This window comes from Pseudoalteromonas sp. APC 3893, from assembly GCF_030408095.1.
Taxonomy (GTDB): domain Bacteria; phylum Pseudomonadota; class Gammaproteobacteria; order Enterobacterales; family Alteromonadaceae; genus Pseudoalteromonas.
On record NZ_JASDCD010000011.1, the window covers coordinates 57,672 to 156,467 of the forward strand.

The following is a 98,796-nucleotide window of genomic DNA, read 5'->3' on the forward strand; positions in this document are numbered from 1 at the left end:
TTACCTTTGCTGCACCTTGATTGATCATCGGCTCGATGGTGAACGTCATTCCTTCTTTGAGTTCTACCCCTGTATTGCGTTTACCATAATGGAGTACTTGTGGCTCTTCATGCATTTGTTCACCAATGCCATGTCCGCAGTACTCTTTAACTACGCTATAACCATTACCATGAGCAAAGTTTGCTATGGCGTTGCCAATATCGCCTAACCTCACTCCCGGTTTTACGAGCTTGATGCCTTGCCACATGGCTTGGTAGGTTTTATCAACCAAACGCTTAGCCAATGGTGAGACATCGCCAAGCATGTACATTTTACTTGAGTCAGCAATATAACCATTTTTCTCCAGGGTGATATCAATATTAACAATGTCACCTGACTTTAAAACGCGTTTAGTATCGGGGAAGCCATGACAAACAACCTCGTTAACAGAGCTGTTTAATACATATGGGTAATCGTATTGTCCCTTACTTGCAGGACGCGCAGTAAGCTCATCAATAATATAGCGCTCAACTAAATCATTAATTTGCATAGTGGTAATACCGACTTGTACATACTCATCTAAATAGGTAAACACTTGAGCAAGTAAACGGCCAGATTCACGCATTAAAGCAATTTGTTCGGGGGTTTTGATGACGATATCACTCATGTTGAAATTCCTTCGTAGTGACATCAGCTTGCGCCAATTGTTGTTTTAAAATTTCAGCGTAAGTCATAGTGGGGTTAAGCTCAGCAAGCATGCCTATTTTTATCCAGAATTCAGATTGTGAATTGATTGAACGAACCATAGTGCTGCTGGCTTTACGAATTTCTTCGTGCAGTTCGTCGCTAATTTTTACAATGCCCATAAATCTGCCAATATGTAATGTATATATGCTTTGTATATATAGCGTATATTATTTTGCCTATATATCAAGTATAAGTTTTTTACAGGTATTAAAAAAGGCAGCGAATGCTGCCTTTAAAGTGAGCTTGATAAGTTAATTAAGCGTCATCTTTATTAGCTAATTGCTGCTCTAATAAGGCAACTTTCGCTTCAAGATCGGTTAACTTTTCACGCGTACGGATAAGCACTTGGCTTTGTACATCAAACTCTTCACGGCTGACAAAGTCCATTTCAGCTAGTTTATTTTGAATAGCCTGCTTGGTTTTTACTTCAAAAGTATCCGCGAGGTTTTTTACACCTTGTGGCATATTGCTTGAGATTTGCTTGGCGATTTCTTCAATTTTTGCTGGGTTGATCATGTCTATCCCTCGGTGTCGCGTAAAATGATAATAACTAATCTTACCTTATTGGCTAGGCGTATTGTAGTGATTACGCTAAAATTGCCCGTCTTTAATGTAATCTCTTTGGTCGTTATGAAACTCAATCCTAAACAAGATGAAGCGGTAAAATATATTAGTGGTGCATGCCTAGTGTTGGCAGGGGCGGGCTCTGGTAAAACGCGAGTAATCACTAATAAAATCGCTTACTTGGTGCAAAAGTGTGAGTATCAAGCGCGCAATATCGCCGCAGTTACTTTTACCAATAAAGCAGCTAAAGAAATGCGCGAACGGGTGATGCAAACGCTCGGCAAGCAAGAATCAAAAGGACTATGGGTGTCTACCTTTCATACCTTGGGCCTTGAGATCATTAAAAAAGAGTTAAAAACGTTAGGGTTTAAACCGGGTTTTTCATTATTTGACGATCAAGACACCAATCAATTACTCGGTGACTTAACCGAAGACGAACTGAAAAAAGATAAAGATTTACTTAACTTATTGAAGATGCAAATCGGCAGCTGGAAGAATGAACTCATTTTACCAGAGCAAGCTATTCGCGAAGCTCGCGAACCGCAAAAAGCATTGTTTGCCCAGCTTTATGCGCGCTATCAAACGCAATTGCGTGCTTATAATGCATTAGACTTTGACGATCTGATCATGATCCCAACATTGTTATTAAGCACTAATGCCACATCTCGAGAGCGCTGGCAGCAACGTTTTCGCTATTTGCTGGTGGATGAGTATCAAGATACCAATACCAGCCAATATCAACTGGTTAAGTTGCTAGTGGGTGAGCGTGCCCGCTTTACTGTGGTAGGTGATGACGATCAATCGATTTATTCATGGCGCGGTGCACGCCCTCAAAACCTTGTATTGTTAAGTAAAGACTTCCCAGGGCTTAGGCTTATTAAGCTTGAACAAAACTATCGTAGTGCAGGGCGAATTCTTAAAGCCGCGAATATTTTGATTGCTAATAACCCTCATGAGTTTGATAAAAAACTATTTAGTGAGCTGGGTTATGGTGAGCCAATAAAAGTAATTGGCTGTCGTGATGAAGAGCATGAATCTGAGCGAGTGGTAGCTGAAATTATTTCGCATAAGTTTATGAAGCGCACCAGCTATAAAGACTACGCTATTTTGTATCGAGGGAACCACCAAGCCCGTGGGTTTGAAAAATCATTAATGAGCAACCGCATTCCGTATAAAATTAGTGGTGGAATGTCGTTTTTCTCTCGTTCTGAAATTAAAGATATCATGGCGTATCTACGCTTGCTCGTGAACCAAGATGACGATAATGCATTTCTACGTATTGTGAATACGCCGCGTCGCGAAATTGGCACAGTCACGCTTGAAAAGCTGGGGACATTAGCGAATGAAAAACACGCGAGTTTATTTGCTACCTGTTTTGATAACGATCTTAGTTATCGATTGAAAGGGCGTGGCTTAAATTCGTTAGCCGGATTTGCCCGCTGGGTGGTTGAGTTGTCTGATAACGCTGTACGGGGCGATACGCTCGAAGCGGTAAAAGACTTGATCAGACAAATTAACTACGAAGCTTATTTATACGAGTCATCACCAAGTGCCAAAGCTGCAGAAATGCGGATGAAAAATGTGTCAGAGTTATACCGTTGGATCACCGATATGTTAACGGGGGATGCAGATAATCCACCTATGACACTGGCCGAAGTGGTAAGCAAACTAACGCTGCGCGATATGCTTGAACGTAATGAAGAAGAAGATGAAAGCGATGCGGTACAATTGCTAACACTTCATGCTTCAAAAGGGTTGGAATATCCGTACGTGTTTATGGTGGGAATGGAAGAGGGGTTACTGCCGCACCAAGTCAGTATTGATGAAGAAAATGTCGATGAAGAGCGTCGCTTAGCGTATGTGGGGATAACCCGTGCACAACAAGAACTGACCATGACTTATGCGAAAATCCGCCGTCAATTTGGTGAAACGTCACAAACGGAGTTGAGTCGCTTTGTGCAAGAGTTGCCACAAGATGATTTAGCGTTTGAGAATAAAAAGGCGCCTAATACTCAAGCAGAGCGAATGGAAAAGGGTCAAGCACGCGTTGCAAACCTGCGTGCTATGTTGAAAAAGCCTAACTAAGCAGATTTCAGGTTAACTAATTTAGTTGTTGCTCGCTGCTATCAAGAGCTGAGTCTGCAGTGGGCAGCATATTAATTGCATGTTGCCTACCAACAAACAAAGATAGGCCATGAGTGTCTAGTAAGGCTCTAAAATTTAAAATTGAAGGGCCTTTTGCGATCACTTTAATGTGTTTAATTTTAGTGATTGCTAATACACCTTGTAATTGCAAATCGTAGCTTTGTTGTTGTAAAACGCGCTTACTAAATGTTGAGCTTAGCAGCAGGTAGTCAAAGTTAAGCTCAGTTAATAGGTTTAACTCGCAGCGGTCTTTAGCAAAGTCATTTAAGCCAATTGCATAGCCATGAGCACTCAATTGTTTCAGATTATTTAGCTGCACGGCTGAAGCATATCTAATTTCTTGTTCATTAAATAATAAGCAAAGCTGTTTTTTATTTATTTGCCCTTGTAAGGTTAGGCACAAAGCTTGAAATTCAATTTTTTCCAGCAATAATGCAGAACAAGGCAATAATACTACGCCTAAACCAGCCGCTTTCGCTTGTTTGCAAGCTTGATCTAGCAGCTGCAGTTCCACATCGAGTTGCTGTGCTTTGTCTGCAGCAAATTTTTTCAAAATATCAAAACTGGTGCTGCCAAGTACTGGATGTTCACCAAATGCTTCTATTAACACTTCTGATTGGAATTGCTCATTCAGGGTAATGATTTCAGAGCTGCGAAAATGCATAGGTAATGCATCGAGATGATGGCTAGCCTCAAACTCCTGATTATTAGCAGTAACATTGAGTAACGGGTGGAAAAACTCAAAGCGACTGCGACCTGCATTTTTAGCGTAATACATGGCTGCATCTGCATCACGAATAATTTCATCGGTATGCTTGTAATGTGTTTTTGAATAGGTAATGCCCACACTGGCACCACTTTGCACACAAATACCTTTCATGCAAAATGGTTTTTTCATAAGCTTAGTTATACGCTTTGCAACGTCTTCGGCTTGCTGACGCTCTGTTAGGTGAGTTAATAAAATAACAAATTCATCACCTCCAAGACGCGCTAATAAATCGTGCTCACGGATACATTGCGAAAATGATTCAGCCACCCCTATTAAAAATTGATCGCCCGCTTGATGACCGAGTTGATCGTTAATGTCTTTAAATTTATCTAAATCTATAAATAATACCGCAAACTCTTGCTCGGGGTAGCGCTGATAGTGCTGTAACGTTTTTTCAAGCTGGGTCAAAAATAAGCTGCGGTTTGGTAAACCGGTAAGCGAGTCGTGGTGGGCATCGTGATATAATTGCTGCTCAATTTTTTTCCGCTCTTCAATTTGCATCTGCAAATGCATATTGGTTTGGCGAATCTCTTTGGTTTTTTCAGCGACGCGATGCTCAAGACTTTGGTTACTGCGTTTTATTGCTTGGCTTGCTAAATGTGTTTGTAATACGCTCGCAATTTGGTGAGAAACAAAGGTAATTAACTCACAATCATCGTGATTAAAAATATGCTTATTTTGATAAGCTTGGCAAACAATTAAGCCAATAACTCCTTGTGAGGTTTTTAGTGGCGCTCCTAACCAGCTGGTTGCTATTTGCTGCTCTGGTACTAACTCTGGGCGCTCAACAACACCACTTTTTATTAACTTTTCAGCGCGGGTTGAATCAATTAATTGCGTTTTCTCAGTACTTAATACTAGCTCGCTATAACCTTTGGCAAAAGGACGAGGCTGGGTATTGGGGTTAAATTCGTCGACACAATAAGGAAAGTTTAACCAGCCTGATTTCTTGTCATACAGAGCAATGTACAAGTTTTTAGCGTAAGTGATTGATTTTATTATCTCATGAACTTGCTGATAGACTTCTTCTATATGTTTGCTCTGGGTGGCAAGTTCAGATATTTTAAACAGAATATGCTGACGTTCTAACGTTTTTTTATGTTGCTCAACTTCAAGATTGAGTGCTTCATTACTTTGTGTCAGGGCGCGAGTTCGTATTTTTACCTCAGACTCTAATAACTCACGTTTTTTAACCCGCTCAATTGCTGTTGCAAGGTATAAAGACATGACTTCAAGCAGCTCTATTTGTTGCTCTGAATAACTTTGTTTTTTATCGTAACTTTGTGCTACAAGAACGCCGATTATTTGTTTTTCTCGATAAACAGGTACACCTACCCAATGTTCCGCAGATGAGCCAAGTAATTTAAAATGCCCTTTGTCAGCAGCTTTCTGCATCTCATTACCTTGGTAATAAGTTGTCTTACCTTGCTTGAATACATAACCTGTTACACCTTGACTAAAGTTATGATCTTGGTTTAAAGGAATAGATATACCGTCTTTTTCATCGGCGAAATAGGATAGCTCTAAGGTGTTTGTGAATTGATTTAATAATACAACGTAAAAACTTTTACTTGGTACATAGTCTTGCAAAATATTGTGGATTGCAGGGTAAAGTAGGTTTAGTTCGGCAACTGTACTTGCTTGCTCTGATAGCTGTATCAGGGCATTTTGTAGGTGATGTGATTGCTTGTACTTTTTAACTAAAGCGGATAAACGGGCATTCTTATGCTCTAGTTTTTGTAATAAAGCTGCTTTATCTTCCACTGACGTTAAACCGACTGTTTTTATTGTATAATTATTACACTCATATTTTCATTTTTTAGGTTAATCGTCAAGTAGATAATAGTATTAGAAGAAGATAATAATAATTCACTATAAAATATTAAAATTTATAGTTCATCTAACAAAAAAGGCTGGTAAATACCAACCTTTTTAATTTTAACTAAATGATTAAGTATTACTTTTTAGACATGAAATCAATAGCAGCTTGTAATTCATCATCAGAACAATCCATACAAGTGCCTTTAGGAGGCATTGCATTAAAGCCGTTAATTGCATGATTTAATAGAGTCTCAGCACCCTTAGCTAAACGAGGCGCCCAATCCTCAGCTGATTTTGGCGCGCCTAGTGCACCTGTGCCATGGCATGCAAAACATGCAGCTTGATAGACTTGTTCACCAGAACGAGGACCTGTTGGCACTTCAGCAACTGCTGCTTTATCGCCTTCAAAGTAAACGGCACCGATTGGTGCGATACGTTTTTTGATCGCATCTTCAGTCATAGAGTTATCATATGGCTGTGCGTATGCGGTGGTTGCTAGCAATAATAATGCTGCTGATAGTTTTTTCATTTTGCCTTGCTCACTTCGATTTGAACGTGATCAATCACGATAGATGACGGAATTTAGAACGATTATAACGCTTAGCCACAATTTATAAAACGCTGTGAGCTGTTTTTATTTTGAAAAAACGACATTTTTTGCGTTAGCGCAAAAAATGTCGTTATAAAATTCACTCATTAACCGCTAATTGATTAACACATTTTAATGACCGCTTTGACTAGCTTTTCAATTCCTGCATCGGCATCTAGAATAGATTGCGCTAGCATGTATGCAGGCGTAGTAACGACTTTATGCTGTTCGTCAATAACAATATCTTCCACCGTGCAGTTAATATGTTCAGCGCCTAAGGTGTTAATAGCTGATGCTGTGTCAGCATCATTACCAATGGTGGTTTTTACACCTGCTTGATAGATCAGTGGGATCATTGCTGGTGCTATACACATATAACCTGCAGGTTTAGCCATGTCAGCAAACTGTTTGCAAGCCTGCATTACCTCTGTATTCATTTGTGCCTCAGCGCCTTTAATTGCAAAATTACACAAGTTTTTTGCTGCACCAAAGCCGCCAGGAACGATCAGTGCATCAAAGTTATCTGCATTGAGCTCGGTTACTGGTTTAATATCACCACGGGCGATACGAGACGCTTCGACTAATACATTTCGATTTGGCGCCATTTGCTCGCCTGTGAGGTGATTAATTGTATGCAGTTGTTCTATATCTGGGGCAAAACATTGGTAGCTCGCATCGGCTTTGGCGATATGTAGTAATGTAAGTACTGCTTCGTTTATTTCTGCACCATCATAAACACCACAACCAGCTAAAATTACAGCAATTTTTTTCATAATGAAGATCTCCTTGAAGTTGATACGATTAGTCTAGCATGCAGCAGGGTTAAATAGAGATAAGCGAATTATAAAAATAAATTTATTCTTGAAACGTCAATGTAGCAAAGTGAAATCGCGGTATATGCTTTTTTTAAAGTCACTAAAGAGGAAAAAATTATAAAGGATCACTATGATCTTTGATCCATTATGGTAGAATGCTCGTCCGGTTATTTAGAAGGGTAAAAAATAACCGTTTGCTAGGTTACACGAAAAGGCCATATATTAGACAAGTACAAGGGAAGTAAATAAAACAAAATTGCTTTTCCACATTGGCCTAAAAAAAATAAAAAAAGAACGCCGTATTATCTTTTTATATAAATCAACTGGTTACAATTTTTCTAAGTGCTTTTTGCTGCTTTGGAAGAATTGACTGTGTTTGTTATCTACAAAGTTATCCACAGCTTGCTATTATTTAAAGCCTTAAACATAACCTAATTCAAGTCGTTTTATGTGTGTCCTTGTGGCATGCTTAGAGTTATTTCGTTTCATCTCATTTAGGATCCAATTACATCATGGCTCAGATCCCCGAAAATCCACTTATCTTAGTTGATGGCTCTTCATACTTATTTCGTGCGTATCATTCGCCACCACATTTAACTAACTCTAAGGGCGAGGCGACGGGTGCCATTTATGGTGTGGTAAACATGCTCAAAAGCTTGATCAAACAATATGATCCATCTCATATGGTGGTGGTATTTGATGCCAAGGGTAAAACATTCAGAAATGATATGTATAGCGAATATAAAGCTAATCGTCCCCCTATGCCGGATGATCTGCGTACGCAAATAGCGCCATTACACAGTATTATTAAAGCGATGGGATTTCCGCTGATCAGTATTGAAGGTGTTGAAGCTGATGATGTAATCGGGACTTTCGCACGTATCGCTACAGAGCAAAAGCGTCATGTATTAGTATCGACAGGTGATAAAGACATGGCTCAGCTAGTAAACGAGCATGTTACTTTGATCAATACCATGACTGATAGCATTTCAGATCCGGTTACTGTGGTTGAAAAGTTTGGTGTTGGCCCAGAGCTTATTATCGACTACTTAGCCTTAATGGGTGATAAAGTAGACAACATCCCTGGCGTAGACGGTTGTGGTCCAAAAACTGCGGTTAAGTGGCTGCAAAAATACGGATCATTACAAGGAGTGCTAGATCACGCCAGTGAAATCAAAGGTAAGATTGGTGAAAAGCTAGCGGCCGCAATTGATCATTTACCATTGAGTTATGAATTGGCAACTATAAAATGTGATGTTGAAGTTGAATCCGATCTCGATACATTTAAATTACAAGAGCCAAATAAAGATGAGTTAATTGCATTATATGGTGAATGTGAGTTCCGCCGTTGGTTAGCCGAATTATTAGATAACCCTAAAGATACAGATACGCATCTTGCAGTGCCAAGTGAAGCAAATGAATTACCTAAAGTGGATGATGCGCACTACGAAACCATTTTAACTGAGCAGCAACTCGACACATTAGTTGAGCAATTAAATGCAGCCCAATTATTTGCCTTTGATACAGAAACAACCAGTCTAGATTACATGCAAGCGCAATTGGTTGGTATGAGCTTTGCGGTAAAAGCCGGAGAAGCAGTTTATTTACCAGTGGCCCATGATTATCCAGGTGCTCCAGAGCAGTTAAGCTTAGATACAGTAATGGCTAAAATTGGCCCTATTTTGGCTGATGAAAATAAAGCCAAAGTCGGGCAAAATCTTAAATACGATAAAAGCGTATTAGCTAATGCGGGTTTTGAGTTAAAGGGTATTAAGTTTGACACTATGCTGGAGTCGTACGTGTTTAACAGTGTGGGTACTCGCCATGACATGGACTCGCTGGCACTGAAGTACTTAGGTCATAAGAACATTAGCTTTGAAGAGATTGCCGGTAAAGGTAAAAAGCAATTAACCTTTAACCAAATTGAGCTGGATAAAGCCGCGCCATATGCCGCGGAAGATGCAGATATTACGCTGCGTTTACACCAAGTATTATGGCCAAAAATTGAGGCCGACGAAAAACTAAAATCAGTATTTGAAGAAATCGAACTACCGCTGATCAGTGTTATATCTGACATTGAGCGTACCGGTGTGGCGATTGACAGTAAAATGCTGGCTGCGCACAGCCAACGTTTAGGCGAGCGTTTACTTGAGCTTGAAAAAGAAGCCTTTGAGATTGCCGGCGAACCATTCAATTTAAGCTCGCCCAAGCAGTTGCAAGTATTGTTGTTTGAAAAACTTGAGTTACCTGTTATTAAAAAAACCCCAAAAGGCGCACCATCTACAGCAGAAGAAGTGCTGCAAGAGCTTGCGCATGACTACCCATTACCAAAAGTAATTATTGAACATCGTGGGTTATCAAAGCTTAAATCAACTTATACCGATAAACTACCATTAATGGTTAATGAGCAAACTAACCGTGTGCATACCTCTTATCATCAAGCGGTAACGGCAACAGGACGCTTAAGTTCAACCGATCCTAACTTACAGAATATCCCAATTCGTTCAGAAGAAGGACGTCGCATTCGTGAAGCATTTGTCGCAGCAGATGGCTATAAAATTGTTGCTGCCGATTACAGCCAAATTGAACTGCGTATTATGGCGCATTTATCACAAGATAAGGGCTTACTAAATGCTTTTGCTAATGGCCTAGATGTACACAGTGCAACAGCCGCAGAAGTCTTTGGAGTCGAGTTAGAAGATGTAACCACCGATATGCGCCGTAAGGCTAAAGCAGTTAACTTTGGTTTAATTTATGGTATGTCGGCATTTGGCTTAGCGCGTCAACTTGATGTGCCACGCCATGAAGCACAACATTATATTGATAAGTACTTTGAGCGTTTTCCTGGTGTTTTAGACTATATGGAATCAACTCGCGAAAAAGCTGCAGAAAACGGCTACGTTGAAACTATTTTCGGGCGACGTTTACACCTGCCTGAGATCAACGCGCGAAATGGCGCACGCCGCAAAGGTGCAGAACGTGCAGCTATCAATGCGCCAATGCAAGGAACAGCGGCAGATATTATTAAAAAGGCCATGCTTACAGTGCATAAGTGGGTCGCTGAGCAAGCGCCTGATACCGTTAAATTACTGATGCAAGTACACGATGAATTAGTCTTTGAGATCAAAGCAGATTGTGCCAAGCAATATACCGCAGAAATTTGCCAGTTAATGTCACAGGCTGCTCAATTAGATGTACCGCTAATTGTTGAAGCTGACACCGGTGATAACTGGGAGCAAGCGCACTAGTGCGCTAAAGCTTAGGTTAATACATTATATTAAGATAAAAGCGCCCGAGGGCGCTTTTATTGTAACTAAAAGGTAAATTTATCGAACAATATGTGTTCAAGCGTTATTTGTTCATTAAATCGAACCAAAATAGAGGGTTTTTAATTTATTTTTAGGGCTGATTTTGGTAAAGTCCGCGCCGTCCTCATCCTGTAGGACATCCTGTTGATGATGCACTCGAAAGGGTGCAACTTATTGATAGCTTCTCCCCAGTTTGCTATACCGGCCCTGCATTTATTTGTTGGGCCGTTTTTTCTTCTGTTATCTTATAAAACAACCTAACTTGAGCCCACTTCTATTTATTGCACTTCACAGTTGAGGTGATACCATTGAATCTCATTTTCATTTTGAAAGGATTGCGTCGTGATTAAATCAATCGCTGTTTTAGGTTTTTCGTTAGCAAGTTTATTAGCAAGTAACGTAGCGTTTGCTGATTGGCAGTTAAATAATGAGCAAAGCAAGGTGAGCTTTGTTTCGATTAAAAATAACAGTGTTGCTGAAGTGCACCATTTTAAGGCGTTGTCAGGGAGTCTAACTGAGCAGGGTATGTTTAAAATCGATATTGACTTGTCATCTGTTGAAACAATGATCCCTATCCGCAATGAACGAATGACTAAGTTACTATTTGAAACGGTTAAGTTTCCTGCGGCTACGTTAACAGCAGATTTAAGCAAGCACTTAACGACTATTATCCCAGGCCAGCATATTTTAAAAGGTATAAAAGCACAGCTTGCTTTTCATGGCCAAACAAAAGAGATAACAACAGATGTACTTGCAAGCATGTCTGCTAAAGGGAATGTGACGGTATCATCTTTAGAACCTTTAATTGTCAACGCTGCTGACTTTGCAGTGACAGGTGGTATTGCGCAATTACAAAAGCTAGCTGGCTTATCAGCTATTGCGACGGCTGTGCCTGTTAGTTACTCACTGACATTGAGCAAAGATAAGTAATGTTATCGGTTTCTGAGCTAGCGGATAGTTTATCGCAGCCAAGTAAACCGTTCGACCAATGGCAACCTACCGAGTGCGGTACGTTGCCAATTGTTATTGATAGCAACGGCAAATGGCATTATCAAGATAGTGAAATTTCTCGCATTGCCATGGTTAAGTTGTTTGCGTCAGTATTATGCAAAGAACAAGATACGTATTATTTAAAAACGCCAGTAGAGAAAATAGCGATCACCGTTGCGGACGCACCATTTATTATAGTTAGTTGGCGTTATGAGCAAACAGCACAAGGCGACGTACTTTGTTGTATCGATAATATTGATCGGGTGTGGTTAGTGACGAAACAGCAGTTTTTGTATATGCAAGACTATCAAGGAACAGCAATACCTTACTTACGATTACCTTATGGTTGTAGCGCCAGAGTTGCGCGAAATGTGTTTTATCAGTGGGCTGAACAAATAGCTCAAGCTGATGAGCAAGGCTATTTTGTTCAGTCTGCAACGCAGCGGTTTTATTTATAACAGCGATTAAGCGTCTGATTCAGGCGTTTGCTCTGTAGGCGGTACTGCAACGATTGGTCCTAAGTACCATTCATCAAGTTTTTTCGCCAGCTCAGGTAAACCCGTTCCTTTAAGTGATGAAAACGCATGAACGGTAATATCACCTTCCAAACTGCTTAACTCACGACGAACTTGAAGTACTTGTGCTTTGCGTGCACCTTGCTTGAGCTTATCGGCTTTAGTTAATAGTGCTAAAACAGGGATCTCACTGCCTATTGCCCAATTAATTAAGTCTAAATCTAAGTCTTTTAAGGGGTGGCGGATATCCATTAACACCACGATGCCTTTTAAGCTTTGACGTTTTTGTAGGTATTCACCGAGCGACTTTTGCCATTTCTTCTTCATTTCGATAGGCACTTTAGCGAAACCGTAACCCGGTAAATCTATTAAACGCATATTATCAACGTTTGCTAATTCAAACGTATTGATAAGCTGTGTTCGCCCAGGCGTTTTACTTGTACGGGCAAGTTTTTGATCAGTAAGTGCATTTAGCGCACTTGATTTACCAGCATTAGAACGACCAGCAAATGCAACTTCAATTCCCGTATCATCAGGTAATTTAGTGATATCTGGAGCGCTGGTAACGAACGACGCAGTGTTGTATTTGATACGAGATTTAAGCACGGGCTTTCCTAAGTACAATAATAATGAATAAAGAGTAAACCATGTTTACTCAGGGCGCGTATTTTATACTATTACCAACACATTAAAAAGCGTATTTAAGGCAACTAAAGCACCTTAAATAAACTAAAACCATATGAACAAAGCTTAATCTAGGTCAAAACCCTATAATTTATAAGTTTAATATGAGTAGAAAACGTGCCAGAGAATTTATTATCGTGTAGAATATATAAATCGCAACATCCATATTGTAGATGATACAGGGTCGGAAACAGAGAATTCACCATGAAAAAAATAGCACTATCTTTAACTATATTGCTTGGTGCGTTGTCAGCAAGCAACGCAACAGCATTTGATGGCGATGTAAACGCAGGTAAAGAAAAATCAGCAACGTGTGCGGCTTGTCACGGCCCAGACGGTAATGCGCCGGTTAATATCTACCCAAAGATTGCAGGTCAACACGCAGACTATATTTATAAACAGCTTACAGAATTCAAACTAGGTATGACTTCTGGGGGCAAAGAAGGTCGTATGGATCCCGTGATGAGTGGTATGGCTATGCCGCTTAACGATCAGGATATGAAAGACTTAGCTGCTTACTTTGCATCTCTTAATATGTCTGAGGGTGCAACACCTAAAGATGTTGCAGAAGTTGGTGCGATGTTATTTAAAGCCGGTGATGCAGAGCGTGGTATTCCATCATGTGCATCGTGCCATGGCCCTCGCGGTAATGGTTCGTCTTTAGCTAAGTTCCCGAAGATTTCTTTCCAACATCCAGGTTATATCAAGTCGCAACTTGAAAAGTTCCGCGATGGTGGCCGTAATAATGACTTAAACGGCATGATGCAAGATGTAGCGAAGAAATTAACAGATAAAGATATTGAAGTACTGTCTAAGTACTTAGGTGGTTTACACTAAAGTTGTATAGATTAGCCTTAGAGCTAGTATTATATTACAGAGTTGAATAAAAAAGCAGCGCAAGCTGCTTTTTTTTGTTCAAAATTCGTCGCTTTAGCTCACCGTCTTGTAAGACATTGTCCATGTCGTGGTGTAGGAAAATTCCTATTTTTATTTATTTTATAAATGTAGGTTATTGTTATTTATTGTTTTTGTTTTGTTGTTACTTGTATCCTGTAAGAAAAAATATATAAATTAGTTGTAACAAAATTATTAATGCGTAAATTAACCCCTGTCGCAAAAAACAATAAAAACAAAATGGATAGAACTATAGGGATAGTAATTAGCGGCATATTGGGATTGGCATCAGTTGATGCTGCAAAGGAAATACTAAAAAAGTGTCATTGAAGACCGAAAATAATAAAAACTCATGGAAGTTTTATAACAATAAAAAAATGGAATGGTACACGGAAGGTAAAAACAATAACAAAATGGAACAGCAATAATAATAAAAATAATAAAGACTAAAAAGTCGAAGGGAGAAGTGTCCAGATTTATGGCGCTCAGATTAGTAGGCGGTAGAGATGTTTTCTCTACCGCCTTTTTATTTGTCCTGTTACAATAGCGAGCGAAATAGTGCGCTAGTAGTCGAGTAACCCAACCTCATTTCCGCACAAACCGAATTCTTCTGGCAAGGCCAGCACTGCAACGCCATAATGTGTGTTGTTCAAAACCTCTTAAGTGAGATGATCAAGATATGAGTAGAAAGAAAAAATCACGTAAAATACCGTCTAACGGCCCTGTTCGTTTAAGTAAAGATAAGCTTCAGGAAATGCGTGCTTTAAAAGAGCAGCGCGTTAAAAAGCATAAGGGTGCAAAACCGGGCTCTCGTAATGCTGTAGATGAACTGCAGCCGGAAACAAAAAGTAGCAACTCGCAAAATAAAGATAAGCGTGTAGGCAGTAAAAAGCCAGTGCCTTTAGTTGCTAAAGCACCTGAGCCAGTGGTTGAATTAAAACGTAACCTAAAGCCTCAGGTTGAGCTGAAAAAAGTGACTGAACCAGAACTATCACCAGAGCAAGAGCTTGAAGCCTTAGAAAATGATGAGCGTTTATTAAAATTAGTTGAGCGTCATGAAAAAGGTGAGATGTTAACTGGTAAAGATGCTAAGTACTTTAATAGCCGCATAGATCGTCACCAAGTGCTGTGCGAAATCTTAGGTATTGAAGATGAGCCAGAAGATGACTTTGATGACGAAGAGTATGAAGAGCAAGGTAGCAGCGACTTTGATCAATACTTGTCGAATGATTTAGCCAACGAGTGGCTAGATGACGACGAGGATGATAAATAATGACGATGATGATCTTAGCTCTGTGTGTGGGTGCTGTGATCATCGCTGGTCTTGCATTCTACGCAGGGCAGCTGCTGTATAAGCTCAGAGCGCAAAATAAACTAATCGCTAAGGAGCAAGCTAAGCAACAACAAAAGCTTGCTAAGTCGCGCTTAGAGCGTAATGCAAAGCTTGCTGATAGCATTCATTTAATTGCTCGCGCCATGGAGCAAGAGCAATGTGAGTTTTCTGAGGGAAGCTTACGAATATGGGTGCTGATGTCGCAATATAGTTTTGCCGATGAAGGTGATTTAACACTTCGTTATCCGGGTATTTTTGCTATGTACGAAGTGGTAAAAGAAATGCCAACCCACGAAGCCCGCAAAAAATACTCGAAAAAAGAGATTTTTAAGCAAGATACAGCTCGTTGGCGCGCGGAAGAAGAACATGCAGAGCAAATAAAAGCAGACTGCAAAAAAATTATTGAAGAATTTCAAGCTGCCCCCGGCAGTGAAAATGTAGTATTCAATTAGAAAAAGCAGGCCTAGCCTGCTTTTTTATTACCTGCTAAGTCCTCTGTTAAATTACCCGAGAAAATCGTGTTGCGTTTATTTGCTTTTGTAGGTGGGCGTCAAAACACATACAGATTATACGAATAAATAAATTCCCTCGTGCTGTCACACGAATAATATCATTTTCTATTTTTACTAAGCCGTCAGCCTGCAGTGGTGCTAACGCAGTTAACGAATCAGCAAAGTAGCGCTGAAAATCTAGCTGGAACTTAGTGGCTACATGTTGCATATCAAGCTCAAAGTGACAAATTAACTGCTTGATTACATCAGCACGAATCACATCATCTTGGTTTAATTTCATGCCTTTATAAATAGCACTACCCAAGTTGTTGTCGATTGCATGGTAGTAGTGTTTTAACTCTTTTTGGTTTTGTAAAATAGATGTGCCAATTTGTGAGATTGACGATACTCCTAAGCCTAATAAGTCGCAGTTCCCGTGGGTGGTATAACCTTGAAAATTACGGTGTAACTGTTGCTCATTTTGTGCCACAGCCAGCTCATTATTAGCTTTTGCAAAGTGATCCATACCGATAAACTGATAACCCGCTTCAGTCATTTGCTCAAGGGTATTTTTGAACATGGTGAGTTTGTCGTGGGCGCTAGGTAGGTCAGCATCTTTGATCTTACGTTGTGCGGCAAAGCGCTCAGGTAAGTGTGCATAATTAAATACAGAGACTCTATCTGGGCTTAGAGCAATAAGCTGCTCTATGGTTTCTTTAAAGCTGTGTGGTGTTTGTAAAGGCAAGCCATAAATCATATCTGCATTGATTGAGTTGAAGCCAAGCTCGCGAGCTTCACTGATCAAGCTTTTTACTGCATCTGCACACTGAGGACGATTAACGGCAAGTTGTACCTCATCGTTAAAATCTTGAATCCCGAATGATACCCGATTAAAGCCTAAAAAGCGTAAATGATTAAGCATGCCATCAGCAAGCGATCGAGGATCAATTTCAATGCCGCGCTCTGCATCTGGACTAAATTGAAAATGCAGTTCAAGTATGCCAATCAGGCGTGCCATTTGAGCTGCAGTTAAAAAAGTGGGTGTACCACCCCCTAAATGCAGTTGCTCAACTTGATAGTGATTAAACAGTTGTGACTGTGCAATGATCTCTTTTTCTAAGTAATCCAGGTAAAGATCGGCCTTTGATTGATGGCGAGTAATGACTTTATTACAGCCACAGTAATAGCAAAGTTGACTACAGAACGGAATGTGAATATATAAAGAGAGGCTGTTAGTTGATGATGATTCTACTGCATCAATAAGGTCATTCTGTTGGTAGCCTTCATTAAACGATAAAGCTGTCGGGTAGGAGGTATACCGCGGTCCCGATACATTGTATTTGTTTATTAAGCTTTGATCCCACTTGGGTAAATTAATCATCACGCGCACCTTTATATAAAGTTTGCGTCATTATAAAAAGTTGCAACAAAGCGTTATTGATCTACAACAAAAAAAGAGTGCACAAGGCACTCTTTTTATTTTTATAAGCGTTAAAGCTTAAATTGATTGACTGTACTATTTAGTGAACTGGCAAGCTCATTCAAATCACGTGCTTCATCGGCAAGCTCTAAAGCATGATCCGCGGTGCTGTTCACTAAGTGATTAATAGCCGACAAACTGCTATTTATATCTTCCGCGACGACAGTTTGCTGCTCAGTAGAGGTCGCTATTTGATGGCTTTGGTCTTGAACACTGGTTACCGCATTAGCAATGTTCTTCAGCGCATCGAGTACTTCTTGTGTTTGTGTAACGGAGCCTTGCGCGCGCTCTTGACCTTGTTGCATCATGATCGATGCTTTTTGAGCAATTTGTTGTAAACGCGAGATCATGTTACGAATATCATCGGTAGACTCTTGGGTACGACTAGCAAGTGAACGTACTTCATCGGCTACTACAGCAAAGCCACGACCTTGTTCACCGGCTCGTGCTGCTTCTATTGCGGCATTAAGTGCAAGTAGGTTTGTTTGCTCTGCAATTGAATTGATTACATCAACAACAGCACCAATGTTGCCACTTTCTTGTTCTAAGCCAGCAACCACCGTAGACGCCTCACCAATATGCTCGGCCAGTGCTGTCATCACACTTTGGGCGTTCTGCGAGCGAGTAGCGCCATCGGCAGTTATGTTTTGTACTTCTTCTGCGGCGCTATTGGTGTGCTGCGCATTACGTGAAATCTCCATTACTGTGGTGGCCATTTCAGTAACCGCAGCACTCACACTATCAACTTGCTGCTTCTCTTGCTGGATTTCGTCATTGGTTTTCTGCGATACCGACTTTAACTGCGCTGCTGCATTGGTCAGTTGCTCAGCCTGTGCAGCTGTGTCTAGCATCATAGCGCGAAGTTTATCAATAAAGGTATTCATGTGATGAGCTAATTGACCCACTTCATCTTTACTATCAATGGTGATCTTTTGCGTTAAGTCACCATCACCCGAGGCAATGTCGCGCATAATGTGAGTTAGAGTGGTGATTGGTTGGGCTATCATATGAGTTGCCCACATGATCATTGCAATAATGATTAAAAGAATAATAACAACAGAAGTCGTGGTCGTGGTGACCGCTTGATTCACTGGCTCATCAATCATCGAACGGGGTACTAAAATACCCACATACCAGTTTAGGTAGGGCTCTTCTAGCTGTAAGCGGTCATAAACCACAAAATATTCTTGTCCTTGCAGAGTAACACTAGCATCACCACGGGTGTTGCTCTTCATTTCACGGTTTAATTGGCTAAAGCCGCTGGTATCGCTAAACTGCTTTTCTAATTGCTCTAGGCCTTCTTTACCATTGGGGCCTTCGTCAGTAACCGATAGTTTGTGGTTGGTACGGTTAGATAGATGAACAACTTTTTGATCGCCATCAAGTAAAAATCCGTAACCTTGACCATTAAAGCGAATGTCTTCAACCATTTTATTGATTTTGTTGAGCTGTAAATCAACACCACCAAAGCCGATAAGTTCACGTTGTTGGTTATATACAGGCTGTTGCACTACCGCAGAGGCGTTCCCTGTGGTCAAATCAACTGAGATAGGCCCAACATAAAGACGGTTTAGTTTTAGGGCGTCCTGCCACCAGCCACGCTTATAGGCATAATAAGGTTGGCCATTATAATGAGTTGTACGTTCATGCTCTTTAAAGTATTCGCCAGTTTTTGCTGAGGCAAAAAATGCTGATAAAACATTTTCATCATTGCTACTGATGCGGACAAAGTCTTGATCGACTTCGTTATACCCAGGTGCACCTTCAAGCGGTTGATCTCGTTGATCCCAGGCATCAAACCAGTTCACTAAGTGTGGGTTTGTCACAAAGGTGCTGACTAATTTACCGTATTTAGCAAAGTAGCCTTGCATTGAAAGTTGTTCGCTTTGTAGATAGCTATGAGCTTCGCGCTCAATACCTTGTCGCGATAGCGAGGCGATATGATTGACAAAGTAGGCTGAGGCAATAATTAGTAAAACACTAATTGTCCCTCCAATTAACAATAATATTTTTTTTCGCAATGATAGATTTTTAAGCATGAGTGCACACATTCTTGTTATTTAGTAGAGTAGGCATCTATATATAATCATATCTTAGTCTTAATCGCCATATTATGGGGTAAGGCAAATGCAGCATTTTTTATAAAATCGTAAGGGTCTTGTTACTTTATGGGTATATTCGAGCGCAAATTAGTCGTTTTAGGGGCTGGTTGGTTAGGTCAGGCGTTATGCCTGAATAGGCTACAACAGAACTGGCAAGTTCAAGGCACACATCGAAGTGCAGAGCATCAAGAAGAATTTTTAAGGCAGTTTGTGTTGCAAAATGAGCAATTAATTCATCAGCTGGATTTGGAAAATGCATGGTGGGTGTGTGCGATGCCACCACGCAGCCGACAACCTGAAAGTAACTATCAGGCGACTTTAGAACGCAGCTTAAAATTAGCAAAAGCAATGAATGCACAGGGTTTTTTGTTGTGCTCATCCACAGGTGTGTACGACCCCAGTGCAAATATTTATGATGAAGCAAGTGATATTACTGCTTCAGGTGAGCGCCAACAAAGGTTAATCGATGCCGAGCAAAGTGTGTTAAATGCTGGAGGTAAAGTATTACGCCTTGCTGGATTAGTCGGGCCTGGGCGAGAGCCAGGACGGTTTGTAGCTGGTAAGCAATTAAACAGTTCTAGTCAACAAGTTGTGAATATGGTGCATCAGCAAGATGTAATAAATGCAATTGTGACCGTACTTGAACAGTGGCAAACGGCAGCACCTATTTATAATGTAGTTAACCCTGCACACCCAAGTAAAGCTGATTACTATAAACAAAAATGTGCGCAATACGGTACACCAGCACCTACATTTACCAGTGATGTTAAAGCCGAGCGCATTATTAATGGCTCGGCGATTGAATCACTTGGCTTTAATTATCAGTTTGATATTTAAAATGAAGGCAGTACACCATCAGGTAGCAGGCTGCATAGATTACCTTGCGCTAATAACGTATTTGCAGCTTCGATATCAGGACCAAAATAGCGGTCTTTATCGTAGTAGCTCACTTTTTCGCGCAAGGTTGCTTTTGCTTGTTCAACTTTAGCCGATGCTTTAAGTGGTGCTCTAAAATCAAGGCCCTGGGCTGATGCTAACCATTCAACGGCGAGCACGCCTTGAGTGTTATCGGCCATTTCGCTTAAGCGACGCGCAGCAAACGTTGCCATTGATACATGATCTTCTTGGTTTGCTGAGGTCGGTAAGCTATCTACCGATGCTGGGTGTGCGAGTGATTTATTTTCAGAGGCCAATGCCGCTGCTGTTACTTGCGCAATCATAAAGCCAGAGTTAACGCCGCCATTATCAACTAAAAATGGCGGGAGCTTTGACAGGTTAGAGTCAATCAATAAGGCGATACGTCGCTCAGCCAGTGCGCCGATTTCGGCTATTGCTAGGGCTAGATTATCCGCGGCCATGGCTACAGGCTCTGCATGAAAGTTACCGCCAGAGATAATATCGCCAACATCAGCAAATACTAACGGGTTGTCGGTAACACCGTTAGATTCACACAACAGTACCTCAGCAGCTTGACGAATTTGGGTTAAGCAAGCGCCAAGCACCTGCGGCTGACAACGTAAGCAATAGGGGTCTTGTACTTTTTCACAATCAACATGGGCGTCACTTATTTGTGATTGTTCGCCTAGTATGTCACGAAATACTGCCGCTGAATCAATTTGTCCACGTTGACCACGAACGTCATGAATACGTGCGTCAAATGGTGAGCGGCTACCCATCGCAGCTTCAATGCTCATTGAGCCAATTGCACAACTTTGCGCATACAGGTTTTCAGTACGGAACAAACCTTGTAATGCAAATGCGGTCGACGCTTGCGTGCCGTTTAGAAGCGCGAGTCCTTCTTTGGCCGCTAAAGTGAGTGGCTCAAGACCCGCAATTTTTAGACCTTCACTGGCTTTAATTACTTGTCCTTGGTGACGCATTTCGCCTTCACTCAACAGAGGTAGGCACATATGCGATAGCGGTGCTAAATCACCGGAGGCGCCAACAGAGCCTTTTTTTGGCACACAAGGGTAGACTTGTGCAGCGAGTAGCTGGATAAAAAACTCAATGACTTTTAAGCGAATACCTGAGAAACCACGTGATAATGAGTTGATTTTTAACACCATCATCAAGCGAACTGTACTGTCATCCATATACTCACCAATACCAGCGGCATGAGAGAGTACAATTGAGCGTTGTAATAGCTCAAGTTCGTGTTCGGCAATTTTTGTATTTGCTAATAAACCAAAACCAGTATTTATGCCATAAACTGTACGCTGTTGATCAATCACGTCTTGCACTGTTTGCGCACTGGCAGCAATTTTGATGTCGCTGTCTTTGGCGAGTGTTAAAGTGACTGGTGATTGATTTATTTGGCGCAAAGTTGCTAAATCAAGTTGTCCGGGTGTGAGTGTATATTCAAACATGATTAATCCTTATTTAGCATTGGTAGGTCTAGACCTTGTTCAATGGCGCAATTAACTGCGATATCATAACCGGCATCCGCATGGCGCATTACGCCTGTGGCAGGGTCATTCCAAAGTACTCGTCCTACACGTGCTGCCGCTTCATCAGTACCGTCTGCAACAATAACTACTCCTGAGTGTTGGCTAAAGCCCATGCCTACACCACCACCGTGATGTAACGACACCCAAGTAGCACCGCCAGCGGTGTTTAATAATGCGTTAAGTAATGGCCAATCTGATACCGCGTCAGAGCCATCCTTCATGGCTTCAGTTTCGCGATTAGGACTAGCAACAGAGCCAGAATCTAAGTGATCACGACCAATCACAACGGGTGCTTTTAACTCGCCGTTTTTAACCATTTCATTAAATGCTAATGCTAGACGCGCGCGGTCTTTTAAGCCAACCCAGCAGATACGTGCCGGTAAACCTTGGAACTGAATACGTTCGCGGGCCATATCTAACCAGTTGTGTAAATGCTTGTCATCAGGAATAAGCTCTTTGACCTTAGCATCGGTTTTATAAATATCTTCAGGATCACCTGAAAGCGCTACCCAGCGGAAAGGACCAATGCCTTCACAAAATAATGGGCGGATATAAGCGGGTACAAAACCTGGAAAATCAAATGCATTCTCTACGCCTTCTTCAAATGCCATTTGACGAATATTATTACCATAGTCAGTTGTTGCTGCACCTGCTTGTTGCAATGCGAGCATCGCTTTCACTTGTACAGCCATAGACTGCTTAGCCGCTTTTACAACAGCTGTCGCGTCTTGCTCACGCATCTTTGCTGCCTGCTCCATAGTCCAGCCTTGTGGTAAATAACCATTTAGCGGATCATGAGCAGAGGTTTGGTCGGTTACGACATCAGGGGTGATATTACGCTCAACTAGCTCGCTAAAGATATCGGCGGCATTACCTAATAAACCCACAGAGAGTGCTTCGCCTTTAGCACAGGCATCATTAATCAGGGTTAAGGCATGATCTAAGTCAGTCGCTTTAACATCAACATAGCGAGTCTTAATACGAAAATCGATACGACTTTCATCACACTCGACTACTAAAGCGCTGAAACCTGCCATAGTTGCAGCAAGGGGTTGTGCGCCGCCCATACCGCCTAAGCCGCCGGTTAACACCCATTTACCTTTAGCATCGCCAGCAAAGTGCTGTTTTGCCATAGCAACAAAGGTTTCATAAGTACCTTGCACAATGCCTTGTGAGCCAATATAAATCCAAGAGCCAGCCGTCATCTGTCCGTACATCATCAAACCAAGTTTATCGAGCTCGTTAAAATGCTCCCAGTTTGCCCAGTGTGGTACTAGGTTTGAGTTCGCAATGAGTACTCGCGGCGCGTTGCCATGCGTTTTAAATACACCAACAGGTTTACCAGATTGGACAAGTAATGTTTCATCATCTTCGAGTCTATCTAAGGTTTCGATGATTTTATCAAAACAAGGCCAGTTGCGTGCTGCGCGGCCGATGCCGCCATAGACAACTAATGCATGTGGATGCTCTGCAACCTCAGGGTCGAGGTTATTCATTAGCATACGTTTAGCCGCTTCTGTGAGCCAGCTTTTAGCACTAATTTTATCACCGTGAGGTGCGCGTATAACACGCGATTCATCGAGTCTGTTATTCATAGTGTGCTCCTGTTGTATATACAAGCTTATTAGTTACAAAAAATACGCAGTTAAGCGCATCTTTATGATATTTAGTTACTTTTTGTTGTTTTTAAACGTTAAGTGCCCACCTAAACGGTATTTGCTACCAGGTGATACTAGGCGTGCAAAACTCACAATGCCCGCTGATGACCATGTTCGACGTATAACCTGTAAGCATGGCTCTTCATGATAGAGGTTTAACCATTGGCACATTTCGCTGTTAGGCATTACCGCTTCGACGGTATGGCGCGCTTCGGTTAATGGTGCCACGCTGGATAAATATTCGTGTGGTGTCAGGGCTGTAAAATCTTGCTGTAGATAATTACTCGCAAGGGCTGGGTTTACAAACCGCTCTTCTACTTGCAGTGGTAATTCATTTTCGTTGTGCACTAAAACACTGCGATAAACCACGCTATTGACTTCAACCCCTAATGCAATGGCAATCGGTGCTACTGCGTTGATTGATTCAAGCACTAAAACGGTACAGCTGTAATTACCATTTCGGGCTTTTACTTCATCAGCTATATTTTTAATTTCAAGTAATGACGATTGTGACTTAAAGCTTGCTACAAACGTACCAAGCCCTTGGCTGCGGGTTAAAATACCGGCTTCGGTTAATTCACTTAAAGCGCGGCGGGCAGTCATTCGGCTGACGCTAAATTGCTCGGTCAATTCATTTTCAGAAGGAACACGTTGGTTTTCAAGCCAAGCGCCACTACGAATATTATCAACAATGAATTGCTTAATTTGTGCGAACTTAGGAGTCGTCATTGGTTTAAATTACACTGTGTATTAATTTTATATTAGCTATAAGATGGCATAATAAGCTTGTATATACAAGGTGAGTTGTTAAACTAATAAAAAACTTTTTTAAGGGCCGTGATGAGTAATTCAACATTAGACAGTTTATCTTGTGAGTGGGATTTATTAATAACCGACGCCAATATTGCCACCATGGATAGCAGTATCGACTCTGCATATGGTGCTATTGAAAATGCGGCCTTAGCAATTAAAGATGGTCATATAGCGTGGCTTGGAAAGCAAAGCGAGTTACCAAAATTTGATGCTTTTGCGACGCCAATGCTTTCAGCAAAAGGGCAGTGGTTAACGCCAGGTTTAATTGACTGTCACACGCATTTAGTATTTGCGGGCTCTCGGGCCGAAGAATTTGAACAGCGACTACAAGGCGTTAGCTATGAGCAAATAGCTGCTCAAGGAGGCGGGATTGCCAGTACTGTGCGAGCCACACGTGAAGCCGATCACGAAGCACTATTTGTACTGGCGAAAGACAGACTAAATGCGCTTTATGCTGAAGGTGTGACTACGGTTGAGATTAAATCGGGCTACGGGCTTGATTGCGAAAATGAAGTTAAAATACTCGAAGTTGCTCGACTGCTGGGAGAAAACCACCCTGTTGACGTAAAGACCACATTTTTAGGCGCACATGCATTACCAGCTGAATATAAAGGGCGCAGTGATGAATACATAGACTTAGTTTGTAATGACATGCTAGAGCAAGTTGTTTCTGCCAATTTAGCCGATGCGGTTGATGTATTTTGCGAAAATGTCGGATTTAGTAATGAGCAAACCCGTCGTGTATTCGCTGCGGCTAAAAAACATAACTTACCCGTAAAATGCCATGCCGAGCAATTATCAAATCAGCAAGGTGCAGAGCTGGTGGCTGAGTTTAAGGGGCTTTCAGCCGATCATATAGAGTACTTAGATGAGTCTGGTGTGAAAGCGATGGCTGCTGCTGACACGGTTGCCGTGCTACTACCTGGCGCGTTTTACTTTTTACGCGAAACTAAACAACCACCAATAGATTTATTAAAGCAGCATAATGTGCCCATTGCGATATCGACAGACTTTAATCCGGGAACATCACCATTGTGCTCTTTGCAATTAATGATGAATATGGGATGCACATTATTTAGGTTAACCCCCACAGAAACCTTAGCTGGTGTAACTCGAAATGCAGCTAAGGCACTGGGTTTAACTGATCGAGGTGTGCTTAAAGTGGGTATGAGAGCAGACATCGCACACTGGCAGATCTCACACCCAGCGCAATTAAGCTATCAATTAGGTGTAAATAAACTGTTAAACTTGTGGATATTAGGTAGACTTAATTAGTCTATTTTTATGCTGTACTTATTTGATGACTTTACTTGCGCTATTAACAACTACTGGACTGACACAAATAGCAGGAAGCTCTTTTTTAACTAACACACAGATCCCCGTTTTTCTAAGTGGGGCGATACTGATGTCAATGATATGTGCCTTATGTGTTGTAAGGCACCCATTGCTACGCTTAAGTTACATAGCCAACGTCTTTGTTGCACTAGCATTATTGAGCTTTCATTACGCCTACCTTGAATTATTACTCGCCTTGTTGATTGCCCTGCATTTGTGGCAGACGTTTAAACAAAACAACTGGACTATGTTGAGCATTAGCTTTGGTGCTGCGTTAGTTTTTACGATTTGCTTTGCTGCCCATCTGTTGTTAGCTATTCCAAATCATTGGGTGGTACTTGCAACGCTGGTATTAGCAGGTTCAGGTTATTTTTTCGAAGATGAACATGACTTAACCAATAGCCAAGATGAAGTTAACCGAGACGAGCCGTTAATTTCATCGCCGCTATCTGAACTACCAAATCGTGCTAAATTAAAACAGGCTTATTATGACTGGCGTCAAGGTGGTGAGCATGATGGCGCACTCGTTATTATTCGCTTAGAAGGTTTTGCTGCTGTAAACCAGCATATAGGTCGAGACTTCGGCGATTTACTATTGGCGCAATCGGCAAGTAGAGCAAAACAGTTATTAGCTATTGAAGACGTTATTAATATATCAGCGCAGCAAAAGTTAGCGCATTTAGGCGGATTAAATTTTGCGTTTATTTGCAGTTTAGATAACCAAAAACATCTTCACGAAAAACTTATTAGCCAAATACTAGGGGCAACGCTAAAACCTTTCAATGTGGCTAATTGCACTGTTGAAGTAACTGCTCGTGCAAGCTATGTAAATTGTGATGAACAAGGCAGTGGCTTTGATAGTTTAATTTCCTACGGGTATTTAGCACTCGATGGTCAACCTAATAAACAAGTTGTCGCTTTTCATCAACAAATGATGGTTGAACAGCTGGAGCAGCAAGCTCGATTAAAAGAGTTGGCCAATATTAACTTTTCGAGCGAGTTGGAGTTGTATTTTCAGCCCGTTATTCGTAATCATGATGAAGATATCGAGTTCTTGGAGTTGCTGTTACGCTGGCAACACCCTAAGCAAGGTATTTTATCTGCCAGCCGATTTATCGAAGATATTCGTATTGCAGGGTTGGGGTATCCTTTAGCTGAGTTTGTTATCGAAAGAGCTGCAGAGTTGGTAATGGCATTGCGGATGGAAGGTATTAAAATGCCATTAAGCACAAATATATTTGGCCCAGAAATGCTAAATGAAGAGTTTATTGCATTTATTGATCAGGTCTTTTTAGAGCATCAATTATTACCCGGAGATTTAATCGTAGAGTGCCCGCTTGAGGTCTTTATGAATTTAGATGACCAAGGTAAAGCAATGGTAGCCAGGCTTAATAGCAAAGGGGTTAAAATGTGTGTCGACGGCTTAGGTGACAGCCCAGTGTGGTTGGCTAAATTACCCAGCTTAGCTGTTGAATATGTAAAAGTGTCACCATCACTTACCGCAGACTTTAGTCAGCAAGGACATATACGAAGTTTAATAGCTGGCATGGTTGATATGCATAATCAGCAAAACAGTAAAGTGATTTGCGAGGGGGTTGAAACCCAAGAACAGTTGAGCTTTGTTAATAACCTCAATGCGTTCGCAGCCCAAGGTTATTATTTTAGCCACCCATTGAGTAGTGTAGGTATGATCTCTTGGTTAAAGCAATGGCAAATCGAGCACAGCTAAATTACGCGACGGCTTAGTTTTCTTTAGCTTGCAGGTATGCATTAACCAGTGCGGTAATGATTTGCCCGGCATCATTCAATCCCGCATTTAAACCACTAGGGTGTTGGTTTGGCGCTGCTTCACAAAGGTGTAAATATTGGCTATTAGCTTGCGTTGCGGCTAAATATACAAAATGCTCTGCATCACTGACGCTAAATCCGCAATTGGTGTATGCGCTTACTGGCATTAATGAAATACTGTCTAAATCAACTTCTACACCTAAAGGTGCATGACTTAATTTATCAAGCGCTTGCTGGCATGCTTGCGTGAGTGATTTTTCACGCCTTACTTGCAGTGCTTGGTAGCTATCATAACCAAACTTAGCCTCAGCTAATGCGTCAATAATCGCTTGATTATTCTTTAGTTCGTGCAATCCAATTACATGGTAATTATGCAGGTGCTGCTCATTGTATGCATAACGAAAGCCATTGCCAGAATGACGACCTTCACAGTCACGAAAATCGGCGTGAGGGTCAAAATTAATAGCGTTGATAGGCTGCTTTTTATGTTTGCTTAAAGCACGAATAATACCTAAGCAATTGTTATGGCCGCCACCTATTATTATTGGCTCAAGGCCGGCGCTAAAAATTAAATTTAACACGTGCTCAACACGGGTATCTAATTGGCCGCAATAATCACGTAATTGGTTAAGTTGCTCTGGGTTCTGAATATCTAAATCAGCTGCGGCTGCGGTAATATCTGCAACACCAACCTCACCAAGCAATAACACTTTTTCGTTTGCTAAAAATTGATTATTTGACTGATTCAAAAAGCGCTTAATAAATGCGTGCCAGCCATCGCTTGCTCCGCCATTACCAAGGTTTGCTCTGGGGCCAATGTCTTCACAGATGCCAAGTAAAACGTATTTAATACCAAACTGTGCAGCATCTTGCATGGCCTGTAGTGGGTTTACTTGGGTGTCTAATAAAGCAATAGACTGCCATGCTTTTTTTTCATTTAAACGACTGCTACACCAAGGTTTAACAGTCGCTTCATCATAAATATGTAGGTATTCGGACATTTATTCTTCAACAATTTCCAATTCTAGCTCTTCAGCTGATAACACGATCCCCGTGCTGTCTGCGTAGATGTAATCATCATCAAAAAATGAAACACCGGCAAAATTAACCCCAATACCATCTTCACCAGCACCTTGGCTATCTGCCGCAACAGGAATAGATGCAATCGCTTGAATACCAAAGTCGAGTTCTTCAAGTTCGTCTACGTGGCGTACTGCACCGTAAACAACAATGCCTTGCCAATTATTCTCTATGGCTAATTCAGCTAGCTCAATATCAATCAGTGCACGACGAGTTGAACCACCGCCATCAATGAGTAAAACACACTCATCACCATCTTCGCTAAGGATCTCTCTGATCAGTTCATTATTTTCAAAACATTTAACGGTTTTGATACGGCCACCAAAACTGTGACGGCCACCAAAGTTAATAAACATAGGTTCGAGCACATCGACCACGTCGGCAAAGTGATCGCATAAATCTGAGGTGCTGTAATCCATTTTTCTATCCTTCTAAAAGATATATGAGCTAGTCTTCAGTATACCCCTCTTAAACGCAATAACAACGACTTAATGATAGTTAATTGTGCTCTTTTTATGCAAAAAAGAGCGTAAGTAGGTAAAAGCAACATTAGTGTCTTAAAAGCGTCACCCAATTGTTATTTAGAGCGCCTATGCTGAAATTGTGTACATAGTTTGCGTGAAAAAGGACCCAACCATGAGTCAGAACAATATACTAAAAAAGGTTGCACAGTTAGATGAAGATTTGTTCCTTAAGCTATTTAATGGAAACTCACCCGTATGGATAAAAAATTCAGCGTTAGGGTTTTCAAAAAGCGGTAATGGTGGCTTATACGTCATGATGGCTTTGGGGTTTGGCTGGTTAGGCAGTGAGCAAGAGTTGCAACTGCTATCGATCACCTTGTTGCTTGGCTTTTTGATCGAAAGACCAATTTATTATGTTGCAAAAAAAACCTTCGCGCGAGTTCGCCCATGTGATTGTTTAGTAAAAGGCGCATATATAGTGCCTAGCGATAAGTTTAGTTTGCCATCAGGGCATAGTGCGGGCGCTTTTTTAGTCGCCATTATACTGGCGCAATATTTTCCAGAATTATTCTGGTTATGGTTTGCATGGGCCAGCGGTGTGGCTGCTTCTCGTGTGGTGCTAGGGGTTCACTTCCCTGCTGATGTCGTGCTTGGGGCTTTAATGGGTTCAAGTTGTGGTGTAATGGCTATTTTATTGGTGGGTTATCTATGAGAATACTGTACGGTATTCAAGGCACAGGAAACGGACATATAACTCGTGCACGAGTAATGGCAAATGCGTTTAGCCAGATGGGCGTAGAAGTTGATTATGTTTTTTCAGGGCGCGCGCAGCAAGACTATTTTGATATGGGCGAATTTATAAATTACCGTAGTTTTCGCGGATTATCGTTTTCAACCCAAAATGGTCAAGTCAGTAGTTTACGCACAGTAAAGAATGCGCGAGTGTGCAAATTGCTAAATGATATTAAGCAGCTGGATGTATCCAGTTACGATTTTGTGTTTAATGACTTTGAACCCATCAGCGCGTGGGCAGCAAAGCGCCAAGGTGTGCCGGTTATTGGAATGAGCCACCAAGCCGCTTTTTTATCACCCAAAGTGCCTATGTTTGGTCATGGTTTATTTCGCCGTTCATTAATTCGTTGTTATGCGCCTGCCGATGTTTATTTAGGCGTTCATTGGCAACCGTTTGCAGGCAATATCATCCCACCGTTTATTGCCAATCACCATCATGATAATCCAGTGAGTGTTGATAATAAGGTATTGGTTTATTTACCATTTGAAGAACTAGCAAGTGTGGTTGATTATTTAAAGGACTTTCCGGCTAAAGAGTTTTATTGTTATCACCCCGATGCAAAAAATAACTCTCATGGGCACATTCATTTAAGGGCACCTTCACGCAGTGGCTTTTTGAATGACTTAGCCAACGCCAGCGGCGTAATAGCCAATGCAGGGTTTGAACTGTCAAGTGAAGCGCTAAAGCTCGGTAAAAAATTATTACTCAAACCATTGTCAGGTCAATTTGAGCAGGATGCCAATGCACAAACGTTATTAGCCATGAAAGCAGCGCATGTGATGAGTTATTTAAACCCATGTGCACTTGATGAGTGGATTACTAGCAAAGATCACATGCAGATAAACTTTCCCAGTGATCCTAAGCCGTTGGTAAACTGGCTGGCAGAGAAGCAATGGAGTAACACCCAAAATTTACACGAATCATTATGGGATTCAGTGGCTTAATTTTAGATAAAGAGTAAATTAATTTACAGATTATTGGTTTAAAGTGAGATAATCAGCACATTAAGACCAATACTTGACTATAATCATAATGATTAAATTAGAAAGGCTGTTGTAGATGACTTTACTCCAAAACCTGACGATTAAGCGTCGGTTACAAATTAACGCTTTAGTTGTTGGTTTAGCAATGATTGTTATGCTTTGTATCATCATTTATGAAGCACGGACCATGCTAAAACTAAATGAAACCATTCAATATGCAGAAGAACTGGATATACATGAGCTATCGATGCGTAAACATGAAAAAGATTTTCTTTTTTATAAGGATGTGTCGAAGTTAGCAGCATTTGATCAAGAGTATGAACAATTGCAGTCTAAACTCGATAAACTGACTGTACTGTCAAATGAATTAAATATCGCCACTGTTCAAGTTAATCAGTTCGCGGCGCTAGCTGAGAAGTATTATAACGATTTTCAAAAAGTTGTTGAGTTACAACGTGTCATAGGATTGCACCCAACAGACGCCTTATATGGTGAGTTGCGTAGTGCGGTACATGAGATGGAAATGGTGCTAGATGAGCAAGACAACAACCAACTTTTAACTTTAATGCTACAGTTACGCCGCGCCGAAAAAGATTTTATGCTGCGCTTAGATCTTAAATACCTTTCGCGTTTTAAAGACTTAACCCAGCAATTAAGCCAACAAATTAGAGCGGCAGATATTGATGCTAACACTAGTGGGCAGTTGGCCTTATTACTTAACAGCTATCAAAGTAAGTTTACAGCACTGGTGGATGCACAAGTTGCACTGGGTCTAGATTTAGATTCAGGTGCTCTAGGAAAAATGCGCGGTAGTGTCAAACAAAGTGATGAGGTGGTTTCGCGCATTACAAGCGAGACCAAACAGCAAGTGGATGAAACTGCTAAGCAGGCACAAATGCTAGCAATTGCTATTTTTGTCATTGCTAGCTTAATTGTTATGGCACTGGTTTATTTTACTAGTCGTTCAATCATCTTACCTATCGAGCGGGTATATCACACCATTAATGATATTAGGCGCAACAACGATTTAAGCTTGTTTATTGAAGAAACCGGTAAAGATGAAATCACTACTATGACCATTGACTTTAATAGTTTAATTGGTGATTTCAAAAAGCTTATTTATGAAGTAAATACCGCGCTCACTACATTAAATATTGCGACAGGTAACTTATCAGAGACAACCTCTGCAACAAGTAGCGGTATGCAAGAGCAATTGCATGAAGCTGATATGGTAGCAACAGCTGCTACTGAAATGCAGGCAACCATTCAAGATATTTCTCACAATACTGAAGCGGCGGCTAAAAAGGCCGAGTCGACTAACTTAAGCGCACAACAGGGGCGCTCGGAAGTAGAATCTACTGTTAAGCACATTAATCAACTTTCGGATTCACTTGGTAATGCCTCTTCAGTGGTTTCACAACTTGAAAAAGACGGTGAAACAATTGGTTCAGTATTGGATGTAATTCGCGGTATTGCAGAACAAACAAACTTACTTGCTCTGAATGCAGCTATTGAAGCAGCCCGTGCCGGAGAGCAAGGACGAGGCTTTGCTGTTGTTGCTGACGAAGTACGTTCGCTTGCTCAGCGCACGCAGGAATCAACAACAGAAATCGAAAGTATTATTTCAACCTTGCAAGAGCGCACTCAAGAAGTGGTGAGTATAATGCAACGTTGCCGCACACAAGGGGGAGAAAGTGCTGCTCAAGCCACAAAGGCAGGTGAGTTACTTAGCTCTATCACTGAAGATGTACAAACCATCATGGACATGAGCACCCATATTGCCGCGGCCATTGATGAACAAAGCCAAGTGGCCTCTGAGGTGAATAAAAATGTAGTGAGAATTCGTGATATTGCCGAAAGCGCATCAGGCCATGCTGTTACTAATGCACAAACCAGTGAAGAAGTATCAGAGCAGGCGAAAGTACTGCATCAAGCGATAGATAAGTTTAAGGTTTAATAATAGGTGCTAGGGTTTAGGCTCTAGGAGTTAGTTGAGCTTTAAGCGCTAAGCCATAAGTTTTAAGCAACCTGAGTTGCTTTGAGCTTATGGCTTTTTAGTTTGGGTAATTAAATGAGGAAAAAACAACAGATTTATTGAGCTGAATCCATTAGCCACAAAGCCTAATTATTTATCCTGTAGTTCGTCATTTATGACGAAAATCAATTAACCATTGGAATTGACGCGCTAAAGCACGACCTACGCCAATCTCAGGCTCTAGTTACTTAACTTCCTTGTGAATAATTCAGTTAAAGATCTTTTGCACAAATAGCAGGGAATGAGAAGTAAATGAGGGAAACTTAGCGTTTAGTACTTACATGCTTAAATAGTCGTTAATCTAACCCGAATATGACTAAGCGATTGAATCAAAATTGCAACTCCGCTATGGTTAATGCATTAATAAAAATAAATTAAAAACGAGTAATTCTATAGGCTCGTTATGTGCTTAAGTAGGGCTGTATATGAATCGAGTAATATTTTTAGCTTTATTAATTTTTTCGTGTTTTTCATTTGCTACTGATTCAAACTCAAAGTTGGGATATGAAGGAAAAAATGGGCAAGTTTTTGGTTATAACACTGTTTTAGGGGCTCTCGAAGCGCTGAAGTTAGATCTCGATGCAGAGATTAGTGAGTCTAAAGGTTGGGTTATTGTAAACGATAATACGAATAAAGCTCTTTGGTCATTTGCACCCAAAGCTCACCCTTCATATCCGTCAGTTGTGCGCCGTGCGGTTGTCGAGAGAAATGGTCAGATTGGAATAACTACTGAAGTAAAATGTGCTGCTAAAAAGTCTGTTTGCGACTCATTGGTAAAAGAGTTTATGGAGTTAAACCAAAAAGTTAAAAATGACATCAATAGTAAGTAAAACATCTATCAAGCCAATGTTGTTCAGCTAGGAAGCTGTCTGGGGGAAATTGCGAATGTTCAAAGACTATATTGGCACAAACACGCCTGTTTGATTTGATTGAAGTTCACTAATTTGACAAAGTTTGATAAGACTACTTTATGGCTCGGCAAACCTAGAACCTAGAACCTTCTCATTAGATTTCGCTGCACTCAACCACAACCACAACCACATAATCAGCTTTAACGCCGAGCTGGGCTAACTTTCACCTTGAACCTTTTAACTTGCTAACTTTACTCTCGCCAACTCATTAAGGCACAAACTTGATCGGTACGCTGTCTTTGTTAGCTTGGTGCTCTGCTACGCGTTGCTGATATGTTTGCCATAGATCATCATGGTTAGCTTGTAGGTGTGATAAGTAGCTCCAACTGAATAAGCCGCTGTTGTGGTTATCGTCGAAGATGAGTCTAATTGCATAGTGACCAACGGGTTCTATTTTGCTGATGCCAACCTGTGATTTACTCAAAACGAGTTTCATCGGCTCATTGCCATGGCCTTGTACTTCGGCAGAAGGGGAGTGAACACGCAAAAACTCACTGCTGAAAGTGCAAGTTGAGTCGTCATCAAAATAAACATCAAGCGCTTTGCTAACGGTATGATGGTGTACCTTGATCACTTGTTTCATTGTTATACCTTTGTGAGTAACCTAGAACCTAGAACCTAGAACCTAGAACCTAGAACCTAGAACCTAGGCCCTAGATCCTAGTTTTAAAATTAAAGAATAAAGCGGCTTAAGTCTTCATCTTCAACTAATGCGCCTAAATGTTTTTCAACATAAGCGGCGTCAATCACTAGATTTGAACCTGCTTGCTCTGAAGCATCAAATGAAATTTCTTCCATTAGTTTTTCCATCACAGTATGTAAGCGACGAGCACCGATATTTTCGGTTTTTTCGTTTACCTGCCAAGCGGCTTTAGCGATACGCTCAATTGCATCATCGGCAAACTCTACATTTACTTGTTCAGTTTTAAGTAGTTCGCGTTGTTGTTCTGTGAGTGACGCATGCGGCTCAGTTAGAATGCGTTTAAAGTCATCGGCTGTGAGTGCTTCTAGTTCAACACGAATAGGTAAACGACCTTGTAGCTCTGGGATCATGTCAGATGGTTTTGACATTTGGAATGCACCAGAGGCAATAAATAGCATGTGGTCGGTTTTAACCATGCCGTGTTTGGTGTTGACAGTTGAACCTTCAATCAGCGGCAGTAAATCGCGCTGTACGCCTTCACGACTTACATCTGGGCCTGATGACTCGCCACGCTTACAGATTTTGTCTATCTCATCGATAAACACAATACCGTTTTGCTCAACCGCAAAGATAGCTTGCTCTTTAAGTTCTTCAGGGTTTACTAATTTAGCGGCTTCTTCTTCGGCTAACAGTTTAAAGGCTTCTTTAATTTTCAGCTTACGTTTGGTCTTTTTATCAGAAGACATGTTTTGGAACATGCTCTGCAGCTGGTTGGTCATTTCTTCCATACCAGGAGGCGACATGATCTCAACATTAGGCTGCCCTTGAGCAACATCAATATCAATTTCTTTGTCGTCTAATTGACCTTCGCGTAACTTTTTACGGAATGTCTGGCGCGTTGATGAGTTTTCATCACGCTGAGCTTCACCATATGAGTCTTTCGCTGGTGGCAGTAATGCGTCTAAAATACGTTCTTCTGCAGCTTCTTCAGCGCGATGCTTAAACTTTTTAGTTTGCTGTTCGCGTGTCATTTTAATTGACACATCGACTAAATCACGAATGATAGTTTCAACTTCTTTACCGACATAACCCACTTCGGTGAACTTAGTGGCTTCAACTTTAATAAATGGCGCGTTAGCGAGTTTTGCTAAGCGACGTGCAATTTCAGTTTTACCAACACCGGTAGGACCAATCATTAAAATATTTTTTGGGGTAACTTCAGTGCGTAAGTCGTCGCTTAATTGCATACGGCGCCAGCGATTACGAAGCGCAATAGAGACAGCTTTTTTTGCTTTTGCTTGGCCAATGATATGTTGGTCAAGTTCATGAACGATTTCTCTTGGAGTCATAGCAGACATAGCGGTTCCTATTACAATTCTTCGATAGTTTGGAAGTTATTTGTGAATACGCAAATATTGCCTGCAATTGTCAGGCTTTTTTCTACGATATCACGGGCGCTCAGGTCGGTGTTTTCAAGTAACGCAGTTGCGGCTGATTGCGCAAAGTTACCACCACTACCAATAGCGATTAGGTCGTTTTCAGGCTGCACGACATCGCCGTTACCTGTAATAATCAATGACGCGGTTTCATCAGCAACCGCAAGCAAGGCTTCGAGTTTTCGAAGAGCACGGTCACTACGCCAGTCTTTTGCCATTTCTACGGCAGCTTTGGTTAGGTTACCTTGGTGCATTTCAAGTTTGCTTTCAAAACGTTCGAATAGGGTAAAGGCATCAGCAGTACCGCCAGCAAAACCAGCGATTACTTTGCCATTATAAAGGCGTCGAACTTTACGGGCGTTGCCCTTCATTACGGTGTTACCAAGTGAAACTTGGCCGTCGCCACCAATGACGACTTTATCGTCGCGGCGTACACTTACAATAGTGGTCATGTTATTCCTCATCATCGAGCCGCGGGGGCGACTCGTAAAAAGCGATTGATGAGAGGTTAATATGGGTTAATGGATTAAAATCAAGTCCAAAGCCAAATTCCACAGCCCATTATTTTGCTGCGTTTGAGTTTGTTTTTGTCACTTTCAGCTAAACGCTTGGTTTTATAAGGCCCAAGGCGTACTTTATACCAAATTCCATTTGTGCCAGTGGTTTCACGTACTTCAGCAATGAGTCCTGCAAAGGCTATTTTTGCTTTGAGAGTTTCGGCTTGAGAACGAGTTCTAAATGACCCGCATTGCATGACATAAGGGCCTTTTTGTTTAAGCTCTTTAACTTCAACTTGGATTTCATGCTCTTTTATTTCTTTTATAAATTCAGGCGGGCGCGGTTTAGCCGGCTCAACTTTTTCTTTAGCTTTAGTCGGATTGGCTTGTTGTTCAACAAGTTTAGGGTCGGCATTGGTTTTTACATACCATAAGCCAAAGCAAAAACCACCGACCAAAAGAGTCGTTAAAATAACTAATAAAACCGGAAATGGCTTTTTAGCGGGTGGCTGTTTTTTACTGTTACGGTTGCCCGGTTTTTTATTAATAAAATCGTGTTGTGCCATGTGTGTTCTAAGTTTTAACCTTAAATCATATCTATTGGGTCGACATCTAAGCTCCAGCGCACTTTTTGTGCAAGCTTACTGGTGCTTAGGTAGTCAATCATTTGCGCTAAATATTGGTGCAATAATTGACGATCAAGCGCTTGAATATGCAATTGAAAACGGTATTTCCCTGCTATTTTTTCAAGAGGAGCAGGAATTGGACCTAGCAATTGTATACCAGTTACACCGTGCACAGGAACTAAATCAGTTAAAAAATCCACCACCTGCTTCACGTTATGCCCTTGGGCGCGGACAATGGCCATATTCGTAATAGGGGGTAGTTGTGCATCTTCACGCTCTTGTAATGCAAAGCGGGCAAAATCTTGATACCCATTATTAACTAAGTCTTGTAATAATGGGTGCTCTGGAAAGTGTGTTTGCAATAAAACATGGCCAGGCTCTCCGCTTCGTCCTGCTCGCCCTGCAACTTGTGTAACCAGTTGAGCTAAATGCTCGGTCGCACGAAAATCACAGGAGTATAAGCCGCTATCTACGTCTAAAATAAGCACTAAGCTGACATCGGGAAAGTGGTGTCCTTTAGCGAGCATTTGCGTACCCACTAAAATTCGTGCGCCGCCTTGATTAATATCATCAAGGGCTTTTTCTAAGCTGCCCTTACGCCGTGTTGAATCACGGTCAATCCGGCTAATAGGAGTATCAGTAAACTCTGTAGTTAAAAACTCTTCTATTTGTTCGGTGCCTTTGCCATTTGGAAATATTTGTGTGCTGCCACAGTCAGGGCATTGATGTGGTACCCGTTCTTGTTCGCCGCAGTGATGGCAAATCATTTGGCCTATGGCTTTATGAAAAGTAGCGCTGGTACTGCAACGAGAGCACTCACTGAGCCAACCACATTCGTGGCAAATTAGTGTAGGTGAAAAACCACGGCGATTTAAAAATACCATTACTTGCTTACCACGGTTTAAATGCTGACGCATTGTGGCAAGACTTGCATGGGCAATACCGGCTTGATCTGGCTGGCCTTTCATATCTAACAACTGAAACTTGTTATCTGTGCTGGTTTGTGCACGCTGCGTTAAGCTCAGTAGTTGGTATTTACCATTAATGGCTTTGTGCAAAGTCTCTAAAGCGGGCGTTGCTGAGCCTAAGACTAAGGGGATCTTGTGTTGATAAGCACGGTATGCTGCTAAGTCTCTGGCATGATAGCGCAAGGTATCTTGTTGTTTGAATGAACTATCGTGTTCTTCATCAACAATGATCATACCCAGTTTTAAAAAAGGTAAAAAGATACTTGAGCGAGTGCCTATAACAATAGCGCAGCTGGCTTTTTCGCAAAAGCGCCATGTTTGTAAACGCTCGTTATCGGTTAAGGCTGAGTGCCAAAGCATGATAGGAGTATTAACAAAGCGGCGGCGAAAGCGGTTAACCGTTTGGGGTGTTAAGCCTATTTCGGGCACTAGTACGAGTGCTTGCTCGCCCCGTTTTAGTACTTCTTCTAGGCATTGTAAGTAAACTTCAGTTTTGCCACTGCCGGTGACGCCTTCAAGTAAAAAGCTATTAAAACCTGTGCTTTGGTTTATTGATGTACAGGCAACGGCTTGCTCTTTGTTTAATACGGGTTTGGTACCAATTTGTGGCGCTTGTTGTTGCCATTGATTATCGTGTTCAATACTTTGGCTGATAAGCTCTTTTGTCAGCAAACTATCAATGGTCTTTTTATTAAACCCGAGCGCTTTTAATTCGGTGAGTGAGGACTTTCCTGATTCGGCTAATTGCTTTAATAGCCCTAGTTGGCTTTTTGCTTTTAAAGACGGAAGCTTGGCGCCTTTTGCAGTTAAGGCGACCATGTTAATACTGCTCTTATCAGGGCATTCGCCTTGGCGTAATGCGCCAGGTAATGCAATATGTATTGTTTCGCCTAATGGGTAGCAATAATAACGGGCGGTAAAGCGTAATAAATCAAGGTGCTGTGCAGATAAAATAGGCTCATCATCAATCACCTCTAAGAGCGCTTTAATTTTATCTTTTGGCACGTTTGTGGTGGTTTTTAACGCGAGTACCACGGCGACTTTCTTTTGATTACCAAATGGCACTATAACCCGGGTGCCAACTTGTGGCGTTACTGATAAACCGTTAAGTTGTTCCGGTAGGCTGTAATCAAAAGTACGCTGTAGCGGAACTTTTATAGCAACTTCAACAAAACTCATAGCAACTCAACAAAAACCAACAAGACAGCTAATGTACTAAAGTTACGATAAAAAACCTATCAGCAAATGCTGGGTTTAAAGTTTTTGCTCATTTAATTAGCAAAAAACACATTTAAAGCTTGTGGCGGGCGAGGTTGTTGCTTAGAATACGCGTCCAATTATTTTGATTTAAACGACGTATGGTGCCAGACTTCGGGTTTGGAGAGCGATGCGGCCTTAACTAGAGGTTTCTATGAAAGAAGGTATTCACCCTAAGTACGAAGTAATTTCAGCAACTTGTTCATGCGGAAATAAATTCGAAACTAGTTCAACTCTGTGTAAAGACATTCACTTAGACGTATGCTCTGCGTGTCACCCGTTTTACACTGGTAAGCAAAAGATTTTAGACACAGGTGGCCGTGTTGATCGCTTTAACAAGCGTTTCGGTTCACTTAGCAGCAAGTAATTTCTGCTTTCGTGTTAAGAAAGGCACCTTCGGGTGCTTTTTTTGTGCCTGTAATTTAGAAAAACTTACAGTGACTCATTTTCCCCTCCTAATTTACATAGATTAAAATTAGAAAATCCCCCCTTTGTGTATTACTTTGTTGCCAGCGATATGGCTAATTTATAGCGATATTATTCTGACTAATATTTCTGTTTCTTATAATGGTTATAGCTAATGAAGCACAGACAAACCCTAATTAATTCACTATATTAATTATTAATATAAATTACATTGCTGCTATTACTGTATCTAAAACGGGCTAAATTGCAGTTATTTGTCGCTATCGTCGATAATTGTTGTTGTTTTTTAGTTTGTTCGAGTTGCAGTAATATTTGCTTTAAATTCAAGCAAATTTAGCTGGGTTTTTTGATGTTTTGTTAGTGTTTTAATCAGGCGTTTTTAGAATTATTTACTAAAAATGCTGGCAAAACGCATAAAATTAACTGATATAGCTTATAACAGGATAGACCTGATATTGCTTGAATTTAATTATAATATAGGTATTGTTCGCTAAGAACTGCTCACTCTCACTTTAAATTTAACTTACTTGCAGGATAAAATCGCGTTATGTCAGACTTTCGTGAACAAGCATTACATTACCATGCTCACCCCGTTCCAGGAAAAATCAGCATTGAACTTACTAAGCCAGCTGAAACCGTTAATGATCTCGCTCTAGCTTATAGCCCAGGTGTTGCTGAACCTGTGCGTGAAATTGCAGCCGATCCAGCTAATGCATATAAATACACGGGCAAAGGTAATATGGTGGCTGTTATTACTAATGGTACCGCTATATTAGGCTTAGGTAATCTAGGGCCACTGGCGTCAAAACCAGTAATGGAAGGTAAGGCATTATTATTTAAGCGTTTTGCAGGCCTAGATTCAATTGATATTGAAGTAAAGCATCGTACAACTGAAGATTTCATCAATACTGTGGCTAATATTGCAGATACGTTTGGCGGTATTAATCTTGAAGATATTAAAGCGCCAGAATGTTTTGAGATTGAAAAAGCATTAATTGAGCGCTGTAGTATTCCTGTTTTTCATGATGATCAACACGGTACTGCTATAGTAACTGCTGCGGGTATGATCAATGCGCTTGAAGTGCAAGGCAAAAAAATTGAAGATGCGATTATTGTATGTTTAGGTGCTGGTGCAGCTGCTGTAGCATGTATGGAACTACTTATTAAATGTGGCGCTCTGCGTGAGCATATTTATATGCTTGACCGTAAAGGGGTTATTCATACACGTCGCGATGATTTAAATGAATATAAACAACTGTTTGCAAATAATACAGATAAACGTACGTTACAAGATGTAATAGCCGATGCAGATGTGTTTGTTGGTGTATCAGGTCCGAACTTGTTAGATCCAGAAGATTTAAAGCTAATGGCCGACAAACCAGTTATTTTTGCATGTTCTAATCCAGATCCTGAGATTGCGCCAGAGCGTGCACACGGTGCCCGTAAAGATCTTATTATGGCGACAGGGCGCTCAGATTACCCGAACCAAGTTAATAACGTGCTATGTTTCCCATTTATCTTCCGTGGTGCGCTTGATGTTCGTGCAAGCCAAATCAACGATGAAATGAAAATTGCAGCAGTGGATGCCATTCGTAGTATTGCTAAAGAGCCAGTACCCGCAGAAGTATTAAAAGCAGCGGGTGTTGATTCTCTTGAATTTGGCCCTGAGTATATTATCCCAAAACCAATGGATCCGCGTTTGTTGCCACGTATAGCAAAAGCGGTAGCGCAAGCGGCTATTGATTCAGGTGTTGCGCAAATAGATATGCCTGAAAATTATATGGCTTAGCCGAAACGATCAAGCAATAAAAAACCTCAGCAATGTTAGGTGCTGAGGTTTTTTTGTATCCAATTCCTGAAGGCAGGAATGCAAACCGTAACTTAATCTTCGTTAAGTACAGGTACTTCAAGTCCCATTTCGAGCATGATTTTCTTCACTTCTTCAGGCACTTTCTCAGGGTTGTCTTTACGCAAGTCTTCGTCGTTTGGCAGCGGTTGCCCAGTAAAAGCGTGTAAAAATGCTTCACAAAGTAGTTCGCTGTTAGTCGCGTGTCGTAGGTTGTTAATTTGACGGCGGGTGCGCTCGTCAGTTAACACTTTTAGCACGTTAAGTGGGATAGACACGGTGATCTTTTTCACTTGCTCTGATTTTTTACCGTGTTCTGCGTATGGGTGAATATATTCACCGTTCCATTTAGCCATAAGAAGTATCGTTGCCTCAGGTTGTTAGTTGTTTGCATAGCCTATTTGCTTTGCAAAGATGCGGAAATTCTATCGTTTTAAAAAAGATAGTCAAACACTTGTTATTTAGCCATCTAGCGAGCTAAATATCTTTACCGCTAATAATGCCCTGGTTACACCACAAATGTTTTGACTTATGGGGACTGATCATCTAACCTTTTAGACGTCTAAACATCCATTTATTGTAGGTGACGTTATGAGTCAAAAGAACAAAGCAACTATCGCGGTACGAAATGGTATCGATGCTGATAAACATCATGGCGCTGTTGTGCCGCCTCTTCATTTATCAACAACCTATTCCTTTGCTGATTTTGATACTAAACGCCAATACGATTATGGCCGCAGTGGTAACCCAAACCGCGATATTCTAGCTGAGACGCTGGCTGAACTTGAAGGAGGCGCTAAGGGAATTATTACGGCCACGGGTATGTCGGCAGTACATTTAGCGACTCAACTACTCAATAGCGATGATACTTTAATCATTCCTCATGATTGTTATGGTGGCAGCTACCGTTTATTTACCTCTCTTGAAAAGCGTGGGTTATTAAAGTTAGTGGTTTTAGATTTAACGAAAACTGAAAATCATGAAAAAATTCTTGAAATTAAACCTAAGCTAATTTGGATTGAAACACCGAGCAACCCTATTTTACGCCTGACCGATATTAAAGCGATTACCACTATTGCTAAACAATGTGGTGCACTTGTTGGCGCAGATAACACATTCTTATCGCCGGCTTTACAAAATCCAATCGAATTTGGTGTCGATATTGTGGTGCATTCAACAACTAAATATATTAATGGTCACTCAGATGTTGTGGGTGGCGCCGTGATTGCTGCAACCCAAGAGTTAGGTGATGAGCTTGCGTGGTGGGCAAATAATATTGGTATTACCGGTGCGCCGTTTGATAGCTACTTAACTTTGCGTGGCTTGCGTACGTTAAATGTTCGTTTACGTCAGCACCAAGAAAATGCGTTTATCATAGCGCAATATCTAGAAGACTCTCCTTATGTAAGCCAAGTTTATTATCCTGGTCTTGAGTCACATCCACAGCATGAGTTGGCTAAAGTACAGCAGCGTGGTTTTGGTGGCATGGTGAGTTTTGATATTAAGGGTGATGTAAATGATGCGGCAGCATTTTTAACGAGTCTTGAAGAGTTTACTTTAGCTGAGTCACTGGGCGGTGTTGAGAGTTTAATTTGTCATCCAGCTACTATGACTCATGCCGGAATGGATGCAACTGCACGCCTTGAAGCTGGTGTGGGTGACACGCTAATTCGTATTTCTGTTGGTATTGAAGATGTTAAAGACTTAGTGGCTGATTTAGAACGTGTGTTTAATAAAGTAAAGCCTGGTCAGGGTGGTCAAAGTGAGCAACTTGTTGCACAACAAGCCACAGCTAAACAACAAGATCAGCAATCAAGCTCATTTAAACTAACGCCAGCACATACGGCATTGTGGTAAGAAAAATGGTTAATATAGTACATAAATTTGGTGGTTCGAGCTTAAGTTCGCCAGAGCGCTATCAAGCAGTCGCGAATATCATTTTAGCGAATAGCGAAGTGGGTGATTGTGTTGTGGTTTCAGCCGCAGGTAAAACAACGAACACTTTGGTTAAGTTATGGCAAAGTTACCAGCAGGATGATCTGCAAGCTGTTAGCGACATTTTATTATTGTTAGATAATCACCAGCGAACCTTGATTGAGCAATTATTAACGGCACAAGCCAAGCAGCAGGCCCTTAGCTTATTGCAACAAGAATTGGCACAATTAGCCGAACAAGCCAAGCAGCAAACTTTAACTGAGGCTCCTTTACTTGCTCATGGTGAAGTGTGGTCGGCGAGATTACTTGCAAGCTATTTACAGCAATTAGGTTTAGCTGCAAAAGATATTGATGCGCGTCAGCTTTTTACCTTAAATGATGGGCAGTTATTGCATCAAAAGAATCAACAAGCTTGTATAGATTTGATAAGCAAGCGGCATGTTAATGTGGTTACCGGCTTTATTGCCAGTGACTGCCATGGTGATACAGTAACTCTTGGACGTAATGGCAGTGATTACAGTGCCACACTCTTAGGTAGTTATTGTCATGCCCAGCAAGTGTCTATTTGGACCGATACTCAAGGTGTATTTAGTACTGACCCTCGTAAGGTAAATAAAGCGCTTAAATATTCAAAAGTGTGTCGTGGTCAAGCCAATTTATTAGCACGATTAGGTAACCCTGTTTTACATGCTAAAACATTATCACCGTTAAAAAATACTGATATAAAGCTGGTTGTACGCAGCAGTTTTGATACCGAAGCCAGTGCCACTGAAATAGTTAAAGAAGGTTATAGTAAAGCCAAGCGCTTTATCACCACGCTAGAAAACATTGATTTACTGCGGGTGGATCAACTCAATGCAGGTGAAGTTGGGCAGTTGAGTCAGCTTATTCAACATAGTTTGCACCACTTTGTTAAGCAGGGCGATACTTACTTATTAGTACCAGGTAATGCGACTCATCAAATAGTGAGTCAGCTACAAGGGCGTGCTAATATTATTGAGTCAAACTTACATGGCTGCGCTATTGTTGCGCCAAATAACGATATAGCTCATTTATCTGTGCAGGCTTCCTCGTTGCTAAGTGAGCAAAGTTTAGCGCCTCGCTTTAGCCACCAAGATACTGAGTATGCATTACTCTTAACTGACCAAGCAATTGATAGCGATGTATTAACGCTATTACATGACAAGTTAATCAACAAAGGCCAAGAGCTTGCGGTGATCATTGCAGGCTTAGGTAATGTTGGCGAAGTGTTTATTTCACAGCTTTCACAACAGCTAAATCGCTTAGAACAGCATTTTAGTGTGAAGTTAGTGGGTTTAGTACGTTCTCAGCAAATGTTATTCAGCCCAAGCGGTATTAGCCTGGAGCAATGGCAAACACGATGGGATAACGAAGCTGCTGATTATCAGCAAGCGGATTTATTAACGCATATAAGTGAACTTGATTACGAACATAAAGTGGTGATTGATATTACCGCCAGTGAATCATTTAGTTTACTTTATCCTGACTTTGTTAATTTAGACTGTCACTTGATCAGTGCGAATAAATATGCAGGTACGGCTGATAATGACTGGTATCAAGCATTACGCCACAATTTAGCTGAACGCAATTTATTTTGGCGCTATAACACGTCTGTTGGCGCTGGGTTACCGATTAACTTTGCTTTAGCTGATTTACAAAATAGTGGTGACAAAATCACGCGTATCGAAGGGGTGTTCTCTGGTACATTATCGTGGTTGTGTAGTAGCTATGATGGCAGTGTGCCATTTTCAGATTTAGTATTACAAGCGCAGGAAATGGGTTTTACAGAGCCTGATCCGCGTGAAGACTTATCTGGTCGTGATATGCAGCGTAAGTTGCTTATTCTAGCGCGTGAATTAGGTTTAACTTTAGAGTTAGATGATATTGACTTAATAGCACTGATGCCAGAGCAATTAGCACAAGGCGATTGGCAGTCATTTTTAGATAACAAACAACAGTTAGATAGCTTTATTGCTGACAAGGCCAAGCAGGCGAGCGAGCAGGGTAAGGTGTTGCGCTATACTGGCGCTTTGTCACTTGCTGATAATAAACTCACAGCGCAAGTTGGGCTGGCGTTTGCCACTCAAGGTGATGCGTTAGCTAATTTAACACCGGGCGATAATATCTTTGTAATAAACAGCCAGTGGTATAGTGACAATGCTTTGGTAATACAAGGCCCTGGTGCAGGTAAAGAGGTCACCGCAGCAGGCGTGCATTCGGATTTATATTGGTTAATACAAAATTTAAAATAAAAAGCTTGTAATAAAAAAGCGCCAATTTTGGCGCTTTTTTGTTTTATGTAGCAGCGATTTTATATCACGACGATTAAAATAGCTCTTCTTCAGTTTTAGTATCCTCTTCAAATACATCTTCAACGTGCTGCATAACGTATTTTGTAGGGGCGGTGCCTTTTTTGAAATACTCAAAGCGACTAGTGTAATCATTCTTTTGGCTAAGTAAGCCTGTTGCTAGGTCTATACGAATTGACACTAGTCCTTCAGGTGGCTCGATTGGCGCTTCTGGCTGGTTTTTAAGTGCTACACGCATAAAATCAACCCAAGCAGGTTGAGCGGTTTTAGCGCCTGACTCAGCGCCTGTGATCTGAGATTTACTCAAATTACTATTATAGGTAGAGCGACCCAGTGGGTTACCTGGATTATCAAAGCCCACCCAAACAGAAGTCATTACGTTGCGATTAAAGCCGCTAAACCAAGTATCAACGGAGTCATTGGTAGTACCTGTTTTACCTGATAAGTCGCGTCGCTCTAGCGCTTGCGCTCGCCAACCTGTACCACTCCAACCCGTTTTATGGGCCCAGCTACCGCCGCCCCAAATCGCACTATTCATAGCATCAGCAATTAAGAATGCATTTTGCTTAGAAATAATGCGCGGAGCACATGTTACTGCGGATGCATGGCCTGTAGTGGAATCCTCAAAAACATTACTAGATGGGCTTGTTAAATTACTATTTAAGGCAACGTCACCTTCGTTAGCAGCTGCATCAGCGTCACAAGCGAGTTGTGGTTGCGTTTTAAATAGCACATTGCCAGCAGAATCTTGAATTTCACTAATAAAGTAAGGAGTAATTAAATGGCCTCCATTAGCAAACGCGCTCATACCTCGAGCAAGTTCAAGCGGAGTAATTGAGGCACTACCCAAGGCCAACGATTCGCTACGATTGATATCGCTATTTTGAAAGCCAAATTTAAGTAAATGATCAGCAGTACGATTGAGTCCAACCCCTCTTAATAAACGCACGGAAATAACGTTTTTAGATTGCGCTAATGCACGGCGAATACGAATTGGGCCATTATAAACTGCAGGGCTGTTTTTAGGACGCCATGCCACACCTAAGCTTTTATCCCATTGATTTATAGGTGCATCGTTTAAAATAGATGCTAAGGTATAGCCTCTTTCTAGTGCTGCAGAATAAATAAAGGGTTTAATGTTTGAGCCTACTTGGCGCTTCGCTTGAACTGCACGATTGTATTGGCTTTGCTCAAAGCTATAACCACCTACTATAGCTTTTATACGGCCATCATTAGGATCTAGAGACACTAAAGCACTGGCGGCTTCTGGCAGTTGACTAAGTAGATAGCTGCCGTCGTCATTTCTACGCAGCCAAATTTGAGCGCCTGGCGCTAAAATTTCGCTGGCTGTTTTTGGTGCAAAACCTTGACGGTAACGAGTGATGAACTTGCGTGCCCATTTTAAATTATCCCAGTTTAGCGTGGCGTGCTCGCCATTTTTTAATAATACGTTAGCGCTTTTTTCGCCTACCTCTAATACTGCGGCGGCCAACAGCGGGCCGATTTCTTTGATGGGAGCAAGTTTGTCTAAAATTGCTTGTTGATTGAGTGGTGATTGTGTCTCATGATCCCACAGATGAACCTCTGCGCCGCGATAGCCATGGCGCATATCATAAGCATGTAGATTATCTACCAGCGCTTTTTGTGCTGCGGCTTGTACGTCTGATTCTACACTGGTGTATACTTTAAAACCGGTATTATAGGCACGTTCGAAACCGTAGCGAGCGACCATTTCGGCACGTACCATTTCCGAAATATAAGGGGCATACAAATCAATTTCAGCTCCATGAAAGCGTGCTGTAATTGGCTGCTTTGACGTTTCATTGAACTCTTGCTGGGTGATAAAGCCCACGTCAAGCATCCGACTTAGCACAACATTGCGGCGAGCTTTAGCGCGCACAGGGTTACGAATAGGGTTTAATGCTGATGGTGCTTTAGGTAAACCTGCAATCATCGCCATTTGTGCTAAATTTAATTCATTAAGCTCTTTACCATAATAAACTTGTGCAGCTGCACCGATACCGAATGCACGGTTGCCTAATTCGATTTTATTTAAGTAAAGAGCAAGTATTTCATCTTTACTAAGTAGGTTTTCAATATGCAGGGCAATAAAGATTTCTTTTACTTTACGAATGTAGGCTTTTTCTCGTGTTAAGAAAAAGTTACGAGCGAGCTGCATGGTGATTGTACTTGCGCCTTGTTTTTTCTCGCCAGTTGATATTAATACTATCGCTGAACGAACTATACCTATAGGATCTATACCAATATGTTCATAAAATCGTGTATCTTCAGTGGCTAATATTGCATCAATGAGTGGCTGTGGGATCTCATCGATACTAACGGGTATACGGCGTTTCTCTCCAAATTGGTTGATCAACAAGCCGTCTCGAGAGAATACTTGCATGGGAGTTTGTAATTGCACGTCTTTTAAAACTTGCACACTTGGGATATCGGATTTAACGTAATAATAAAGGCTTGCTAATGTAATTAAGCCCAAAAACGTGCAAATGATAAAAAATTGTAAAGTTCGTTTGAATAAAATCACTTATATTTTCCCTAAATGGACTCCCAATTAGAATCGTAGACTGATAGTATATATTGATTAAAAAATGAATAGTATTTTTTCAGATAAAAATTATAACTTGTTTATTCTTAAAACAAAGGCCGAATCGCAAACATGTTAAGCCAACTAATGAATAAGTCTTCATCAATGATGATAGGGATAGATATCGGTTCGCACGCTATTAAAGCAGTGTTACTGAATGAAACGGAAACCGGCTACCGCCTAGAGGCCTTAGCAATTGAACCTATGCCAAAAGGAACAATGTCCGAACGAAATATTCAGGACATTGAAGCGATTGGTAATATTATCACTAAATTGAAGCGTAAATTACCTAAATCGGCAAAATTTGCGGCGGTTGCTGTTTCCGGGCAAACAGTGATCACCAAAGTTATCTTTATGGACGTTACGTTAAGTGATGCCGAACTTGAGTCGCAAATCGAAATTGAAGCCGATAGCTTAATTCCATACCCGTTAGATGAAGTTAGTCTCGATTTTGAAAAACTAGCAACCAATGAAGCCGATCCTACTAAAATGAACGTGTTACTTTCGGCTGCACGAACCGAAAGTGTTGAAGCCCGTGTTGGAGCATTAGAAACCGCAGGCTTAACTGCAAAAGTCGTCGATGTTGAAAGTTATGCGCTTAGCCGAGCCATGGACGTTTATTATCAACAACTGCCCAGCGATGCATTTAATAAATGTGTGGCAATGATTGATATAGGGGCTGTGCTGACCTTAGTAAGTGTGGTACTTGCAGGTGAAACTATTTACACTCGTGACCAAGTGTTTGGTGGCGATCAATACACTAATAGCATTGTTGCTTATTATAATAAAAGCTTTGATGAAGCTGAAATAGGTAAAACAACCGCTGATTTACCGCCTAACTATACGTTTGAAGTATTAGCGCCTTTTCAAACTTCACTGTTACAACAAGTTCGCCGTGCTGTACAGATGTTTTTGACTACCAGTGGTAAAGAGCAAATTGATTATATTATTTTGACCGGCGGAACAGCCATGATTAATGGTTTAGATCGCTTGTTAATAGAAGAGCTTGGTATACATACAATTGTTGCCGAACCATTTGAAAATATGGATATATCACCTAGAGTTGATCGTAATGTAATGCAGCGTCACCGAACGCAGTTTGCCATTGCTACAGGGTTGGCATTAAGGAGCTTTTCATCATGCCACATATAAATCTACTGCCATGGCGTGAACAGCAGCGTAAACAATCTCAGAATAAGTTTGCCACTATTTTGTTTTTAGTTGTGCTATTGAGCTTTTTAAGTATGTATATGTTAAGTACATATTACGGCAATCTGCGTGATGGACAGAATGTTAAAAATAATTTTTTAACAACCGAAATAGGTCATCTAGATACGCGTATTCGCGAAATTCGTGAGTTAGATAAAAAGAAAGAAAACTTACAACAGCGTATGCGTCTTATTGAGGATTTACAGAGTAGTCGAAATTTAGGTACGCAAATTATGGATGAAGTAGCTAAAATTGTACCTGGTGGGGTTTATTTAACTAAGTTAGAGCGTCGGGGAAGCGCCATTCATGTAATTGGACGCAGTGAATCAAATAACCGCCTGTCAAGCATGTTAAGGCAAGTACAAAACTCTTATCTGTTAGAAAAACCCACTATGCAAGGGATCGTAGCGGGTGAAAAGTCATCTCGCTTACTTAGTGATTTTAATATGGAGTTTTATGTTAAGCCCTTTGATAAAATTGGTGAGGTTAAGCAATGAACCTTGATATCAAAGCCTTAACCGAGATTGATTGGAATGAAATTGAGCTAGAAAACATTGGTGATTGGCCAGTTGTTGTTAAAGTTATTTGTTGTGCTTTTGTAGCAGCTTTGGTGCTATTTTTTAGTTATAGCCTGTTAGTTTCAGACGAAATTGATAGTTACCATAATGCGGTAGCGAAGGAAGTTGAGCTACGCAATACTTATCGCGCAAAATACGCGGTAGCGAGTAATTTAGAGATTTACCGCCAACAAATGGTGGAGATGGAAGATAAGTTCTCACAGCTATTAAAGCGCTTGCCAACGTCTAATGAAACACCTGGTTTACTAGATGATTTAACTTATGTTGGTACCACAAGCGGATTAACCTTCTTAAAGATTGGTTGGCTACCTGAAATAGAAAAAGAGTTTTATACTGAGTTACCTATAAAAATAGAAGTGATAGGTAGTTACCATGAATTTGGTGATTTTGTTGGCAAAGTAGCGCAACTACCTCGCATTGTAAGTTTGCACGATTTTTCAATAACCAGCACAAATACCGGTAAACTTACATTTAGCGTGGTCGCAAAAACCTATCGCTATGAAGGTGCAGTTAAGAAGGGAGTGGCTAGAAAATGAGAAAAATAGCTACAATACTTCTTTCAGCTTTTGCTTTAACTGCGTGTAATGATGATATTGCACAGCAGCAAGAATTTATTGATCAGGTTAAGGCCAGCACAACGCCTAAAGTTGAAGAAATACCTAAGCTCACTAAGTTTGAACATTTTGAATACAGCGCACGTCAATTACGCAGCCCGTTTGTTGCGCCACAGCCTGAAATTATTCAAAATAATATGGTGCAAGTGAAAAACTGTTTACACCCTGATCCTGATCGAGCTCGAGAACCACTGGAGAAATACCCTTTAGACAACTTAGCAATGAAGGGGACTCTTGGTTCAGATGGCAGAACATGGGCTTTAATTAAAGCCGCTGATGAATCTTTGCACCGAGTCACAATTGGGGATTACTTAGGTTTATATCATGGTGTAGTGAAAGATGTTCAAAGTGATTTTATAGAGTTACTAGAATTAATACCCGATGGGTCTGGTTGTTGGAAAGAGCGCCTGACTAAGCTTGAAATGTTAGAGGCGACAACTGATGGCGCGAGCTAAAAATAAAAAAGGTAAAATTAAAATGCATAAGGGAGTATCTTGGAGTAACCGCATTCAGCAATCAGTGCTTGGCGTTATTGCCCTTTTTATCACGCAGGCGGCGCTTGCTGAGCCATTACTTTATGATGTTCGGTACAATCCGTTACTTGCAGGAGAAACCGAGCTACAGCTGGTTTTTGATGAAGAGTTAGCGCAGCAACCGACAGTACAAGTATTTAATAACCCCGCCCGCATCGAAATGCGATTCATTGATAGTAATGTAGAAAAGGCTGTCAGCGACGTTGCTATTGACCAAGCAGGAATTGAGAAAGTAACAAGTAAGGTAAGCGACGGTCACTTAATTGTCACCGTACATATGGATCGTTTAAAAATTTACCAAACGACGGTGAATAATAATTTAGTGTCGTTACATGTATCAGACAACATGCTGACTAACTCAAGGTCAGATGCGGCCGAAGCAAGCGCTAACGATACTAGTAATTTTATAAACTCGATCCAATCTATTGATTTTCGTCGTGGTGAAAAAGGTGAAGCACGCGTTTTAGTATTTTTGCAGGATACCCAAGCGGCAGTTGATGTTCATGAAAGTGGTGGAAAAATTATTGCTGAGTTTCATCATACAGATATTTTAGACGACTTACTGTATGAGTTAGATGTGCTCGATTTTGGCACTGTTGTGAGTAAGATTGAGACATTTAAAGAAGACAGTAAAAGCCGCATTGTGATTGAGCCCAATGCTGCTTTTAAATATACATTTCAACAAATCGAAAATGTATTTACTCTGACCGTTGAAAAAGATGCTTCACAACGCTCATTTTTAGATGGTGGCAAAGAGTATCAAGGTCGTCCAATGACCTTAAACTTCCAAGATATTTCTGTTCGCGCGGTGCTACAAATCATTGCCGGCTATAATGACTTTAACCTCGTAACGAGCGACTCTGTAACGGGGAATATCACTTTACGTCTTGATGGTGTGCCATGGGACCAAGCCCTTGACGTGGTATTGCGTGTTAAAGGTCTTGATAAGCGCATGGATGGGTCAATTTTAATGGTGGCTCCCTCAGAAGAGCTAGCTGCCAGAGAAGCTAAGGATCTAAAAGCTAAACAACAAGTCGAAGATTTAGAGCCACTATACAGTGAATACATTCGTTTAAACTACGCAAAAGCGGAAGAGTTTGCAGATTTACTAAAAACAGATACCAACAGCATCATTACCCCTCGCGGCAGCGTGTCGGTTGATAAACGTACCAATACCTTACTAATTAAAGATACGGTTAAAAGTATTGAAAGCGTGCGTCGTATGGTTGAAACCCTTGATATTGCCGTTAAACAGGTTGTAATTGAGTCTCGTATGGTTACTGTACGTGATAATGTTCAAGAAGATTTAGGTGTACGCTGGGGCTTTAGTGATGCTTCAGACAATGGTGGGCTATCAGGTTCATTAGAAGGTGCGCAAGGAATATTTGATGCTGGCAGTTATAATGATATTCCTAGTATTGCTGATCGCTTAAATGTTAACTTACCGGTTTCAAGTGCTGCAGGTAGTATCGGTATGCAAGTAGCTAAACTAGCAAATGGTACGTTACTTGATTTAGAGCTCAGTGCATTAGAAGAAGAAAACCGTGGTGAAATTATCGCAAGTCCACGTATTACTACCGCAAATCAGAAAAAGGCCCGTATAGAGCAAGGTACTGAAATTCCTTATGTGGAGTCTGCTTCAAGTGGTGCGACAACCGTTACATTTAAAAAAGCGGTGCTAAGCCTTGAAGTAACGCCGCATATTACGCCGGACAATAAAGTAATCTTGGATTTAATTATCACTCAAGATACGCGTGGTGATACGGTACAGACACCAACCGGCTCTGCTGTTTCGATAGATACGCAAAAAATTCAGACACAAGTGTTGGTTGAGAATGGTCAAACAGTGGTACTTGGTGGTATATTCCAGCAACAAATCATAAACTCAACGAAAAAGGTTCCACTATTAGGTGATATTCCTTACTTAGGTGTGCTGTTTAGAAGTACGAGTGAGTTTAATGAGAAGAAGGAATTATTGATTTTCGTTACTCCGAAGATTCAAATAGACTAAATCTGGTCTATTTTCCTTAACGCAACGGGCAATTTTGACTTTAATTGCTCGTTAATTGGCTTTTTGTTCTATTTGACTTGAAATACCGCCTCAATTACTGAGATAATCCCCTCCTTAATTTTGGGGCCAGGTCGTTAGGCGGGGTTTTATTTCAAATTTTAGAGTTCGTTTGTACTAAAAGATATGGCTGAAAAACGTAATATATTTCTAGTTGGTCCTATGGGGGCTGGCAAAAGCACAATTGGTCGTCACATTGCCGATCAATTACATCTTGAATTTGTCGATTCTGATCAAGAAATCGAACGCCGTACTGGTGCTGATATAGCATGGGTGTTTGATCTTGAGGGTGAAGAAGGCTTTCGACTTCGTGAAGAAGGCGTCATTGGCGATCTAACTGAAATGCAAGGTATTGTACTTGCAACAGGTGGTGGTTCAGTGATGAGTAAAGAAGTACGAAACAAGCTTTCAGCTCGCGGTATCGTTGTATACCTAGAGACACCAATCGAAAAGCAAGTTGCACGTACGCAGCGCGACAAGCGTCGCCCATTACTGCAAACAGAAGAAGCACCTCGTGACGTTTTAGAGCGTTTAGCACAAGAGCGCGAACCGTTATATAAAGAAGTTGCTGACTTTACTGTACGCACTGATGAGCAAAGCGCTAAAGTTGTTGCTAATCAAATCATTGAGAAATTAGATTTTTAAAAACCAATAATAAAGGATACTGGCGATGCTTGAATTAACTGTTAATTTAGACGAGCGAAGTTATCCTATTTATATTGGTGAATCTGCACTTCACAACACAGACAGGTTGCGTCAGCACTTAGGTGACTGTCGTCCTATCTTCATCACTAATGACACCATTGCACCTTTGTATTTAAATGGTGCAATGGCGTTATTAGCTGATTTAAATCCCCTTCATTTTATTATTCCTGACGGCGAACAATTTAAATCACTTGAGTGGTTTGAAAAAATATCAGCGTTTCTGTTGGAGAATAACTGTGGCCGAGATACTTGTTTAATCGCTTTAGGCGGTGGTGTAATTGGTGATCTTACAGGCTTTGTCGCTGCTTGTTATCAGCGTGGTGTGCCTTTTATTCAGGTACCAACTACTTTGTTATCTCAGGTTGACTCCTCAGTGGGTGGTAAAACCGCAGTAAACCATCCGTTAGGTAAAAACATGATTGGGGCGTTTTATCAGCCACAAGCCGTGTTTATTGATACTCAATCATTGCATACATTGCCTGAGCGAGAATTTGCCGCGGGTATGGCTGAAGTCATTAAGTACGGTCTGATCTACGATACCGAGTTATACAGTTTCTTAGAAGATAATGTTGCTAAGTTACAAGCGCTGGATGAAGAAACACTGCAGCATGTTATTTTTCGCTGTTGTGAAATTAAAGCATTGATTGTCGCACAAGATGAAAAAGAAGCTGGATTACGCGCATTACTCAATTTAGGCCACACCTTTGCTCACGCAATTGAAGCTCAAATGGGTTATGGAGTATGGTTACATGGTGAAGCTGTTGCGACTGGCATGGTATTAGCAGCTCAATTAGCGCATACCCGTGGTGATTTAACTGCGGCTGAGGTATCAAGAGTTACCGCTTTGATTTCTGCGTATAACTTACCATGTGAAATCCCTAGCGATATGACCAGTGAACAATTTTTACATCATATGCGTAAAGACAAAAAGAATAAAAAAGGCACTATTCGATTTATTTTACCAACCGAGTTTGGCCAGTGCGCGCTCGTTGATGATGTATCTGATCAACAGGTTCGTGATTTAATAGGGCGCTAATGCAATCGCAAATCTTACCAAGCCGAGCGGCTCTGGTTGATCGCATCGCGCTGCAATTTGAATACGGGCAGAATTTAATTGCTTTATTAGGGCCATCTGGTCTTGGTAAGAGCTACCTTCTTGAAACCTTTATCACAGATAAGTACAGCGATTTTAATAAAGCATTTGTCCAAGTAACTGCTCGAATGACAGACAGTCAACTCATGAGTGAATTACTTGATCAAAGTTTTAGTACGCCGTTGATTGACCAACAATTGTCACTGTCTGAAAACTTCTTTCAATTAGTTAAAAAGCAAAATTGTGGCCCATGTTTATGGGTGCTAGATGGTGCACGCCATTTATCTGATGAAATGGCAGCTGATCTAGCTTTGCTTGCTAAAAATAGTCCAACCACATTGTACATTTTAGTTGCTGCACAGGCTGTTGGACAGTTTAGTAACGCAGTTGAAATTCATCTTGAACCTTTATCTATGGCTGAAAGTAAGCAGCTTATGCATTGGTTTTTTAACAACCTCCCTGTTGATGAAGATCCTGTTTTTCAAACGTTTTTAAAGGAGTCTCACGGTAATCCAAGCTTATTGTTAGCGTGGCAACCAATAGAGCATAGTGCTGAAGTTAAAGTGGCAGATAAAGTTTCTTGGCGACTGCATTTAATTACACTGATGATTATTATTATGCTATTGATTATAGGTTTGTTATATAAATCAGATATGACTCAGTGGTGGCAAGAGGTTTACCAACAGCAGCCTGTGGAACCTGTAGCAACCGCAATAAGCGTAGAGCAACTAAAACAAAGTGCAGATGAACTACCCAGCATAATAAAACCAGCTCCCAGTACTGACGAGAGTAAATCTTCTACAATTGTAACAACCGAACAAGATGAAACACATAACAATGTAGCAGCTATTTTAGATAGCCTTGCGGTTAGCCCTAAACAGCCGGTATTGCCAGTGTCTGAAGCTAAACCAACAGAGGTTGAGCTAGTTAAGGCTAAAGATCCTGTAGTTGCTAACTTACCATTTGATAATGCATGGTTTAACGAGCAAGACGACGAGTATTTCGTGATTCAATTACTCGCAGTAACTAAGCAAGCTATCGCAGAGCAGTTTATTGTCGCACAAAAGTTAGGTGAGGCTGCTAAAATTTATCAAACACAGCGTAATAATAAGAATTGGTGGATAGTAACTTATGGTAACTATAAAAGCCTTAATGCGGCACGTAAAGTAACAGCCACTTTGCCTGAAGCTGTGCGTAATAATCAGCCATTTTATAAAAAAATAAGTAAAATAAAACAAGAAATCGCGTTACTAGATCAGTAAAACTAAGCTGTTTAGTGTAAAATCGCGGCCATACCAGTTTGAAGTAAAGAGCCGATGCAAACAAAGACCAGAGCCTTCCTTAAATGGGCCGGCGGAAAATACAGCTTAGTTGAAGATATTAGTGTGCGCTTGAATGTAGCGAGCAAGCATGCAGATACCTTAGTTGAACCGTTTGTAGGCGCTGGATCAGTATTTTTAAACACTAATTTTAAACATTATATTTTAAACGATATTAATGCAGATCTTATTAATCTGTATAACGAGCTTAAGAACTCTCCTGATGAGTTTATTAGTGATGCAAAAAAGCTGTTTGTGGATTTAAACAATCACCCAGACGCATATTACGATTATCGTGTACAGTTTAATCAAAGTAACGATATTTATGAACGTGCGATTTTATTCTTATACATGAACCGTCATGGCTATAATGGCTTATGTCGTTATAATTTGAAGGGGATTTTTAATGTGCCTTTCGGTAAGTATAAGCGTCCTTATTTCCCTGAAAAAGAAATGCATTTCTTTGCACAAAAAGCTCAGCAAGCAACATTTACTTGTTTAGGTTACGATGATGTTTTTAAATTGGTACCTGAAAACGCAGTAATTTACTGCGATCCTCCTTATGTGCCATTGAGTAAAACAGCGTCGTTTACCTCTTACGCAAAGGGGGGCTTCAACTTAGATGATCAAGCCAATTTAGCAAACTTAGCTGAGCAAGCTGCATTTGAAAATAGTACACCTGTACTCATATCCAATCACGATACGGTTTGGACGCGAAAAATATACAGCCAAGCAAAACTAGATGAGATTCAGGTAAAGCGCACCATAAGCCCAAAGGGTGGCTCGCGCAATAAGGTGAATGAATTAATGGCTATGTATTTAGCACCAAAGCCACAACGGTGTAAATAGCAATAATAAATAAAATAAATAGCCCAATTGCAATAAGAATAATAGAGCGTGGGGAGTGTTGCTGAAAGTCAGATTGGCGCTTATTTTCAGATTGCACACCAAAGAAAGCGGCAATAACGCTTTGCAAGGCACTGAATAAGTGTTTCACTTAATTAAAACCGCGGCCCTAAAGAACGTGCCTTTTTTGGTTCGTCAGAATGGGTTAATAGCTCTAGTAAATCTAAGTAATGAAATTGTGCACTACGGCTATCACCTGTGATCCAAGACATCCAGCTTGATGCATGCTCTGTATTCATGCATTGTACGGAGTTATTTATTAAGTGTTCACCGCTGCATTGACAGTCATTAGTAGCGATAAAAGTGTCATCACTTTTAGATAAATAGCTTAATGTACCGATAGTTATAGCAGTCGCAGTTAAGATCCCAATTTTAAAAGCATGCATTTTACTTAGTCCATAATGGTGTTACTAAACTAAGCATACCTAATAAGTGTTCAAATAACAAACTTAATTTACCCTTAATAATTACAAAAAATCAATAGTATTATAAAGTTAAGGTAAAAATAATGTATAAATCAGGTTGCTTGAAAAATAATCGTTGCGCTAAGTTGAATAGAGTAAGTACTTTAATTGCAATAAAATTCATGTTTATCGCAGTAATATAGCCGTTATCATATTTATTTTCCCAGGCGAAGGTTATTTGTTACATTAAGCGCACTTATGCGCATTTTGAAACACATTAAGGATTGCCAATGTTAGAAACAATGCAAAAATATCTTATAGCACCATCAATTTTGTCTGCTGATTTTGCCCGCCTCGGTGAAGATGTAGACGCAGTGCTAACGGCTGGCGCTGATGTAGTTCATTTTGATGTAATGGATAATCATTATGTACCTAACCTAACGATAGGTCCTATGGTATGTAAGGCATTACGTGATTATGGAGTAACAGCGCCTATTGATGTGCATTTAATGGTAAAGCCGGTTGATAGTTTAATTCCGCAATTTGCTGATGCAGGGGCGTCTATTATTACTTTTCATCCTGAAGCAAGTGAGCATATAGATCGCACTTTACAGCTAATAAAAGATAACGGTTGCCAAGCGGGGCTAGTGTTTAACCCCGCCACGAGCTTAAGCTATTTAGAGCATGTCATAGATAAACTCGACGTGATTTTATTGATGTCAGTAAACCCTGGCTTTGGTGGCCAGAGCTTTATACCTCACACGTTAGAAAAACTACGGCAAGCGCGCAAGATTATCGATGATTCAGGCCGTGCAATTCGTTTGGAAGTTGATGGTGGTATTAAAGTTGAGAATATTGCAGCCGCAGCACAGGCGGGTGCTGATATGTTTGTTGCAGGCTCCGCTATTTTTAATCAACCAGATTATAAAAAAGTCATAGAGCAAATGCGTGAACAATTAGAAGGTGTAAATTAATGAAATACGAGGCCGCTTTTTTTGATTTAGATGGCACCTTAGTCGACAGTGTATATGATTTATATATTGCAATGAATTTGACTTTAACTGAGTTGGCTTTTCCTATAGTGAGTCAGCGTTTAGTTGAAACCTGGGTCGGAAATGGTATTGAAACCCTAGTTAAGCGTGGTTTAAGTGGCGACATGCAAATTAGTGAGCAACTAGATGAACAGCTTGCCAAGCGAGCCATCAATCTTTTTTATGGTCATTACGAGCAACAAGTGGGTGAGTACAGCGTGCTTTACCAGCATGTTGAAACAGGTCTTGCTGCTCTTCGTAGCACCCCAAAAGCACTCATTACCAATAAAGCGCGTCGTTTTACTGAAAAGCTACTTGATAAACTAGCGTTGACAGAGCATTTTGACGTGATCGTATGTGGGGATGATATGGCTAAAAAGCCATCGGCTGAACCGCTTTTGTTTGCTTGCAAGCAATTAAATGTGCCAGCAAGCCAAGCTGTAATGATTGGTGACTCAAAAAGTGACATCTTAGCTGCACATGCTGCAAACATAGATGTAATTGCTGTGAATTATGGTTATAACCAAGGTGAAAAGTTGAGTGATTACAATCCACAGTACCTCTGTGATACATTCTTAGATATAATACCCGTACTTACCCAAAGGTAAGAGCGTTTTTAATTTTAGTATTTTTTATTTTAGTAATATAAAGGAACATCATGAGTAAACCAGTAGTATTAAGTGGCATGCAGCCAACCGGTGGTATGACAATAGGCAACTATGTTGGTGCTATTAACCAGTGGGTTAAACTACAGGAAGAGTATGATAGTCACTTTATGTTAGCTAATTTGCATGCTATTACCGTACGGCAAGACCCTGAATTGTTACGATCGCGAGTGCTCGATGGCATCGCTTTATATGTTGCATGTGGTATAGATCCTAATAAAGCGGCTTTATTTGTGCAATCGCAAGTGCCAGAGCATGCACAGTTAGGTTGGGTACTTAATTGTTATGCACAAATGGGTGAACTTAATCGTATGACTCAGTTTAAAGACAAGTCATCTAAGCATGCAAATAATGTAAATGTGGGTTTGTTTGCTTACCCGGTGCTGCAAGCTGCAGATATTTTACTGTATCAGGCAGATCAAGTACCTGTTGGGGATGATCAAAAACAACATTTAGAGCTTACTCGAGATATTGCCACACGTTTTAATAACTTATATGGTGAGGTTTTCACAATTCCAGAACCTTATATTCCAGAGTTTGGCGCGCGCGTAATGAGCTTGCAAGATCCGCTGAAGAAAATGTCTAAATCAGATGACAATCCAAATGGATTTATCATGATGCTAGATGAGCCGAAAAAGATTGAGAAAAAGCTGAAAAAAGCTGTGACAGATTCAGATGAGCAAGCGCGTATTTATTTTGATCGTACTGAAAAACCAGGTGTGTCGAATTTATTAACGCTTATGTCTGTTGCTACTAAGCGCTCTATCGAAGAGCTTGTGCCAGAGTATGAAGACAAAATGTATGGTCATTTGAAAAAAGACACTGCAGATGCGGTAGTCAGTATGATTGAGCCAATTCAAGCGCGCTTTAAAGAAATTCGTGAAGACCAAACTTTACTTAACAACATCATGAAAACTGGCGCCGAAAAAGCCAGTATACGTGCTGAGAAAACGTTAAAGTCAGTTTACGACGCACTCGGTTTTATCCCGCGTCCATAGTCGTTATTGAGACAAAAAAATACCGCTGCTTGGATTATTACCTCAGCGGTATTTTTGCATCTGTAAGGTGTGTTTTAGCTGCGCGTTGGTATGACTCTCGCAGCTATTTAGCTTGCCATTATGCTTTATTGAGTTTATTAGCTAAGTTTATAGTAGTTATAACTGGCTGCTTTCAACGCAATGAGCATTGAAAGCAGCTACTGGGAATAAGAAGTAATTATCCCGCAGTAATGATTAACGAAGCAGTGACTCAGTTAATACAGGGCGCATCTCACGTACAATTGCTTGTGTTAGCTTTGGTGCACCACAAATAAGGTTACCGCTTTGGTTGTAGTTATTGCCGCCAGCGAAATCTACAATCATACCGCCCGCTTCTTTTACCATTAACTCACCAGCAGCACTATGCCAAGGTTTTAAGCCAATCTCAAAGAAACCATCAACACGACCAGCTGCAACATAAGCCATATCTAACGCTGTGCAACCTGCACGACGAATATCAGCAGTATGCACAAACAATGCTTTGAATGCTTCAGTGTATGCATCCATATGGTGCTTGTTCTTATATGGAAAGCCAGTAGCAAGTACAGTACCTGCAAGAACAGTTGTTTTGCTAACACGAAGACGTTTGCTGTTAAGTTGCGCGCCTTGACCACGTGAAGCTGTGAAAAGCTCACCACGGATAGGATCATAAATAACAGATTGGTCTAAACGACCTTTAACTTTTAATGCGATAGAAATCGCGAAATGAGGAAGACCTTTGATGAAGTTTGTTGTGCCATCAATAGGATCTACAATCCATTGGTAATCTGCATCCTTGCCTTTGTGCTCACCTAATTCTTCACCCACGATAGAGTGAGTAGGGTAAGACTGTAAAATAGTGTCACGGATTACGGCTTCAGCTTCTTTATCAATATTCGTTACTAAATCGTTAGTGCCTTTTTGTTGCACTTCAACTTTTGATAAATCTTCACTTGCGCGAAGTAAAAGTTTGCCTGCGTTACGCGCAGCGCGAACCGCAATGTTTAACATTGGATGCATGGTTTTACCTTTGGGTTGTAAAAGAACGTTTATATATTTTAAGCCGGCGTATTTTAACGACTTTCACCACAAAGTAAACAATAAACCCGAAATAGTTTTGAGTGTTTTTTGTACGCCCTTGTTTGAAAAGAGGTTTAAATTTATTTTTTATTATTCTGATTGAGTTTAGTAACTCATAACACTTTGTAATCATGCTAATAAAAAACCTTGCCGTGTTAACAGCAAGGCTTTATTTTTTTGAGCCTTGAGCCTTGAGCCTTGAGCCTTGAGCCTTGAGCCTTTTATCTCATAGTAACAAACTCTTCCGAGCCTGTAGGGTGAATAGCTACCACTGAATCAAAATCAGCTTTCGTTGCACCCATTTTCATGGCAACAGCGAAGCCTTGGATCATTTCATCTACAGTAAAACCGATACCATGTAGGCCAACAACTTTTTCATCATCGCCTGCGCAAACCAGCATCATGTTACATGCTTGGCGGTGCTGAGTAACGGCAGTGTACATAGCAGCAAAGCTAGATTTATACACTTTTACGTTTTCGCTGCCGAATTGCGAAATAGCCTCTTGCTCTGTTAAACCTATCGTACCAATTGGTGGGTGGCTAAATACCACTGTTGGCACTAAGCTGTAATCCATTTTTAAATCATCAGGCAGTTCTTTATTAAACAAACGTTCTGATAAAGTACGGCCGGCTTTAACGGCAACTGGGGTCAACTCAATACCATTTTCGATAATATCACCAACAGCGTAGACGTTTTCAGCTGTGGTGTTTTGATATTCATCAACTTTTACATAGCCGCTTTCATTAACTTCAACGCCGGCAGCCTCAAGGTTAATTTTGTCTGTTGTCGGTGTACGACCAATTGCCCAAATTACTTGATCAACGTTTTGACTATAACCGTTTTCAAAGTGAATGGTTAAGCTGCCATCGCTTTGTTTGACTACTTCTTTTGGTGAGCATTCGGTATGTAGCGTTGGACCTTCCTTCGCCATAATATCAACAAGTGTGTCGATGATGTATGGGTCAAATGAGCGAAGAGGTTTGTTTTTACGCACGAATAAATGGGTTTCAGTGCCAAGGCTGTGTAATACACCTGCAATTTCAACGGCAATATAGCCTGCGCCAACTACGGCCACACGTTTTGGTTGTTCACTTAATTCAAAGAAACCATTTGAATCAATTCCGAGCTCAGCGCCTGGAATGTTTGGAATAGTTGGGCGACCACCTACAGCAACTAAAATATGATCAGCCGTATATAATTCGCCATTTACTTCAACGGTTTTATTATCGACGAACTTTGCAAATCCATTGATCACAGTCACGCCATTACTGGCTAGGTATTTGTCATAACCTTGGTGGATACGACCAATATAAGCTTCGCGACTTTCGACTAATTTAGCCCAGCTGAAGCTTTTTAGTTCTACATCGAAGCCATAATCTGGTGCGTAAGCATTAATTGCTTCGGCAATTTGTGCACCGTGCCACATTACTTTTTTCGGCACGCAACCTACATTCACACAGGTGCCGCCCATGTGTTGTGCTTCAATAAGTGCTACTTTAGCACCACGCATTGCTGCACGGTTAGCTGAGCCGATACCGCCGCTACCGCCGCCAATTGCAATGTAATCAAAATGCTGAGCCATTTTTAGTCCTCAATTTTATATAAAACGTAATAGTTTGATGATAACACAAGGTTGACCCGTGAAAAGCCCCTTGTATTTCAAGCTCTGCGCCCCAATTTAAAAATCATCTTCGAAACGATTTGAGAGCGAACATGAGCGATTTACAAAATAACCCACTAGTAGGCCTTGAGGGCTTGCCACCATTTTCAAAAATTAAGCCCGAGCATGTTGTGCCAGCACTTAAAGCGGGTATTGATGAATGCCGAGCAAAAATTGATGAGGTTTTGGCTAAAAAGTCATTTACTTGGCAAGACTTGGTGTTACCGCTTGAAGAAGTTGACGATAAACTCTCACGCATGTTTTCTCCTGTTTCGCATATGAACTCTGTAGTCAACTCAGATGAACTACGTAAAGAATATGAACAATGTTTACCGCTTATTTCAGAGTACTCAACGTTTGTTGGCCAGCATCAAGGGTTATACGACGCTTATAATGCACTGTACAACAGCGATGAATTTAAAACCTTGAGTACCGCACAGCAAAAATCAATTACCAATGCATTACGTGATTTTGAGCTTTCAGGTATAGCATTAGCACCCGAACAACAAAAACGTTACGGCGAGATAAGTGCTCGATTGTCTGAGCTTGCTGCTAAATTTGGTAACAATGTGATGGATGCCACTCTTGCATGGCAAAAACATATTACTGATGAAAGTGCACTTGCAGGTTTACCAGAATCAGCTTTGGCACTGGCTGCCGATACCGCAAAAAGTAAAGAGCTAGAAGGCTGGTTATTCACGTTAGATTTTCCGTCGTATTTACCGGTAATGACTTACGCTGATAACCGCGATCTACGTGAAGAAACCTATACGGCATTTGTTACTCGTGCGTCAGACCAAGGCCCAAATGCGGGTGAATTTGATAATTCAACGATTATGAATGAAGAACTTGCGCTGCGCCATGAACTTGCTCAATTGCTGGGTTTTGAAAGCTACGCTGAAAAGTCACTTGCAACCAAAATGGCTGAAACACCAGAACAAGTGTTCTCATTTTTAGAAGATTTAGCTGCTAAATCTAAACCTCAAGCTGAGCAAGAGTTAGCAGAGCTTCAAGCTTATGCTAAAGAAAAACACGGTATTGATGAGTTAGCTGCGTGGGACTATGGCTATTATGGCGAAAAGTTAAAGCAAGAAAAGTACGCTATTTCAGATGAAGTTCTGCGTCCTTACTTTCCTGCCAATAAAGTGCTCAGTGGCCTATTTGAAACAGTAAATCGTTTATTTGGAATTACCGTAAAAGAAGTTAACGACTTTGACAGCTACCATAAAGATGTACGCTTTTTTGAGATTTACGATAACAGTAATACTTTACGAGGGCGCTTTTATTTAGATTTATACGCACGTGATCACAAACGTGGTGGTGCTTGGATGGATGACTGCATGGGCCGAAAAGTGCGTGCCAGTGGCCAGTTGCAAACGCCAGTTGCTTATTTAGTGTGTAACTTTAATAAAGCAGTAGGCGATAAACCAGCCTTGTTTACTCATAACGAAGTAACTACTTTATTTCATGAGTTTGGTCACGGTATCCACCATATGCTCACTCAAGTTGAAGCCGCACCAGTTGCAGGTATTAACGGCGTTGCCTGGGATGCAGTAGAACTACCAAGTCAATTCTTAGAAAATTGGTGTTATGAAGAAGAGGCACTTAACTTTATTTCAGGCCATTACGAAACCGGGGAGCCACTACCTAAAGAGTTGCTTGATAAGCTGCTAGCGGCTAAAAACTATAACTCAGGTATGCAGATGCTACGTCAAATTGAATTCTCATTATTCGACTTTAGAATTCATAATGATTATCAAGCGGGTGAAGAATGCCAAATTCAAGCGCGTTTAGATGAAGTGCGTAGCCACACATCAGTTGTTAAACCGCCAGAATTTAACCGTTTCCAACATGGCTTTAGTCATATTTTTGCTGGGGGTTATAGTGCTGGCTACTACTCATATAAATGGGCTGAAGTGCTGTCGGCAGATGCATACTCACGCTTTGAAGAAGAAGGGATTTTTAATCCTGAAACGGGCCAAGCCTTTATGCAGCACATTTTAGAAAAAGGTGGCAGCGAGGAGCCAATGGCATTGTTTAAAAACTTCCGTGGTCGTGAGCCAAGTGTCGACGCATTACTGCGCCATAGCGGCATTGCCGCATAACATAAGTTTAATACTGGTATTTAATTTGAGTAAAAAGCGCCTTTTGGCGCTTTTTTATTATTAAGCTAATAATTCTTCGCAAAATCAGTGCTCCGTACTATGCTTTTTTAAGTAATAAATAAAAAGGGAATAAGCATGACTAAGCTAGTACTGGCAATTGACGATGATAAATATGTTCACCATATTATAGAAGAGTCACTAGCAGGGTTTTGTAAACTCATACATGCTAAAAGTGGTGAAGAAGGGCTCAGGAAAGCGATAAAATATAACCCCGATATTATTTTACTTGATGTTGAAATGCCGGGTAAGTCAGGTTACGAGGTATGCCGAGAGCTTAAATCACTTGAGCAAACAAAAGAAACGGCCGTTATGTTTTTATCTGGCAAAAGTGAGTTACCAGAGCGAGTTAAAGGCTATAACTCAGGGGCAGCTGATTATATCGTTAAGCCATTTAACGGCGAAGAGTTAATGGCACGGATCCGTGTTTTATATCAGTATCGACAGCACTCAATTAAGCTTAAAAGTGATGTAGAGCACGCGCAAATAACCGCGGAATTAGCAATGACTGATTCGGGTGATATGGGGCGAATAATGCGTTATGTTGGGCAGAGTTATCATGCTCATGATGTGAAATCTCTATCAACGTACTTTTTTGAATTTTTCAGGCCTTTTAATTTAGAGGTAGTCATTGCTTATTGGCATCAGGAGGTTGGTATATTTTGTAGTGACGAAGGCGCAGTGTGCCCTCTTGAACAAGAGCTATTAGAAAAGCACCGTAATGCCAATCGCTTTGTCGACTTTAGTAGTCGCACTATAATTAACTACCCTAAGGTGTCGATTTTAATAAAAAATATGCCGCTAGATGATGCTGCATTGTATGGTCGCTATAAAGACTTATTCCCCCATATTTTAGAAGTTACGAATGCTAAAGTTCAAGATATGGAAGTTAACGAAAGGGCCCTATCTCAAGCACATAGTGTCGGTAATGCGTTTGCTGAACTCTCAACAAAAATGTACGATAACAGTGATGCTAGAGAATTAGCCGTGACCAAACTGGCGGTTCAATTAGCTGAAATTCGTAAAACCATCGAGCAAAAGCCTGAGCTTAAATATAATCAGGAGTTGGTTTTTCATTTAGAGCAGTTAGAACAAACACAATCTGAGTTTTCATCACTTAATGAGGAGTTAGCATTTATAAAGTATCAGCTTAATCATATTATTGAATCACGAAATGAGCTGGTGGTCAGTTTAAGTAAAATTGCAAACCCAGAGCACACACAAGAGGTAACATCACAAACTGATATTGAGCTATTTTAGTGCTATAGCGGGCAGCACTTGATATACTCTGCAGGCTATTTTTGGTCGGAGTTAGTTTTGGTTATACAGTGTCCTTTTAAAGAAATGCGTTCTTATCTTACTGAAGTAGAGCAGCGATTTGGCTTAGAGCAGTGGGCTGCACAGCAGCAGGGTTTTTCTTTGCATTATGATGATCAAGGGCTTCGCTTACGCAAAACTGATGAGCCAAAACTGGGGGCTATTAGTGTTGACTTTATTACTGGGGCTGCGGCGCATAGACGCAAATTTGGTGGCGGTAAAGGCCAGTCAATAGCAAAGGCGGTAGGTTTAAATAAAGGCGCAACACCGGTGGTGTTAGATGCAACTGCAGGGCTTGGTCGAGATGGTTTTGTATTAGCTTCTCTTGGCTGTAAAGTTATTTTACATGAGCGTCACCCAGTTGTAGCAGCCCTTTTATATGATGGTTTACAGCGTGCTTATAATGATATTGAAATTGGTAACTGGATGAGTGAAAACATGAGCCTAGTATTTGGCTCAAGCCATACATTACTTGCTCAATGCGAAAGTATGCCTGATGTTGTTTATCTTGATCCTATGTTTCCCCATCGTGAAAAGTCAGCGTTAGTTAAAAAAGAAATGCGCGTATTCCAAGAGTTAGTCGGCGCTGATACCGACGCTGATGATTTACTTGAGTTTGCCTACCCACTTGCCAGCAAACGAGTTGTGGTTAAGCGCCCTGATTACGCTCCTTTTTTAAATGATAAAACGCCTAGCATGCAAATAAAAACAAAGAAAAACCGTTTTGATGTGTATGTTAAAGCGGCCATGATCTAATCTTTTAGTCATTAAAATAAATGCTATATGACCAAAATGTAGTAACTTTGTGTTGGTTTTCATTAAACCGTCATAAATAGTTAATATTCTACGCGCGCAGTTAAACGAGGGAGTTCTTTTATGCGCGTGTCATCATTTACCCGGTTATTGGCAATTTTACTTGCTTTAGCCAGTATACTCTTAGGTGCTACCCTGTTTTGGGCCAGCCAAACCTTAGTCAAACTTGAACAACAAGACCAATCCTATAACCAATTAAAAAATAAGATTTTGGTTGACCTTGAAGGTCTGTTAGAAGATTACTTAGCAAAGGGAGATAGCCTGTACTTAGGTCAAGCATCTGAACTTATTAGTGAAGTAAAGCGAACGGATCTTAATGTCTTACCCAGCAATTTAAAGCAACAACTTGATGCCTTACTTACCCAGTTAGACACCGATATCAATGGTAAATACCGAGCGTTAGGAAAGCTCTCAGGTAATGAAACTGCATTGCTTGATAATGCATTACGACAAATGGCAGGCTCAGCTTCTTCCTTGATTAATTATGCTAATAAAGCGCAGCTACAGGGCCGGTTTGAGCAGCAATATTATGTTTTAGCGAGCGACTATTATAGTGAAGTGACTTCGCTGTCATTATTTACTTATCAACTCATTATTGGCTTTGATCAAGACACTCAAGACAGTTTAATGCAAAGTGTGGCTAACCTAAATCGTTTAGCGAAACAGATTGATGCTTTAGATAATCTCGGCGTGATGAGCGAAGTCGATGAAGATGCCCTCTTTTTTGGTGCGCAAGCAGAAGATTTAGCCGATGAAATTAAAGCTGAATTAAGTAGTTGGCCTAATCGTTACCCGAGAGACTTAGCAAGCACTATTGAGCAAGCCCAACAACGCCAAATAGGGATAGAAGATTTACGCAAACAAATTACCTTGTTGTCGGATACCGTGATCAATGCAGAGCAGCAACTAAGCGCTGAGCAAGCGACGTTAAAAGAGCAAGTACTGGTTGTGTTTGCAATAGCGATTAGTATGTTAGTTATTTTGGCTATTGGTGTTTATATAGTTCAACGAAATCAGGTGCTCACTCCTTTAAGGCAGCTGCGTGATGGCTTTGCTTTTTTAATTGAAAGTAATGAACTTAAAAATATTGAAAGTAATAACCCTAAAACAGAAGTGGGGGAAATTGCCGCTTATTTTAACCTGTTAATTGAGCGACAACGTGGCGAGGCAGATGAACGCGCGCAAATGCTTAAGGTAATAAATGACTTTATGCAGGAGATGAGTGAGCATTTACATACTATTAGTCAGCAAACCAATGATAGTCACCAGCAAGTTGAGCAAAACCAAGCTTTATTGAGTGATATTCAGCATATAGGCGATCAGGTAAATAATATTAATAGCCAAGTAGCGGATAATGCAAAGCAAACATATGCGGCTATGGAGCAGAGTTTAGGCTTTGCAGAAAACATGCTCAGTGCCAGCTCACATACTCAACAGCGTGTTGATGGTGGCCTTAAAAGCTTACAAGAGCTGCTTAGTGGCGTACAAGATGTAGGGCAGGTTATTGAGGTAATTCGCACCATTGCTGAGCAAACCAACTTATTAGCATTAAATGCGGCGATTGAATCAGCTCGTGCTGGTGAACATGGCCGAGGTTTTGCGGTAGTGGCAGACGAAGTACGTAAGCTTGCTCGCCAAACACAGGGCTCGTTGAGTGATATAAACGATCAGCTTAATTTGTTAAGCGAAAACTCGACTATGGTTTCGACACAAATTTCAGCACTTGCTGATGATGCTCAGTTACAAACGGATAATGCACATGATCTTAAGCGTAACTCTGAAGGAGTTGCCAGTAATGCTCAAGATGCAAATAAAGTGGCGTTTGAAGCAATGGAGTTAGCTAAACAGCAAAATGCATTACTAGAAAATTTTAGTGAGTCGATGCAGAACATGAAAGGGCAAGTCAGTGAATCAAGTCATTTGGTAGAAGATATACATCAACGCTTACAGCAGCAGATGCAAACCATTCGTGGTAGCTTAGGGTTATAAAATTTGTAAGCAGGTTAAAGTTTAATAACTTAAACCTGCTAACAGAAATTACATCATGGTGTCTTTTAAGTACTGAAATAGCTCTTTATAGCTTCGAGCTGGCTTTTCAGCTTTTACTTCTTTTGCCGCGTTTCTTACTAGTTGACGCATTTTTTGGCGCTCAAGTGCTGGGTATTGCTCAATCGTTTCATTGATTAGATCATCACCCTGCTCAATCAGGTCGCTGCGTAACTGCTCAACTTTTTTGATCATTACTTCGGCTTGATTATTTTTATTGAGCATAATATCGATGATAGCTTTGATCTCATCGATATTTTCAACGGTACGTAGCGTTTTAGCGATGTAATTTAGGTGACGACGGTAAGCGTCACTTTTATTGCTTATCTTATCAGCAACAACCATTGCTTCTTTTAGATCATCATTTAGAGGTAAGCGCTCACGTTGCTTTTTGCCCATTTTAGCAATATCAGAACCTAACTGATGAAACTCTTGCGCATCACGCTTAAGCTCACTTTTCGATACGTAAATAATTTCTTCTTCAATTTCAGCAGGGTTGCCTTTTTTCTTCGCCATGGGGTGCTCATATAAGATCGTTAACTGGAATCATTATACTTGATTCTTTTAATGATTAATATTAGCTGATGCAATGCACGGGGTGTGTTAGCATTTAAACTATATTAAAAGTGATAGCCGCGCAGGACCTATGAACATGAAAAGCCAACAGCAAGATCCTATTTATACACAAATTTCTCAAGTAAAAGACGCCGTAGCAGAAGTGTTAGAACACGCAAAAAAACTGGGTGCAACAGGTGTTGAAGCGGCCATGTCGAGCACCTCAGGTTTATCTGTTAGCACTCGTATGGGCGAAGTTGAAACCATTGAATTTAATCAAGATGGCGGTTTAGGCATCAGTGTTTATGTCGGCAATCATAAAGGCTCAGCCTCTACAGCAGACCTAAATCCGAAAACTTTGCGCACTGTAGTTGAAAAAGCCATCGATATTGCCAAGTTTACGTCAGATGATCCGCACAACGGGGTGGCAGATAAGGAACTATTAGAGTTTGCACCGCTCGATCTCGATTTATATCACCCTTGGGATGTGAGTCCTGAGCAGGGTATTGAGCTTTGTCATAGTGCAGAGCAAGCTGCGCTTAATGCCGATGAGCGAATTGTTAATTCAGACGGGGCGAGTTTTTCATCTCACCAAGGCCTGCGCGTATATGGTAACAGCCACGGTTTAATTGCTGGTTACCCGCGCACGCGACATAGCATCAGTACTATGGTTATTGGTAAAGATGGCGAGCAAATGCAGCGTGATTCAGCGTATACCGTGTCTCGCGAACAAAGTGGTTTGAAAGATGCCGCAGCAGTTGGACTTGAGGCTGCAACTGAAACGTTAGCTAAATTAAATAGCCAAAAGCTGGGCACGATGAAAGTGCCAGTTATCTTTCGTGCTGATATTGCTAATTCATTATTTGGCCATTTAGTATCTGCAATTGGTGGCGGTGCTTTATATCGTAAATCGAGCTTTTTAATGGACAGCCTAGGTACGCAAGTATTTAGTGATATTGTTAATATCTCTGAGCGTCCTCACCTTTTAAAAGGGCTCGCATCGACACCTTTTGATAGTGAAGGGGTGAAAACCATTGACCGTGAAATTATTCAAGGCGGTGAATTACAAACTTATCTATTAGCCAGCTACGCAGCTCGAAAAATGAATATGACACCGACAGGTCATGCTGGTGGTATTCATAATTGGCTTGTGGAGCAAACTCACCAAGATTTAGCACAGTTACTAAAAACCATGGGCACAGGTTTATTAGTGACCGAACTGATGGGGCAAGGCGTAAATACTGTAACTGGTGATTACTCTCGCGGTGCAGCTGGTTTTTGGGTTGAAAATGGTGAAATTCAATACCCTGTAAGTGAAATTACTATAGCTGGCAAGCTGCAAGATATGTTTAAAGCCATTGTTGGTTTAGGTGGCGATATAGAGCGCCGTGGCGGAATTCAAACAGGCTCAGTGCTGATTGAAGAAATGCAAGTAGCGGGAAGCTAGCCGGTAGTTAAAGGCTATAAACTACATGACTAGGTTCTAGGGTCCTAGAGCCTAATACCTTTCATTTATAAAAACACTTTACCTCAACTTAACTTTAGGTTTTAAGCTAGCTTTAACTACTTAAATAAAGGAATTTTATTATGTATTTAGAGCACGTGAATTTAGTTGTAGATGACGTTGACGCAATGCTGCACTTTTATAAAGCAGCATTTCCACATTGGTATATCAGAAGTCAGGGTAAAGGTGCTTGGCATGGGAAACCACGACAATGGCTGCATTTTGGCGACGATTATCACTACTTAGCATTAAGTGATAATGGAGAGCAAAAAAACCGAGATTTAACAGGTCATCAGGTCGGCTTGGCACACTTTGCATATGTTACAAATGACATCGCAGCGGTTATTAATCGTTTAGAGCTTGCGGGCTACAGTATTGATAAAGCAGGCGCAGAAAACCCTTTTCGTAAAAATGTGTATTTTATTGACCCTGCCGGTTTTGAAGTTGAGTTTGTTGAATACCTCAGTGACATACCTAAAGAGCGTAATAATGACTTATGATATAAATCCAATTAATCACGACTAAAGCTGTTCCTACGGTTATTTATACGTAGGAGAGCGCTTTAGCGCCGATGGGTTTCATATATCGCAAATCTAAATATCATCACGGCTGAAGCCTGTTCCTACGGTTATTTATATGTAGGAGGGAGCTTTAAGATTTATTCATATCTTTCCAGCTGGCTTTCAAATTATTGGCAAAGGAGACAAACTTTTCTTTAATGGTACGTTTTACTTTTATCTCTACTGAGCCGAGTATCACTTTGCCTTCTATAGTAATAGTCGGGCCATGTAGTTTGTTCAGTGATACAGATTTGTTTTCAACACTGCCAACAACACTAAATATTTTAGACACTACATTCACATGTTCTGGTACGTATATCTCATCGCTACCTAATAAACAGTTAACATGCAAAGTGATATGCTGGTGCTGAAAAATTGCATCGGTGAAATCCAACTCTATTGAACCCAATAGATTCGTTATATGAATTTCTTTGGGTACGACCCACTGACCACTACGCTCATTGGAGCCTAGTATACTTCTTAAGTGTAATGCTTCGTCTTGGCTTTGATTACTGTAATAAGGGCTAAACTGCGCACGTTTTTCATTTTGGTAACTAGTATCAGCTTTTAAATCTAAATCACTTACTAGCTCCATTAACACTAAGTTGTCTGTTGCGGCCATAGCTTGGTCTAAGCGACGTTCGAATGCTTCTGCAGATATTACCCCATGACTGTAGTTATAGATTAATTGATCAATAACTTGTTCGCGTACTTGTTCGATTGGGCGATCTTCTATTTTAACTGTCATGACGGGTATCCCTATGTAATGGCTGTATTATTTTTTAACTACGATAACTAAAGCAAAGCTCAGGCCAATAATTAACTTCTTAAAATTCAGTTGCTTATTTTTCACACTCAATTTTTAAGTAGTAATATTAACGACAGATTAATAAAAACAACGACTAAATGGTAAATCTGACACAGGCAGAACAAATTACCGAATTGTTTGTAAATTATTACCAGGTGAATATAGCTATAAAATACCAGGCCATTCTAAGTGATTGATTTGTAATTATTTAAAAGTTGGCTTGATGTTCGCATTAACTTAAGTGTCTTTAATCAAAAGGAGAAAGATTATGAAAACATTTAACAAATCTATGATTGCGGCTTTAGTTCTTGGTACAACAGCTATGGGTGCACAAGCAAGCAGCTGGGAAAATGAAAGTAAAGATGCTTGGATTGATGGTAAGGCAGAAACAGTTCTTTTAATGAACACTAATCTTAACAACTTTGACATTAACACTGACGTAAAAAATGGCAAGGTTGTGCTAACAGGTAAAGTGGAAAGCGACTTAGACAAAGAGCTTGCTGAAGAGCTTGTATTAAGCCTTGATGGTGTTAATGATGTTGATAACGAACTGACTGTCGTTAAAAATGTTGATACCGACCACAAACGCATGAAATCTGATGTTGATGACACTGAAAGCGATTTAACAGACGCAAAAATTAGTACGGTGATCACGACACGCTTCTTATTTAACTCAGAAGTTGGCGGTACAGATATCGACGTAGATACTGATAAGGGTGTAGTTACACTTAAAGGTACTGTTGAGTCAGAAGCTGAAAAACAGCTAGCGATGAAAATTGCTAAAAATGCTGAAGATGTTCGCGATGTAGTTGATGAATTAACTGTTGTTGCTGAATAATCACTTATTATGAAATGCCCAGCTAGGCTGGGCTTTCTTATGCATTTTAGCAAATTGGCAAGGAGCGATCACAATGGATTTAATACGAATTATACTATCAGTGTTGATCCCACCACTTGGTGTTTTTTTACAAGTTGGTCTAGGGGCACAGTTTTGGATTAATATTTTGTTAACATTACTAGGGTATATTCCAGGTTTAATTCATGCGATTTATATAATCGCCAGACGTTAACTAAGTCTTTGCAATACAAGTCTTACAAGGAGGAGTTATGAAACATGTACAAAAGGACTCTCAGCAAAGAAAAGCTGAATGTGCAATGGCGTTATGGACAGCTAAGCAGTGGAAGCAATTTATGGATTCATGATCAAAGGATTGAACGTATCACTATGGATAAGTGACAAGGATTGAACGTATCATTATGGATAGGTGACAAGGATTGAACGTATCATAATGGATAGGTGACAAGGATTGAATGTATCATTATGGATAGGTGACAAGGATTGAACGTATCATAATGGATAGGTGACAAGGATTGAATGTATCACGGTGGATGTGACAAGGATTGAATGTACCACGATGGATAAGTGACAAGGATTGAAGGTATCACGATGGATAAGTGGCAAGGAGGAACAAATTACTTAGTAAATTGTTGTCGTAGTTTTAGAATAAACAGGGAGATTGCTAGGATGGTATCCATTAAATCATAAGTGCATGCTTATCTAATTGAGAGCATGCACTTATGAACACGTCTAAAAACGATTCTATTAAATTTCGAAGAGCCTAGATAAGTAACCAAGTCGCAGTACCTAAAAAGGCGAATATGCCAACAATATCTGTGATTGTTGTTAATACAACACTTCCCGCGAGCGCAGGATCAATTTTCATCTTTTTGAGTAGTAATGGAATACTAGCACCCGCAATACCTGCAGCAACCAAATTCATAAACATAGCAAACGCTAAAACGCCACCCAGTTTAAAATCCCATTGCCAAATAGCTACAACACCGGCGATTAAAATAGACCATACCATGCCATTAATTGCACCAATTGCGAGCTCTTTTAACATTAAAAAGCGTTGGTTTGTTTGATTGATGTGGCCTACAGCAATACCGCGGATCACTAAAGTTAAAGTTTGGCTACCTGCTACGCCACCCATTGAAGGCACTATGCCGTTTAGTACCGCAAGGATCGGTAATATAGCCAAGGTATTTTCGAAAAAACTCGCTACTATAGCGGCCAGAAGAGCTGTTAATAAGTTTACACCTAACCACACAGAACGTTTCTTCGAACTTTTTAATATGGGAGCGAAAGTATCTTCCTCATCATCAAGACCTGCTAAGCTTAACAAGCTGTGTTCAGCGTCTTCACGGATTACATCAACAATGTCATCGATCGTGATACGGCCAAGCAAATGGTCATTATCATCAACGACGGGTGCCGATATCCAATTGTGTCGCTCGAATAGTTGGGCAACTTCGCTTTCATCCATGGCGATTGAAATTGATTCGCAGTCTTCATCCATTAAGTCGCGAATGATTTTATCTGGCGGGTTAGTCAAAAGCGTTGTGAGTGACATAGCACCGAGAAAACAATTGTGTTTATCTACAACGTATAAGTCATCGGTACCTTCCGGTAACTCTCCGCGTAGGCGTAAATATCGAAGCACCACATCAATTGTAACGTCAGGACGAATAGTCACCGTATCAGTGTTCATAAGAGCGCCAGCAGAGCGTTCTTGATATGAAAGTGCTTGTGTTGCACGCTCTCTATCTTGGCTATCCATGGCCCCAACTACGTCTTGGTAGACGGTATCAGGTAGGCTTCTTAAAACCTCTCCTAAGTCATCATGACTCATGTCTTCTGTCGCCGCAGCTATATGCTTCGGCTCCATTTGCGCGATGATACCTAATCGTACGTCTTCAGAAAGCTCCTCTAAGACATCACCTTGTACATCAGGATCAACTAATTGCCAGAGTAGTTTACGGATCTTGTGCGGGGAAGATTCGAGTAATAGTGCTGTGTCACAAGGAGCTGTTTTTGCCAACATTCGCCTAACTTGAACAAATTGACCACTATTGAGTGACTTGGTCACTTGTTTTAATTGCTGTAGTGGGTAATCTTGTTCAAAAGCTTCTGGCATTGGCGTCCTTAGGTAACAAATTTTCGGTTGGGTAGGGTGATAGTAAGCTAGCGTTTTTTGCTTTCCTATCGTTATTTAGTTTAACGCAATTTTAAATAAAGTGCGCTATTCATGTTCGTGAAAGCGTTGCTCGATTAGCTCACCTATTGCCGCTAATGCCGGCTCGGCATCTGGCCCTTCACAGACTACTTTAACTTCTTTACCTTGGCTGCTTTCAAGTAGCATTAAAGCTAAAACGCTGTCGCCAGCAGCTTGTTTATCGTCTTGATATAAGGTAATAGTCGCGTCAAACTTCAGCGCGAGCTGAGCTAAAACGCTGGCAGCTCGTGCATGTAATCCTAATTTATTTTTGATTAAAAAAGTGTCTTCTAAATGCATATCAAAGCCTATAGCAGATATTATTCTTGTTCACGATGACGAATTTTTACATTGCTATGACTCATTGCAAAACTTTCACCTATAGTTTGCGCTAAGTAGACAGAGCGGTGTTGCCCGCCGGTACAACCAATGGCAATAGTTAGATAGCTGCGGTTATTACGCTCTAAATGAGGTAGCCAGGTTTGTACAAAAGTTTGAATTTGCCATGTAAATTTTTGCACAATGCTATGGCTAGCTAAATAATCTTTGACTGGTTGATCTAGGCCTGTAAGTGGCTTTAGCTCTGGCTCCCAGTGTGGATTTGGTAAAAATCGGGCATCAAATACATAATCAGCTTCTTTAGGGATACCGTGCTTAAAACCAAAAGATTCAAAAGTGATAATTAACTTTTTATCTTTTTTACCTAAAATCTTCTCACGAATTGATTCTGCTAATTGGTGAACGCTCAACTCTGTTGTATCAAGAATAAAATCAGCACGAGTGATCAATACATCAAGCAATACTTTTTCTTGTTTGATAGCCAAATCAAGGGGCAGAGAATCTAACGATAAAGGGTGCAAACGGCGAGTTTCAGAAAAGCGTTTGATCAGCGTTTGGTCGTCACTGTCTAAATAAAATAAAGTTGGGTTTGCAAAGCCAGGTAAATACTCAAGAATGTCATTAAACTCTTCTTGTTCTTTTGGCAGATTGCGCACATCAATACTAACTGCTGTTTTATCATAGTTATCAGAAACGCTTCGTACGAGTGAAGGCAGCAAGTTCACAGGAATATTATCAACACAATAATAACCGAGATCTTCTAATACGCGAAGGGCAACAGATTTACCAGAACCCGAGCGCCCACTGATGATAATTAACTCCATGTAATGACTCCTTCACTTTCTTATGACTGCTCGACAATAACTTGGTATAAGTCGTGGTCTGATTTAGCGCTACGTAATTGTTTACAAAAATCTTTATCGTTAAGTTTATCAGCAATTGTGGCCAAGGTCTTTAAATGAAGTTGACTCTCACCATCAGGTACGACGAGTGCCACAAATATATCAACAGGACGATTATCAATCGCATCAAAATTAATGGGCGTTTCACTCACTAGTATCAGTGCTAATGGTGTATCAACACCCGTTATTCTACCGTGAGGAATAGCAATTCCACGGCCAATACCTGTGCTTCCTAGTTTCTCTCGATTAAGTAACGAGTTAAGAATTTCTTGTTCTGAAAGGTGAGGGAGTTGTTCATGAGCCAACTGGCTAATAAATTCTAAAATTCGTTTTTTGCTATTAAAAAGGACCGCAGCTTTACTGCAGTCCTTACAAGTAAGTGAACTTAGTTTCATAATATTAGTGTCGAGCGTGCTTCTCTTTGTGTTTGATAACTTGACGATCTAGTTTATCTATTAGGGCGTCAATCGCAGCGTACATGTCTTGGTGTTCTGTTGAAGCAAATAAATCAGCACCACTGAGGTGTATTGTGGCTTCTGCTTTTTGGCTTAGCTTTTCTACGTCTAAAATGACGTGCACGTTGTTTATATGATCAAAGTGCCTTTCAAGCTTTGCAAACTTATTGTGTACATAGTCTCTAAGTGAATCGGTAATTTCTACGTGACGACCAGTTAAATTCAGTTGCATAAGCATTTTCCTTCTTTGTTTTTTTACGCCTTAAATCAAGCTCTTTCTTTGATTTGACGGTGGAATAGCCAGTGACTCGCGATATTTTGCGATTGTACGTCTAGCTACTTTGATACCTTGCTCTGCCAATATATCTGCAATTTTGCTATCACTCAATGGTTTCGCTGAGTTTTCTGCGCTAATTAATTTTTTTATTAATGCACGGATCGCTGTAGACGAACATTCCCCACCGTTTTCAGTGCTTACATGACTTGAGAAAAAATATTTTAACTCAAAAATTCCTCTTGGGGTGTGCATGTACTTTTGCGTGGTAACCCGTGAGATGGTTGATTCATGCATCTCGACCATTTCAGCAACATCGTTTAATACCATAGGGCGCATTGCTTCGGGACCATGTTCAAAAAATCCCTGCTGCTGTTTAACGATGCAGTTGGTTACTTTGAGTAATGTGTCATTACGGCTTTCTAAACTTTTTATAAACCATTTTGCTTCTTGCAAGTGTGAACGAATAAACTGGCTGTCGCTACTCGATTTAACCGAGCGAGACATAGCCGCATATTGGCTGTTTACTCTAATTTTAGGCATGCTATCGGGATTTAACTCAACAATCCAACGGCCTTTAATTTTCTTTACTGAGACATCTGGAATAACGTATTCAGATTCTTCACGTACGATGCTATCCGCAGGCTTTGGGTTTAGACTGTGGATGAGTGTCATCACTTCTTTAAGCTCATCTTCCTTAAGCTTAGTCTTTTTCATCAAAGTTCGGTAGTCGCGGCTGGCTAATAAATCGATATGTTCAGTTAAAATCATTTTTGTTTCGCTAATCCAAGGAGTTGCGGGGTCAAATTGATTTAGTTGAATACATAAACATTCTTGCAAGCTACGTGCGCCAATACCAATTGGGTCAAACAACTGAATACGTTTTAGAACCGCCTGAACTTCATCAAGCTCAATTTCTTCTTCGTTATTATCTTTATTTAGGCTTTCAGCAATGTCTTCACAGCTTAAGGTTAAAATACCTGAATCGTCGATAGCTTCGACAATGGCAATCGCAATCGCCTCGTCGGTCGGACTAAATGGGGTTAGCTGTAACTGCCACATAATATATTCATGCAAGGTTTCGGTTGAAGCCCCTTGATAAATAGATTCATCTTCAGGCATCGGGCCTGATGAGCTGGCAGGAGCGGCGCTCATGTACTCATCCCAGGTCACATCCATAGCCATATCGTCACTTACTGTGTCTTTATTAAGTGCTTCACTGCTTTCTTGTTCGTATTCGCTTGGTGTCTCATCGGCAGAAGCACTTACTGTGACGTCTTCGGTATCTTGTTTTTGTTCATTTTTGCCAGCCGTTTCGTCACCAAACTCTTGCTCTTCGACTTCAAGCAGTGGGTTACTGTCGAGTGCTTCTTGAATTTCTTGCTGGAGATCCAATGTACTTAACTGCAATAAGCGAATTGCTTGTTGCAGTTGTGGAGTCATTGTAAGTTGCTGGCCCATGCGCAGCTGGAGTGATTGCCTCATTTATCTCTAACAATCCTTTTATTGTGTTGTCATAATTTAGTTTAGCAGATAGTTAGCTGAGCGTTGCTTTATAGCCTAAATTGCTCACCCAGATATACATCGCGAACTGTTTGGTTGGCAAGTACATGCTCAGGAGTTCCTGACGCAATTAACTCCCCATGAGAAACTATGTAGGCTTTTTCACAAACATCAAGGGTTTCTCTTACATTATGGTCGGTTATTAGTACACCGATGCCACGGTTTTTAAGGTGCTCGATAATCTTCTTTATATCTAACACTGAAATGGGATCAACACCAGCAAAAGGCTCATCTAACAGAATAAATTTAGGATTTGCGGCTAAAGCACGCGCAATTTCAACACGGCGGCGTTCACCACCTGACAATGCCATGCCTTGACTATCACGAATGTGTTGAATGCTAAATTCATCAAGTAGGCTATCCAAAGCTTCTTCACGGGCTGTTTTGTTTAGTTCTTTACGGGTTTCTAAAATCGCCATGAGGTTTTGGTAAACGGTCAGCTTACGGAAAATAGACGACTCTTGTGGTAAGTAGCCAATACCCAGGCGAGCACGGCTGTGCATGGGCAATAATGTAATATCGTTATCATCAATACTAATTTTACCTTTATCGCTCGGCACTAAGCCAACAATCATATAAAAAGTGGTGGTTTTACCTGCGCCATTAGGGCCTAGCAGACCAACAATACTCCCAGCACTAACTTCTAAGCCAACACTTTTTACAACTTGGCGGCCCTTGTAGCTTTTTGCTAAAAACTCGGCTTTTAATGTACTCATGGCTGGCCTTTTGATTTTTTGCTATCGACAGGTACTAAAATTGTATGCACGCGGTCATTTGAGTTTTCGCCTCTTTCAGCACTTATTAGTTGCTGTTCCATATCGTAGGTGATGCTTTTAGCGTTAATTTTTTGCCCTGCTTGGGTTACTTTCGCGTTGCCAATTAAAGTTAGCAGGCGCTTTGCTACATCGTAACGAACTTCCTCAGCACTGGCGCTCATTAGGGTGCCATCGGCTTGTTTTTCTTCAAAGTATGCAGGTTTGCCAGTGGCCACGAGTAACTGTTTGTTATCGCCTAAGTCTTCACGTTTATGTACTTCAAGGCGATCAGCTTTAATACGGCGGTTACCGTGAATAATTTCAACGTTTTTTTCAAAAATACCGACATTAGATTTCAGCTGAGCTTGTTGTTTATCCGCGCTGATTGAGACCTGATCGGCCGGTGGCATTGTATCTTGGGCAAGGCTCGAAAATGCAATGAGTAAGCTTGGAATGATAAATATGTTGGCTAGTTTATTGGTCATAATATATGGTTCGCGTATGGTTAATTAGTTCTATTACTTCGGCTTTTAAGTCGGCTTGTAATCCGCGCCCAGTAATTTTTAAATTAGGGCCGACCAACTCAACAGGTTGCTCTGAACTCATTGTTTGAAGTTCAATATCAACTTGGATGTTATCGGCATTAATGTGATCTATCATGGCATTGCTTGTGAGATTTTTCGCCGTCACATTGCCTTCTAAAACCAGCTGGTTATTTTCATACAATGTGGCTTCTGCTGCATTAATTTGCCACATTTGTTCTTGATTATATAAAGTGAAAATAGGTTCTTCAAAGTACGTGAATCCTAACTGCTGATATAGTTCCATTTTAGCAGCAGTAACTTTGTGGCTTATTTTACCTTGCTCATCAAAGGCTGTTTGTTTTAATGCCACTGCTGTGTAGTCTGGCTTGGCAATAACATCTTCTTCAACGAGCTGTTGTGTGTTTGTTTGGTTAAAGTATGGATACCAAAGCCAAACCATACAGCCAATAAATAATACGCTTAAAACTAAACGCGCACTATTCATGAGCTGGTGCCTTCGCTGGTTAGCGATTTTTTGTTTTCAAGCATTAATAAATCAGTGAGCTCTCGTACAGCGCCAAACCCACCCGGTAGCATAGTGGTATAATGCGATACGCGTTTGATTAACGGGTGTGCATCGTTCACTGCTACTGCAAAGCCAACTTGCTCCATGACTGGGAGATCTGGGCCATCATCACCAATATAGGCGATTTGCTCATCGGTTACGTTCAGCTTATCTTTAAGTTCTTGATAGGCTTGTAGCTTATTTTCTTGGCCTTGATAAATATGTTGCACTGTTAGGCTAGTCATCCGCTGCTGAACTATCTGTGAATGACGCCCTGTGATCACAGCCACTTCAAAACCACCGTTGATAAGCGCTTTAATGCCAAAGCCGTCTTTGGTATTAAATGCTTTTAATTCTTCGCCTTGGTTACCTAAGTAAATTCGACCATCAGAAAATACGCCGTCAATATCACAGATCAGCAGTTTAACTTTTTTAGCGCGGGTTTGAGCATCTAAGCTCAATGGCTGGTATAAGTCAGAAAATTGCATTTATAACACTCCTGCTTTGAGCAAGTCTTGCATATTTAGTGCACCAATGGGGTGACGATTTTCATCAATGACAATAAGACCGTTAATACGTTTTCGCTCCATAATATTAAGTGCTTCGGCGGCAAGCATATCGGCAGTTGCCGTGGTGCATGAGCGTGTCATGACTTCACTGATAAGCGTGCTATGTATATCGATACGTTGCTCTAAAATACGACGTAAATCACCGTCAGTGAACAAACCATTGAGTTGGCCACGGTTGTCCACAATTGCTGTCATGCCTAGGCCTTTGGCTGACATTTCTATTAAAGCGTCCTTAATGCATTGCGTGTCTCTAATAATAGGCGTTGAGGCGCCATCATGCATTAAATCTTTTAAGCACAGCAATAGGCGCTTCCCTAAGCTTCCGCCCGGATGCGATAAGGCAAAATCATCGGCTGTGAAGCCACGAGTTTCAAGTAGTGCTACGGCTATTGCATCTCCCATAGCAAGTGTTGCTGTGGTGCTTGCTGTTGGCGCAAGACCAAGAGGGCAGGCTTCTTTAGATACTTTAATGCATACATGAGCATCAGCCCAATTTGCCATTGACGATGTTGGATTGCTGGTCATTGCGATCATTTTAGCGCCAATGCGTTTAATCACTGGGATTATATTGAGCACTTCACTGGTTTCGCCAGAATTAGATATCAGCATGACTACATCATCACGGGTGATCATACCTAAATCACCGTGGCTCGCTTCACCAGGGTGAACAAAAAAAGCCGGTGTGCCGGTGCTTGCTAATGTGGCAGCAATTTTATTGCCAATATGGCCAGACTTGCCCATGCCGACAACGATAATTCGGCCTTGGCATTGATACATCAACTCACAGGCCTGATTAAAGTTTTCGTCTAGGTATTGAGCTATATCAACAAGGGCTTGACGTTCAATATCAAGTACTCGTTTTCCTTGTTCAATAAAATTTAACTGCGTCATTGTGTTGTCCAATTTATTCGGTACTAAGCTACTTGGCTAAAAATATAACCTTGATAAGCAACAAACGCGGCTAATAATAAGCCACCTTCAACTCTATTAATACGGCGCGCCCCTCGAAAACTCAAGGACATAGCGATTAATGCGATGGTGGCACCTATCATAATTAGCGCGTCACGGTTTGCCGCAGATGGGTCAATAATCGAAGGGTTTATAATCCCCGCTAATGGTAAAACGGCCAGTAAGTTAAAAATATTAGAGCCAACAATATTACCTAATGCTAAGTCGTCTTCGTTTTTTAGCACCCCTGCAATACAAGCTGCAAGTTCAGGCAAGCTGGTACCGATAGCAATAATAGTCAAGCCGATGACTAAATCGCTTAAGCCAAAATACTTTGCAATATCAACAGCTGAACCAACTAAAAAGTGAGAGCTTAAAGGAAGTACGACCATGCCGACGACGAGCCAAAATAGTGCTGATTTAGTTGGAACATTATCTGGCACATCATCACAGGCTTCACTAACAAATGGGTCATCAGCTTGGTTTTTAGCGCGAATCGAAATGATGATAAGCCCAGCAATAAAAACAATAAATGCAATTAGTAGCGCAATGCCTTCGGCAAATGAGAAGTAGTTATCTGAAAACACATACCAAGCAGCAATCGAAATAAGTAACACCAGCGGCATTTCTCGTTTGAGTGTTGTGGAAGATACCGAAAGCGGGCGCAACAAGGCGGTAATGCCTAATACCAACAAAATATTAGTGATATTTGAACCGACTGCATTGCCAACTGCAGTATCCGTTTTACCGGCAAGCGCGGCGGAGGCCGAAACCATCATTTCAGGCGCTGATGAGCCCATAGCAACAACAGTTAAACCGACTATTAAAGTGGGGACACCGAAATTTTTTGCCAGTGCTGCAGCACCATAAACAAAGCGATCTGCGCTCCAAACAAGTCCTGCAAATCCAAGAATTAAAATGACAAAAGAAGTCACCATTACATTACGCCAATTATTCAATATCAGATTGCGGTAAATAGTAACAAAAGCCAACCTGAAAGTATAAATAAAAGAATCGGGTCTATATCTCAGTAAGTCGTTATTTTTAGCATAGAAAAATTTATTTAAGGTTAGGTTAAGTCAGTCTCAGTAAGGCTTAGGCTGTTATTACATAGAATATTACAAAATTTTACGATTTGTTTTTTCCATCTTTGCGTAAAAAGCCTTAAAATAGGGGAAGTAGTGAAAATAGAAATGGAGAGCGACTTGTCGCAACCAATAGTAGAAATCAAGGATGTAAGCTTTTCACGGGGCGATAGAAGCATATATAAAAATATGAGCTTTAGCGTTCCGAAAGGCAAGATCACTGCCATTATGGGGCCCAGCGGTATTGGTAAAACTACCATGCTACGTTTAATTGGTGGTCAATTAAAACCCGATAGCGGCACTATTTTGTTTGAAGGTGATAATATCCCAACTATGACGCGCAAAGAGCTTTATGCAGCGCGTACCAAAATGAGCATGCTATTTCAAAGTGGCGCCTTATTTACCGATATGTCTGTTTTTGACAATATTGCGTTTCCGCTTAGAGAGCACACCCGCCTCAGTGAAGATTTAATCCGTCTTGTTGTGTTAATGAAATTACAAGCCGTAGGTTTACGTGGTGCCCAAGATTTAATGCCGTCAGAGCTTTCTGGTGGTATGGCCCGTCGTGCGGCACTTGCTCGCTCTATTGCGCTGGACCCTGAGCTTATCATGTATGATGAGCCGTTTGCTGGGCAAGATCCAATCTCAATGGGTGTGCTGGTTAAGCTAATTAAATCATTGAACCAAGTTCTTGGGCTATCTTCACTAATTGTTACTCATGATGTAACAGAGGTAATGAGTATTGCTGATCATGTAATCATTATTGCCGATCAAGGTGTCATTGGTAGTGGCTCACCAGAGCAAATGCGTAACCATGAATCGCCACTGGTACAGCAGTTCTTAAAAGGCCTTTCTGATGGGCCTGTACCGTTTCATTTCCCGGCTCAGCCTTATAATGAAGAATTACTTGGAGGGCGTAGCTGATGTTTGATTTGTTTCAAAAGCTAGGCCATAAAACATTGGGTCGATTTGCTGCACTTGGCCGCTCAACGCAAATGTTGATTGGTGCACTGTGGAATCTACCTAATTTCAGAAAAGGCACACCACTACTTATTCGCCAACTCTATATGGTGGGTTCGCAGTCGCTGCTTATCATTATGGTCTCTGGGTTATTTATTGGTATGGTGCTCGCGCTGCAAGGCTACACCGTATTAGTGGGTTATGGTGCAGAAGACAGTTTAGGGCCACTTGTTGCATTGAGTTTACTCAGAGAGCTTGGCCCTGTAGTGACTGCTTTGCTATTTGCTGGACGAGCAGGGAGTGCACTTACCGCCGAAATTGGTTTGATGAAAGCGACCGAGCAGTTATCGAGCCTTGAAATGATGGCGATTGATCCGCTTAAGCGTATTATTGCTCCTCGCTTTTGGGCTGGCTTTATTAGTATGCCACTGTTGGCGTTAATCTTCTCAGCGGTTGCAATAATTGGTGCCCACTTAGTGGGTGTTGATTGGCTAGGTGTTGATACCGGTAGTTTTTGGTCAATCATGCAGTCACAAGTGTCATTCCAACAAGATATTTTAAATGGCATGATCAAGAGCTTTGTATTTGCCATCGTTGTAACTTGGATAGCACTTTATAAAGGTTATGACTGTGTACCAACTTCGGAAGGGATCAGTAAAGCAACAACAGAGACCGTTGTACACTCATCTTTGGCTGTTTTAGGGTTTGATTTTATTTTGACAGCGGTAATGTTTACCAGCTAAAAAAGGTATAGATAATGAATTCACGGAAATTAGAAATTTTAGTTGGCTTTTTTGTCGCTCTTGGCATTGCAGCTTTTGCTATGCTGGCATTAAAAGTAGCTAACGCAGGCATTAGTGGTAGTGGCGAAACATACTTGCTAAAAGCTAAATTTGAAAATATCGGCTCATTAAAAGCACGCGCTCCAATTAAGGTGGGCGGGGTTGTCGTCGGACGTGTTGAGGCTATTTCAATCCATCCGCAAGAGTTTTTACCAGTAGTTGATATGACCATTGATGCGCAATATCAATGTCGCTTCTCAGATACCAGTTCGGTATCAATTTTAACGTCAGGTATTTTAGGTGAGCAGTATTTAGGAATTAACCCAGTGATCGCACCTAAATCTGCAGAGCAAGCCTGCTTAGGCCTTGAAGTAACAAGTAATGATCAAGACTTAGGCTTGGACGAGTTATTTGGTGTAGAAAGCAAAGCGTTAAATGACGGCGATTTTATTACCGATACCAAATCTGCTTTAGTGCTTGAAGAATTGATCGGGCAGTTTTTATTCAATCAAGGTGGTGAGTAATTATTATGTTTAAGAAATTTGTAACTTTAGTAGCATTTATTTTTATCGCAACTAATGTAAATGCTCAGTCCGTTAATTTAAAAGACCCATATAAAATGGTTCGTCAGGTATCTGATAACACTTTTCAGCGTATTACCCGCGATCAGCCATTAATTGAGCAAGATAAAGAGCACTTACGTGTAATCGTTACTGAAGAATTAATGCCTTACATTGATTATAAATATGCTGCACTACGCGTATTAGGTAGCCATGTTTCAAAAGTGCGTGCAATTAAAAATCCGGCAGAGCAAAAGCAAGCAGTTGAAAACATTAAAGAGTTTATTGATGCTTTTCAAGAATATTTAGTAGCGACTTATGCTGGTGTTTTTACTCAATATACAAATCAACATGTTGAATTTGCACCTGCTAGAGCGTTTGCAGGGCAGGATGTTGTATTAGTAAAAACTAAAATTGTAGAGCCTGGTAAACCGGATATTAAAATTGATTTTAAAGTACGCGAAGACAGAAGCGGTGATTGGCGAGCTTATGACATGGTAGCTGAAGGCATCAGTCTATTAGATGCGAAACAAAGCGAACTGCAAGGAATTCTTCGTCAGCAAGGTATTGAGCATGTCAGTAATCTGCTTAGACAGAAAAGTCAGTTACCAGTCCAATTTAGAGGCGAAGGTGGTAATGAGTAAAGTAAGCGTTACTCAAATCGACGAGCAGCAATTTCGAGTTAGCGGTGAATTAACCCGAAACTCAATTGCTGCTGAACGGCTTATTAATAAAAACTCACAAACTAACCATAAAACTTGGTATTTTGACCTTTCTGATGTATCAAGGGTTGACACGGCGGGCTTAGCTTGGTTAATTCACTCTTTCGCAGAATTAAAGCAGCAAGGCATTCGCCTTGAATTGCAAAATATACCTGATCAATTGCAAAAGTTAATGCAGTTAGGTCAAGTTACAACCCTATTTGAGTGAGAGTTATGCAAACAAGCGAAGTCGAGACGTTATTACGCGACGAATTACAATTAGCTGAAGTTCATGTAAAAGCCAATGGTAGTCATTATGAAGTGATTGCAGTAGGCGAGTGCTTTGATGGTCTGAGTCGAGTGAAAAAACAGCAGCTAGTATATGCACCATTAATGAATACCATTTCTGACGGTACTATTCATGCCGTGTCTATTCGTGCTTTTACACCTACAGAGTGGAAGCGTGAACAAAAATTTATCTTACCGCAATAACTAAGGCCTCCTCATGGATCAATTTGTAATTCAAGGTGGCACAGGGCTTGCGGGTGAAGTGACGATTTCTGGCGCTAAAAATGCCGCGCTACCGATTCTTTTTGCCGCTCTATTAGCTGATGGTAAAAGTACGTTTAATAATGTGCCACGTTTGCGTGATATCGGTACCACTGAAGCATTGTTGAAAACCTTAGGGGCTGATGTACAGTGGCAAGGCGATCAGTTAGTTATCGATGGTGCTACCGTTGATAAAACGCTCGCACCTTATGACTTAGTAAAACAAATGCGTGCATCTGTTTTAGCGTTAGGACCATTGGTTGCTCGTTTTGGTCAAGCTCAAGTGTCATTACCTGGCGGGTGTGCGATTGGTGCTCGTCCAGTTGATATTCATATCCAAGGCCTTGAGCGTATGGGCGCGAATATTCAAGTTGAAAATGGCTACATTAATGCCAGTTCTGACGGCCGCTTAAAAGGCGCTGAGATATACATGGAAATGGTCAGTGTTGGCGCAACCGAAAACCTGTTAATGGCTGCTACACTTGCTGATGGTAAAACCGTACTTGAAAACGCAGCTCGTGAACCCGAAATAACCGATCTTGCGACGTGTTTGATTGCTATGGGTGCAAAAATTACCGGTGCTGGCACTAGCCGTATTGAGATTGAAGGTGTTGAGAAACTTCATGGTTGTGAACACCGTATTTTGCCTGATCGCATCGAAACAGGTACTTTTCTAGTTGCAGCAGCGATGGCTGGCGGCGAAGTATTATGTAAAGCTACTGATTTTCATAGTCTCGAACCTGTTATTGAAAAGCTTCGTGCAACTAATGCTCTGGTAGAAGTGACTGATGACAGCATATACTTAGATATGCGTAACCGTGAGCTGCAAGCGGTGAATATTAAAACGATGCCTCATCCAGGGTTCCCGACAGATATGCAAGCGCAATTTACCGCATTGAATGTGATTGCAAATGGCAGTGCGACTATCACAGAAACAATTTTTGAAAATCGTTTTATGCACGTACCTGAGCTACAACGCATGGGAGCCAACATTCGCTTAGAAGGTAACACAGCAATTTGTGGTGACACTAAAAGCTTAAGTGGTGCCCAAGTTATGGCGACTGACTTACGTGCATCAGCAAGCTTGATTTTGACCGGTATAGTGGCAAAAGGTGAAACGGTTGTCGATCGTATTTATCACGTTGACCGTGGTTATCAGCGTATTGAAGATAAGCTCAGTGCACTGGGTGCTAATATTAAACGTAGAAGTAGTTAATAGCCTAGAACCTAGGTCCTAGCTTCTAGGCCCTAGGTTTTATAATTTCGTCTCAAGCTCTGCCACATTTACCATTACCTTAAGTATTTCCCCATTTCTATATAGCTGAAACTCAATTTCATGGCCTGGCTCTGAGTTACCGATAGTAGTGAGTGTTTTTTGTGGATTACTGACATCTTCACCGGCAATTTTAACGATAATATCTTGCTCTTTAATACCTGCTTGCCATGCAGGGCCTAATGGGTCTAAATTGGTAATACGAAGGCCTGCAACAGGCGTAAAGTTATCACTGACCTCTTTACCTGTACTATCAACCGCGGTGCCCGTGAAGCCCAAATAGCCACGTACTACGCGACCATGACGAATGAGTTTATCCATTACTTCTTTGGCTAATGAGTATGGCACTGCAAAGAAAATCCCTTGAATATCTAAGTTCTCGCGAGTTTTAAACTGCGCCGATGTAATACCGACTAAATCGCCATTGGAATTAACCAGTGCACCACCAGAGTTACCTACGTTAATTGCCGCATCCATCTGTAATAAACTGTTGTACGGGCTGTCGGTGATCTTTTGCTTACCTGTTGCACTGACTATGCCTTGGGTAATTGTTTGACCTAAGTTAAGCGGGTTGCCTATGGCAAGTACTACGTCGCCAACACGCGGGTTAAAATCATTATTTATTGGGATTACAGGTAAGTGATCGGCATTTATCTTTAATAATGCGAGATCAGTAATGGTGTCAAAGCCAATAAGTTGGACATCAAAAAAGCGGCGGCCATCGGTGAGGATCACCATAATTTGGTCGGCGTTATTAATAACGTGATAGTTCGTTAAAATATAGCCATCGCTGGACATGATAACTCCAGAACCAAGCTCTTGTACTGTATTCTGGCGTTTATACCTAGGTTGACTAGAAATACTCTCAGAAAAAATGGTCACCACAGAAGGGCCTGCGCGTTTAACTGCGTCAGCAAAGCTCAGGTGCTGTGCGGTAATTGCACTTGGCAAGGTCACATTGGGTAATAACGCTGCACGCATATTGGGGTTAAAGAACACCACTAAAAAAGCAATGCCTAGTCCGGCAAACAACGGGGGGAGGACAAATTTAAAAAATTTTAGCACGGTATTCTTATTGTTAGTGAGCAATCCCTTTATGATGGCACAAAAAAAATAACAGCGGCAAGTGCCGCTGTTATTATTTATGTCATTTGTACAATATTTGCGTTATTGAATTAAAACAAATACAGATTCTCGCCCTCTTTGTACACCAAGCACAATATTACCTTTGGTGTTTTCGATGATCTGATTCATATCGCGAATATTTTCAACTCGTTGGCGATTGACTTGCATAATGATATCGCCTTCTTCCAAACCAACGCGTGCTGCTGGTGAACGAGGATCAACAGAAGTCAGCTCTATGCCTTTAGCGCCATTTTTTTGAATGCTTTCAAGCGTTGCACCTTGGAATGCAGGGTGTAGCTCATCGCCTGAAGCACTCATACCAGATGCGCCATCTAAAGTGACTTTAACCGTTTTTACTTTACCGTCGCGGTAAATGCCTAGTTTAACCTTTTTACCTTCGCCTAAGGTGGCTATCTTACTGCGTAATTCATGGAACCCGCTGATATCACTGCCATCGATACTGATAATAACATCACCGGCTTTAATACCTGCTTTGCTTGCTGCTGAGTCATCCATTACTTGCATAACATATGCACCTTGTTTGACGTCAAGTTGTTGTGCTTTTGCAAGTCCTGCATCCAATGGGCGACCAGAGATACCTAATGAACCGCGACGAGTTTCACCGTGCTCAATAATTTGATCAACCAAGTTTTTCATCATATTTGATGGAATAGCAAAGCCAATACCAACATTACCACCTGAAGCTCCTAAAATAGCGGTATTAATACCAATTAGCTCGCCGTTTAAATTCACCAGCGCACCACCTGAGTTACCTTGGTTTATAGCTGCATCGGTTTGAATGAAGTCTTCGTAGCCTTCGATATTTAAACCACTTCGGCCAAGCGCACTGACAATCCCAGAGGTTACTGTGTGGCTTAAACCAAATGGGTTACCAATTGCGACAGCAAAATCACCTACTCGAAGTTGGTCTGAATTTGCCAACTTAATTGCTACTAAATCATCGGCATCAATTTGTAATAAGGCGATGTCTGATTCTTTATCACTTCCTATGCGAGTGGCTTCATATTCGCGACCATCTTCAAGGGTCACTAGCATCTTTTCGGCATCTTGCACTACGTGGTTATTGGTAACAACATAGCCTTCGTCGGCGTCAATAATCACGCCTGAACCTAAACCGCTAAACTCTCGCTTTTGGCTGCGAGGTTGCGGATTGCCAAAAAAGAAGTCAAGGGGATCGGCGCGTCTACGAACTTCTTTAGAGCCAGATACTTGTATGCTCACCACGCCAGGAGTGATTTGCTCAAGCATAGGAGCTAGGGTAGGTAATTGTTGACCATTGACTGCCACTGGCATTTTAGCCATTGATACACCAGGGGTTAATAATAGGCTCGCAGATAGAACAGCTGCGCTGATTAACGATAATTTCATTTTCATAGTCAGGGTTTACTCCACATCACAAAAAAGCAAAAACATAGACATAAAAAAAGGCTGCATAAGCAGCCCTTTTTTAGGTTTAGATATAAAGCTGTTATATCTACAGACTATGGGGTCAAAAAAAAGTTCATCAAGAGGCTTTAGAATGTTCTGAAACTTTGTCAGCTCCAGCAAATAAGCCTGACTCGCCTGACACGTAATCGGCAGGTTGCGCCTCGGCTGAAGAACGATCGCTTTGACGCTCTTTTAATGAGCGTTGCAGTTGCTCTGTGGTTTCTTTTGAAAAGAAAGGTTCAGCTGGGTGTTCTTTTTTATCACTTAATAAAAGCTTGTTGGTCTCATCAACGTGATTCAAAAGCTGGTCATAGTTGTCTTTCATACGATTTACTAGTTTACCGGTACTTGCTAAGTGGTCGGCAACATCCTGGCGATATTGCTCTAGCGCATGCTTAGCTTGCTCTGCTTGTTCTTCTAGTTCATCTTGCTTAAATTGTTTTTTAGTCACAAACGCGCCCAAGAAAAACGCTGCAACGGCAACAATAACAATAATACCAATCCAAGTAACGGTGCCCATAAATTCTACCCCTTTGGGAAATAAAAAATAACGAAAAAATTGCGTGTGTAATTAATAAATTTAGTCTGTCGTTAAATAACCTAAGCTCAGGTTAAATAAATCTTACTGTCTCTAATATACCCCGAGTTACGATGCGTGTTAATATATTGCGCAAATTAAACCGTGTTTTATTGTAACTATCTATGACTCCTTGGCAAAAATACCAGCAAGATCTACAGCGTGATGACTTTGTATATGATGCAGCTCAAGAAAATGCAGTGCGTCACTTACAGCGATTATACGATGACTTAACCGCTGCCAAGCCAGCTGAAAAAGGTTGGTTTGCAAAGCTATTTAATAAAGATAGCACGCCAACTATAAAAGGTTTGTACTTTTGGGGAGGCGTAGGGCGCGGTAAAACCTACTTGGTTGACACTTTTTATGAAGCGTTACCTGGTGATCGTAAGATGCGAGTGCATTTTCATCGCTTTATGCACCGAGTACATGACGAACTTAAAAAGTTAAATAACAAATCGAACCCACTGGAGATTGTTGCGGATATATTTAAAGCAGAAACAGACATCATCTGCTTTGATGAGTTTTTCGTGCAAGATATTACCGATGCAATGCTGCTAGGTGGTTTAATGGAAGCACTTTTTGCACGAGGTATCGTGCTCGTTGCCACCTCTAACATCGTGCCTGACGAATTATACCGTAATGGCCTACAACGTGCGCGCTTCCTACCTGCGATTGAATTAGTGAATGCCAATACCGAAATTGTTAATGTGGACTCAGGCATTGACTATCGCTTGCGAACACTTGAGCAAGCTGAAATATTTCATAGCCCACTTGATCAACAAGCCGATGCAAACTTATTTGAATATTTTGATAAATTGTCGCCAGAGCCAGGCAAGCTCGATACTTCAATTGAAATCGAAGGGCGGATGATAAAAACGCGTAAAGTAGCTGATTGTATCGTTATGTTTGAATTTAGTGAACTGTGCGAGACAGCTCGCAGCCAAGTGGATTATATGGAAATAAGCCGTTTATACAATACGGTGATCTTGTCTAACGTTAAGCAACTAGGTCAAGCTAATGATGATGCGGCGCGGCGCTTTATTGCGTTGGTCGATGAGTTTTATGAGCGTAATGTCACCTTAATTATCTCAGCTGAAAAGGGTATCACTGAATTGTATACCCAAGGTAATCTCAACTTTGAATTCAAACGCTGTATTAGCCGTTTGCAAGAAATGCAGTCACTGGAGTATTTAGCAAGAGAGCATTTGGCTTAACTTTGTTCTCTCATCATATAATATCAAGAGCAAAAGCTGTGCTGTACAAGTTTGCTTATGTGACTTGATTTTATCTTTATTGTCGCCATATCTACCAAGCACATTCGTTTTATCAGTTGGCTAAATTTAATCGGCCTTTAGCGCTGCGATAAATTTTCTTGCATAAAATGGGTATCTTAACTACGCGATGGTTTGATGTTTCGCAGAGTCTGGTATAGTAGCGCACGTAATTAATGCTGAAATTAACAGCATTTAGCAAAATTACTAATTAATATGTGCTTTTATTGAGCAATATATTAATTAGTAATGATCCCCATGTATATATTGGGTGCATTAAATGGGTTAGCCAATGACTGGTTAGCAAAGAATACATTGTAACGGTTTTATCATGATATCTAATTTATTTACCAAGATTTTTGGTAGTCGCAATGACCGCACTATTAAAAATTTAAGAAAGACGGTCGCGCTAATTAACGCACTTGAAACGCAACTTGAAGCGCTTTCAGACGAAGATTTAAAAGCCAAAACAGCAGAATTTAGAGAGCGTTACGATAACGGGCAAAGCCTTGACGATATCTTGCCTGAAGCGTTTGCTGTGGTACGTGAAGCATCGAAGCGTGTTAATGGCATGCGTCACTTCGACGTGCAATTACTCGGTGGCATGGTGTTGCACCAAGGTCGTATCGCAGAAATGCGTACAGGTGAGGGTAAAACCCTTACTGCTAGTTTACCGGCTTATTTACGTGGCTTAACAGGCAAAGGTGTTCACGTTATTACCGTGAATGACTATCTTGCAAAGCGTGATGCTGAAACTAACCGCCCATTATTTGAATTTTTAGGCTTAACTGTTGGCTGTAACGTACCAGGTATGATGCCGCAACAGAAAAAAGAAGCATATAGCGCCGATATTACTTACGGTACTAATAACGAATTTGGTTTTGATTACCTGCGTGACAATATGGCGTTTAGCATTAATGAACGTGTGCAGCGTCCACTTTATTACGCAGTAGTCGATGAGGTGGATTCAATCCTTATTGATGAAGCACGTACACCGCTTATCATTTCTGGCCCAGCTGAAGATAGCTCACAGCTATACACTGAGATTAACACCATCGTACCTTTACTTGAACTACAAGAAAAAGAAGACGAAGAAGGTGTTGAAGGTGACGGCGATTTCACTATCGATGAAAAGTCTAAACAAGTTCATCTTACCGAACGTGGTCAAATTAAAGTTGAAGAGCTTTTAACTGAACGTGGTTTAATTGAAGAAGGCGATTCGCTTTATTCTGCGGGTAGCATTACGCTACTTAGCCATGTGTATGCCGCTTTACGTGCGCACAAACTTTATCAAAAAGACATTGATTACGTAGTAAAAGAAAACGAAGTAATCATTGTTGATGAGCACACAGGACGTACAATGGAAGGCCGTCGTTGGTCTGAAGGTTTACACCAAGCTGTTGAAGCAAAAGAAAGTGTAAAAATTCAAAACGAAAACCAAACGTTGGCATCAATTACATTCCAAAATTACTTCCGTATTTATGAAACACTAGCAGGTATGACAGGTACTGCAGATACTGAAGCGTTTGAGTTCCAGTCAATCTATGGCCTTGATACGGTTGTTATGCCAACTAATAAGCCAATGATCCGTGATGATCGCGCAGATTTAGTTTATTTAACGCAAGAAGAAAAATACGAAGCAATTTTAGTCGATATTAAAGATTGCCAAGAGCGTGGACAGCCAGTGCTTGTGGGTACTATTTCAATTGAAAGCTCAGAGTACTTGTCGCAATTCTTACGCAAAGAAAAGATAAAGCATAATGTACTTAATGCTAAGTTTCATGCTCAAGAAGCTGATATCGTATCTGATGCAGGCTTACCGGGCACGGTAACGATTGCAACAAACATGGCCGGCCGTGGTACTGATATTGTACTTGGTGGTAACTGGCATAGCGAAGTTGAAAAACTTGAAAACCCAACAGATGAGCAAATTGCGGACATTAAAGCCGCATGGCAGGTTCGCCATGATGCTGTAATTGCTGCGGGTGGTTTGCATATTATTGGTACTGAACGTCATGAATCGCGTCGTATCGATAACCAACTACGTGGTCGTTCAGGTCGCCAAGGTGATGCCGGTTCAAGCCGTTTCTACTTATCAATGGATGACGCATTAATGCGTATCTTCGCTGGTGAGCGCATGACTAACATGATGCGTAAACTAGGGATGCAACGTGGTGAAGCAATTGAACATCCATGGGTAAACCGTGCAATTGAAAACGCACAACGTAAAGTAGAAGCACGCAACTTTGATGTTCGTAAGCAACTACTTGAATACGATGATGTAGCGAATGATCAACGTCGTGTTGTATATGCACAGCGTAACGAATTACTGGTTGAAGGCGATATCTCTGAGACAATTACAGTTATTCGTGGTGATGTACTTGGTAATATCATTGACCAATACATTGCACCACAAAGCCTTGCAGAAATGTGGGACATCCCGGGCCTTGAAGAGCGCTTGAAGCAAGACTTCTTATTAGAATTGCCAATTTCACAATGGTTAGCAGACGATAACAAGTTGTACGAAGAAAAGCTTCGTGAGCGTATCGAAGAAGAAGTGAATAATGCGTACAAAGAGAAAGAACAGCAAGTAGGCGAGTCGGTTCTTCGTCAGTTTGAAAAAGCAATTATGCTACAAAGCTTAGATCAACACTGGAAAGATCACTTAGCGGCAATGGATCATTTGCGTCAAGGTATTCATTTACGTGGTTATGCGCAAAAGAACCCGAAGCAAGAGTACAAGCGTGAATCGTTTGAGCTGTTCTCTGAAATGCTTGAAAATTTGAAAGTCGACGTTGTTGGCATTTTAAGTAAAGTTCAAGTTCGTGCAGAAGATGATGTTGAAAAAGTTGAAGAGCAGCATCGTAAGAGTGAAAATGCTCCTCGCGAATATCAACATGAGGAAGCAGAGCATGTTGGTGGAGAAGCACCTGCAAGTGCAACAGTAACTGCACGCGCTGAGCCTAAAGTGGGTCGTAATGAGCCGTGCCCATGTGGCTCAGGTCAAAAATTTAAGCAATGTTGTGGTAAGTTAAAATAACTATTGCTTTAGTTTAATAAAAGCGACGCATGTGCGTCGCTTTTTTGTTTGTAAATTAAGGTTAAAGGTTAAAGGTGCTAGGTTCTAGGGAAGTGACTAGGAGCTAGGGTCCATAGCTCGCAGCTCGTGGCTTTTTCGCTGTGCAAAAATGGTTTTCGTAGTAGCCGGCTTTAGCCGCGAAAAGTGTAAGTGATTTATTTACAAAGAGGTTAAAAGACGCTGCGCTTAAGAGGCTAAGGTGCTAGGGAAGTTACAAGGTATATTTGGCTTTTGTGGGAACAGGTTTCAGCCGTGATTGTTTGGGAGTTATGTCGAATTAATCGGCGCTAAAGCGCTCTCCTACGATTATTAAAGGTGCAAGGTTCTAGCTGTATTCTTACTCGCAGCGCGTAACCCGCAGCTGTGTAGATTAATAATAAAGGTAAGATGATAATGACAAAAAAAATAGTACATGTCGCAGTGGGTGTAATTAAAGCTGGTAATACATTGTTTATCTGCAAGCGCCCAGATGATAAGCATCAAGGCGGTTTATGGGAATTTCCAGGTGGTAAAGTAGAACGCGGTGAAAGCGTATTTGAGGCACTGAAACGCGAATTGCAAGAAGAAGTGGCACTCACTATTCATAGTTCAACTGAGCTCATGGTTATTGAACATGATTATGGTGATAAGTGTGTGAAACTAGATGTGCATTTAGTGACTGATTTTAGCGGTGATGCGCATGGTGCTGAAGGTCAGCAAAGTGTATGGGTAGCACTTAATAAGCTAGATGACTATAACTTCCCTGCTGCTAATGTAGAGATTATAGAAAAATTAAAACAATAAACACAATAAACACAAATGAACGCTTATGATTAATAGCTATTGCATTCGCTTTATATTGGATTAAAATTGATTTCTAACTGTACTTTTGGTGTGTGTAATGGCTAAAGATAAATTTGCGCCAAAACCGTTAAACGATATTATGGCGGGTTTGAGTGGTCGTTTATCAAGCTATGCAGGTAAAAGCCAAGCGCTTGATAAGCAACAAGCACTTTTAATTGAGTTTTTAAGTCCTAATTTAGCGGATAAGTGTCGAGTCAGTAATTATAAAGATGGCACATTGACGATTGAAGCGGTGTCAGCACCTATTGCTCTGCGTTTGAACTACCTTAAAATGGATATGCAGTCTCACTTTCGCAGTAATGGGTTAGCGGAGTTAGGGCAAATAAAGATCATCGCCAACCCGCAATCTAGCCAACGATTAAGTAAAAATAATCCAGCCAAAATAGCTAATGCGACTGTAGCTAAAAAGCTCCCCATGAGCGAACAAACCTCAGATTATCTAAACGCCATTGCGCAAAACGCACCACCATCATTACGTGAAAAATTAGAGCGTTTAGCAAAGCACGGAAAAAAAACGAAGTAACCCGCTAATTTTTAAATTTCTTGCGGAAAAAACAACCGTCAGGTAGCAATGTTTATTAAGTGCTGGTATACTCCCGCGTCTGCCACGTTGCGTTCTATTGCCTTCATTAGCTTAGCCTCTTTTGAATGGCGCATAAAGTCTTAAACTCGAAGGGGTTGGAGCAAACATTTAGAGCGGTAATTAATAATAATTACCTGTGGTTTTAATTGAAAAACATTGGATTTTTATAAATGAAAACGTTTGTTGCTAAGCCAGAAACAGTAAAACGTGACTGGTACGTAGTTGACGCTGAAGGTAAAACTTTAGGTCGCATCGCTACTGAAATTGCTCATCGCCTACGCGGTAAGCACAAAGCTGAATATACTCCACACGTAGATACTGGTGATTACATCATCGTTATCAACGCGGAGAAAGTTACTGTAACTGGTAACAAATTCAAAGATAAAGTTTACTACGCTCACTCTGGTTTCCCAGGTGGTCTTAAGTCTACTACTTTTGATAAACTTCAAGCTGCAAAGCCTGAAATGATCATCGAGAAAGCTGTTAAAGGCATGTTGCCACGTGGTCCTTTAGGCCGCGCTATGTACCGTAAACTTAAAGTTTACGCGGGTACTGAGCACAACCATGCTGCACAACAGCCTCAGGTTCTAGACATTTAAGGAGCACTATCATGGCAAATCAATACTACGGTACAGGTCGTCGTAAAAGTTCAAGTGCTCGCGTATTCCTACGCCCAGGCACTGGTAACATCGTAATCAACAAGCGCTCTTTAGAAGAGTACTTTGGTCGCGAAACAGCACGTATGGTTGTTCGTCAAGCTCTTGAGCTTGTTGATATGACTGAAAAGTTTGACTTACACATCACCGTTGCTGGTGGTGGTACTACAGGTCAAGCTGGCGCAATCCGTCACGGTATCACTCGTGCACTTATGGAGTTTGACGAGTCACTACGTCCACAACTTCGTAAAGCCGGTTTCGTTACTCGTGATGCGCGTAAAGTTGAGCGTAAGAAAGTGGGTCTTAAGAAAGCACGTAAGCGTCCACAGTTCTCAAAACGTTAATATTACGTTTTACAGAATTCCAAAAACCCAGCCTCGGCTGGGTTTTTTGTTTTGGAGCTCTAAAGCTAGCGAGAGTAAAGTTAGCGAGGGTAAAGAGACGAAGTACTTGACTACCGCGTTGAAAAATTCATTCTGATAAAACTCGCAAACTCGCAAACTCGCAAACTCGCAAACTCGCAAACTCGCAAACTCGCAAACTCGCAAACTCGCAAACTCGCAAACTCGCAAACTCGCAAACTCGCAAACTCGCAAACTCGCAA

At 41.0% G+C, this 98,796-nt stretch carries 93 protein-coding genes (1 of these 93 cut by a window edge); 51 read left to right on the forward strand and 42 right to left on the reverse strand.

Features of this window, described 5'->3' with window-relative positions; all coding sequences use genetic code 11:
• The 3 genes from map to QMA12_RS13330 form a co-directional block, all read right to left on the reverse strand.
• Positions 1-646: the 5' portion of a type I methionyl aminopeptidase gene (map, locus tag QMA12_RS13320; protein WP_290209405.1), read on the reverse strand. Its footprint begins 128 nt before the window's first position; 646 of the gene's 774 nt are visible here — the first part of the coding sequence; it begins with the start codon at positions 644-646; its stop codon lies off the left edge, out of view.
• Positions 639-845: a ParD-like family protein gene (locus QMA12_RS13325; protein WP_087532680.1), complete on the reverse strand. Its 207-nt coding sequence runs from the start codon at positions 843-845 to the stop codon at positions 639-641. Before QMA12_RS13325 ends, map begins: the two co-directional genes overlap by 8 nt.
• 136 nt (positions 846-981) lie before the next feature.
• Positions 982-1,242 carry an accessory factor UbiK family protein gene (locus QMA12_RS13330; RefSeq protein ID WP_087532679.1) on the reverse strand — a complete coding sequence of 87 codons (261 nt, stop codon included), beginning with the start codon at positions 1,240-1,242 and terminating at the stop codon, positions 982-984.
• Positions 1,243-1,356: 114 nt separating this feature from the next.
• Between QMA12_RS13330 and rep the strand changes: the two genes are divergently transcribed.
• Positions 1,357-3,375: a DNA helicase Rep gene (gene rep, locus QMA12_RS13335; protein ID WP_087532791.1), complete on the forward strand. Its 2,019-nt coding sequence runs from the start codon at positions 1,357-1,359 to the stop codon at positions 3,373-3,375.
• 16 nt (positions 3,376-3,391) lie between these two features.
• Here the strand turns inward: rep and QMA12_RS13340 are convergent, their stop codons facing one another.
• The 3 genes from QMA12_RS13340 to elbB all read right to left on the reverse strand — a co-directional run bounded on the left by QMA12_RS13340 (position 3,392) and on the right by elbB (position 7,387).
• Positions 3,392-5,968, reverse strand: coding sequence for a diguanylate cyclase (locus tag QMA12_RS13340; protein ID WP_290209407.1), 2,577 nt, complete (start codon positions 5,966-5,968; stop codon positions 3,392-3,394).
• Between the two features lie 193 nt (positions 5,969-6,161).
• Complete coding sequence (locus QMA12_RS13345; protein WP_087532677.1) at positions 6,162-6,554, reverse strand: cytochrome c5 family protein; 393 nt, start codon at positions 6,552-6,554, stop codon at positions 6,162-6,164.
• 182 nt (positions 6,555-6,736) lie between these two features.
• Positions 6,737-7,387 (reverse strand): isoprenoid biosynthesis glyoxalase ElbB, encoded by a 651-nt coding sequence (gene elbB / locus QMA12_RS13350; RefSeq protein WP_290209409.1) that lies wholly within the window; start codon positions 7,385-7,387, stop codon positions 6,737-6,739.
• Positions 7,388-7,941: 554 nt separating this feature from the next.
• On the opposite strand from elbB, the gene polA reads away from it, so the two are divergent.
• The 3 genes from polA to QMA12_RS13365 all read left to right on the forward strand — a co-directional run bounded on the left by polA (position 7,942) and on the right by QMA12_RS13365 (position 12,185).
• On the forward strand, positions 7,942-10,677 hold the full coding sequence (gene polA, locus QMA12_RS13355; protein ID WP_290209410.1) for a DNA polymerase I: 2,736 nt from the start codon (positions 7,942-7,944) through the stop codon (positions 10,675-10,677).
• Positions 10,678-11,079: 402 nt separating this feature from the next.
• Positions 11,080-11,667, forward strand: coding sequence for a YceI family protein (locus QMA12_RS13360; RefSeq protein ID WP_290209411.1), 588 nt, complete (start codon positions 11,080-11,082; stop codon positions 11,665-11,667).
• Positions 11,667-12,185 (forward strand): DUF1285 domain-containing protein, encoded by a 519-nt coding sequence (locus QMA12_RS13365; RefSeq protein ID WP_290209412.1) that lies wholly within the window; start codon positions 11,667-11,669, stop codon positions 12,183-12,185. Before QMA12_RS13360 ends, QMA12_RS13365 begins: the two co-directional genes overlap by 1 nt.
• A gap of 6 nt (positions 12,186-12,191) precedes the next feature.
• On the opposite strand, the gene yihA is transcribed toward QMA12_RS13365, so the two are convergent.
• Positions 12,192-12,848 (reverse strand): ribosome biogenesis GTP-binding protein YihA/YsxC, encoded by a 657-nt coding sequence (gene yihA / locus QMA12_RS13370; protein ID WP_087532672.1) that lies wholly within the window; start codon positions 12,846-12,848, stop codon positions 12,192-12,194.
• A 282-nt stretch (positions 12,849-13,130) separates the two neighbouring features.
• On the opposite strand from yihA, the gene QMA12_RS13375 reads away from it, so the two are divergent.
• From QMA12_RS13375 to QMA12_RS13385, 3 genes are all read left to right on the forward strand, one after another.
• The gene (locus QMA12_RS13375; RefSeq protein ID WP_087532671.1) at positions 13,131-13,763 is read left to right on the forward strand and encodes a c-type cytochrome; all 633 of its coding nucleotides are present in this window, start codon (positions 13,131-13,133) and stop codon (positions 13,761-13,763) included.
• Positions 13,764-14,499: 736 nt separating this feature from the next.
• The gene (gene yihI, locus QMA12_RS13380; RefSeq protein WP_087532670.1) at positions 14,500-15,093 is read left to right on the forward strand and encodes a Der GTPase-activating protein YihI; all 594 of its coding nucleotides are present in this window, start codon (positions 14,500-14,502) and stop codon (positions 15,091-15,093) included.
• Positions 15,090-15,605, forward strand: a complete 516-nt coding sequence (locus tag QMA12_RS13385) for a DUF2489 domain-containing protein (protein WP_087532669.1) — start codon at positions 15,090-15,092, stop codon at positions 15,603-15,605. Before yihI ends, QMA12_RS13385 begins: the two co-directional genes overlap by 4 nt.
• A 46-nt stretch (positions 15,606-15,651) precedes the next feature.
• Here the strand turns inward: QMA12_RS13385 and hemN are convergent, their stop codons facing one another.
• Complete coding sequence (hemN, locus tag QMA12_RS13390; protein ID WP_290209413.1) at positions 15,652-17,025, reverse strand: oxygen-independent coproporphyrinogen III oxidase; 1,374 nt, start codon at positions 17,023-17,025, stop codon at positions 15,652-15,654.
• Between the two features lie 110 nt (positions 17,026-17,135).
• A complete protein-coding gene (locus QMA12_RS13395) occupies positions 17,136-19,163 on the reverse strand; it encodes a methyl-accepting chemotaxis protein (protein ID WP_290209414.1) in 2,028 nt (675 codons plus the stop codon).
• 129 nt (positions 19,164-19,292) lie between these two features.
• Between QMA12_RS13395 and QMA12_RS13400 the strand changes: the two genes are divergently transcribed.
• Entirely contained in the window at positions 19,293-20,063 is a 771-nt protein-coding gene (locus QMA12_RS13400) for an NAD-dependent epimerase/dehydratase family protein (RefSeq protein ID WP_290209415.1), read from the forward strand.
• On the opposite strand, the gene hutH is transcribed toward QMA12_RS13400, so the two are convergent.
• The 3 genes from hutH to hutC all read right to left on the reverse strand — a co-directional run bounded on the left by hutH (position 20,060) and on the right by hutC (position 24,060).
• A complete protein-coding gene (gene hutH / locus QMA12_RS13405; protein ID WP_290209417.1) occupies positions 20,060-21,592 on the reverse strand; it encodes a histidine ammonia-lyase in 1,533 nt (510 codons plus the stop codon). The genes QMA12_RS13400 and hutH overlap by 4 nt on opposite strands.
• 2 nt (positions 21,593-21,594) lie before the next feature.
• The gene (hutU, locus tag QMA12_RS13410) at positions 21,595-23,268 is read right to left on the reverse strand and encodes a urocanate hydratase (protein ID WP_290209418.1); all 1,674 of its coding nucleotides are present in this window, start codon (positions 23,266-23,268) and stop codon (positions 21,595-21,597) included.
• Between the two features lie 75 nt (positions 23,269-23,343).
• Positions 23,344-24,060, reverse strand: a complete 717-nt coding sequence (hutC, locus tag QMA12_RS13415; RefSeq protein WP_087532663.1) for a histidine utilization repressor — start codon at positions 24,058-24,060, stop codon at positions 23,344-23,346.
• Between the two features lie 111 nt (positions 24,061-24,171).
• Between hutC and hutI the strand changes: the two genes are divergently transcribed.
• Together hutI and QMA12_RS13425 are read left to right on the forward strand one after the other, a co-directional pair.
• Complete coding sequence (hutI, locus tag QMA12_RS13420) at positions 24,172-25,419, forward strand: imidazolonepropionase (RefSeq protein WP_290209419.1); 1,248 nt, start codon at positions 24,172-24,174, stop codon at positions 25,417-25,419.
• A gap of 130 nt (positions 25,420-25,549) precedes the next feature.
• The gene (locus QMA12_RS13425) at positions 25,550-27,208 is read left to right on the forward strand and encodes a GGDEF domain-containing phosphodiesterase (protein WP_290209420.1); all 1,659 of its coding nucleotides are present in this window, start codon (positions 25,550-25,552) and stop codon (positions 27,206-27,208) included.
• 13 nt (positions 27,209-27,221) lie between these two features.
• On the opposite strand, the gene QMA12_RS13430 is transcribed toward QMA12_RS13425, so the two are convergent.
• Complete coding sequence (locus QMA12_RS13430) at positions 27,222-28,268, reverse strand: formimidoylglutamase (protein ID WP_087532661.1); 1,047 nt, start codon at positions 28,266-28,268, stop codon at positions 27,222-27,224.
• Entirely contained in the window at positions 28,269-28,766 is a 498-nt protein-coding gene (rraA, locus tag QMA12_RS13435; RefSeq protein WP_087532660.1) for a ribonuclease E activity regulator RraA, read from the reverse strand.
• Between the two features lie 217 nt (positions 28,767-28,983).
• On the opposite strand from rraA, the gene QMA12_RS13440 reads away from it, so the two are divergent.
• The 4 genes from QMA12_RS13440 to QMA12_RS13455 all read left to right on the forward strand — a co-directional run bounded on the left by QMA12_RS13440 (position 28,984) and on the right by QMA12_RS13455 (position 33,452).
• A complete protein-coding gene (locus QMA12_RS13440) occupies positions 28,984-29,523 on the forward strand; it encodes a phosphatase PAP2 family protein (protein WP_290209421.1) in 540 nt (179 codons plus the stop codon).
• A complete protein-coding gene (locus QMA12_RS13445; protein WP_290209422.1) occupies positions 29,520-30,548 on the forward strand; it encodes an MJ1255/VC2487 family glycosyltransferase in 1,029 nt (342 codons plus the stop codon). Before QMA12_RS13440 ends, QMA12_RS13445 begins: the two co-directional genes overlap by 4 nt.
• Positions 30,549-30,663: 115 nt before the next feature.
• Positions 30,664-32,544 (forward strand): methyl-accepting chemotaxis protein, encoded by a 1,881-nt coding sequence (locus QMA12_RS13450; protein WP_087532657.1) that lies wholly within the window; start codon positions 30,664-30,666, stop codon positions 32,542-32,544.
• Between the two features lie 503 nt (positions 32,545-33,047).
• Positions 33,048-33,452, forward strand: coding sequence for a molecular chaperone DnaJ (locus QMA12_RS13455; RefSeq protein ID WP_290209423.1), 405 nt, complete (start codon positions 33,048-33,050; stop codon positions 33,450-33,452).
• A 289-nt stretch (positions 33,453-33,741) separates the two neighbouring features.
• Here the strand turns inward: QMA12_RS13455 and QMA12_RS13460 are convergent, their stop codons facing one another.
• From QMA12_RS13460 to priA, 5 genes are all read right to left on the reverse strand, one after another.
• Entirely contained in the window at positions 33,742-34,116 is a 375-nt protein-coding gene (locus tag QMA12_RS13460; RefSeq protein ID WP_087532653.1) for a gamma-butyrobetaine hydroxylase-like domain-containing protein, read from the reverse strand.
• A gap of 89 nt (positions 34,117-34,205) precedes the next feature.
• Positions 34,206-35,534: an HslU--HslV peptidase ATPase subunit gene (hslU, locus tag QMA12_RS13465; RefSeq protein ID WP_087532652.1), complete on the reverse strand. Its 1,329-nt coding sequence runs from the start codon at positions 35,532-35,534 to the stop codon at positions 34,206-34,208.
• Between the two features lie 11 nt (positions 35,535-35,545).
• Positions 35,546-36,064 (reverse strand): ATP-dependent protease subunit HslV, encoded by a 519-nt coding sequence (gene hslV / locus QMA12_RS13470; protein WP_054552816.1) that lies wholly within the window; start codon positions 36,062-36,064, stop codon positions 35,546-35,548.
• Between the two features lie 80 nt (positions 36,065-36,144).
• Positions 36,145-36,675: an SPOR domain-containing protein gene (locus QMA12_RS13475; protein ID WP_087532651.1), complete on the reverse strand. Its 531-nt coding sequence runs from the start codon at positions 36,673-36,675 to the stop codon at positions 36,145-36,147.
• Between the two features lie 20 nt (positions 36,676-36,695).
• On the reverse strand, positions 36,696-38,882 hold the full coding sequence (gene priA, locus QMA12_RS13480) for a primosomal protein N' (protein ID WP_290209424.1): 2,187 nt from the start codon (positions 38,880-38,882) through the stop codon (positions 36,696-36,698).
• A 232-nt stretch (positions 38,883-39,114) separates the two neighbouring features.
• Between priA and rpmE the strand changes: the two genes are divergently transcribed.
• Together rpmE and QMA12_RS13490 are read left to right on the forward strand one after the other, a co-directional pair.
• Complete coding sequence (gene rpmE, locus QMA12_RS13485; RefSeq protein WP_087532649.1) at positions 39,115-39,327, forward strand: 50S ribosomal protein L31; 213 nt, start codon at positions 39,115-39,117, stop codon at positions 39,325-39,327.
• Between the two features lie 606 nt (positions 39,328-39,933).
• The gene (locus QMA12_RS13490) at positions 39,934-41,175 is read left to right on the forward strand and encodes a malic enzyme-like NAD(P)-binding protein (RefSeq protein WP_087532648.1); all 1,242 of its coding nucleotides are present in this window, start codon (positions 39,934-39,936) and stop codon (positions 41,173-41,175) included.
• A gap of 92 nt (positions 41,176-41,267) precedes the next feature.
• Here the strand turns inward: QMA12_RS13490 and metJ are convergent, their stop codons facing one another.
• Positions 41,268-41,588, reverse strand: coding sequence for a met regulon transcriptional regulator MetJ (gene metJ, locus QMA12_RS13495; protein WP_016709540.1), 321 nt, complete (start codon positions 41,586-41,588; stop codon positions 41,268-41,270).
• Between the two features lie 235 nt (positions 41,589-41,823).
• On the opposite strand from metJ, the gene metB reads away from it, so the two are divergent.
• Positions 41,824-43,089: a cystathionine gamma-synthase gene (gene metB / locus QMA12_RS13500; RefSeq protein WP_290209425.1), complete on the forward strand. Its 1,266-nt coding sequence runs from the start codon at positions 41,824-41,826 to the stop codon at positions 43,087-43,089.
• 5 nt (positions 43,090-43,094) lie between these two features.
• Positions 43,095-45,440 carry a bifunctional aspartate kinase/homoserine dehydrogenase II gene (gene metL, locus QMA12_RS13505; protein ID WP_290209426.1) on the forward strand — a complete coding sequence of 782 codons (2,346 nt, stop codon included), beginning with the start codon at positions 43,095-43,097 and terminating at the stop codon, positions 45,438-45,440.
• A 73-nt stretch (positions 45,441-45,513) separates the two neighbouring features.
• Here metL and QMA12_RS13510 read toward each other — a convergent pair whose 3' ends face one another.
• Complete coding sequence (locus QMA12_RS13510) at positions 45,514-48,042, reverse strand: PBP1A family penicillin-binding protein (protein WP_290209427.1); 2,529 nt, start codon at positions 48,040-48,042, stop codon at positions 45,514-45,516.
• A gap of 132 nt (positions 48,043-48,174) precedes the next feature.
• On the opposite strand from QMA12_RS13510, the gene QMA12_RS13515 reads away from it, so the two are divergent.
• From QMA12_RS13515 to QMA12_RS13555, 9 genes are all read left to right on the forward strand, one after another.
• Positions 48,175-49,254, forward strand: a complete 1,080-nt coding sequence (locus QMA12_RS13515) for a pilus assembly protein PilM (RefSeq protein ID WP_087532644.1) — start codon at positions 48,175-48,177, stop codon at positions 49,252-49,254.
• The gene (locus QMA12_RS13520) at positions 49,242-49,808 is read left to right on the forward strand and encodes a PilN domain-containing protein (protein ID WP_290209428.1); all 567 of its coding nucleotides are present in this window, start codon (positions 49,242-49,244) and stop codon (positions 49,806-49,808) included. Before QMA12_RS13515 ends, QMA12_RS13520 begins: the two co-directional genes overlap by 13 nt.
• Positions 49,805-50,425, forward strand: coding sequence for a type 4a pilus biogenesis protein PilO (locus QMA12_RS13525; RefSeq protein ID WP_087532642.1), 621 nt, complete (start codon positions 49,805-49,807; stop codon positions 50,423-50,425). The genes QMA12_RS13520 and QMA12_RS13525 overlap by 4 nt, the downstream gene beginning before the upstream one ends.
• Positions 50,422-50,958: a pilus assembly protein PilP gene (locus tag QMA12_RS13530; RefSeq protein WP_087532641.1), complete on the forward strand. Its 537-nt coding sequence runs from the start codon at positions 50,422-50,424 to the stop codon at positions 50,956-50,958. The genes QMA12_RS13525 and QMA12_RS13530 overlap by 4 nt, the downstream gene beginning before the upstream one ends.
• Positions 50,945-53,047: a type IV pilus secretin PilQ family protein gene (locus QMA12_RS13535; RefSeq protein ID WP_290209429.1), complete on the forward strand. Its 2,103-nt coding sequence runs from the start codon at positions 50,945-50,947 to the stop codon at positions 53,045-53,047. Before QMA12_RS13530 ends, QMA12_RS13535 begins: the two co-directional genes overlap by 14 nt.
• A gap of 183 nt (positions 53,048-53,230) precedes the next feature.
• Positions 53,231-53,749 carry a shikimate kinase AroK gene (gene aroK, locus QMA12_RS13540; protein WP_087533154.1) on the forward strand — a complete coding sequence of 173 codons (519 nt, stop codon included), beginning with the start codon at positions 53,231-53,233 and terminating at the stop codon, positions 53,747-53,749.
• A gap of 25 nt (positions 53,750-53,774) precedes the next feature.
• The gene (aroB, locus tag QMA12_RS13545; protein WP_290209430.1) at positions 53,775-54,845 is read left to right on the forward strand and encodes a 3-dehydroquinate synthase; all 1,071 of its coding nucleotides are present in this window, start codon (positions 53,775-53,777) and stop codon (positions 54,843-54,845) included.
• On the forward strand, positions 54,845-56,164 hold the full coding sequence (locus tag QMA12_RS13550; protein ID WP_290209431.1) for an AAA family ATPase: 1,320 nt from the start codon (positions 54,845-54,847) through the stop codon (positions 56,162-56,164). The genes aroB and QMA12_RS13550 overlap by 1 nt, the downstream gene beginning before the upstream one ends.
• Before the next feature lie 54 nt (positions 56,165-56,218).
• The gene (locus QMA12_RS13555) at positions 56,219-57,070 is read left to right on the forward strand and encodes a Dam family site-specific DNA-(adenine-N6)-methyltransferase (RefSeq protein ID WP_290209432.1); all 852 of its coding nucleotides are present in this window, start codon (positions 56,219-56,221) and stop codon (positions 57,068-57,070) included.
• Here the strand turns inward: QMA12_RS13555 and QMA12_RS13560 are convergent.
• Positions 57,033-57,218, reverse strand: coding sequence for a DUF2970 domain-containing protein (locus QMA12_RS13560; RefSeq protein WP_087533150.1), 186 nt, complete (start codon positions 57,216-57,218; stop codon positions 57,033-57,035). The two genes, QMA12_RS13555 and QMA12_RS13560, sit on opposite strands and share 38 nt — an antisense overlap.
• A 4-nt stretch (positions 57,219-57,222) precedes the next feature.
• Positions 57,223-57,513 (reverse strand): hypothetical protein, encoded by a 291-nt coding sequence (locus QMA12_RS13565; RefSeq protein WP_087533149.1) that lies wholly within the window; start codon positions 57,511-57,513, stop codon positions 57,223-57,225.
• Positions 57,514-57,821: 308 nt separating this feature from the next.
• Here QMA12_RS13565 and rpe point away from each other — a divergent pair, with 308 nt between their 5' ends.
• The 3 genes from rpe to trpS are packed head-to-tail and all read left to right on the forward strand — an operon-like array spanning position 57,822 to position 60,225.
• Complete coding sequence (rpe, locus tag QMA12_RS13570; protein WP_087533148.1) at positions 57,822-58,505, forward strand: ribulose-phosphate 3-epimerase; 684 nt, start codon at positions 57,822-57,824, stop codon at positions 58,503-58,505.
• The gene (locus QMA12_RS13575) at positions 58,505-59,170 is read left to right on the forward strand and encodes a phosphoglycolate phosphatase (protein WP_290209434.1); all 666 of its coding nucleotides are present in this window, start codon (positions 58,505-58,507) and stop codon (positions 59,168-59,170) included. The genes rpe and QMA12_RS13575 overlap by 1 nt, the downstream gene beginning before the upstream one ends.
• Before the next feature lie 50 nt (positions 59,171-59,220).
• The gene (gene trpS / locus QMA12_RS13580; RefSeq protein ID WP_290209435.1) at positions 59,221-60,225 is read left to right on the forward strand and encodes a tryptophan--tRNA ligase; all 1,005 of its coding nucleotides are present in this window, start codon (positions 59,221-59,223) and stop codon (positions 60,223-60,225) included.
• A 234-nt stretch (positions 60,226-60,459) separates the two neighbouring features.
• Here trpS and suhB read toward each other — a convergent pair whose 3' ends face one another.
• Positions 60,460-61,263 (reverse strand): inositol-1-monophosphatase, encoded by an 804-nt coding sequence (gene suhB, locus QMA12_RS13585; RefSeq protein ID WP_290209436.1) that lies wholly within the window; start codon positions 61,261-61,263, stop codon positions 60,460-60,462.
• A gap of 281 nt (positions 61,264-61,544) precedes the next feature.
• Positions 61,545-62,906, reverse strand: a complete 1,362-nt coding sequence (gene gorA, locus QMA12_RS13590; RefSeq protein ID WP_290209437.1) for a glutathione-disulfide reductase — start codon at positions 62,904-62,906, stop codon at positions 61,545-61,547.
• 131 nt (positions 62,907-63,037) lie between these two features.
• Here gorA and prlC point away from each other — a divergent pair, with 131 nt between their 5' ends.
• The 4 genes from prlC (at position 63,038) to QMA12_RS13610 (ending at position 69,265) form a co-directional block, all read left to right on the forward strand.
• A complete protein-coding gene (gene prlC, locus QMA12_RS13595; RefSeq protein WP_290209439.1) occupies positions 63,038-65,089 on the forward strand; it encodes an oligopeptidase A in 2,052 nt (683 codons plus the stop codon).
• A gap of 135 nt (positions 65,090-65,224) precedes the next feature.
• On the forward strand, positions 65,225-66,406 hold the full coding sequence (locus tag QMA12_RS13600) for a response regulator (protein ID WP_290209440.1): 1,182 nt from the start codon (positions 65,225-65,227) through the stop codon (positions 66,404-66,406).
• Between the two features lie 57 nt (positions 66,407-66,463).
• Positions 66,464-67,219: a class I SAM-dependent methyltransferase gene (locus QMA12_RS13605; RefSeq protein WP_290209441.1), complete on the forward strand. Its 756-nt coding sequence runs from the start codon at positions 66,464-66,466 to the stop codon at positions 67,217-67,219.
• 120 nt (positions 67,220-67,339) lie between these two features.
• On the forward strand, positions 67,340-69,265 hold the full coding sequence (locus QMA12_RS13610) for a methyl-accepting chemotaxis protein (RefSeq protein ID WP_290209442.1): 1,926 nt from the start codon (positions 67,340-67,342) through the stop codon (positions 69,263-69,265).
• A 48-nt stretch (positions 69,266-69,313) separates the two neighbouring features.
• Here QMA12_RS13610 and yjgA read toward each other — a convergent pair whose 3' ends face one another.
• A complete protein-coding gene (gene yjgA, locus QMA12_RS13615; protein WP_290209443.1) occupies positions 69,314-69,838 on the reverse strand; it encodes a ribosome biogenesis factor YjgA in 525 nt (174 codons plus the stop codon).
• Positions 69,839-69,974: 136 nt separating this feature from the next.
• Here yjgA and pmbA point away from each other — a divergent pair, with 136 nt between their 5' ends.
• Positions 69,975-71,324 (forward strand): metalloprotease PmbA, encoded by a 1,350-nt coding sequence (gene pmbA / locus QMA12_RS13620; protein WP_290209444.1) that lies wholly within the window; start codon positions 69,975-69,977, stop codon positions 71,322-71,324.
• 140 nt (positions 71,325-71,464) lie between these two features.
• Positions 71,465-71,881, forward strand: a complete 417-nt coding sequence (locus QMA12_RS13625) for a VOC family protein (RefSeq protein ID WP_290209445.1) — start codon at positions 71,465-71,467, stop codon at positions 71,879-71,881.
• A gap of 151 nt (positions 71,882-72,032) precedes the next feature.
• On the opposite strand, the gene QMA12_RS13630 is transcribed toward QMA12_RS13625, so the two are convergent.
• Positions 72,033-72,689: a LiaF domain-containing protein gene (locus QMA12_RS13630; protein ID WP_290209446.1), complete on the reverse strand. Its 657-nt coding sequence runs from the start codon at positions 72,687-72,689 to the stop codon at positions 72,033-72,035.
• A gap of 328 nt (positions 72,690-73,017) precedes the next feature.
• Between QMA12_RS13630 and QMA12_RS13635 the strand changes: the two genes are divergently transcribed.
• Both QMA12_RS13635 and QMA12_RS13640 read left to right on the forward strand, forming a co-directional pair.
• Positions 73,018-73,587 carry a BON domain-containing protein gene (locus tag QMA12_RS13635; protein ID WP_290209447.1) on the forward strand — a complete coding sequence of 190 codons (570 nt, stop codon included), beginning with the start codon at positions 73,018-73,020 and terminating at the stop codon, positions 73,585-73,587.
• A gap of 73 nt (positions 73,588-73,660) precedes the next feature.
• Positions 73,661-73,819 carry a YqaE/Pmp3 family membrane protein gene (locus QMA12_RS13640; protein WP_087533135.1) on the forward strand — a complete coding sequence of 53 codons (159 nt, stop codon included), beginning with the start codon at positions 73,661-73,663 and terminating at the stop codon, positions 73,817-73,819.
• Positions 73,820-74,368: 549 nt separating this feature from the next.
• On the opposite strand, the gene mgtE is transcribed toward QMA12_RS13640, so the two are convergent.
• From mgtE to QMA12_RS13700, 12 genes are all read right to left on the reverse strand, one after another.
• A complete protein-coding gene (mgtE, locus tag QMA12_RS13645; protein ID WP_087533134.1) occupies positions 74,369-75,727 on the reverse strand; it encodes a magnesium transporter in 1,359 nt (452 codons plus the stop codon).
• A gap of 105 nt (positions 75,728-75,832) precedes the next feature.
• Positions 75,833-76,105, reverse strand: coding sequence for an HPr family phosphocarrier protein (locus QMA12_RS13650; protein WP_087533133.1), 273 nt, complete (start codon positions 76,103-76,105; stop codon positions 75,833-75,835).
• A 20-nt stretch (positions 76,106-76,125) separates the two neighbouring features.
• Entirely contained in the window at positions 76,126-76,968 is an 843-nt protein-coding gene (gene rapZ / locus QMA12_RS13655; protein WP_087533132.1) for an RNase adapter RapZ, read from the reverse strand.
• A gap of 20 nt (positions 76,969-76,988) precedes the next feature.
• Entirely contained in the window at positions 76,989-77,441 is a 453-nt protein-coding gene (gene ptsN / locus QMA12_RS13660; protein WP_087533131.1) for a PTS IIA-like nitrogen regulatory protein PtsN, read from the reverse strand.
• 4 nt (positions 77,442-77,445) lie between these two features.
• On the reverse strand, positions 77,446-77,733 hold the full coding sequence (gene hpf, locus QMA12_RS13665) for a ribosome hibernation promoting factor (RefSeq protein ID WP_087533130.1): 288 nt from the start codon (positions 77,731-77,733) through the stop codon (positions 77,446-77,448).
• 30 nt (positions 77,734-77,763) lie between these two features.
• Positions 77,764-79,260 (reverse strand): RNA polymerase factor sigma-54, encoded by a 1,497-nt coding sequence (locus QMA12_RS13670; protein WP_290209449.1) that lies wholly within the window; start codon positions 79,258-79,260, stop codon positions 77,764-77,766.
• 68 nt (positions 79,261-79,328) lie between these two features.
• A complete protein-coding gene (gene lptB / locus QMA12_RS13675; protein ID WP_087533128.1) occupies positions 79,329-80,054 on the reverse strand; it encodes an LPS export ABC transporter ATP-binding protein in 726 nt (241 codons plus the stop codon).
• Positions 80,051-80,578, reverse strand: coding sequence for a lipopolysaccharide transport periplasmic protein LptA (lptA, locus tag QMA12_RS13680; protein ID WP_290209450.1), 528 nt, complete (start codon positions 80,576-80,578; stop codon positions 80,051-80,053). Before lptA ends, lptB begins: the two co-directional genes overlap by 4 nt.
• Positions 80,568-81,122 (reverse strand): LPS export ABC transporter periplasmic protein LptC, encoded by a 555-nt coding sequence (gene lptC / locus QMA12_RS13685; RefSeq protein WP_290209451.1) that lies wholly within the window; start codon positions 81,120-81,122, stop codon positions 80,568-80,570. Before lptC ends, lptA begins: the two co-directional genes overlap by 11 nt.
• The gene (gene kdsC / locus QMA12_RS13690) at positions 81,119-81,670 is read right to left on the reverse strand and encodes a 3-deoxy-manno-octulosonate-8-phosphatase KdsC (protein WP_290209452.1); all 552 of its coding nucleotides are present in this window, start codon (positions 81,668-81,670) and stop codon (positions 81,119-81,121) included. Before kdsC ends, lptC begins: the two co-directional genes overlap by 4 nt.
• Positions 81,671-82,642, reverse strand: a complete 972-nt coding sequence (locus tag QMA12_RS13695; protein WP_290209453.1) for a KpsF/GutQ family sugar-phosphate isomerase — start codon at positions 82,640-82,642, stop codon at positions 81,671-81,673. It abuts the gene before it with no gap.
• 23 nt (positions 82,643-82,665) lie between these two features.
• The gene (locus tag QMA12_RS13700) at positions 82,666-83,637 is read right to left on the reverse strand and encodes a calcium/sodium antiporter (RefSeq protein ID WP_290209454.1); all 972 of its coding nucleotides are present in this window, start codon (positions 83,635-83,637) and stop codon (positions 82,666-82,668) included.
• 255 nt (positions 83,638-83,892) lie between these two features.
• Here QMA12_RS13700 and mlaF point away from each other — a divergent pair, with 255 nt between their 5' ends.
• From mlaF to murA, 7 genes are read left to right on the forward strand one after another with little or no spacing between them, the layout of a single operon-like run.
• Positions 83,893-84,708: a phospholipid ABC transporter ATP-binding protein MlaF gene (mlaF, locus tag QMA12_RS13705; protein ID WP_087533163.1), complete on the forward strand. Its 816-nt coding sequence runs from the start codon at positions 83,893-83,895 to the stop codon at positions 84,706-84,708.
• On the forward strand, positions 84,708-85,487 hold the full coding sequence (gene mlaE / locus QMA12_RS13710) for a lipid asymmetry maintenance ABC transporter permease subunit MlaE (RefSeq protein WP_087533122.1): 780 nt from the start codon (positions 84,708-84,710) through the stop codon (positions 85,485-85,487). The genes mlaF and mlaE overlap by 1 nt, the downstream gene beginning before the upstream one ends.
• A 14-nt stretch (positions 85,488-85,501) precedes the next feature.
• The gene (gene mlaD, locus QMA12_RS13715; RefSeq protein ID WP_087533121.1) at positions 85,502-86,050 is read left to right on the forward strand and encodes an outer membrane lipid asymmetry maintenance protein MlaD; all 549 of its coding nucleotides are present in this window, start codon (positions 85,502-85,504) and stop codon (positions 86,048-86,050) included.
• A gap of 5 nt (positions 86,051-86,055) precedes the next feature.
• A complete protein-coding gene (locus tag QMA12_RS13720) occupies positions 86,056-86,730 on the forward strand; it encodes an ABC transporter substrate-binding protein (protein WP_290209456.1) in 675 nt (224 codons plus the stop codon).
• Complete coding sequence (locus QMA12_RS13725) at positions 86,723-87,016, forward strand: STAS domain-containing protein (RefSeq protein WP_087533119.1); 294 nt, start codon at positions 86,723-86,725, stop codon at positions 87,014-87,016. Before QMA12_RS13720 ends, QMA12_RS13725 begins: the two co-directional genes overlap by 8 nt.
• Positions 87,017-87,021: 5 nt before the next feature.
• Positions 87,022-87,279 carry a BolA family protein gene (locus tag QMA12_RS13730; RefSeq protein ID WP_087533118.1) on the forward strand — a complete coding sequence of 86 codons (258 nt, stop codon included), beginning with the start codon at positions 87,022-87,024 and terminating at the stop codon, positions 87,277-87,279.
• A gap of 13 nt (positions 87,280-87,292) precedes the next feature.
• Entirely contained in the window at positions 87,293-88,552 is a 1,260-nt protein-coding gene (gene murA, locus QMA12_RS13735) for a UDP-N-acetylglucosamine 1-carboxyvinyltransferase (RefSeq protein WP_290209457.1), read from the forward strand.
• A gap of 39 nt (positions 88,553-88,591) precedes the next feature.
• On the opposite strand, the gene QMA12_RS13740 is transcribed toward murA, so the two are convergent.
• The 3 genes from QMA12_RS13740 to QMA12_RS13750 all read right to left on the reverse strand — a co-directional run bounded on the left by QMA12_RS13740 (position 88,592) and on the right by QMA12_RS13750 (position 91,703).
• Positions 88,592-89,674, reverse strand: a complete 1,083-nt coding sequence (locus QMA12_RS13740) for a trypsin-like peptidase domain-containing protein (protein ID WP_087533116.1) — start codon at positions 89,672-89,674, stop codon at positions 88,592-88,594.
• Positions 89,675-89,776: 102 nt separating this feature from the next.
• The gene (locus QMA12_RS13745) at positions 89,777-91,129 is read right to left on the reverse strand and encodes a Do family serine endopeptidase (RefSeq protein WP_290209458.1); all 1,353 of its coding nucleotides are present in this window, start codon (positions 91,127-91,129) and stop codon (positions 89,777-89,779) included.
• Positions 91,130-91,259: 130 nt separating this feature from the next.
• Positions 91,260-91,703, reverse strand: coding sequence for a YhcB family protein (locus QMA12_RS13750; protein ID WP_290209459.1), 444 nt, complete (start codon positions 91,701-91,703; stop codon positions 91,260-91,262).
• 182 nt (positions 91,704-91,885) lie between these two features.
• Here QMA12_RS13750 and zapE point away from each other — a divergent pair, with 182 nt between their 5' ends.
• The 6 genes from zapE (at position 91,886) to rpsI (ending at position 98,536) form a co-directional block, all read left to right on the forward strand.
• The gene (gene zapE / locus QMA12_RS13755) at positions 91,886-92,974 is read left to right on the forward strand and encodes a cell division protein ZapE (RefSeq protein ID WP_290209460.1); all 1,089 of its coding nucleotides are present in this window, start codon (positions 91,886-91,888) and stop codon (positions 92,972-92,974) included.
• 388 nt (positions 92,975-93,362) lie between these two features.
• Positions 93,363-96,071, forward strand: coding sequence for a preprotein translocase subunit SecA (gene secA, locus QMA12_RS13760; protein ID WP_087533112.1), 2,709 nt, complete (start codon positions 93,363-93,365; stop codon positions 96,069-96,071).
• 432 nt (positions 96,072-96,503) lie between these two features.
• A complete protein-coding gene (gene mutT, locus QMA12_RS13765) occupies positions 96,504-96,893 on the forward strand; it encodes an 8-oxo-dGTP diphosphatase MutT (RefSeq protein WP_290209461.1) in 390 nt (129 codons plus the stop codon).
• A 97-nt stretch (positions 96,894-96,990) separates the two neighbouring features.
• Positions 96,991-97,476: a DUF721 domain-containing protein gene (locus QMA12_RS13770; RefSeq protein WP_087533110.1), complete on the forward strand. Its 486-nt coding sequence runs from the start codon at positions 96,991-96,993 to the stop codon at positions 97,474-97,476.
• Positions 97,477-97,706: 230 nt separating this feature from the next.
• Positions 97,707-98,135, forward strand: a complete 429-nt coding sequence (gene rplM, locus QMA12_RS13775) for a 50S ribosomal protein L13 (protein ID WP_002957960.1) — start codon at positions 97,707-97,709, stop codon at positions 98,133-98,135.
• 8 nt (positions 98,136-98,143) lie between these two features.
• Positions 98,144-98,536, forward strand: coding sequence for a 30S ribosomal protein S9 (rpsI, locus tag QMA12_RS13780; protein WP_024600778.1), 393 nt, complete (start codon positions 98,144-98,146; stop codon positions 98,534-98,536).
• Positions 98,537-98,796 lie beyond the last annotated feature (260 nt).

Bases quoted from the DNA above. Each gene is read 5' to 3' on its own strand.
- QMA12_RS13325 (WP_087532680.1), bottom strand. From the start codon at position 845: ATGGGCATTGTAAAAATTAGCGACGAACTGCACGAAGAAATTCGTAAA.
- QMA12_RS13330 (WP_087532679.1), bottom strand. From the start codon at position 1,242: ATGATCAACCCAGCAAAAATTGAAGAAATCGCCAAGCAAATCTCAAGC.
- rep (WP_087532791.1), top strand. From the start codon at position 1,357: ATGAAACTCAATCCTAAACAAGATGAAGCGGTAAAATATATTAGTGGT.
- QMA12_RS13345 (WP_087532677.1), bottom strand. From the start codon at position 6,554: ATGAAAAAACTATCAGCAGCATTATTATTGCTAGCAACCACCGCATAC.
- elbB (WP_290209409.1), bottom strand. From the start codon at position 7,387: ATGAAAAAAATTGCTGTAATTTTAGCTGGTTGTGGTGTTTATGATGGT.
- polA (WP_290209410.1), top strand. From the start codon at position 7,942: ATGGCTCAGATCCCCGAAAATCCACTTATCTTAGTTGATGGCTCTTCA.
- QMA12_RS13365 (WP_290209412.1), top strand. From the start codon at position 11,667: ATGTTATCGGTTTCTGAGCTAGCGGATAGTTTATCGCAGCCAAGTAAA.
- QMA12_RS13375 (WP_087532671.1), top strand. From the start codon at position 13,131: ATGAAAAAAATAGCACTATCTTTAACTATATTGCTTGGTGCGTTGTCA.
- yihI (WP_087532670.1), top strand. From the start codon at position 14,500: ATGAGTAGAAAGAAAAAATCACGTAAAATACCGTCTAACGGCCCTGTT.
- hemN (WP_290209413.1), bottom strand. From the start codon at position 17,025: ATGATTAATTTACCCAAGTGGGATCAAAGCTTAATAAACAAATACAAT.
- QMA12_RS13395 (WP_290209414.1), bottom strand. From the start codon at position 19,163: ATGCTTAAAAATCTATCATTGCGAAAAAAAATATTATTGTTAATTGGA.
- QMA12_RS13400 (WP_290209415.1), top strand. From the start codon at position 19,293: ATGGGTATATTCGAGCGCAAATTAGTCGTTTTAGGGGCTGGTTGGTTA.
- hutH (WP_290209417.1), bottom strand. From the start codon at position 21,592: ATGTTTGAATATACACTCACACCCGGACAACTTGATTTAGCAACTTTG.
- hutU (WP_290209418.1), bottom strand. From the start codon at position 23,268: ATGAATAACAGACTCGATGAATCGCGTGTTATACGCGCACCTCACGGT.
- hutC (WP_087532663.1), bottom strand. From the start codon at position 24,060: ATGACGACTCCTAAGTTCGCACAAATTAAGCAATTCATTGTTGATAAT.
- hutI (WP_290209419.1), top strand. From the start codon at position 24,172: ATGAGTAATTCAACATTAGACAGTTTATCTTGTGAGTGGGATTTATTA.
- QMA12_RS13425 (WP_290209420.1), top strand. From the start codon at position 25,550: ATGTCAATGATATGTGCCTTATGTGTTGTAAGGCACCCATTGCTACGC.
- QMA12_RS13430 (WP_087532661.1), bottom strand. From the start codon at position 28,268: ATGTCCGAATACCTACATATTTATGATGAAGCGACTGTTAAACCTTGG.
- rraA (WP_087532660.1), bottom strand. From the start codon at position 28,766: ATGGATTACAGCACCTCAGATTTATGCGATCACTTTGCCGACGTGGTC.
- QMA12_RS13440 (WP_290209421.1), top strand. From the start codon at position 28,984: ATGAGTCAGAACAATATACTAAAAAAGGTTGCACAGTTAGATGAAGAT.
- QMA12_RS13445 (WP_290209422.1), top strand. From the start codon at position 29,520: ATGAGAATACTGTACGGTATTCAAGGCACAGGAAACGGACATATAACT.
- QMA12_RS13450 (WP_087532657.1), top strand. From the start codon at position 30,664: ATGACTTTACTCCAAAACCTGACGATTAAGCGTCGGTTACAAATTAAC.
- QMA12_RS13455 (WP_290209423.1), top strand. From the start codon at position 33,048: ATGAATCGAGTAATATTTTTAGCTTTATTAATTTTTTCGTGTTTTTCA.
- QMA12_RS13460 (WP_087532653.1), bottom strand. From the start codon at position 34,116: ATGAAACAAGTGATCAAGGTACACCATCATACCGTTAGCAAAGCGCTT.
- hslU (WP_087532652.1), bottom strand. From the start codon at position 35,534: ATGTCTGCTATGACTCCAAGAGAAATCGTTCATGAACTTGACCAACAT.
- hslV (WP_054552816.1), bottom strand. From the start codon at position 36,064: ATGACCACTATTGTAAGTGTACGCCGCGACGATAAAGTCGTCATTGGT.
- QMA12_RS13475 (WP_087532651.1), bottom strand. From the start codon at position 36,675: ATGGCACAACACGATTTTATTAATAAAAAACCGGGCAACCGTAACAGT.
- priA (WP_290209424.1), bottom strand. From the start codon at position 38,882: ATGAGTTTTGTTGAAGTTGCTATAAAAGTTCCGCTACAGCGTACTTTT.
- rpmE (WP_087532649.1), top strand. From the start codon at position 39,115: ATGAAAGAAGGTATTCACCCTAAGTACGAAGTAATTTCAGCAACTTGT.
- QMA12_RS13490 (WP_087532648.1), top strand. From the start codon at position 39,934: ATGTCAGACTTTCGTGAACAAGCATTACATTACCATGCTCACCCCGTT.
- metJ (WP_016709540.1), bottom strand. From the start codon at position 41,588: ATGGCTAAATGGAACGGTGAATATATTCACCCATACGCAGAACACGGT.
- metB (WP_290209425.1), top strand. From the start codon at position 41,824: ATGAGTCAAAAGAACAAAGCAACTATCGCGGTACGAAATGGTATCGAT.
- metL (WP_290209426.1), top strand. From the start codon at position 43,095: ATGGTTAATATAGTACATAAATTTGGTGGTTCGAGCTTAAGTTCGCCA.
- QMA12_RS13515 (WP_087532644.1), top strand. From the start codon at position 48,175: ATGTTAAGCCAACTAATGAATAAGTCTTCATCAATGATGATAGGGATA.
- QMA12_RS13520 (WP_290209428.1), top strand. From the start codon at position 49,242: ATGCCACATATAAATCTACTGCCATGGCGTGAACAGCAGCGTAAACAA.
- QMA12_RS13525 (WP_087532642.1), top strand. From the start codon at position 49,805: ATGAACCTTGATATCAAAGCCTTAACCGAGATTGATTGGAATGAAATT.
- QMA12_RS13530 (WP_087532641.1), top strand. From the start codon at position 50,422: ATGAGAAAAATAGCTACAATACTTCTTTCAGCTTTTGCTTTAACTGCG.
- QMA12_RS13535 (WP_290209429.1), top strand. From the start codon at position 50,945: ATGGCGCGAGCTAAAAATAAAAAAGGTAAAATTAAAATGCATAAGGGA.
- aroK (WP_087533154.1), top strand. From the start codon at position 53,231: ATGGCTGAAAAACGTAATATATTTCTAGTTGGTCCTATGGGGGCTGGC.
- aroB (WP_290209430.1), top strand. From the start codon at position 53,775: ATGCTTGAATTAACTGTTAATTTAGACGAGCGAAGTTATCCTATTTAT.
- QMA12_RS13550 (WP_290209431.1), top strand. From the start codon at position 54,845: ATGCAATCGCAAATCTTACCAAGCCGAGCGGCTCTGGTTGATCGCATC.
- QMA12_RS13555 (WP_290209432.1), top strand. From the start codon at position 56,219: ATGCAAACAAAGACCAGAGCCTTCCTTAAATGGGCCGGCGGAAAATAC.
- QMA12_RS13565 (WP_087533149.1), bottom strand. From the start codon at position 57,513: ATGCATGCTTTTAAAATTGGGATCTTAACTGCGACTGCTATAACTATC.
- rpe (WP_087533148.1), top strand. From the start codon at position 57,822: ATGTTAGAAACAATGCAAAAATATCTTATAGCACCATCAATTTTGTCT.
- QMA12_RS13575 (WP_290209434.1), top strand. From the start codon at position 58,505: ATGAAATACGAGGCCGCTTTTTTTGATTTAGATGGCACCTTAGTCGAC.
- trpS (WP_290209435.1), top strand. From the start codon at position 59,221: ATGAGTAAACCAGTAGTATTAAGTGGCATGCAGCCAACCGGTGGTATG.
- suhB (WP_290209436.1), bottom strand. From the start codon at position 61,263: ATGCATCCAATGTTAAACATTGCGGTTCGCGCTGCGCGTAACGCAGGC.
- gorA (WP_290209437.1), bottom strand. From the start codon at position 62,906: ATGGCTCAGCATTTTGATTACATTGCAATTGGCGGCGGTAGCGGCGGT.
- prlC (WP_290209439.1), top strand. From the start codon at position 63,038: ATGAGCGATTTACAAAATAACCCACTAGTAGGCCTTGAGGGCTTGCCA.
- QMA12_RS13600 (WP_290209440.1), top strand. From the start codon at position 65,225: ATGACTAAGCTAGTACTGGCAATTGACGATGATAAATATGTTCACCAT.
- QMA12_RS13610 (WP_290209442.1), top strand. From the start codon at position 67,340: ATGCGCGTGTCATCATTTACCCGGTTATTGGCAATTTTACTTGCTTTA.
- yjgA (WP_290209443.1), bottom strand. From the start codon at position 69,838: ATGGCGAAGAAAAAAGGCAACCCTGCTGAAATTGAAGAAGAAATTATT.
- pmbA (WP_290209444.1), top strand. From the start codon at position 69,975: ATGAAAAGCCAACAGCAAGATCCTATTTATACACAAATTTCTCAAGTA.
- QMA12_RS13625 (WP_290209445.1), top strand. From the start codon at position 71,465: ATGTATTTAGAGCACGTGAATTTAGTTGTAGATGACGTTGACGCAATG.
- QMA12_RS13630 (WP_290209446.1), bottom strand. From the start codon at position 72,689: ATGACAGTTAAAATAGAAGATCGCCCAATCGAACAAGTACGCGAACAA.
- QMA12_RS13635 (WP_290209447.1), top strand. From the start codon at position 73,018: ATGAAAACATTTAACAAATCTATGATTGCGGCTTTAGTTCTTGGTACA.
- QMA12_RS13640 (WP_087533135.1), top strand. From the start codon at position 73,661: ATGGATTTAATACGAATTATACTATCAGTGTTGATCCCACCACTTGGT.
- mgtE (WP_087533134.1), bottom strand. From the start codon at position 75,727: ATGCCAGAAGCTTTTGAACAAGATTACCCACTACAGCAATTAAAACAA.
- QMA12_RS13650 (WP_087533133.1), bottom strand. From the start codon at position 76,105: ATGCATTTAGAAGACACTTTTTTAATCAAAAATAAATTAGGATTACAT.
- rapZ (WP_087533132.1), bottom strand. From the start codon at position 76,968: ATGGAGTTAATTATCATCAGTGGGCGCTCGGGTTCTGGTAAATCTGTT.
- ptsN (WP_087533131.1), bottom strand. From the start codon at position 77,441: ATGAAACTAAGTTCACTTACTTGTAAGGACTGCAGTAAAGCTGCGGTC.
- hpf (WP_087533130.1), bottom strand. From the start codon at position 77,733: ATGCAACTGAATTTAACTGGTCGTCACGTAGAAATTACCGATTCACTT.
- QMA12_RS13670 (WP_290209449.1), bottom strand. From the start codon at position 79,260: ATGAGGCAATCACTCCAGCTGCGCATGGGCCAGCAACTTACAATGACT.
- lptB (WP_087533128.1), bottom strand. From the start codon at position 80,054: ATGAGTACATTAAAAGCCGAGTTTTTAGCAAAAAGCTACAAGGGCCGC.
- lptA (WP_290209450.1), bottom strand. From the start codon at position 80,578: ATGACCAATAAACTAGCCAACATATTTATCATTCCAAGCTTACTCATT.
- lptC (WP_290209451.1), bottom strand. From the start codon at position 81,122: ATGAATAGTGCGCGTTTAGTTTTAAGCGTATTATTTATTGGCTGTATG.
- kdsC (WP_290209452.1), bottom strand. From the start codon at position 81,670: ATGCAATTTTCTGACTTATACCAGCCATTGAGCTTAGATGCTCAAACC.
- QMA12_RS13695 (WP_290209453.1), bottom strand. From the start codon at position 82,642: ATGACGCAGTTAAATTTTATTGAACAAGGAAAACGAGTACTTGATATT.
- QMA12_RS13700 (WP_290209454.1), bottom strand. From the start codon at position 83,637: ATGGTGACTTCTTTTGTCATTTTAATTCTTGGATTTGCAGGACTTGTT.
- mlaF (WP_087533163.1), top strand. From the start codon at position 83,893: ATGGAGAGCGACTTGTCGCAACCAATAGTAGAAATCAAGGATGTAAGC.
- mlaE (WP_087533122.1), top strand. From the start codon at position 84,708: ATGTTTGATTTGTTTCAAAAGCTAGGCCATAAAACATTGGGTCGATTT.
- mlaD (WP_087533121.1), top strand. From the start codon at position 85,502: ATGAATTCACGGAAATTAGAAATTTTAGTTGGCTTTTTTGTCGCTCTT.
- QMA12_RS13720 (WP_290209456.1), top strand. From the start codon at position 86,056: ATGTTTAAGAAATTTGTAACTTTAGTAGCATTTATTTTTATCGCAACT.
- QMA12_RS13725 (WP_087533119.1), top strand. From the start codon at position 86,723: ATGAGTAAAGTAAGCGTTACTCAAATCGACGAGCAGCAATTTCGAGTT.
- QMA12_RS13730 (WP_087533118.1), top strand. From the start codon at position 87,022: ATGCAAACAAGCGAAGTCGAGACGTTATTACGCGACGAATTACAATTA.
- murA (WP_290209457.1), top strand. From the start codon at position 87,293: ATGGATCAATTTGTAATTCAAGGTGGCACAGGGCTTGCGGGTGAAGTG.
- QMA12_RS13745 (WP_290209458.1), bottom strand. From the start codon at position 91,129: ATGAAAATGAAATTATCGTTAATCAGCGCAGCTGTTCTATCTGCGAGC.
- QMA12_RS13750 (WP_290209459.1), bottom strand. From the start codon at position 91,703: ATGGGCACCGTTACTTGGATTGGTATTATTGTTATTGTTGCCGTTGCA.
- zapE (WP_290209460.1), top strand. From the start codon at position 91,886: ATGACTCCTTGGCAAAAATACCAGCAAGATCTACAGCGTGATGACTTT.
- secA (WP_087533112.1), top strand. From the start codon at position 93,363: ATGATATCTAATTTATTTACCAAGATTTTTGGTAGTCGCAATGACCGC.
- mutT (WP_290209461.1), top strand. From the start codon at position 96,504: ATGACAAAAAAAATAGTACATGTCGCAGTGGGTGTAATTAAAGCTGGT.
- QMA12_RS13770 (WP_087533110.1), top strand. From the start codon at position 96,991: ATGGCTAAAGATAAATTTGCGCCAAAACCGTTAAACGATATTATGGCG.
- rplM (WP_002957960.1), top strand. From the start codon at position 97,707: ATGAAAACGTTTGTTGCTAAGCCAGAAACAGTAAAACGTGACTGGTAC.